Source organism: Pseudomonas sp. R1-7 (genome assembly GCF_051132105.1).
In the GTDB taxonomy this organism is placed as follows: Bacteria; Pseudomonadota; Gammaproteobacteria; order Pseudomonadales; family Pseudomonadaceae; genus Aquipseudomonas.
In genome coordinates, this window is the sequence record NZ_CP071661.1 from 5,858,137 (window position 1) to 5,973,479 (window position 115,343).

The window sequence follows — 115,343 nt, forward strand, 5'->3', positions numbered from 1 at the left end:
GATCCGGCTGGGTGGCCGGCGGGACGCTGGTTGGGGCGAGGAAGTCGAACAGGTCCGGCAGGGTGTCCATCGACGATACGCCCTGGAAATGCGCGGGCGTGGCGACGGACATTGGCGAAGGCGTATGCAACGGGGCGCTCTGGCGCCCCATCAAGGCTTCGAAACTGCTGGGGGCTTCGGCAAACGGATTGCTGTCGGTCATCGGCAGGTCGAAGTCCACCCGGGCCTGGATCTCGTAGTCACCAATGCGGATCACCTCGCCGTCCTGCAACGGCTCGCTATTGCCTTTGCGCAAACGAATACCGGCCTTGACCAATTCCACACCATTAGTGCTGTTATCGGTCAAATAATAACGCCCGTCCTTGTATTGGATGATGCAATGTTTGCCCGAGACCAGACGCTCCGGATCCGGCAGTACCCAATCATTATCGGAACTACGGCCAATTGCCATCACTCCCTGGCCCAAGGTCTTTTCAGAACACTGTCCGGGAGTAATCTTGTGATAACTAGTGATAGTCAAACACAGCGGCATCTCGCCTCCTTGCTGAATACTTCTTGTCGCCGACGATACATGAGACCTGGACCCCGGCCCGTGCGTAGCAAAAACCTTGCTAGCGACTGGGAACGGCTTTTTGCCAGCACAATGGCTGATCTTAACCGGCCTGCGTGACAAAAAAACCTGCTTCAGTGCGCGCTTCGACCTATGGGTCGCGCGGGTTGTTAAGCACCTCACAACTGTCACATCGGCGAAATAGCTTACCTTGACAACGGATAAGTACTACACCAAAAATGCACAACTTCTTGAATATACATGATGGCACTTTAAGATCATCTCGCTCTTATAGCGCCATTATCGTCAAGGAACATGTCAAGTTTCATCCGAAACTTGCGTGTGCACTGCCCGACTTCTTCAGCGGGTGATAGGGAGATCGATCCAAGTGGATGTGCCTTTGTTGCTCGCCGCCGTTTCCGCGAATTCGCCTTGCGGTGAAGACCTGGAATATGACGCGGATTTCTTGCGCCTGGAACGTGATTCCCGAGGCCAGCCCGAACGCAGCATGGGCGATTCGATCCTGCCTGCCGAGCCCCCTGAGTGGCGCAGCATCCAGCAGCAAAGCCTGGACCTGCTGCAACGCAGCAAAGACCTGCGCATCACGCATTTCCTGCTGCAAAGCTCCCTGGCCCTGGAAGGCATTCCCGGCCTCGCCCGCGTACTGACGCTGATCAGCGAACTGCTCAAGCAATACTGGGCAGAGCTGCACCCGCGCCTGGACGCCGATGACGACAACGACCCCACCGTGCGGATCAATGCCCTCGCCGGCCTGACCTCGGACGTCACCATTCGCCTGCTGCGCGAGAGCATCCTGGCCCGCTCCCGGACGTTCGGCGCCGTCAGCCTGCGCGCCGCCGCCAATGCCAGCGGCTTGCAAAGTTTTCCCGATGAAAACCTCGGCGCCGAACAACTCGCCGGCGCCCTGCTCGACAGCGACCCCGAGCAGTTGCAAATCATCCGCGCCGCCCTGCTGGAAGCCCGCAGCGCCGCCGAAGCCATCGAACAGCAAGTCAGCGACCAGGTCGGCTCCGCCCAAGGCGTGGACCTCGGCCCGTTGAAACAGCCGCTGAAAATGGCCCTGCAGATTCTCGGTCAGTTCGCCCCGCAGAGCGGCGACAGCGACCTTGCCGATCCCGTCGAACCCGACAGCACCGCGCCGGTTGAAAACGCCAGCGTACCGAGTGCGCCGCGCAGCACCGTCCCAGGGGAAATCAACAACCGTGACGATGTGCTGCGCAGCCTGGACCGGATCCTGGCGTACTACACCCGCCACGAGCCCTCCAGCCCACTGCCGGTGCTGTTGAATCGGGCGAAGAATCTGGTGCACGCCGACTTCGCGGCGATCGTGCGCAATCTGATTCCCGACGGGATGAGTCAATTTGAAAACCTGCGCGGCCCGGAAAGCGAATAAAAAGCGAGCGGATCACGCAGTCACGTCATAGGTACCCCCGATGACGCCAACACCGTCGCTCAAGCGACCAGGAGCAGCAACGTGGCGAAGCAAAGTTCTCAGAAATTCATCGCGCGCAACCGCGCGCCTCGAGTGCAGATCGAGTACGACGTCGAGCTCTACGGCGCCGAGAAAAAGGTCCAGTTGCCCTTCGTCATGGGCGTCATGGCCGACCTCGCCGGCAAGCCCGCCGAGCCTCTGGCGCCGGTGGCCGATCGCAAGTTCCTCGAGATCGACGTCGACAACTTCGACTCGCGCCTCAAGGCCATGCAGCCGCGCGTGGCATTCCATGTGCCTAACGAACTGACCGGCGAAGGCAACCTGAGCCTGGACCTGACCTTCGAAAGCATGGACGACTTCAGCCCGGCGGCCGTGGCGCGCAAGGTCGATTCGCTGAACAAGCTGCTCGAGGCGCGCACTCAGTTGGCCAACCTGCTGACCTACATGGACGGCAAGACTGGCGCCGAGGAAATCATCATGAAGGCGATCAAGGACCCAGCGCTGTTGCAGGCCCTGGCGAGCGCGCCGAAGCCCGCCGACGCAGAGCCCAAGGCTTAAGGACTAACGATCATGAACGATTTGGTACGCGACAATCAGCCCCAGAACCTGGGCGCCACCGAAGAAACCAGCGAGTTCGCCTCGCTGTTGCTGCAAGAATTCAAACCCAAGACCGAACGCGCCCGCGAAGCCGTCGAGACCGCCGTGCGCACCCTGGCCGAGCAGGCCCTGGCGCAGACCGACCTGGTGTCCAACGACGCCATCAAATCGATCGAGTCGATCATCGCCGCCATCGACGCCAAGCTCACCGCCCAGGTCAACCAGGTCATCCACCACCCGGACTTCCAGCAGCTGGAAAGCGCCTGGCGTGGCCTGCACTACCTGGTCAACAACACCGAGACCGATGAGCAACTCAAGATCCGCGTGCTCAACATCTCCAAGCCTGACCTGCACAAGACCCTGAAGAAATTCAAGGGCACCGCGTGGGACCAGAGCCCGATCTTCAAGAAGATGTATGAAGAAGAATACGGCCAGTTCGGCGGCGAGCCTTACGGCTGCCTGGTGGGCGACTACTACTTCGACCAGTCGCCACCGGACGTGGAGCTGCTGGGCGAACTGTCGAAAGTCTGCGCCGCGATGCACGCGCCGTTCATCGCCGCGGCTTCGCCAACCGTGATGGGCATGGGCTCCTGGCAGGAACTGTCGAACCCGCGCGACCTGACCAAGATCTTCACCACCCCGGAATATGCCGGCTGGCGTTCGCTGCGTGAATCGGAAGACTCGCGCTACATCGGCCTGACCATGCCGCGCTTCCTGGCGCGCCTGCCGTACGGTGCCAAGACCGATCCGGTGGAAGCCTTCGCCTTCGAAGAAAACACCGACGGCGCCGACAGCTCCAAGTACACCTGGGCCAACGCTGCCTATGCGATGGCGGTGAACATCAACCGTTCCTTCAAACACTTCGGATGGTGCTCGCGCATCCGTGGCGTGGAGTCGGGCGGTGAAGTGGAAAACCTGCCGGCCCACACGTTCCCGACCGACGACGGCGGTGTGGACATGAAGTGCCCGACCGAGATCGCCATTTCGGACCGCCGTGAAGCGGAACTGGCGAAGAACGGTTTCATGCCGCTGCTGCATAAGAAAAACACCGACTTCGCCGCGTTCATCGGCGCCCAGTCGCTGCAGAAACCGGCCGAATACGACGACCCGGACGCCACCGCCAACGCCAACCTGGCCGCGCGCCTGCCGTACCTGTTCGCCACCTGCCGTTTCGCCCATTACCTGAAGTGCATCGTGCGCGACAAGATCGGTTCCTTCAAAGAGAAGGACGAGATGCAGCGCTGGTTGCAGGACTGGATCCTCAACTACGTCGATGGTGACCCGGCGCACTCCACCGAGACCACCAAGGCCCAGCACCCATTGGCTGCCGCCGAAGTGATCGTCGAAGAAGTCGAAGGCAACCCGGGGTACTACAACTCCAAGTTCTACCTGCGCCCGCACTATCAGCTCGAAGGGCTGACCGTGTCGCTGCGCCTGGTATCGAAACTGCCGTCGGCCAAGGGCGCGTAAAGCTTTACTGAACGGAACAAGGGCCAATGTGGGAGCGAGCTTGCTCGCGATGGCGGTGGATCAGTTGTCATGCCTGTACCTGATACTCCGCTATCGCGAGCAAGCTCGCTCCCACAAGAGATCACCGTTCTGAACACGATACTTCGCAAGGTCAGCGTCAACCAAACAATGTGGTAGAGACCACACAGGGAGAAAACATGGCTGTTGATATTTTCATCAAGATCGGCGACATCAAGGGCGAGTCCATGGACAAGGCCCACAAAGACGAGATCGACGTCCTGAACTGGAGCTGGGGCATGTCCCAGTCCGGCAACATGCACGTCGGCAGTGGCGGTGGCGCGGGCAAGGTCAACATCCAGGACCTGTCGCTGACCAAGTACGTCGACAAGGCTTCGCCGAACCTGATGATGCACTGCGCCAGCGGCAAGCACGTCGACAAGGTCAAGCTGACCGTGCGCAAGGCCGGTGGTGAAAGCCAGGTCGAGTACATGATCATCAACCTGGAAGAAGTGCTGATCACTTCCCTGAGCACCGGCGGCTCGGGCAGCGATGATCGCCTGACTGAAAACATCACCCTGAACTTCGCCAAGGTGCTGGTCGACTACCAGCCGCAGAAAGCCGACGGCACCAAGGAAGGCGGCCCGGTCAAGTTCGGCTGGAACATCCGTCAGAACGTCAAGGTGTAATCGAACACGCCCCCGGTGCCAGGCGCCGGGGGTGTTTGGTGCTTGCTCGAATCCAATTCTTTCCCACGTGGTATCTGAGTCATGGCCAAGCCTTCGTTTGTCAATTTGTGGAACAGCTATCCGCCCTACCCCTCCGCCAGCCCGGCTTGCGACGGTCCCTATATCAACCAGTGCGCCATTCGTATGAGCATCGCCTTGTGCGGGGAAAAGACCTTTCCAGTCAACACTTCGACTTATACGCTGGATCCCAAATGCGCCCATGGACATGCCCGCGGCGCGGAGTCATTGGCCAACTGGCTATGGAAGAAGAACCGCCTCGGCCCGCCGAAGGTCTACACCACCAGCGTGGCAGACCGCACAACACTGATGGGCAAGACCGGAATCATCTTCTTCAAGGACTGCTACCAACAGAATAGCGACACTGCCGGCCGACCTACTGGCGATCACATCGACCTGTGGAACCGTGGCCTGACCAAGAGCGGTGATCTGTTCTCAAGATCCAAGGCCATCTGGTTCTGGGAGCTTTCGTGATGCGCAGCCCTTGGTTTCTTTCGGCGCTGGCGGCAAGCCTCGTCAGTCTAAGCGCTTGCGCCGGGCAGGAAACAGTCGCTCCAGCAGCCCCGACTCAAGCAGTTTTCGTCGGACATCCGCTGAGCCTGATCGACGTTCAAGGTCGCTGTACGCTCGTAAAACCTGACCAGAGCCACCTGGCGCTCGATATGGAGTGGCCTTGCCAGTTCAGCCTGGGTCCGGACAAGCAACTGCGTGTGGAGACTTTCAACCAAGTGCCGATCTTCTTGGTCGAACGCAGCGAACATATGCCCGCTCCCAGCCGCGATTGCTTGACCAAAATTCAAGCAGTACGCCTGGTCAAGGAAACATTGGAGGTCTCGGATGTGAGTCAGTTCGCCTCCTGCGGCCCTGGCCAATGGGATCAAAAAATGTATACGGCGCTCTTTCGGTGGTAACCGAAATCGCCACCCGCGATCGCCTGCAACCGTCCCTGCTGGACCGGTTGACCGACGACGATCCGACCAACCCCAAGGAAAGCGCCGACAAGCGCGTGCTCTCCCTGACCCAATTAAAAGCCTCGGTGCTGCGTGACCTGGCGTGGCTGCTCAACACCACGTCATTGCTCAGCGCCGATGCCACGCTGCACACCCCGGCGGGCACCTCGGTGGTGAATTTCGGCCTGCCGGCACTGGCCGGCAACAGCGCGTCGAACGTCGATGTCTCGGCCCTGGAAACCTTGATCCACCAGGCCATTGCCACCTTCGAACCGCGAATCCTGCGCCACACCCTGCGGGTGCGGGCCCGGGCCACGGCCGAGATGAACCACAACGCGTTGAGTTTCGAGATCGAAGGCGATCTCTGGGCCCAGCCGGTGCCGCTGCGCCTGATGCTGCAAACCGACCTGGACCTGGAAACCGGCCATGTGCGCGTGGTCAACGCCGACCAGCGGAGACGCTCATGAACCCTCGCCTGCTGGAGCTGTACAACCAGGAACTGCACCACGTGCGCGAAAGCGCGGCGGAGTTCGCCAAGGAATACCCGAAGATCGCCAGTCGGCTGACGTTGTCCGGCATGGACTGCGCCGACCCGTATGTCGAGCGCCTGCTGGAAGGCTTCGCCTACCTGACGGCGCGGGTGCAGCTCAAGCTCGACGCCGAGTACCCGACCTTCACCCACAACCTGCTGGAAATCGCCTACCCGCATTACCTGGCGCCGACGCCGTCGATGACCGTGGTGCAATTGCAGGCCGACCCGGACGAAGGCTCGCTGAGCAGTGGTTTCCCGCTGCCGCGCGATACGGTCCTGCGTGCCGCCCTGGGGCGTGAAACCCAGACCTGCTGCGAGTACCGCACCGCCCACGCGGTGACGTTGTGGCCGTTGCAGGTCAGCCAGGCCGAATACTTCGGCAACCCCTCCGCCGTGCTCGGGCGGCTGGCCGCCAGCGAACCGAAAGCCAAGGCCGGCCTGCGCATCACACTGCGCACCGGCGCCGAGCTGCCGTTCAACAGCCTGGCCCTGGACAACCTGCCGCTGTACTTGAGTGGCGCCGACGAACAACCCTTCCGCCTCTACGAACAACTGCTGGGCAATGCCTGCGCAGTGTTCGCCCGCAAGCCCGGCGGTAACTGGGTAGAACGGCTGCCCCAGGATGCACTGCGCTCACGTGGCTTCGATGATGCCGACGCCGCGCTGCCGGTGGTGCCGCGGGCCTTCCAGGGCTATCGCCTGTTGCAGGAATACTTCGCCCTGCCCCACCGCTTCCTGTTTGTCGACTTCACCCAGTTGAGCCGCGCGGTCAAGCGTTGCGACGGCCAGGAGCTGGAGCTGATCGTGCTGTTCGACCGTCACGACCCAAGCCTGGAAGGCAGCGTCGGCGCTTCGCAGTTCCTGCCGTTCTGCACCCCGGCCATCAACCTGTTTCCCAAGCGCCTGGATCGCATTCACTTGTCGGATCGGGTCAACGAACACCACGTGATCGCCGACCGTACCCGGCCGATGGATTTCGAAGTGCATTCGCTGAACGGCCTCACCGGCCACGGCACCGGGCCGGAGCAGCCGTTCCTGCCGTTCTACGCCGTGCGCGATCCGTCCCGTTACGGCCGCGACCAGGCCTATTACACCGTGCGCCGCGAACCGCGCGTGCTGTCCAGCGATCAACGACGCAACGGCCCACGCTCGACCTATGTCGGCAGCGAGACCTTCGTCAGCCTGGTCGATAGCCAACAAGCGCCCTACCGCCACGACTTGCGCCAACTGGGCGTGACCGCGCTCTGCACCAACCGCGACCTGCCGCTGTTCATGAGCGTAGGCAACGGCAAGACCGACTTCACCCTCGCCGACAGCGCGCCGGTGGGGGCCGTGCGCTGCGTGGCCGGGCCAAGTCGCCCGCGGGCCAGCCACGCCCACGACGCCAAGGCCTGGCGATTGATCAGCCAGTTGTCGCTGAACTACCTGTCGTTGAGCGAACAAGGCCAAGGCGCCGCCGCCCTGCGCGAACTGCTGCGCTTGTACGGCGACAGCAACGACGCGGCGCTGCAATTGCAGATCGAAGGCCTGCGGGAAGTCAGTAGCAAGGCGTGCACCCGGCGCCTGCCGATGCCCGGCCCGATCGTGTTTGGACGTGGCCTGGAAATCACCCTGGAATTCGATGAAAACGCGTTTCGCGGCACCGGGGTGTTCCTGCTCGGCGCCGTCTTCGAGCGCTTCCTGGCACGCTACGTGTCGATCAACAGTTTTACCGAGACGGTGATCCGTACCACCGAACGCGGCGAGATCATGCGATGGAAAGCCAAGCCCGGACGTCGTCCGACCCTGTGAGTACCCTGGAAGCGATGCACCAGGAGCCCTGGGAATACGACTTCTTCCAGGCGTTGCGGCGCATCGAATGCGAAACCCCCGAGCTGCCGCGCCTGGGCCATTCCCTGCGCCTGGCCGATGACCCGTTGCGCCTTGGACAACAGGCCGAGTGCACCTTCGCCCCGGCCACCCTCGCCTCGGTGCAACCGGGTGTCGATGGTGCGCCGGCGCGCCTGGAACAGTTCTTCTTCGGCCTCGGCGGCCCCAACGGCCCGATGCCGCTGCACATCACCGAATACGTGCGCGAACGTCAGCGCAACAATGGCGACAGCACCAGCAAGCGCTTCCTCGATGTGTTCCATCATCGCCTGCTCAGCCTGTTTTATCGGGCCTGGGCCGAAGCGCGGCCGACGGTCAGCCACGACCGCCCGGACGATGATTATTGGTCGGCGCGCCTGGCCGCCCTCAGCGGCCGGGGCATGCCGAGCCTGCTCAACCAGGGGCTGATCCCGGACACGGCGAAGCTGCACTACAGCGGCCACCTCTCGGCGCAAACCCGTTACCCGGACGGCTTGAAGGCGATCCTCAGCGAGTACTTCGGCCTGCCGGTGGAGATCGAAGAGTACGTCGGCCAATGGCTGGAACTGCCGGAGCGCAGCCGCGTCGGTGTCAGTGCCAACCAACTGGGCGTGGACTTCTGCCTGGGCCGTTTCGTCTGGGACCGCCAGCACAAATTCCGCATTCGCCTGGGGCCACTCAAACTCGTCGACTACATGGGCATGCTGCCCGGCAGCCAGCCGTTCAACGAACTGGTGGCCTGGGTCGCCGAATACCTGGGCCACGAGCTGGACTGGGACCTGAACCTGGTCCTGGAACAGCCCGAAGTGCCTGCACTACAACTCAATGGCCGTTTCCGCCTGGGCTTCAACACCTGGCTGGGACGTCCTGAAAAAGATGCCAACGATTTAATACTGGCCCGGCATTACGCCGAACAGGCCAACACCTCACAGACCTCAAGGAGCCATGAGCATGGGTGAAATCAGTCGCGCCGCGTTGTTCGGCAAACTCAACAGCGTGGCCTACAAAGCCATTGAAGCCGCCACCGTGTTCTGCAAATTGCGCGGTAACCCTTATGTGGAACTGGCCCACTGGTTTCACCAGTTGCTGCAACTGCAGGACTCGGACCTGCACCGCATCATCCGCCAGTTCAACATCGAGCCGGCGCGCCTGGCCCGTGACCTGACCGAGGCACTGGACCGTTTGCCGCGGGGTTCGACATCGATCACCGACCTGTCCTCCCATGTCGAAGAGGCCGTGGAACGCGGCTGGGTCTACGGCAGCCTGATGTTCGGCGAAAGCCAGGTGCGCACCGGTTACCTGGTGCTGGGCATCCTCAAGACGCCGAGCCTGCGCCACGCGCTGCTGGGCCTGTCGTCGGAGTTCGACAAGGTCAAGGTCGAGGCCCTGAGCGAGCGCTTCGATGAATACGTCGGTGACTCGCCGGAAAACGCACTGACCGCCAGCGACGGTTTCAATGCCGGCGCCGTGCCGGGCGAAGCCAGCGGCGCCATGGCTCCGGCCGCCATGGGTAAGCAGGAAGCCCTCAAGCGCTTTACCGTCGACCTCACCGAGCAGGCCCGCAGCGGCAAGCTCGACCCGATCGTGGGCCGTGACGAAGAGATCCGCCAACTGGTGGACATCCTCATGCGCCGCCGGCAGAACAACCCGATCCTCACCGGCGAGGCCGGCGTGGGCAAGACCGCCGTGGTCGAAGGCTTTGCCCTGCGCATCGTCGCCGGTGACGTGCCGCCATCCCTCAAGGACGTAGAGCTGCGCAGCCTAGACGTGGGCCTGTTGCAGGCCGGCGCGAGCATGAAAGGTGAATTCGAGCAGCGCCTGCGCCAGGTCATCGAAGACGTCCAGGCCTCGCCGAAACCGATCATCCTGTTCATCGACGAAGCCCACACCTTGGTCGGTGCCGGTGGCGCCGCCGGCACGGGCGATGCGGCCAACCTGCTCAAGCCGGCGCTGGCTCGCGGCACCTTGCGCACCGTGGCCGCCACGACCTGGGCCGAGTACAAGAAGCACATCGAAAAAGACCCGGCCCTGACCCGTCGCTTCCAAGTGGTGCAAGTCGCCGAGCCGTCGGAAGACAAGGCCCTGCTGATGATGCGCGGCGTGGCCTCGACCATGGAAAAACACCACCAGGTGCAGATCCTCGACGAAGCCCTGGAGGCCTCGGTCAAGCTGTCCCACCGCTACATTCCGGCGCGCCAGTTGCCGGACAAATCCGTGAGCCTGCTGGACACCGCCTGCGCCCGCGTCGCCATCAGCCTGCACGCCGTGCCGGCCGAAGTGGACGACAGCCGTCGGCGCATCGAAGCGCTGGAAACCGAGCTGCAGATCATCGCCCGTGAGCACGCGATTGGCGTGGCCATCGGCACTCGCCAGACCCACAGCGAAAGCCTGCTGAGCGCCGAGCGTGAACGCCTGGCCGAACTGGAAAGCCGCTGGGCCGAAGAGAAAACCCTGGTGGACGAATTGCTGGAAACCCGCGCCACCCTGCGCGAACGCGTCGGCGTGGTGGACAGCGAGGACGGCAGCGAAACCAGTCATGAACTGCGCGAGAAACTGGTGGACCTGCAACAGCGCCTGACCGCCCTGCAAGGTGAAACCCCGTTGATCCTGCCGACCGTGGATTACCAGGCCGTGGCCTCGGTGGTCGCCGACTGGACCGGTATCCCGGTGGGGCGCATGGCCCGCAACGAACTGGAAACCGTGCTCAATCTCGACCAGCACCTGAAAAAACGCATCATCGGCCAGGACCACGCCTTGCAGATGATCGCCAAGCGCATCCAGACCTCCCGCGCCGGCCTCGACAACCCGAGCAAGCCGATTGGCGTGTTCATGCTGGCCGGCACCTCCGGCGTGGGCAAGACCGAAACCGCCCTGGCCCTGGCCGAAGCCATGTACGGCGGCGAGCAGAACGTCATCACCATCAATATGAGCGAGTTCCAGGAAGCCCACACCGTGTCCACACTCAAGGGCGCGCCACCGGGCTACATCGGCTATGGCGAAGGCGGCGTGCTGACCGAGGCCGTGCGACGCAAACCTTACAGCGTGGTGCTGCTGGACGAGGTGGAAAAAGCCCACCCGGACGTGCATGAGATCTTCTTCCAAGTCTTCGACAAAGGTGTGATGGAGGACGGCGAAGGCCGGGTGATCGACTTCAAGAACACCCTGATCCTGCTGACCACCAACGCCGGCACCGAGTTGATCGCCCAAGTCTGCAAGGACCCGCAGAACGTGCCCGAGCCGGAAGAGATCGCCAAGGCCCTGCGCCAGCCGTTGCTGGAGATTTTCCCGCCGGCCTTGCTCGGTCGCCTGGTGACCATCCCGTACTACCCGCTCAGCGACGAGATGCTCAAGGCCATCACCCGCCTGCAACTCAACCGCATCAAGAAACGCGTGGAGAGCACTCACAAAGTCGCCTTCGACTACGACGACGCGGTGATCGACCTGATTGTCTCGCGTTGCACCGAAACAGAAAGCGGCGGGCGCATGATCGATACCATCCTGACCAACAGCCTGCTGCCGGACATGAGCCGCGAGTTCCTGACCCGCATGCTCGAAGGCAAGGCGTTGGCCGGCGTGCGGATCAGCGCGGTGGACAACGAACTGAAGTACGATTTCAGCGACGCGGCCTGACCCGAAGGAACACCGCATAACCCTGTGGGAGCGAGCTTGCTCGCGAATGCAATCTGTCAGTGACATCCTTGTTGACTGACACACCGATTTCGCGAGCAAGCTCGCTCCCACAGTTGATTGCGTTACTCCGGTTACTACAACTTGCACGAGACAACCGATGCTATTCAACCAAGCCTCCCGCCTGGCCAAGATCACCAGCCCCTTGGGGCCCGAGGTGCTGTTGCTCAAGGACATGGGCGGTGGCGAAGAGCTGGGGCGGCTGTTCAACTTTGAGTTGCAGCTGCACTCGCTGGACAACGCCATCGACCTGAATCAGGTGCTCGGCAAACCCATGTGCGTCAGCGTTCAGCTGGACGGCGGTGGCGAACGGCACTTCCACGGCATCGTTGCTCGCTTCAGCCAGAACGTCGACCAAGGCCAGTTCGCCAGTTACCAGGCGACGCTGCGGCCCTGGTTGTGGCTGCTGACGCGCACCTCCGACTGCCGGATTTTCCAGAACCTGACTATTCCGCAGATCATCAAGCAGGTGTTCCGCGACCTGGGTTTTTCCGACTTCGAAGATGCCCTCAGCCGGCCGTATCGCGAGTGGGAATATTGCGTCCAGTATCGCGAGACCAGCTTCGATTTCGTCAGTCGCTTGATGGAACAGGAAGGCATCTATTATTTCTTCCGCCATGAACAGGGTCGCCATGTGCTGGTCCTGGCCGACGCCTATGGTGCCCACACCACCGCGCCCGGCTACGGATCGGTGCCCTACTACCCGAAGAATGAGCAGCAGCGCGAACGCGACCATATTCATGATTGGCACCTGGCCCAGGAAGTCCAACCGGGCTCGCTTGAGCTCAACGACTACGATTTCCAGCGCCCCAGCGCACGCATCGACGTGCGCTCGGCCATGCCCCGGCCGCACGCCGCTGGCGACTATCCGCTGTTCGATTACCCGGGCACGTACGTGCAGAGCGAAGACGGCGAACACTATGCGCGCACTCGCATCGAAGCTTTGCAGACGTTGCATGAGCAAGTAGAGCTGGCGGGCAACGCCCGGGGCCTGGGCTCGGGGCATCTGTTCAGCCTCACTGGCTTCACGCGCCAGGACCAGAACCGCGAATACCTGATTGTCGGCGCGCGTTATTACCTCTCCCAGGAAAGCGGTGAAAGCGGCGTCGGCGCGCCTTCGGCGCAATTCGAAAGCAGCCTGACCTGCATCGACGCCCAGCAGAGCTTTCGCCCGATGGCGATCACCCACCGCCCTATCGTCAAAGGTCCACAGACGGCGTTGGTGGTTGGCCCCAAGGGCGAGGAAATCTGGACCGATCAGTTCGGCCGGGTAAAGGTGCATTTCTATTGGGACCGCCACGACCAATCCAACGAAAACAGTTCGTGCTGGATTCGCGTGTCGCAATCCTGGGCCGGCAAGAACTGGGGCTCGATGCAGATTCCGCGCATCGGCCAGGAAGTCATCGTCAGCTTTCTCGAAGGGGATCCGGACCGGCCAATCATCACCGGTCGCGTCTACAACGCCGAGCAGACCGTGCCCTACGATCTGCCTGAAAATGCCACCCAGAGCGGCATGAAAAGCCGTTCGAGCAAGGGCGGCACGCCAGCGAACTTCAACGAAATCCGCATGGAAGACAAGAAAGGCGCCGAGCAGTTGTACATCCATGCCGAGCGCAACCAGGACATCGTGGTCGAGGTGGACGAAAGCCATTCGGTCGGCCACGACCGCAACAAAAGCATTGGCCACGACGAAACCGTCACCATTGGCAATAACCGCCTGCGCATCGTCAAGCAGGAGGACATCCTCTCGGTGGGCCAGCGCAAGACTGACAGCATCAGCCAGAGCTACGTCATCGAAGTGGGCGAGAACCTGCGTCTTGTATGCGGCGAGAGCATCCTGGAGCTCAACGCCAGCGGCCAGATCAACCTGACCGGCGTGCAGATCAGCTTTTATGCCAGCGGCGACGCCGAGTTCAATACCGGCGGCGTACTGCACCTGAACAATGGCGGCGGCCCCGGCGCCACGCCGGACGGCCAAGGCGTCAAGGCCAGCATCGACGCCAACGTTGCCGCCGCATTCCCGGCACCCAAGGGCTAATTTCGAGAATCCAGCACCATGACTTACCGTCTCAACGAATTCCAGCTCCAACTACCGCCCGCCGAGTTGCTCGACGCATCGATCAACATCCTCAAGTTTCCCGAGCTGGGCACCTCCCTGATCGTCAGCCGCAGCCTGCTCGCCGAAGGCGAAACCCTGCAAAGCAACCTCGACGACCAACTCAAGCGCCTGGAAAAACAGGTCCAGGACCTGCGCTGCCAACCAGGCGCCACCCTGCGCGTGGGCGCCAACCAGGAAGTCGAAGCCATCGAGCTGCGCAGCCAGTTCAACAAGGGCAACGAGAAAGTCTTCCAGTATCAACTGGCACTGGTATTGCCGGGCACGCGCAAGATGCTTGCCCTGAGTTACGTCAAAGCCGAGAAGCTGGGCGATGCCGAAGCGGCGCATTGGGCGACGATCAAGGGCTCGCTGGTATTCGACGTCCCGGCTTGATGAGCACATTGCATGTCTGATGCACTCTGGGCCGCCCGGCTAGGCGACGCGCTGAACCACACCTCGATGATGGCCGATATCCTCGGCGGTGTCCTGGAAGTGGCCGCGAACATTGCGATCACCGCGGTGGCGACGGCTGCCGTGGTGGCGGCCACGGGCATTACCGTTGCCACCGGCGGCTTGGGTTGCTTCCTGCTCGGCGCGGTGGTGGGCGCCGTGGTCGGCCTCGCCATGAGCAAGACCGGGGCTGACAAGGGGTTGAGCAATATATGCGAGGGCATTGGCAATGCGCTTTTCCCGCCCACGGTGCAGGCCAACATCCTCACCGGCTCCACCAACACCCTGACCAACAACATCCCTGCCGCCCGCGCCGCCGGGGCGATTCAATCCCATGTCGCGCCAGCCGGCACCGAGCTTGAGGCACCCGAGCCAGAAGCCGAGCCCAGCTACCTGGACATGGCCGAGAGCTTCTTCTCGCAGATGTGGCGCCCCACTGTCGCCACGCCTGCCCCCGGCGCCGTCCCCAAGCCGCTGGACATGATCGCCTGCATGAAGCATCCACCGATGCCGCCGCAATTCCTGGCCGAAGGCTCGGACAAAGTCACCATCAACGGCCAGCCCGCCGTGCGCAGTGGCGACCGCAGTACGTGCGATGCCACCGTGGTGTCCTCCGGGCTGATTTCGTCCAACGTGACCATTGGCGGTGGCTCGGTGGTGGTGCGCGAGATCCGCAGCGGCAAGACCCCAGGCGTAGGCCTGGCCGTCACCGCCTTGCTGATGCTCAAGGGCGGCAAAGGCAAATTCCTCAGCAACCTGCCGTGCATGCTGGTGGGTGGCGCGGCGTCGATGGCCGTCAGCAGCGCGATGGGCGCTGCGGCCAATGCCGTCATGGGTTCGTCGAATCCGGTCCACGCTGCCACCGGAGCCAAGGTGTTGGGTGATGTCGAGGAGATGGACTTCGTCCTGCCCGGCATCCTGCCGATTGACTGGCAACGCTTCTACAACAGCCGTGACGAACGCCATGACGGGCTGTTTGGAGCGGGCTGGAGCGTGCCCTATGAGGTGCGCGTCGAGATCCTGCCTCATCCCGAGGGCGGTGAAACGCTGGTCTACACCGACGAGCAGGGCCGGCGAATCGACATGGGGTCGATTCCCTTGGGCGGCGCTGTGTTCAGTGCAGGAGAAGGCCTGAGCGTACGGCGGCATGCCAACGGCCAATTGCTGATCGAAAGCGCGGACGGGCTCTACCGGCTGTTCGAACCCGCACCGGGCAATACGACGCTACTGCGCCTGGGTCAACTGGGCGACCGAAACGACAACCGCATCTACTTGGACTACGACGCCGCCGGGCGCCTGGTGCAACTGCGAGATACCTTCGACCTGACCGGCATTGCGCTGGCCTACGACGCTCGCTGGCCGCAGCGGGTCGAACGCATAGACCGGCTTTATGCCGATGAGCGCCGCGAAGCATTGATGCACTACGGCTACGACGCCCAAGGTGATCTCGCCTTGGTCCGTCAGTCCAACGGCCAAGTGAAGCGCCGCTACGCCTACGATGCCGGGCGCAGAATGGTGGAACACCAACTGCCTACCGGACTTCGTTGTTTCTATGAATGGGGCTGGGTTGAAAACCTGGAGTGGCGGGTCGTGCGCCACTGGACGGATGCAGGCGACGCCTACACGTTCGATTATGACCTGGCTGCCGGAACCACGCGCATCACCGACGGCTTGAATCGCGTCAGCACCCGGCGCTGGGATTCACGCCACCAGATCACCGAAGCCACCGACGCGCTGGGCCGCACCTGGGCATTCCATTGGAACGAAGAAAGCCAGTTGCTCGCAGCGGTCGCCCCTAACGGCGGCCAGCATCGGTTCAGCTATGACGAGGCGGGCAACCTCTGTGAAACCCGCGACCCGCTGGGACGCATCGAATCGACCGTGTGGCTCGAGCACTGGGCCCTGCCCCTGGCTGAAACCGATGCGGCAGGCAACACCTGGCAGTATCGCTATGATTCACGCGGCAACCGCATCCGCGAAACCGACCCGCTGGGCCACGTCACACGCTATCGTCACGACGCCCACGGCCAAGTGGTGGAAGTCATCGACGCCGCCGGCAAGCGCAAGACATTGCGCTGGACGCCCCTGGGCCAACTCAGTGAACACACCGATTGCTCCGGCTATACCACTCGCTTCAGTTATTGCGAGCGGGGTTTGTTGCTCAGCAGCACCGATGCGCTGGGAGAACGGACGCTGTTCAGTTATGACGATCAGGGAAGGCTACTGAGCAAACAACTGCCGGACGGACGCATCGAGCAATATCAGCGCGATGCGAGCGGACAAGTGATTGGCTACAGCGACCCGGCCGGGCACACCACCCGTTTCCAACATACCTTGAGCGGGCAACTGCAGGTGCGCACCGACGCCCACGGCCGCCGGGTGGAGCTGAGCTACGACAACTATGGTCGGCTGCTGGCCCTGACCAACGAAAACGGCGAGAGCTATCGGTTTTCCTGGGACGCCGCCGATCGCCTGGCCGTCGAACACAGCCTGGACGGCAGCCTCAAGCGTTATGCGTACGATCCACTGGACAACGTCACCCGTGTGGAAGCCATGGCGGTGCCCGGCAGCACCGACCTGGACCTGTCGCCGCAAGCTCCGATCATCCATGAACTGCAACGCGATGCAGTGGGACGCCTGATCGCGAAGGTCACCGAAGACGGACGCACCGAGTACACGTACGACGCCCTCGACCAAGTCAACGCCATCGCGTTCACCAGCAAGACCGGTGAAGAGCAGAAGGTCGGCTTCGGTTACGACGCCCTGGGGCAATTGATCGTCGAGCAGAGCTGGGCCGGGCGCCTCGAACATCGCTATGACGAATTGGGCAATCTGACCCAGACGTTGCTGCCTGACGGGCGCTGGCTCAACCGCCTGCACTATGGCAGCGGCCACCTGCACCAGATCAACCTCGATGGCCAGGTCATCAGTGATTTTGAGCGCGACCGACTGCATCGCGAAGTGCTGCGCACCCAAGGCCGCCTCAGCACCCGTAGCGAATATGACCGCAGCGGCCGCCTTCGCGCTCGCCAACGTCGGCAGCAGGACCAATCCACCTTGCTGCCAGCGATGGTGCGATCACTGTTTGGCTTTGACGCCAGCGACCAATTGGTCGAACGCTTCGACAGCCAGCCCGATGGCGCCCATCGCCACTTGCTGCACTACGACGCCACGGGCCGCATTCTTGCCAGCCAGGACAACCTCCAGGGCCAGCGCGAAGGCTTCGCCTACGACCCGGCCGCCAACTTGCTTGAGGGCCTGTCGTCCGGCACGGGTCGAGTCGCACATAACCGCTTGCTGACCTACCAGGACAAGCGCTACCGCTATGACGGTTTCGGTCGCATGGTGGAAAAACGCAGTGCCCGGCGGGGCGTCCAACGTTTTCGCTACGACGCCGAACAGCGCCTGGTGGAGGTTCGCAACGATAACGGTTCGGTCGTGAGAATGAATTACGACCCGCTGGGCCGACGTATCGAAAAGGCCGAATACGACCGCCACGGCACCTTGCTCGGCCGAACCCGTTTCACCTGGGATGCGCTGCAACTGTTGCAGGAGCACAGCGACGGCCAGACCAGCCTCTACATCTACGCCGACGACAGCCACGAACCCCTGGCGCGAGTCGACGGCCTGGGCGAGCAACAGAAAGTCCGTTATTACCACAACGACTTCAATGGCCTGCCCGAACAGCTTTGCGAAGCCGACGGCCATACCCTCTGGCGCGCCCGCTACCATGTCTGGGGAAGCACAGCCGAGGAGCTGCGCGAACCGTATTACATCCAAGAGCAGAACCTGCGTTTCCAGGGCCAATACCTGGACCGTGAAACCGGACTGCACTACAACACGCTGCGCTACTACGACCCGGACATCGGACGCTTCACCACACCGGACCCCATCGGCCTGGCCGGTGGGCTGAATCTCTACCAGTACGCGCCGAATCCGGTGAGCTGGATCGACCCCTCAGGGTTGATGAAATGCTCCACGCCGCCCAAGGGGCGCAAGGTCAACCGAACGGTCTATCGCTTTGAAGAGCCTGGGCGAATCAGCACGACTTGGACGGCACACAAGTGGAACGTTGCCGCCCGGCACCGCTATACCGCCCCTGGACTGGGTGGTGTCTATGGCGCCAACTCGCGCAAGACCGCCATGGGTGAGGTGAATCACTGGGGCGTGGATCTGTCCACGCGGGTGCTGGTGAGCAAAAAAGTGCAGCTCAATAACGTCCTGGACCTGACCCGGGCCGATGTGCGCAAGCAACTGGGCGTATCGCTCAAAAGCATCACCGGCAACAAATACACCCAGACCCATCAGATCGGCGCCTGGGCCAAGGCCAACGGCTATGATGGGATCCTGGCGCCGTCGGCCCGAAACCCGACAGGCAGCAACTTGATCTCCTTCGAAGGTTTTTAGCATGGGCTTGGAAGACGAATACGTCGGTGATGCCGATTGGCAACGCTTCGTGCAAGTGTACGAAGAGGACTACCTTAACGATGACGCCCGGGGACTGGCCAAGGCCATGGATGACCACCTGGACATGGCCGTTGTGCTCTGCGGAAAAATGGGACGCGAGAGAGCGCTTCAGTGGCTGGAACGGTCCGTGCCCGCCCTGGGCGACAAACGCCCGGCCGATTGCCTCAAGACCCCGAAACTGATCAGGCGCCTGAGGATGGCGCTGATGAGCATGCCGTAGTCGAACGGCGGAAGAACTCGGGGGCGGCCCTGAGCGGCACGTTTTCCTACAGGAATATTGCATCCATCGATTGCGGTCGCTGCGCGCTGGAGCGTCAGCCTGGCCGGGCGGGAGCAGGCTCCCTCGCCACGGGGTTCTCGGGTGAATCCGAGAGTGTGTTTATTCGCAGTTCCTGAGCCTTCCGCCAAGCCACGCATCCTTGCGCCTTTGCCTACAACTACGCCAGAATCCGCCGGCTTGTGCGCCTTGCCCCCGGGTTCTATCGTTTGCCTGCCACTGCTCATCAGTGGTCGGGGTTAGTAGCTCGGTGTATTTAGCAAGGTGTATGGCTCCTATCAATCAGGCGTTTTCATGCCTGTATTTGATGGCGGTTGTGCGCAGGGCGCCTTCGGGCGCGCCGGCTTGCTAAGTCCCCGGTCTACTAACCTGCGTACAGCTGCCACCCTTCTGTTTAGTAGCTAGAGGGTTACAGCTTCACTTAAGGACTTAGTAAATGTCCAAAATAACGCCAAACCCTCCAGAAGCAGACCCCAACTCTCCTTATCTGGACGGCCTGACCGCCAAGCAACTCGAAGAAGCCGCTACCCGCGCATTGGACTTTTATCTAAAGCCCAAATCAACAAGACCAAAAGAAACCATCAAGCCTGGCCAGCTATTCACCGTCGTGAAAGACCTCGACAACGAATGCCTGCTGGCCAACCTCAGCGAAACCCTGGCCTCAGCCGATGCGATGGTCAATGAACTGGCTTTCGATATGGAAGGCTCCAACCGCCACGTCCTGCTTGGGATCCAGCAATTGATCGAGCTGAGTTCGCTGCTGGCCAATCGCGCGTTGGATAACGTCGACCCCCGCTAACCGTTGCACCGCAAGCCACAGGTGTTGGGTTGGCTCAAGAAATGTTGCAATACCAACAACCACAAAAAAAGGCATGCCGATCACCTTCGGTATGCCTTTTTTGTTGCCGATGCCTTCCCTCGACCGAGGTACTCGCAGCAATTATGGATTAACGCTGTCCTTCAAGGATTTGCCCGGCTTGAATGCAACGGTATTGCTGGCCTTGATTTTCACCGGCTCGCCGGTTTGTGGGTTCTTGCCGGTGCGGGCGCCGCGGTGGCGTTGCAGGAAGGTGCCGAAACCCACCAGGGTAACGCTGTCCTTGCGGTGCAGGGCGCCGGTGATTTCTTCGAGGACGGCGTTGAGGACGCGGTTGGCTTGTTCTTTGGTGAGGTCCGCTTTTTCCGCGATGGCGGCGGCGAGTTCTGGTTTACGCATGAATGAAGCCCCTTTGACGGTTTTTTTGTTGTTATGTCCGTGCTGTTCTCTTCGGAACAACCCCTAAGGCGCCGCAGGCTCTACTCTGCGGCAGACGGGAGTGAGGATGGCACGGGGCCGCAACCGGCGCCAGTGGCCGGCGGGTGTTTGTGGCGTCAAAAGCAGGGTATTTACGACAGAACGACCGCCATTTACGCCAGCAGTGCCGGAAGCTGCTTGTTCAGCGCGAGTTTCTCCATCACCGCCGCGCCGGTCAGGGCATAGCCCAGCAGGTTGCCTTGGGCGTCGCGGCACAGGGCCTTGATGTCGGCGCCCTGCCCTTCGACGCTCCATACGCCTTCGCGGCCCCTAGGCGGCGGCGAAACCACCAACGGGCACACCGGGGTCTTGACGGTAATCGGCATGGCGCCATAGCTGACAGCGGTCGGGTTGCCGGCCAGGGTTTGGGCCAGGGCACGGGCACAGCTCATCAGGGGCATGACGTAGAGCAGGTTCAAGCCATCGACCTCGGCACAATCGCCCAGGGCGTAGATATTGGCGTGGGAAGTCTTCAGGTGACGATCGACCACCACGCCGCGATTGACGAGCAGACCGGCGGCCGCTGCCAGGTCGATCCGCGGGCGCAGGCCGATGGCCGAGACCACCAGGTCGCAGGCGATCACTTGGCCGTCCGACAGGTGCGCCTCCAATCCATCGGCCACCCGTTGCAGGCGATTGAGCACCGGCCCGAGGTGGAAACGCGCGCCGAGGCTTTCCAGCCCGGCCTGTACCGCCGCGGCAGCCGCCGGGTGCAGCAGCGTCGGCATGACTTGCTCGCACGGCGCCACCAGCTCGACTTCGTAGCCGCCGAGGATCAGGTCATTGGCGAATTCGCAGCCGATCAGGCCGGCGCCGAGCAGCAGCACCCGGCGCTTGCCAGCAGCGGCGGCACGAAAGCGCGCATAGTCTTCAAGGTCGTTGATGGGGAAGATCAGGTCCGCCCCGTCGCCCTGCACCGGCACGCGCACGGTTTCAGCGCCCCAGGCCAGGATCAGGTCGCGATAATTCACCGCTTCTTCGCCGATCCACAGGCGCTTGTGGCCCGGGTCGATGCCGCTGATGCGGGTGTGGGTACGCACCTCGGCGTTCAACTGCTCAGCCATCGCGCCGGGTTCGGCCATGCTCAGGCCATCGGCGTCTTTGTTCTTGCCGAAGCCGGTGGAAAGCATCGGCTTGGAGTAAGAGCGGCCATCGTCCGCGGTAATCAGCAGCAACGGGGTTTCGCTGTCGAGCTTGCGAAATTCCCGGGCCAGGTTGTAACCGGCCAGGCCAGTACCGACGATAACGACAGGTGCGCTCATGTTGCTCTCCATGTGGGGGGAAATAATCAGTCGATTGCGATCATTTCAAAATCCATTTTGCCGACGCCGCAGTCCGGGCACAGCCAGTCTTCCGGTACATCTTCCCAACGGGTGCCGGGCGCGATGCCATCGTCCGGCCAGCCATCAGCTTCGTTGTAGATCAGGCCACAGACGATACATTGCCACTTCTTCATTCCAATACTTCCTCAAGATGTCAGGCCTTGGCCGGTATTTTCCGGCTCAGGGCCGTTTTGTACTGATCGGTCGCGACAGATGCAAGCGGCATCGGCGCGACGGCAGGTTGGCTCGGCCAAAATCGCCGACCGGCATGTTAAGCTCGCGACCTCATTTGCTGCCATTCAAGACCCCTGTGCCGCCGACAAATTCGATATTTCCTACACTTCAATGGCTGCCTCAACACCTGCTGTCGCCCCGCCCGGATGCGTGCGTCATGGGCTGGTTATTTGACGAAGGCTCCCTGACCCGGCGCCTGACAGGCCTGTCGGACGATCGCTTCAGCGTGACGCCACTGTTCGAAGGTTGGCAGCCGTTGCGCGCCGACGAGTGTGCTGCACTGGACCTGGCCGAGGGCAGCGAGGGCTGGGTGCGCGAGGTGTACTTGCGCGGCCACGGCGAGCCTTGGGTGTTTGCCCGCAGCGTGGCGGCGCGCAGCGCGTTGCAGGGCGACGGTTTGCAGATGGACGAACTGGGCAGCCGCTCCTTGGGCGAGCTGCTGTTTTGTGACCAGGCGTTCCAGCGTCGGGCGATCGAGGTCTGCCACTACCCGAGCCAATGGCTGCCGCCACAGGTTCGCGCCGACGGGTTGTGGGGCCGTCGTTCGCGTTTCGACCGTGGTGCGTTGAGCGTACTGGTAGCGGAAGTGTTCCTGCCCAGCCTGTGGACGGTCGCCCGCGCCTATTCGGAGAATTGCTGATGTACGTGCAACTGCTCAAATCCTTGAACCGCCTCAATCCGCGGGCCTGGGACTTCGTGCAACTGACGCGCATGGACAAACCCATCGGTATCTACTTGCTGCTATGGCCGACGCTGTGGGCGCTGTGGATTGCCGGCGAGGGCTCGCCGTCCCTGGCCAACATCGTGATCTTCGTGCTCGGCGTGGTGCTGACCCGTGCCGGGGGCTGCGTGATCAACGACTGGGCCGACCGCAAGGTCGACGGCCACGTCAAACGCACCGAGCAACGCCCACTGGTGAGCGGCAAGATCAGCTCAAAAGAGGCGCTGGTGTTCTTCGCCGTGCTGATGGGCGTGAGCTTCCTGCTGGTACTGTGCACCAACGCGCCGACGATCCTGCTGTCCCTCGGCGGCCTGGCGCTGGCGTTCAGTTACCCGTTCATGAAGCGCTACACGTATTACCCGCAAGTGGTGCTGGGGGCGGCGTTTTCCTGGGGCATGCCCATGGCATTCACCGCCCAAACCGGTCATTTGCCGGCGGCTGCCTGGCTGCTGTACATCGCCAACCTGCTGTGGACGGTGGGCTATGACACCTACTACGCGATGACCGACCGGGACGATGACCTGAAGATCGGCGTGAAATCCACGGCGATCCTGTTCGGCGACGCCGACCGGGTGATCATCCTGACGCTACAAGGCCTGGCCTTGGGTTGCCTGCTGTTGGCCGGCGCTCAATTCAAGTTGGGTGGCTGGTTCCACCTGGGGCTGCTGGCCGCCGCCGGGTGTTTCGCCTGGGAGTTCTGGTACACCCGCGACAGGGACCGGATGCGCTGCTTCAAGGCGTTCCTGCACAACCATTGGGCCGGGTTGGCGATTTTCGTGGGGATTGTGCTGGATTACGGGTTGCGTTGAATTCTGCGGCCAAGCGCAGGGTTTGGGATGAAGAAGAACCCTGTGGCGAGGGAGCTTGCTCCCTCGCCACAAAAGCAGTTCGGCTGGTCAGTCGGGCTTGGCTATTTTCCAGACGCCACCCTTGCCGTCGCCCGTCTTGTCGCCGGCCTGCTTGTCGCCGACGAAGGTGTACAGCGGATCGCCGTCATAGGCCCACTGCGAGGTACTGTCGTCACGGGTGATGACGGTCCATTCCCCTGACGGAGTGGCGGTGCTTTCGGCCTTGAGCGGTGGCCAATTCTCGGCGCATTTGTCGTTGCACATCGACTTGCCGTCATCGTCCTTGTCGTACGTGTACAAGGTCATGCCCTTATGATCGACCAGCACGCCGTCCTGGACCTTCGCCGGTTCGCTCGCCGCAAATGCGATCCCAGGCAACGCCAACGCAGCCACAAGCCCCAGCGCCTTGATGGATTGGGTGAAGTGATTCATGGAAACCTTCCTTTGCAGTTGTCAGGATTCGGACTGAAAAGCGTAGTCCAGGATCCCCTTTGCTGCCGCGCACAGAAATTTCTGTCACACGACTGCAATAATTCCGTTATCTAATGCGGCGCAAGACAGTTAAATGACAAGAGGATTACCCCATGGTTGGCAGGAGCATTCTGATCGTCGACGACGAGGCGCCCATTCGCGAGATGATCGCCGTTGCGTTGGAGATGGCCGGCTATGACTGCATGGAAGCAGAAAATTCTCAACAGGCCCACGCCATCATCGTCGACCGCAAGCCTGACCTGATCCTGCTGGACTGGATGCTGCCGGGCACGTCCGGCATCGAGTTGGCGCGGCGCCTCAAGCGTGATGAGCTGACCGGTGACATCCCGATCATCATGCTCACCGCCAAGGGCGAAGAGGACAACAAGATCCAGGGCCTGGAAGTCGGCGCCGACGACTACATCACCAAGCCGTTTTCCCCTCGGGAACTGGTGGCGCGCCTGAAGGCCGTGCTGCGTCGTGCCGGCCCGACCGACGGCGAAGCGCCCATCGAAGTCGGCGGCCTGCTGCTCGACCCGATCAGCCACCGCGTCACCATCGACGGCAAGCCCGCCGAGATGGGCCCGACCGAATACCGCCTGCTGCAATTCTTCATGACCCACCAAGAGCGCGCCTACACACGCGGGCAACTGCTGGACCAGGTCTGGGGCGGCAACGTATATGTCGAGGAGCGCACCGTGGATGTGCACATCCGGCGCCTGCGCAAGGCCCTCGGCGATGCCTACGAGAATCTGGTACAAACCGTACGCGGCACCGGTTATCGTTTCTCGACAAAGGCCTGATACGAGCCCTTACCGCCCGACAAGCTGACAAGGACGCGCGTTCACGTGAATCAAAACTGGCATGGCACCCTCATCCGCCATATGTTGTTGCTGGTTACCGGATGCCTGTTGATCGGCCTGATCACCGGGTATTACGGCTGGAGCCTGGCCGTGGGGCTGGCGCTTTACCTGGCCTGGACTCTCAAGCAATTGCTGCGCCTGCATGAGTGGCTGCGCCTGCACCAACCCGACGAAGCGCCGCCCGACGGCTACGGCCTGTGGGGCGAGGTGTTCGACAGCATCTATCACTTGCAACGGCGCGACCAGCGCGTTCGGGGCCGGCTGCAAGCGGTGATCGACCGCGTCCAGGAATCCACGGCCGCGCTGAAAGACGCAGTGATCATGCTCGACAGCGAAGGCAACCTGGAATGGTGGAACCGCGCCGCCGAAACCCTGCTGGGCCTCAAGACGCCCCAGGACAGCGGCCAACCGGTGACCAACCTGGTGCGCCATCCGCGCTTCAAGGAATATTTCGAGCAGGACAATTACGCCGAACCCCTGGAAATTCCCTCGCCGACCAACGATCGGCTGCGCATCCAGCTCTACATCACCCGCTACGGCAACAACGAGCATTTGATGCTGGTGCGCGACGTGACGCGCATTCACCAGTTGGAACAAATGCGCAAAGACTTCGTCGCCAACGTTTCCCATGAGCTGCGTACGCCGCTGACGGTGATCTGCGGTTACCTGGAAACCCTGCTCGACAACGTCGAGGAGGTGAACCCGCGCTGGAGCCGGGCCCTGCAGCAGATGCAGCAGCAAGGCGGGCGCATGCAGACCTTGCTCAACGATCTGCTGCTGCTGGCGAAACTGGAAGCCACCGATTACCCGTCGGACAACCAGCCCGTGCCGATCGACGAGCTCCTGCAGGTAATCGTCGAAGACGCACAGGAACTGTCCGGCCCCAAGCAACAGGCCATTACGCTCGAAGCCGACCCGGCCATCCAGCTCAAGGGCAGCGAGGCGGAACTGCGCAGCGCGTTTTCCAACCTGGTGTTCAACGCGGTCAAGTACACGCCGGAACAGGGAAGAATTCACGTCCGCTGGTGGGGCGATGAGCAAGGCGCGCACCTGAGCGTGCGCGATTCGGGCATCGGTATCGACAGCAAGCACCTGCCGCGCCTGACCGAACGCTTCTACCGGGTCGACTCCAGCCGCAACTCAAACACTGGCGGCACCGGGCTCGGATTGGCCATCGTCAAACACGTCTTGCTGCGCCACCGCGCACGCATGGAAATCAGCAGCGTGCCCGGCCACGGCAGCACGTTCACCTGCCATTTCGCCCCGGCACAGGTGGTTCGCACGCGCCTTTCAAATCACGACGAGTGATGCCGACCAGCCCTTCCCACTAGGCAATCGCCAAGTCAGCCGCTACATTGGCTGACTTGCGCCTGCTTTTTCAGACGCTGATTTCCTTCCCATACGAACATACGGAACCTGCAAAACTCCATCATGGACCCTTCCCCTGGCTTGTCCCTCGTCTCACTCTTCGCCGAATTCGGCATGATTCTTTTTGCTCTGGTCCTGGTCCTGCTCAACGGTTTTTTCGTTGCGGCCGAATTCGCGATGGTCAAGCTACGCTCGACCCGGGTCGAGGCCATCGCTGAGCAGCACGGCTGGCGCGGGCATATCCTGCGCACCGTCCACAGCCAGCTCGACGCGTACCTGTCGGCTTGCCAGCTGGGCATCACCCTCGCCTCCCTGGGCCTGGGCTGGGTCGGTGAACCGGCGTTCGCCCATATCCTCGAGCCATTCCTGGGCGCGATCGGTGTCGAATCGCCGGAAGTGATCAAGGGCGTGTCGTTCTTCACCGCGTTCTTCATCATTTCCTACCTGCACATCGTGGTCGGTGAGCTGGCGCCCAAATCCTGGGCGATCCGCAAACCCGAACTGCTGTCGCTTTGGACGGCTGCGCCGCTCTACCTGTTCTACTGGGCCATGTACCCGGCGATCTACCTGCTCAACGCCAGCGCCAACGCTATCCTGCGCATTGCCGGCCAAGGCGAGCCCGGCCCGCATCACGAGCACCACTACAGCCGCGAAGAACTGAAACTGATCCTGCACTCCAGCCGTGGCCAGGATCCGAGCGACCAAGGCATGCGCGTGCTGGCCTCCGCCGTGGAAATGGGCGAGCTGGAAGTGGTGGACTGGGCCAATTCCCGGGAAGACCTGGTGACGCTGGAATTCAACGCGCCGCTCAAGGAAATCCTGGCGATGTTCCGTCGCCACAAGTTCAGCCGTTACCCGGTGTACGACAGCGAGCGCCAGGAGTTCGTCGGCCTGCTGCATATCAAGGACCTGCTGTTGGAACTGGCGGCGCTGGATCACATTCCCGAGTCGTTCAACCTGGCCGAACTGACCCGGCCGCTGGAGCGCGTGTCGCGGCACATGCCGCTGTCGCAATTGCTGGAGCAATTCCGCAAGGGTGGCTCGCACTTCGCCGTGGTCGAAGAGGCCGACGGCAACATCATCGGCTACCTGACCATGGAAGACGTGCTGGAAGTGTTGGTAGGCGACATCCAGGACGAACACCGCAAGGCCGAGCGCGGCATCCTGGCCTACCAGCCGGGCAAGCTGTTGGTACGCGGCGACACGCCGCTGTTCAAGGTTGAGCGCCTGCTGGGGATCGACCTGGACCACATCGAGGCCGAGACCTTGGCCGGACTGGTCTATGAAACCCTGAAACGGGTGCCGGAAGAGGAAGAAGTGCTGGAAGTCGAAGGCCTGCGCATCATTATCAAAAAGATGAAAGGGCCGAAGATCATCCTGGCGAAGGTGTTGATGCTCGATTGACCGGCCCGGCGGGCCCTTTGTGGCAAGGGAGCTTGCTCCCTCACCACGAAAGGACTCCCCGCACAGCTACTGCTTGCCCACCGCAAAGTTGGGCAAGTCCCCCACAGGCTGGCTGAACTGGTAGGGAATCGACACCAGCCCCAGCCCGGTGTTGCGCTGCACCACGAAGTGCAAGTGCGGGCCGGAGCTGTTGCCGGTATTGCCCGACAGCGCCAGCGGCGCGCCGACCGACACCCGCTGCCCTTCCCGTACGCTCACCGAGCCCTTTTGCAGATGCAGGTAGACGCCCATGGTCCCGTCATCGTGCAGCACGCGCACGAAGTTGCCGGAAGGGTCGGTGCCGCGCCCGGTCTGTGCGTTTTCGGTCTTGACCACCACGCCGCCCCGCGCCGCGATGATCGGGGTGCCCTCGGGCATGGCGATGTCCATGGCGTAGCGGTTCTTCGGGCCGTAGTGGCTGTATTGGCCGTTGGCACCCTGGCTCAGCCGAAACGGCCCGCCACGCCACGGCAGTGGGTAGCGATACGCCTGCGCCGTGCCTGCGGGGTCGCCCAGGGAGTATTCGAACCTTGGGGTATACGCCAAGGGCCTGCCGGGGCGCGTGGCCGTCAGCAGCGCCAGGCGAAGGTTGCTGCGTGCCGGCAGCACCCGCCGTATCGGTCGGCTCGGCGCGCCGCTGACATTGCGCAGCCCGGCGAAACTCAATTCAATCTCCACAGGCGCATACAGGTCGTTGCGCACGTACACCGCGTCCGCGCCCTTCTGCTTCCGGATGTCGAGAAACACCTGCCGCTCGAGGCGCTCGACCATGCGATCGCGGAACACGAACACCTGGGCGCCTTTGCTGGGGCGGTCACTATAGGAAACCACGCCATTGGCATCGGTGGATTTGTAGATGGTCATGGCCATGGCCGGGGTGGCGGCCAGGACGAGACCACAGGCGAACAGCAACGGCACGAGCATGGGCAAGAATTCTGTCGAAATGAAGGCCTGCAAAGCAGCCTAGCAGCTGGGATGGACCAGCGTAGTCGACGGATGTTTCAAAATTGGATCAGCCAAAGGGTGTTGATTCTGACGGCCCCATCGCGAGCAAGCTCGCTCCCACGATCCGAAGCGAGCCGTTGCAAGGGCATTTAATTAGTTCGGATCAGGGGGTAAGTCCATGTAAAGGTCAGGGGAACCCAGTGCTTCATCATCCCCACGCTCAATCAAACTCCAAGCCTTGGCGCTGGACCCTAACGACGAAAACGGTACCGGCACGCCAAAAGTTATTTGACCCGCAGCGATATCGGACGCCGTCACCCGATGCCTTAGTACAAATTCAGCGCCTCGTGAGTAACCGACAAAAATAAGTATCGCAGTATCCCACTCGATCATTCCTTGGGTTTCTAGCCGCATAGGAATACTGCCGTCTTCGTCGATTAGCTGGAGGCGGGCCGGCCTACGGTACTCGTCCCATTCAGTATGGACGGCCCGAGGCGTAGCTAGATCACCAGCGACCTGAAGCTCAAGGAAGGGCGATGTCCAAGTGCCCGATGTCGATAGCACTGTATAGATGATCTTAATGTAACCATATTTGTTCGGCATCAGATAAGCAGGCTCGACGGGCATAACCAACTCTTCAACCGGATCGGCGAGATTCAGGTGCTTGACGAAACAGGCATCCGGGTTCGAACCCCACCAATAGATGGAAACGAGTGCACCTGGTGTCATCGACGACCCCGCCCTGATTCTTAGGTTTACGCCTTGCGATAGCACTGCCAGGGGGATAACGCCATCAACGGCTTCATCCACGCCTGGCTTGTACGTCACACCCTCAACCGAAAAATGGGTTGTCGGAGAAGTTGGCTCTTCGAATTCCAAATAAAAATATTTAAGGCGCGCCCCCTGCCCCTCAAAAGCCAGCGCCCTGTCGGACGGCACCTTCACGACGACGTCCTGATTCTCCTCCTGGATGTAACCACCGATGCCAAAAGAGGCATCGTCACCGCTCAGCGTTACGAGATACTGACCACCTGTCCGCATCCCTTCAACAAACGGAAAACGAATGGTCAGCCCTTTTTCTAAATCGGCATATGCAATCTTCCCATCCACGGCTTCATCGATCATAGCCGGGAGTAAAGGGCCCTGGTTCTGGCGGAATGCGTCGGCAATCCGGTCTCTTTCTTCCAGAGTGATGAACTTAGTCATTGCGAGCTCCTGCCTGCCATGCGTTCACGAAAGTGACCGCTCATGACAATCTAGGAAGCAAGGTCGGAAAATTGACCTGTAGGAAATAACAGTTCAGACGAGCGGGTGGGCCGCCGGCGAATATTTAGAAGGGATGACCCCATCGCGAGCAGGCGCGCTTCCCACACTGGATCTGCTGTGGACACAAATTTTGTGAACAACTGAGATCACTGTGGGAGCCTGCTCGCGATAGCGGACTCAAAGGCGCCGCCGGGATCAGGCGCCCGGGACGAAGTGCTTCTGCGCAGTGCCGCGGGCGATCAGGCGGGAGATGTAGTCGAGTTTCTGAGGGTCTTTGTCGACGAAGCGGAAGGTCAGTTGCAGCCATTCGCTGTCCGGCGTCTGCTCGTGGGCGACGATGGCGTGCAGGTAGCCGTTCAGACGAGCGGTCTCGGCATTGTCGCCCTGCTCCATGTCCAGCACCGAGCTTTCCAGCACTTGTGGCAGGGTGTCGGTGCGCTTGACCACCAACAGCGCTTCCTTGAGGCTCAGGGCCTTGATCACGCATTGCTGGGTGCCGCTGGACAGACGCAACTGGCCTTGCCCACGATTGCTGGTCGGCGCGGACGCGGCAGGTGCCTTGACGGGCGGGCTGTTGAGCAGACCACGGGCCGGGGCGGCAGCCGCAGCGGGCGCAGGCGCAGCGGCCGGGGCGGCTGGCTTGGCAAACGGATTCGCTGCGGGCGCTGAAGCGACAGCCGGAGCAGCCTTGCCACCGGTCAGGGCGCTGAGCGAATCGTTGCCAAACGCCGAGTTCATCTTGGTCGGGGCGCTATTCATCAATGTGTCGAGCTTGCCGACCTTGTTCAGGGCCTGCTTGACCTTGGTCAGCAGTTGCTCGTTGGTGAAGGGCTTGCTGACGTAGCCGGACACGCCGGCCTGGATGGCCTGGACCACGTTCTCCTTGTCGCCACGGCTGGTGACCATGACGAAAGGCATGCCCTTGAGGTTGTCCTGCTGGCGGCACCAGGTCAACAGTTCCAGGCCGGACATCTCCGGCATTTCCCAGTCGCACAGCACCAGGTCGAACGCTTCACGGGCCAGCAGGGCCTGGGCTTTCTTGCCGTTCACCGCGTCTTCGATGCGGATGCCTGGGAAGTAGTTGCGCAGGCACTTCTTCACCAAGTCACGAATGAACGAAGCATCGTCCACGACCAACACACTGACCTTACTCATCCAGATACACCTCTAAAAAATCCCGGCAAGCATACCGCTTTACTGATGGCACATTGCCAAAAACCTTCAGTCACGCCGGGACTTTTCGTTCACGGGGTGCTGCTTTCGATTAAAAAAACCGCAAAAAAAAGCCCGACCAGAAGGCCGGGCGCTTTTCTTGGCAATCTTACTTATCGTCAGTTTCACCGGGAACATTAGCGGTTTCGGACGGGGTGCCCTCCACTTCTTCCTTCATCCGCTTGAGGCCCATGTGCCGCACATCGGTGCCGCGCACCAAGTAGATCACCAGTTCGGAGATGTTGCGCGCATGATCGCCGATACGCTCCAGGGAACGCAGCACCCAGATGATGCTCAACACCCGCGAGATGGAGCGCGGGTCTTCCATCATGTAGGTCGCCAGTTCACGCAGGGCGGTCTTGTACTCGCGGTCGATGATCTTGTCGTACTGGGCCACCGACAGCGCCAGGTCGGCGTCGAAACGGGCGAAGGCGTCCAGCGCGTCGCGGACCATGTTGCGCACCTGGTCGCCAATGTGGCGCACCTCGACGTAACCGCGCGGGGCTTCGCCTTCTTCGCACAACTGGATTGCACGACGGGCGATCTTGGTGGCTTCGTCGCCGATCCGCTCAAGGTCGATCACCGACTTGGAAATGCTGATGATCAGGCGCAGGTCGGAAGCGGCCGGTTGGCGACGGGCCAGGATACGCAGGCACTCTTCGTCGATGTTACGTTCCATCTGGTTGATCTGGTCATCGATTTCGCGCACCTGCTGGGCCAGGCCGGAATCGGCCTCGATCAGCGCGGTCACCGCGTCGTTGACCTGCTTTTCCACCAGCCCGCCCATCGCCAGCAGGTGGCTGCGCACCTCTTCCAGCTCGGCGTTGAACTGCGCGGAAATGTGGTGGGTAAGGCCTTCTTTACTAATCATCTTTGGCGTCCTTGGAGCGTCCGGTAAGGTGCGGCGGACCGCAGCGTTAAGTCAATGAGCAACAACGGCTTCCTAGCCGTAACGACCGGTGATGTAGTCCTCGGTCTGCTTCATGGCCGGATTGGTAAACAAGGTGTCGGTGTCTCCGAACTCCACCAGCTTGCCCATGTACATGAACGCGGTGTAGTCGGACACCCGTGCCGCCTGCTGCATGTTGTGGGTCACGATGACGATGGTGAACTTGGACTTGAGCTCGTAGATCAGCTCTTCGACCTTCAGCGTCGAGATCGGGTCGAGTGCCGAGCAAGGTTCGTCGAGCAGCAGGACTTCCGGCTCCACGGCAATGGTGCGGGCGATGACCAAACGTTGCTGCTGGCCGCCGGACAGGCCCAGCGCCGAGTCGTGCAGACGGTCCTTGACCTCGTCCCACAGCGCCGCGCCCTTGAGCGCCCATTCCACGGCTTCATCGAGGATGCGCTTTTTGTTGATGCCCTGGATGCGCAGGCCGTAGACGACGTTTTCGTAGATGGTCTTCGGGAACGGGTTGGGCTTCTGGAACACCATGCCCACGCGACGACGCAGCTCGGCCACGTCTTCGCCCTTGCGGTAGATGTTATTGCCGTAGAGGTTGATCTCGCCTTCGACGCGGCAACCGTCCACCAGGTCATTCATGCGGTTGAAGGTACGCAGCAAGGTCGACTTGCCGCAGCCCGACGGGCCGATGAACGCGGTCACGCGTTGTTTCGGGATGTTCAGGCTGACGTCGTACAGCGCCTGCTTCTGACCGTAGAACAGGTTCAGGCCGGGCACTTCGATGGCGACGGTTTCCTGAGCCAGGTTCAAGCTCTGCTTGTCGCGGCCCAGGGCCGACATGTTGATGCCGTGTGTGTGTGTTTCGTGTTGCATGGGAGGCTCCCTGTGCTAACAAATTCGGTTCGGTTGGCCAACTGAGCGGCCATGCCAATCTGTATATAGGTGGGAGCAAGCTCGCTCCCACATGAAAATCAGCTATCCAGCGCTTTGTATTTCTCGCGCAGGTGGTTACGGATCCACACTGCCGACAGGTTCAAGATCGCGATCACCAGCACCAACAGCAGCGCCGTGGCGTAGACCAACGGTCGGGCGGCCTCGACGTTGGGGCTCTGGAAGCCGACGTCATAGATATGGAAGCCCAGGTGCATGATCTTCTGGTCCAAGTGCAGGTACGGGTAGTTGCCATCCAGCGGCAGCGACGGGGCCAGTTTCACCACGCCCACCAACATCAACGGCGCCACTTCGCCAGCGGCACGGGCCACCGCGAGAATCATGCCGGTCATCATTGCCGGGCTCGCCATCGGCAGCACGATTTTCCACAAGGTCTCGGCCTTGGTCGCGCCAAGAGCCAGGGAACCCTCGCGAACGGTCCGCGGGATTCGCGCCAAACCTTCTTCGGTGGCGACGATCACCACCGGCACCGCCAACAGCGCCAGGGTCAGGGACGCCCAGAGCAGGCCCGGGGTGCCGAAGGTTGGCGCCGGCAAGGCTTCGGGGAAGAACAGCCGGTCAACCGAGCCACCCAGCACGTAGACAAAGAAGCCCAGGCCGAACACACCGTAGACGATGGCCGGGACACCGGCGAGGTTGTTCACCGCGATACGGATCAAGCGGGTCATGGGCCCTTGGCGGGCATATTCACGCAGGTAGACCGCCGCCAGCACGCCGAACGGCGTCACGATCATCGCCATGATCAGGGTCATCATCACGGTGCCGAAAATCGCCGGGAAAATCCCGCCTTCGGTGTTGGCTTCACGCGGGTCGTCGCTGAGGAATTCCCAGACCTTGCTGAAATAGAAACCCATCTTGGTAAACGTGCCCATGCCGTTTGGCTGGTAGGCGTGCACCACTTTGCCGATTTCGATTTCCACTTCTTTGCCGTTGGCATCGCGGGCCGTCAGGCTGTCGCGGTTGAACTGCGCGTGCAAATCGGAGAGGCGCGCTTCGATGTCCTTGTAGCGGGCGTTGAGTTCGGCGCGTTCGCTTTCCAGGTCGGCTTGGGCAGCAGCGTCGAGCTTGCCGTCCAGCTCCAGCTTGCGGCCATGCAGGCGGATGCGTTCGAGGCCGGCGTTGATCGCACCGATGTCGGATTTTTCCAGAGTCTTGAGCTCGTCGGCCAGTTGGTTGACTCGCTCGATACGCGCCTGCAACTGCGGCCAGGCGGCTTCGCCCTCGGCGATGACCTTGCCTTGTTCCTTGACGTTGACCAGGTAACCGTAGAAGTTGCCCCACTCGCGACGCTCAAGCGCCATCAGCTCTGGTGGGGTGGTCTGGTTGGTCAGCCAATCGCCAACGATCCAGGTGAAATCGGTGCCGTTGAGGTCACGGTTGCCGACCTTGATCAGCTCGCGGGTCATGAACTCCGGGCCTTCGTCCGGCACCGGCAGACCGGCGCTTTTCAGGCGCTCGCGAGGGACTTCTTCTTTCTGTACGACTTCGCCTACCACCAGGTGCGCAGGCATGCCCGGTACGTTGTAGCTGGCGTGGATCAAGTCAGCCGGCCAGAAGTGGCCGAGGCCGCGCACGGCGATCACTGCCAGCAGGCCAATGGTCATGATGACCGCGATGGACACCGCGCCACCGCTGATCCAGACGCCTGGGGCGCCGCTCTTGAACCATCCTTTCAGGGAGTTCTGTTTCACAGACTTCTACCTTTCTTAAAGCGACGAATATTTCTTGCGCAGACGCTGACGGATCAGCTCGGCGAGGGTGTTCATGACGAAGGTGAACAACAGCAGCACCAGTGCCGACAGGAACAGCACGCGGTAATGGCTGCCACCGACTTCCGACTCTGGCATTTCCACCGCCACGTTGGCCGCCAGGGTGCGCAGGCCTTCGAACAGGTTCATTTCCATGACCGGGGTGTTGCCGGTGGCCATCAGCACGATCATGGTCTCGCCCACCGCACGGCCCATGCCGATCATCAGTGCAGAGAAAATGCCCGGGCTGGCAGTGAGGATCACCACGCGAGTCATGGTCTGCCACGGCGTGGCGCCGAGGGCCAGGGAGCCCAGGGTCAGGCCGCGCGGCACGCTGAACACGGCGTCTTCGGCGATGGAGTAGATGTTCGGGATGACCGCGAAGCCCATCGCCAAGCCAACCACCAGGGCGTTGCGCTGGTCGTAGGTGATGCCCAGGTCATGGGAGATCCACATGCGCATGTCGCCACCGAAGAACCAGGCTTCCAGGTACGGGCTCATGTACAGCGAGAGCCAGCCCACGAACAGGATGACCGGAATCAACAGGGCGCTTTCCCAGCCATCCGGTACCCGCAGGCGAATGGATTCCGGCAGGCGGCTGAAGACGAAACCGGCGACCAGGATGCCGATCGGCAGCAACATCAGCAGGCTGAAGATACCCGGCAGGTGCCCTTCGACGTACGGCGCCAGGAACAGGCCAGCGAAGAAACCGAGGATCACCGTCGGCATCGCTTCCATCAGCTCGATCACTGGCTTGACCTTGCGGCGCATCCCAGGGGCCATGAAGTAGGCGGTGTAGATCGCGGCGGCGATGGCCAGCGGCGCGGCCAGCAACATCGCGTAGAACGCGGCTTTCAAGGTACCGAAGGTCAGCGGCGAAAGGCTCATCTTGGGTTCGAAGTCGGTGTTGGCGGCGGTCGATTGCCAGACGTACTGGGGTTCGTCGTAGTTTTCGTACCAGACCTTGCTCCACAACGCGCTCCACGACACTTCCGGGTGCGGGTTGTCCAGCGTCAACGGTTGCAGCTTGCCGCCCTGTTCAACGATCAGGCGGTTGGCCCGTGGCGACATGCCGAACAGACCCTGGCCGTCGACCACCTGGTCCACCAGCAGGGTGCGGTGGGCGGTGCTGTGGAACACACCGAGCTTGCCGGCGGCGTCGAGGGCCACGAAACCCTTGCGACGCTCTTCGGCGCTGATTTCAACGATGGGCGCGCTGCCCATCTGGAAGGTACGAATCTGTTTGAAGCGCAGCTCGCCGTCCGGGTCGCGGGCCATGAACCACTGGGCCAGACCGCCCTTGGAATCACCGATGATCAGCGAGATCCCGCCCACCAATTGAGCGGCGGCGGTGACTTGGGCGTCGGCGTTCTCCAGCAGTTTGTAGCGACCGTTGAGGCTCTTGTCGCGCAGGCTGAACACGTCGGCCTGGGCACGACCGTTGACCACGTACAACCACTGCTGGCGCGGGTCGACGAAGATGTTCTTCACTGGCTCGGTCATCTGCGGCAGGTCGATACGCGTCTGCTCGCTGGTGATCTCACCGGTCATCATGTTTTCTTCGCTGGTCAGCGACAGCACATACAGCTGCGCCCCACTGGAGCCAGCGAGCAGCAGGGTCGAATCGGTCGCATTGAGGCTGACGTGCTCCAAGGGCGCGCCCTGCTCGCTCAATGCAATTGGCGCCTCGCCGTAAGGGTATTCGATGGCGGGCGAAATGGTTTTCTTGCCGTCGGGATAGCTGACTTTATAGGTGTGGCGGAACACCAAGGCCTGGCCGTTGCTCAGGCCGATCGCCACCAGTGGACTGCCGGGCTGGTCTTCACCGATGGAAACCACACTGGCGCCGGCCGGAATCGGCAAGTCGACGCGACGCAGCTCGGCGCCGCTGTCGAGCTCATAGAACAATGCCTGGCCCTTGTCGGAAATACGCATGGCCACCTGGTTCTGTTCTTCGATGGCGATCATCAGCGGTTTGCCGGCGTCTTGCATCCAGGCCGGGGTGATCGAGTCCTTGGCGGTCAGGTCCGCACCCTGGAACAGGGGCACCACGACATAGGCCAGGAAAAAGAAAATCAGGGTAATGGCCGCCAGTACGGCGAGGCCGCCGACCAGCACGTACCAACGGGTCAGGCGATCCTTGAGCGCGCGGATGCGGCGCTTGCGTTGCAGCTCAGGCGTATTGAAGTCAATGCGCTTGGGGGGGGAAGTCGTAGTCATTGTGGAGTTGGCCAGATCATTCATGCGCACACCCTAGCGATCCTGTATGACAGAAAGATGACAGTGAAGTGACGCAACAAATCCGCCGCCAGCTAGAAGCGGCAGCGGATGGGAAAATTGGGCGGTGGCAGTGGTGTCCACTCCCACCGCAGCCCGGGCGTCGGCCCGGACTCAGGTATTACTTCTTGGCGACGCTGCCGCCTTCCGACAGACCCAGGTCAGCCAGTGCCTTGGCGGCAACTTTGGCTGGCAGTGGGATGTAGCCGTCCTTGACTACGACTTCCTGGCCTTGTTTGGACAGGATCAGCTTCACGAACTCGGCTTCCAGCGGGGCCAGAGGCTTGTTTGGCGCCTTGTTGACGTACACGTAGAGGAAGCGCGACAGCGGATACTTGCCGTTCAGGGCGTTTTCTTCGGTGTCTTCGATGAACTCGCCGCCTTCCTTCTTGGCCAAGGCAACGGTTTTCACGCTGGCGGTCTTGTAGCCGATACCCGAGTAGCCGACGCCATTAAGCGAGCTGCTGATCGACTGCACAACCGAAGCCGAACCTGGCTGTTCGTTGACGTTTGGCTTGTAGTCGCCTTTGCACAGGGCTTCTTCCTTGAAGTAGCCGTAGGTGCCGGACACCGAGTTACGGCCGAACAGTTGCACTGGCTTGTTGGCCAGGTCGCCGGTCACGCCCAGGTCACCCCAGGTCTTGACGTCGGCCTTGGCGCCGCACAGACGAGTCGAGGAGAAAATCGCATCGACCTGAGCCATGGTCAGGCCTTTGATTGGATTGTCCTTGTGTACGAACACAGCCAGGGCGTCCACGGCAACCGGGATAGCGGTTGGCTTGTAGCCGTATTTCTGTTCGAAAGCCTGCAGCTCGTTGTCCTTCATCTTGCGGCTCATCGGGCCCAGGTTGGAGGTGCCTTCGGTGAGTGCGGGTGGCGCGGTGGAGGAACCAGCGGCCTGAATCTGGATGTTTACGTTCGGGTATTCTTTCTTGTAGTTCTCGGCCCACAAGGTCATCAGGTTGGCCAGGGTATCGGAGCCGACACTGGAGAGGTTGCCCGATACACCAGTGGTCTTGGTGTAGCTCGGGATCGCAGGGTCAACAGCGGCAACCGCGTTGGCAGTCGCAACGCCAGCAGCGACAAACGTCATTGCCGCCATCAAACGCTTCAGTTTCATGCCTTACTCCTAGCAGATAGGTGTGTTAAGTCGGCCAAGTATTGGGAAGCCGTGTGAACACTCTATGGCTGAAATATGACAATTGGATGAAAGGCCAGCATTGGGGTTTTTGCAGGGTCCTGTGGCGAGGGGCTGTCTAGCGCCCCTTCTTCCAAAGATACCCACCGATCACCATCCCGATCCCGCAGATGATCGCCACGTAATACGCAGGCCCCATCGGGCTCTCTTTCAACAGCAAGGTCACCACCATCGGCGTCAATCCGCCGAAGATCGCGTAGGCCAGGTTGTAGGAAAACGACAGGCCGCTGAAACGCACCACGGCCGGGAACGCATTGACCATGACGTACGGCACCGCGCCGATGGTGCCCACCAGCAAACCACTCAAGGCGTAGAGCGGGAACAGCCACTCCGGGTGAGTGAACAGGCTGTGGTAGAAGGTCCAGAACGTGATCAGCAACAAACCGCTGCCGAAGACGAATACCCGGCCTGCGCCAAAGCGGTCGGCCAGTACACCGGCACCAATGCAACCGAAACTCAGGAACACGATCGCCAGGCTATTGGCCTGCAACGCCGTGGTCGGGCTGAAGTGATACACCGTCTGCAACACCGTCGGGGTCATCAGGATCACCACGATGACGCCGGCCGACAGCAGCCAGGTCAGCAGCATCGAAATGGCGATGGCGCCTCGATGGTCGCGCAGCACGGCGCGCAACGGAACCTCTTCGGCCAGCGCCTTGCGCAGTTGCAGTTCGGCGAACACCGGGGTTTCATGGAGCCAGCGGCGCAAGTACACCGAAAACAGGCCAAACACACCGCCCAGCAGGAACGGGATCCGCCAAGCGTAATCCGCCACTTCCACTGGCGTATAAATGCTGTTGATGGCGGTAGCGACCAGCGAACCCAACAGGATTCCGGCCGTCAGGCCGCAGGTCAGGGTGCCGCAGGCGTAGCCGATGTGGCGCGCCGGCACGTGTTCGGAAACGAAGACCCAGGCCCCCGGTACTTCGCCACCAATGGCTGCGCCCTGGATCACGCGCATCAGCAACAATAGGATCGGCGCCCACATGCCGATCTGCGCATAGGTCGGCAACAGCCCCATGATCAGGGTCGGCACGGCCATCATGAAGATGCTCAACGTGAACATTTTCTTGCGCCCCAGCAGGTCGCCGAAGTGGGCCATGATGATCCCGCCCAGCGGCCGGGCGAGGTAACCGGCGGCAAAAATGCCAAACGTTTGCATCAGGCGCAGCCATTCGGGCATTTCGGCAGGGAAGAACAGCTTGCCGACCACGGTGGCAAAGAACACGAAAATAATGAAATCGTAGAACTCCAGCGCGCCGCCCAGGGCAGAAAGCGACAGGGTCTTGTAGTCGTTGCGGGTCAGCGGACGGGCGGGTTGCGCGGGCGTCGCCGTGCTCGAAGGCGCAGTGGTCATGGCAAGGGTTTCTCTTATAGTCGGTTCTCGGCCCGACAACACTGATGAGAGCCCGGGCAGGTTCGGCACGATAGCAAATTGTTCGAAAAAGCACATAGAGGCGCGTAATTGACAGTCAAAATCAGAACCCAGTGGTCGTCTCGACGTCTATCGCCCGATATACTCGCAACCTTGCAACACTCTGTAAGGGGTTGCTGTGCGAAAACGTCGTTGGTGATGTAGTACAAATCAGCCGGTTTCGCAGAGTTTCCCTTTGGCACGCCTTTACGAAAAACGTGACGAACGTGGCAGTTCGGGCTGAATCGTTTTTTACAAAGACGGCTATTCACCTGAAAGACAAGACAGAGTTACGGGTCAGAGGCACCCCCGGCATGATAGAGCTCGAACAAGAAGATCCGATCCCGCAAGGCGACCTGGCCTTGCAAATCACCGCGCTTCCCCGTGATACCAACGGCTTCGGGGACATTTTCGGCGGCTGGCTGGTGTCCCAGATGGACCTGGCCGGCACCGCGATGGCCAGCAAGGTGGCGGGCGGACGCGTGGCGACCGTGGCGATTGATCGCATGGCGTTCCTGGTGCCGGTGGCGGTGGGTGCGCAGTTGTCCTTCTATACCCAGGCGTTGGAAATCGGCCGTAGCTCGATCCAGATGATGGTCGAGGTGTGGAGCGACGATCCGTTGTCCAGCGAATGGCGCAAGGTCACCGAAGCAGTGTTTGTCTTCGTCGCCATCGACGGCAGTGGACGCACCCGCTCGGTTCCTTCCCGCGCCCGTTAAACGCGGCGACCGTTTTGCGGTCCATTGCAGTCCATGTTCCTGAACGAGATGCGCAATATGCCTACGCCCAATGTCGAAGCCGTCAAACTGGATGAACTGAACGGTTGGCGCATCCGCCACGGTCAGGCCGAGTTGCTGGTGGCCCAGCAAGGCGCGCATATCCTCAGTTATCAAGTGGACGGCGAGCCGCCGCTGATCTGGCTCAACGACCAGGCGACGTTCCAGACGGGCAAGAGCATCCGCGCCGGCGTGCCAGTGTGCTGGCCCTGGTTCGGCAACCTGACCCGCAACCCCGACAGCGTCCAGGCGATGCGCGTCAGCAACGAACCGGCCACGGCCCACGGCCTGGTGCGAGCGATGGATTGGGAGCTCAAGGGCATCGAGGCCGAAGGCGAAAGCCTGAAAATCGAATTCGTGCTGCCCTACCCTGAAAACGGCCTGTCGGGCTGGCCTCACCAAGTCGACCTGACGCTGACCATCGTGATGGACGAGCAGTTGCATGTCCGTCTTACCAGCCATAACCGTGGCAGCGAAACCGTCAGCCTCAGCCAGGCGCTGCACAGCTATTTTGCCGTCAGCGACGTGCGCAACGTGCAGGTCGATGGCGTCGACGGCTTGCATTACATCGAGACCCTGGACGACTGGAACACCCATACCCAGGCCGGTGCCCTGCGCTTTGTCGGCGAAACCGACCGCATCTACCTCGATACCCCGCCGACGCTGAGCATCGTTGACCCGCACTGGCAACGACGGATCGAACTGACCAGCAGCGGCTCGCGCTCGGCGGTGATCTGGAACCCCTGGACCGAACGAGCCAAGGCCTTTAGCGACATGGCCGACGATGGCTGGCAGCGCATGCTGTGCATCGAGACGGCCAATGTGATGGGCGATGTGGTGACGTTGTTGCCGGACGCCAGCCATACCCTGGGTGTGCGTATCCGCAGCAAACCGCTCTAACACACACCACAAAACCCTGTGGGAGCGAGCTTGCTCGCGATAGCGCCATGTCAGTCGACATCAGCGTCGACTGACACACCGTCATCGCGAGCAAGCTCGCTCCCACATTGGGTTTTGTGTCGGGCCAACCAGTTGGTTACAAATCCGCCTCCTGCACCACCCTCACCTTCTGCGCATCCAGCGCATACGCCGCGCTCGCCAGGTCGTTATCGACCTTCTCGATCTTCAGCGTGCCGGTAACCCACAGCGGCGTATAGATGTCATCCAGCTTCACGCCCTTGGGATAGCGCACCAGCACCAATTGATTCGGCGGCGGCGGAGGAACGTGGATGCAGGCGCCCGGGTAAGGCACCAGGAAAAACAGCGTACTGCGACCCTTGGCGTCGCTCTCCAAAGGAACCGGATAGCCGCCGATGCGGATGTGCTTGTCGTTCATCGACGCCACGGTCTTGGTCGAATACATCACCGCCGGCAAGCCTTTGCTTTGCTTGAGGCCACCTTTTTCGGTGAAGGTGCCGCTGGCTTCGGGAGAGTCGTGATCGATTTCGGGCATCGCTTCGAGGGCTTTCTGGTCCGACTTGGGCATCAGTTCGAGCCAGTCGGTTTCCGGCAGATCGGCAGCGTGGGCCAGGCCACTGCCCAGCAAAAGAAGGGTCAATACTAGACGGCGCATGGAAGGGCTCGGCAATGAGTGGAATGTAACGCCGGGCAGTTTAGCCCTCTCCGTGCGCCGCGCGGAGAGGGCTTCATCTGGTTTGATCAGTTTCTTTTGATCAGGCCGTAGATCACCAGCAACACGACCGCGCCCACCAGGGCGCCGATGAAGCCAGCGCCTTCGCCGGCCTGGTAGATGCCCAGGGCCTGGCCGCCGTAAGTAGCCGCCAACGAACCGCCGATACCGAGCAGGATGGTCATGATCCAGCCCATGCTGTCATCGCCCGGCTTCAGGAAGCGCGCGAGCAGGCCAACGATCAAGCCGATAAAAATGGTTCCGATGATTCCCATGGCATTTCCCTCTGGTTGAGACGCTAAGCCAAAGCCCAGTCGGGCTTTGGCACTTAGCCATGAGAGAGATTAGCCGATGAATGGTTCCACCGATGTTGCAGACTATTGCTCGGCAATCAGCGTTTCGACCTTGATGATCTGCTGGGCCAGCGTGGCGCGATCGGCGCAACGCAGGTTGGCGTGGCCGACCTTGCGCCCCACTTTGAAGGCCTTGCCATAGTGATGCAGGTGGCAGTCGGCAATCGCCAGGACTTTCTCGCTGTCCGGCACTTTGCCGATGAAGTTCAGCATTGCGCTTTCGCCGACCTTGGCGGTCGATCCCAGCGGCAGCCCGGCCACCGCCCGCAGGTGGTTTTCGAACTGGCTGCACTCGGCGCCTTCAGTGGTCCAGTGCCCGGAGTTGTGCACGCGGGGGGCGATTTCGTTGGCCTTGAGGCCGCCGTCCACTTCAAAGAATTCGAACGCCATGACCCCGACATAGTCGAGCTGCTTGAGCACGCGGCTGGAGTAGTCTTCGGCCAGGGCTTGCAGGGGATGATCGGTGCTGGCGACGGACAACTTGAGGATGCCGTCCTTGTGAGTGTTGTGCACCAGCGGGTAGAAGCGGATTTCACCGTCGCGGGCACGCACGGCGATCAGCGAGACTTCACCCGTGAATGGCACGAAACCTTCCAGCAGGCAACCGACGCTGCCCAGCTCGGCAAACGTACCGGCAACGTCTTCAGGGTTGCGCAGGACTTTCTGTCCCTTGCCGTCATAACCCAGGGTACGGGTCTTGAGCACGGCCGGCAGGCCGATGGAAGCGACCGCAGCGTCAAGGTCAGCCTGGGACTGGATGTCGGCGAAGGCCGGCGTCGGGATGCCCAGGTCCTTGAACATGTTCTTTTCGAACCAGCGGTCACGGGCGATGCGCAGGGCTTCGGCGCTGGGGTAGACCGGGACGAACTGGGACAGGAAGGCCACGGTTTCGGCCGGGACGCTTTCGAACTCGAAGGTCACCAGGTCGACTTCATCGGCCAATTGGCGCAGGTGATCCTGATCGCCATAGTCGGCCCGCAGGTGTTCACCCAGGGCGGCGGCACAGGCGTCCGGCGCCGGATCCAGGAAAGCGAAGTTCATTCCCAGCGGCGTACCCGCCAGGGCCAACATGCGACCCAACTGGCCGCCACCGATTACACCGATCTTCATTCGTCAACAACCTCAGGCAATGCGTGGGTCCGGATTGTCCAGGACGCTGTCTGTCTGCTCAGCGCGGAATTTTTTCAGCACGGTATGGAATTGGGGATGCTTGGCGCCCAGGATACTCGCCGACAGCAGGGCCGCGTTGATCGCGCCGGCCTTGCCGATGGCCAGGGTAGCGACCGGGATGCCGGCCGGCATCTGCACGATCGACAGCAGCGAATCGACACCCGAGAGCATCGAGGATTGTACCGGCACGCCCAGCACCGGCAGGTGGGTCTTGGCCGCACACATGCCTGGCAAGTGAGCCGCACCGCCGGCACCGGCGATGATCACTTCGATGCCACGCGCCTCGGCTTCTTCGGCGTACTGGAACAGCAGGTCCGGGGTACGGTGGGCGGACACCACTTTCACCTCGTAAGGGATGCCGAGCTTTTCCAGCATATCGGCGGTGTGGCTAAGGGTGGACCAATCGGACTTGGAGCCCATGATCACGCCAACCAGTGCACTCATCGTCGTGCCTCTTCTCTCTGGGCGCCCTGGGGCGCGTCAAAAAACAACAAGCCACGCGGGAAACCAGCGTGGCTTGTTGTACGAATGATGGCCGGGTGAACCGACCGAAGGCCGGGCAGTATACCGAAAAAGGTAAATTAAACGCACTTTCGCCGACCATCTGTCTTTTGCGTTGAAGCGGCGATTTTATTGACTCGCAGGTCAGCGCCGGAACACCACAAATCCCCACAAGGGGGCCGCGTGGGTTTCAGGAACCGCCCACGCTTTGCGCCACGCCGCCCTCAAGCTTGCGCCACAACAACCGCACGTTCGCCTTGCGCACCAGGGCGCAGCGGTACAGGCGGATCTCCAGCGGGACATGCCATTGCGCACCGCCGCAGATCACCAGCTCGCCCCGGGCCAGTTCGTTGCGCACGCTCAAGTGAGGGACCCAGGCAATGCCCAGCCCTTCCAGCGCCATGCTTTTCAGGCTGTCGGCCATGGCCGTCTCGTAGACGGTGGTGAACCGCAGGGCCCGCTGGCGCAACAACTGGTTGACCGAACGTCCCAGGAACGCCCCGGCGCTGTAGGCCAAGAGCGGCACGCTGGCCTCGCCTTCAAGGTCGAACAATGGCCGGCCTTGTGCATCGGCCGCGCACACCGGGAGCATTTCGGTCTGGCCCAGGTGCAGCGACGGGAAAATCTCCGGGTCCATCTGCATGGCTGAATCCGGGTCGTAGAAGGCCAGCATCAAGTCGCAACCGCCTTCACGCAAGGCATGGACGGCATCGCCCACGTTGGTCGCCACCAGACGCGTGGCGATGTTCATCCCGTCGTTGCGCAGTTGCGCGATCCAACGCGGAAAGAAGCCCAGCGCCAGGGAGTGGGCCGCCGCGACCTGGATGACTTCACCCTGTCCGCCCTCCAGATGATGCAGATGCCGGAGCACCTCGCCCAACTGCTCGACCACCGTGCGCGCCGTCACCAGGAACAGTTGCCCCGCCGCCGTCAGTTCGATCGGCGTACGCGAGCGGTTGACCAACGTCAGCCCAAGGGCTGCTTCAAGGCTGCGAATTCGTCGGCTGAACGCCGGCTGCGTCACGAAACGCCGTTCGGCCGCCTGGGAAAAACTGCGCGTCGCGGCCAGGGCACTGAAGTCCTCGAGCCATTTGCTTTCAAGATTCATCACCGCCCTCCCGGGACGCACCAAAACAGGTCACACGTTCGCCGCATCGTCGGCGTCACACGTGCATTATGCCGAATATGCATAGGCCAGTGCTTAACAGCATTGGCCCAAATTTTTCTGAAAGCCTAGGATTCACAGCGTTCCGGCTCTGACCGGGTCCTTATTGAGATGATTTCCATCATGTCCTCCGCTGCATCATTCCGCACAGAAAAAGACCTGCTTGGCGTACTCGAAGTACCGGCGCAAGCGTATTACGGCATCCAGACCCTACGAGCGATCAACAACTTTCGCCTCTCCGGTGTCCCGATCTCGCATTACCCCAAGCTGGTGGTCGGTCTGGCAATGGTCAAGCAAGCCGCCGCTGATGCCAACCGCGAGCTGGGCCAGCTCAGCGAAGCCAAGCACGCTGCCATCAGCGAAGCCTGTGCACGATTGATCCGTGGTGATTTCCACGAAGAATTCGTGGTGGACATGATTCAGGGCGGCGCCGGCACGTCGACCAACATGAACGCCAACGAGGTCATCGCCAACATTGCGCTGGAGGCCATGGGCCACCAGAAGGGCGAATACCAGTACCTGCACCCCAACAACGACGTGAACATGGCGCAGTCCACCAACGACGCCTACCCGACCGCGATCCGCCTGGGTCTGCTGCTGGGCCACGACGCGTTGCTGGCCAGCCTCGACAGCCTGATCCAGGCGTTCGCCGCCAAGGGCGAGGAATTCAGCCACGTCCTGAAAATGGGCCGTACCCAGCTGCAAGACGCCGTGCCGATGACCTTGGGCCAGGAATTCCGTGCCTTCGCCACCACCCTGAGCGAAGACCTGGCGCGCCTGAAAACCCTCGCGCCTGAACTGCTCACCGAAGTGAACCTGGGCGGCACCGCCATCGGCACCGGCATCAACGCCGACCCGCGCTACCAGGCCCTGGCCGTACAGCGCCTGGCAACCATTAGCGGCCAGCCGCTGGTGCCAGCCGCCGACCTGATCGAAGCCACCTCCGACATGGGCGCCTTCGTACTGTTCTCCGGCATGCTCAAGCGCACCGCGGTCAAGCTGTCGAAGATCTGCAACGACCTGCGCCTGCTGTCCAGCGGCCCACGCACCGGCATCAACGAAATCAACCTGCCGGCCCGCCAGCCAGGCAGCTCGATCATGCCCGGCAAGGTCAACCCGGTGATCCCGGAAGCGGTCAACCAAGTGGCGTTCCAGATCATCGGCAACGACTTGGCCCTGACCATGGCGGCCGAAGGCGGCCAACTGCAACTGAACGTGATGGAGCCGCTGATCGCCTTCAAGATCTTCGACTCGATCCGCCTGCTGCAACGCGCCATGGACATGCTGCGCGAGCACTGCATCGTCGGCATCACCGCAAACGAAGCGCGCTGCCGCGAACTGGTCGAGCACTCGATCGGCCTGGTCACCGCCCTGAACCCGTACATCGGCTATGAAAACGCCACCCGTATCGCCCGTGTCGCCCTGGAAAGCGGTCGCGGCGTGCTGGAGCTGGTGCGCGAAGAAGGCTTGCTCGACGACGCCATGCTCGACGATATCCTGCGCCCGGAAAACATGATTGCCCCGCGTCTGGTCCCACTGAAGGCTTGATCGACGCGACCACTGCTCACCAGGTCGAGGGACTAGACACCTCTCACCTTTTGAGGGCTTGGGGACTCGTTCCCCAAGCCCTTTTTTTTAACCGTCAACTGGAGGCATTAGCGAAATTTGTAGGACCGAGCCTACTCGCGACAAACCACGATGCGCTGCCGTTGTACCCCGCGTCGCCAGCCATCGCGAGCCGGCTTACTCCCGCAAGAACCTGACCGATAGGCCAGGAGATACAAGGGTTCGTTTCGTCGCATGCACCACAACTGTGCAGACGGGCGCCGCACTGATAGGTATAGTGCCGCCCCTCTTCGCATGAGTGGTCGTCGTCAACGAGGCCTCACAACATGCGAAAACCGAACTAATAACAAACCCGCGAAGTGGACCGGGACGAAACATCGCCCTCTCTGTCGAGCCGCGTGCCGACCGATGTAACAGGATGTTTCCAAATGGCCATCATTGCTTAAACAAAAAACAGCGAGGAATACTCATGCTCGAAGTCATCAACGACTTCCTCTCAGGGAAAGTGCTGATCGCGCTCATTGTCGGGCTCGGTGGCTACTTCACGATCCGCTCGCGTTTCGTCCAGTTCCGTCATTTCTTTCATATGTTCGCGGTGTTCCGTGACAGCCTGAAAAGCAGCACCGACCAGCTCAGTTCGTTCCAGGCCCTGATGCTCAGCCTGGCCGGCCGTGTCGGCGCGGGCAACATCGCGGGTGTCGGTATCGCCGTGACCCTCGGCGGCCCTGGCGCGGTGTTCTGGATGTGGGTGACCGCGCTGGTCGGTATGTCCAGCAGCTTCTTCGAGTGTTCTCTCGGCCAGCTCTACAAGCGCTGCGACGCTGAAGGCCAGTACCGTGGCGGCCCGTCCTATTACATCCAGCACGGCCTGCAGAAACGCTGGTTGGGCATGATCATGGCGTTCCTGCTGCTGATCACCTTCGGCTTCGCCTTCAACGGCCTGCAAGCCCATGCCGTGACCCATTCCCTGAACAACGCCTTCGGCTTTGACACCACCTACACCGGCCTGGGCCTGGCGGTGCTGCTGGGCCTGGTGTTCATCGGCGGGATCAAGCGTATTGCCAAGGTGGCCGACCTGCTGGTTCCGGTCAAAACCCTGGCGTACATCGGCGTGACCCTTTACGTGATCGTGCTGCAGTTCGAACATGTACCAGAGATGCTGGCGACCATCGTCAGAAGCGCCTTCGGTCTGGACCAGGCTTTCGGCGGCCTGATCGGCAGCGCCATCGTCATGGGCGTCAAGCGTGGCGTTTTCGCCAACGAAGCCGGCCTGGGCAGTGCGCCCAACGTCGCCGCCGTCGCGTCGGTCGAGCACCCGGTCGCCCAAGGTGTGGTCCAGGCGTTCAGTGTGTTCCTCGACACGTTCCTGATCTGCACCTGCACCGCGCTGCTGATCCTGCTGTCGGGCTTCTACACTCCGGGCTTCGAAGGCGACGGCATTGCCCTGACCCAGAACTCCCTGGCGGCCGTGGTCGGTGACTGGGGCCGGATATTCATTTCCGTGGCCCTGTCGTTGTTCGTGTTCACCTCGATCCTCTACAACTACTATCTGGGTGAGAACAACCTGCGCTTCATGGTCGGTGAAAACCGCAAGGTCCTGATGGGCTACCGTGCGCTGGTCCTGGTCCTGATTTTCTGGGGCGCCATCGAGAACCTCGGCACCGTGTTCGCGTTCGCCGACATCACCATGACGCTGCTGGCGTTCGTGAACCTGATCGCGCTGTTCCTGCTGTTCAAGGTCGGCATGCGCATCCTGCGTGACTACGATGACCAGCGTGCGGCCGGCATCAAGGTTCCTGTCTTTGACTCGAGCAAATTCCCGGACCTGGACCTGGACCGCAAAGCCTGGCCTGCGACCCCGTCGGCATCTGTTGCCGATTCCGGCAACGCTCCAGCGAGCCTGGCTGCAGCGCAACGCTGATCAACAGTCTGTTTGAAAAAAACCGGGCGCACCCCCAGCGCCCGGCGTGACACAACACAAGGTCGGCGTCATGCTCGACCTTATGTTGTGGCGGCTAACCCAAGCGGCCGTTTTCATCCTCGGAGAACACCCCCATGAATGCCTCGACCTACCCTGCCGCCCAGCACGTCATGGTGCTCTACACCGGCGGCACCATCGGCATGCAGGCCAGCGCCAACGGCCTGGCCCCGGCATCCGGCTTCGAAGCGCGGATGCGCGACTACCTGCACAGCCAGCCCGAACTGGTGGTGCCGCAGTGGCGCTTCCGGGAGATGTCGCCGCTGATCGACAGCGCCAACATGACCCCGGCCTACTGGCAGCAACTGCGCGAAGCGGTGGTCGATGCCGTGGACGTGCAGGGCTGCGACAGCGTGCTGATCCTGCACGGCACCGACACCCTGGCCTACAGCGCCGCCGCCATGAGCTTCCAGTTGCTGGGCCTGCATGCGCGGGTCTGCTTCACCGGTTCGATGCTGCCCGCCGGCGTGACCGACAGCGACGCCTGGGAAAATCTCAGCGGCGCGCTGGTCGCCCTTGGCCACGGCCTTGCGCCTGGCGTGCACCTTTATTTCCACGGAGAACTGCTGGCGCCGACCCGTTGCGCGAAAGTGCGCAGCTTCGGGCGCCACCCGTTCAAACGCCTGGAACGCCAGGGCGGTGGCATCAAGGCCGCTTCCCTGCCCACCCAGCTGAATTACAAACAGCCGAAGCAACTGGCGAACGTCGCGGCATTGCCGCTGTTTCCTGGCATCGGTGCCGAAATCATCGACGGCCTGCTGGGCAGCGGCATCCAGGGTCTGGTGCTGGAGTGCTACGGCAGCGGTACCGGGCCGAGCGACAACCCGGCGTTCCTCGCCAGCCTGGAGCGAGCGCGGGACAGTGGCGTGGTGGTGGTCGCGGTCACTCAATGTCACGAAGGGGGCGTCGAGCTGGACGTGTACGAGGCCGGCAGCCGCTTGCGCGGTGTTGGCGTGTTGTCGGGCGGCGGCATGACCCGCGAGGCAGCGTTCGGCAAGTTGCAGGCGTTGATTGGCGCTGGGTTGCCGGTGGATGAGGTTCGGCGGTTGGTTGAGCTGGATCTGTGTGGTGAGCTGATCTGAGGCCCTGTTAACCCTGTGGGAGATTCTATGGTTGAGGGGAAGCCCTCAAGCCGCTTTTGGTTGGTATTCGCTTTGCCCTTTCAGCAGAGCGAATACGATCCGAGCAAGCTTGCGTGCCAGTATCACTAACGCCTGGGTGGTAGCGAAGCCTCGAGCTCTTAGTCTTTCATAAAAGCCTTTCCAGGCAGGCGTACGGCTGGCCGACATGGCTGCGTTGTGCAAAAGCCGACGAACTTCCGGATCGCCTCGTTTGCTCAAGCTTCGGCGGTCGTCTTTTTGTCCTGATTGGGACACTCGCAAATCCATCCCCAAGAAGGCAATAAAGGCGTCTGCATTTTTGAAGTCGCCCCGCTGAAACGCCGTAAGCAAGCGGGCTCCGGTCAGAAACCCGATGCCCTCGACCTTCAGGCAACGGTTCAGTTGCCCTAGCAAACCAGCATTTTTCAGATGATCCTTGATCGTCCTCTCGATCAATGCCTCAAGCCTTTGCATAGCTGCGATTTGCTCGGCGAAAGCGGTCTTGAGCAGCGGCTCATTGGCCCAGCTTTGTACCAGGGCGACTCGAGCCTGAACCAAGGCAGCGCGACGGCGGAAAAGGCTTAGAAGCTGGCGATACAACGGAGATGGCGGCGCCCATGGATGAAGCTCGTGCCCTTCGTTCTTCAGGTAACGAGCCAACAGCTTGGCGTCCAACGCATCGGTTTTGGCGCGGATTTTTACGCCTTTGCGGTAATGATGAAGTTCATAACCGCCCATCATGTAGATTGTGCAACCGGCCTCATAGGCCAAATCAGCAAAGTCCAAGTGATAAGTATTGGTCGACTCAATGGCCACATCGACGGGGCCCGGCAGTACTTTCAACCACCGTTTGATGGCCGCCTTGTCGTTGGGAATCGCTTCCAACACATCAAGCTCTGCGTGATAGATCACCAGCTCGTTCTTGGCGACATCCACGCCCACGATCGGCTTTGTGACAGAAACCGGCATTGCCATTGAAAATCCTCCGGGCTAAGGTTTGAACACTTGAAGGGGTCACCCAGAGGCGCAGGCTTGTCTCTATCGTCGATCCAGGCCGAAGCATTCTTTATCGGCGCTTGGGTGAAAGGAGGAGGGGCGAAATCTCCCACGGTCTGTACTGCGCGAACAGTCAGAATCGAGCCTTGTCCCTCCTCCTCCCTTCAAGTCCTACCATACAAGCGAGCTTGCTCGCGATAGCGGCAGCCCAGTCGACATCTGCCTCGACTGACACACCGTCATCGCGAGCAAGCTCGCTCCCACAAGGGTCCAGCGTTCGCGTCGCGAAACTGGGCCGGCATATAACTTGCTCCATCTCCCGTCTCCCAAGCCTGGAAACGGACCATGCTGCATTCCCACCTCACGACCCTCAACGCCGTCTCCCTGGTGCTCGATGCCTTCAAGCACGACGGCCTGCCACGTGATGCATTGCTGGCCGGCAGCGGCATCAGCCCGGCGGATTTGAGCCGGGCCGACACGCGCATCACCACCAACCAGGAAATGCAGGTCTGTGCCAACGCCGTCGCGCTCAAGCGGGATATCGGCTTGGAACTGGGCCGCAACATGCACGTTTCGTCCTACGGCATGCTTGGGTATGCCCTGCTCACCAGTGCCACCTTAGGTGACGCCTTGCGCCTGGCGCTGCGCTACCCGGCGCTGTTGGGAACACTCTTCGAGCTGGCCTTGAACGACGACGGCCAGCACATCTGGCTCAGCGCCAGCGACTATCGGGAAGACCCGGCCCTGGCGGTGTTCAACGCCGAGTTCTGCATGGTCTCGCTGAAGGTGATCTGCAACGACCTGCTCGGTTACCCCCTCCCCTTGCGCGCAGCGCGGTTCGAACACCCGGCGCCGGATTACCAGGCGCGCTACGCCAACCTCTTCGACTGCCCGGTACGCTTCGACAGCATCGACAACGCCTTCGCCTTCGATCGCCATTGGCTGGAACAGCCCCTGCCGCTGGCCGACCCCATCACCCATCACGCCATGGCCGAACGCTGCCGCCGGCAGAACACTGAGTTCACCGGCCGCCAGGCCTGGCTGGGACGCATCCGCCAACTGCTCGTCGCACAACTGGATGCCGCCCCCGGCCTGGAAGGCCTGGCCGAACAGATGAACTGCTCGGCGCGCACCCTGCGCCGGCATCTGAAGGATCTGGGTTGCAGCTATCAGGAACTGCTCGATGAACTGCGCTTCGAGCGGGCCAAGCAGATGCTCTGTGAAGATCAGTTGCCGATCTATCGGATCGCCGAGCTGCTTGGCTTCAGTGAAACAGCAAGCTTTCGCCATGCGTTCGTACGCTGGAGCGGCGTGGCGCCGAGTCGGTTCAGGGCGTGAGGTACAACATCGATCCCTCGCCACGGATTTTCGGTAGCCGTAGACTCACGCCCCGAACCAGCGCACACCCGCGCCAACAAGGGGCGATTTGCGGTCAAACCTTTTGGCCATTTCGATCCCCTTTTGGCCTTTCCTGTCGTTCTCCTAAACCCCGCGTGGCGCAAGACTTGATCCAGCGAATCAGCCCTGCGGAGAACAAGAATGCTGACGATCTACTCGGACGATCACCACCTGCACCACGGACGCTGCGAATTGATGGACGGGCAGTTGATGCCCTGTTTCGAAATGCCCTCCCGAGCCGACCATGTGCTGGACCGGGTCAAGACCCAAGGCCTGGGTCCGGTCAGGGCACCTGAGGATTTCGGCCTCGGGCCGATCCAGCGCATCCACACCCCGGCGTACCTGGAATTCTTCAAAGGCGCCTGGGACCGCTGGACCAAATTCAACCGCGACGGCGACCTGCTGCCCTACACCTGGCCAGCCCGCACGTTGCGCACGGTGATGCCAACCAGCCTGCACGGCCAACTCGGCTATTACAGCTTCGACGGCGGTGCGCCGATTACCGCCGGCACCTGGCAAGCGGCCTACAGCGCAGCCCAGGTCGCCCTCACCGCCCAGGCCGAGATCCAGGGCGGTGCCCGCAGCGCCTTTGCGTTATGTCGCCCGCCGGGGCATCACGCCGCTGGCGATTTAATGGGCGGTTATTGCTACCTCAACAATGCCGCCATCGCCGCCCAAGCCTTTCTCGACCAGGGGCACAAGAAAGTCGCGATCCTCGATGTGGATTACCACCACGGCAACGGCACCCAATCGATTTTCTACGACCGCAGCGACGTGCTGTTCGCGTCGATCCACGGCCATCCAGAGGCGGAGTTTCCGTTCTTCCTCGGTTACGAGGATGAGCGCGGCGAAGGCAAAGGCGCAGGCCTCAACTTCAACTACCCTTTGCCGGCCGGCTCAGGCTGGGACACGTGGAGCGCCGCCTTGGAGCAAGCCTGCGGCGAGGTCCAACGCTACGACGCCGACGTCATCGTCGTGTCCCTGGGCGTGGACACGTTCAAGGACGATCCGATCTCGCAATTCAAGCTCGACAGCCCGGACTACCTGGCGATGGGCAAACGCATCGCCGCCCTCGGCAAGCCGACTTTGTTCGTGATGGAAGGCGGCTACGCGGTGGCAGAAATCGGCGTCAATGCCGTGAATGTCCTGGAAGGTTTCCAAAGCGCCCAATGAGGAACAACAGCATGAACAGACTCAAGCGTTTGATGGCCCCGGCCCTGTGCGCCGCGCTGCTGTGTGGCGCCGCCCAGGCCGAGGAGCGCACGTTGCGCGTCTATAACTGGTTCGACTACATCACGCCCAAGGCCTTGGACGATTTCAAGGCGCAGAACAGCCAGGTCAAGCTGATCTATGACATCTTCGACACCAACGAAGCCCTGGAGGCCAAGCTGCTGACGGGCAATGCCGGCTATGACGTGGTGGTACCGTCCAATGTGTTCCTGGCCAAGCAGATCGAAGCCGGGGTCTTCCAACCCCTGGACCGCAGCAAGCTGCCGAATTGGAATCACCTCGATCCCAAGCTGATGAAGCTGATCGAAGCCAACGACCCCGGCAACCAATTCGCCGTGCCCTACATGTACGGCACCATCCTGATCGGCTTCAACCCGGACAAGGTCAAGGCAGCCCTGGGCGACAGCGCGCCCGTGGACAGTTGGGACCTGATCTTCAAGGAAGAAAACATCAGCAAGCTCAAGCAGTGCGGCGTGGCCCTGCTCGATTCGCCGTCGGAAATCCTGCCCCTGGCCTTGCAGCACCTGGGCCTGGACCCCAACAGCAAGAAACCGGCGGACTACGCCAAGGCTGAAGCACTGCTGCTGAAAATCCGGCCCTACATCACCTATTTCCATTCATCGAAGTACATGGCGGATATCGCCAACGGCGACATCTGCGTGGCCGTCGGTTATTCCGGCAGCTTTTCCCAGGCGGCCAACCGGGCCAAGGAGGCCAAGAACGGTGTGACGGTAGACATGCGCCTGCCCAAGGAAGGCGCGCCGATCTGGTTCGACATGCTCGCGATCCCCAAAGGCGCGAAGAATCCGGACGATGCCTACACCTTCATCAATTACTTGCTGCAGCCCAAGGTGATCGCGCCGATCAGCGACTTTGTCGGCTACCCGAACCCGAACAAGGACGCCACCGAAATGGTCGACCCGGCGATCCGCGGCAATCCCAACCTGTACCCGACCGAGGCGGCCATGGCTTCGCTTTATACGCTGCAACCGTTGCCGAGGGATGCCGAACGCGCACGCACGCGGGCCTGGACGCGAGTCAAATCCGGCCAGTAATCAGACGATTATTCTATAAATAGTTACCGCCCCTTGCGTCCCCTGCCTCTCTAGCATGGAAAACCCGAAGCGCTCGGCTTCGGGTTTTCATTGATCTGCAGACAAGGACGTTCGAATGACACCAGAGCCTACCGGCACCCACCCTGCCTCCGATGTGACTATCAGAAGTGCGCTGCTCAACCAGTTACTGGCAGGCCCCACCTACCCGGAAGTGGCCGCCGTCCTTCTGCGGGATGCGCTCAAGGATCTCTATCCGGCGTTGGACATCGACCCCTTCAACACCATCGTCGGCGAGTCAGCCTGGGCCATTGTCGATGGCGAAATCGTAGAGCGTCCCGCGGTCTATACCACCCTCAGCGATTTCCTGGCCGCACGGGTGGATACTGATCAGCCCACGCTGCTGATCGAGGGATTGCATTTTCTGACCCAGCTCCCGATTACCGTGCCCCCGGTGCATTTGCCCGTGCGTATCGATCAGATCGGGCGCCTGATCAACGAACTGGTACCCGCCATGTTACCGGCGAGCCAGGAACAACAACTGGCGTACTGGAATGTCCCATTCGGCGACGACGGCCCACGCTGGCATGAACTGTCCAACACGTTGCGCAAGCTGTGGGACGTCACACAAATCGACGGATGGACAGCGACTGAATGCGACATGGCCCGGCAACTGTTCCTCTTCCCCGACCCAAAAGACCGAGAGGACAGTTACGACAGCCATGCTTATCTGGTCGACATCAAGGCGGTGGACGACGGCCAGGAAAGCCGCGTCAACGAAAACTCACTGGTCGTGCTGATCGGCCAGATCGAGAAAAAGGAGGTCATCCTCACCCATTCGTTACTCAATGGTTATGAAAAGTTCGACTCACGAGAGGCACTTGGACAAACGCTTTCAAACCATCTGGGCAGACTGACGCGCCCCTCTCGCATACGGTGGCGGCTCTATGAGCCCAAAGGCAATCTCTTCGACAGCAAGGCCTGTGGGATCATCGCCACACAGATCAAGGTACTTGGAACCCCAAAAATCTGGAGCAATACCCACTTCACTGAAGGGCAACCGCCTACATCCGAAGAGCTGGAAACAGGGCCTGGCGAAAGCTGGTATCAGCAACAGATACCCAAATGGCTTCAAGATGCGTCGGCGTCCGACCAGATTCAATTCGCCCAACACATGAAAAACCTGTCGGCACTGAGCAGCGCCCATGCTGGCAAGACCTACTTGGACGATATTCTTCCCATCAAGGAATACGCCTCGCTTGCCCTTAAGACACAGATGCAATCGGACCATGAAGACGCCTCGACGCTCACCCCGGAAAATATCGAGATCGAGATCAAAAGCCCCGTTGTTTGGGGCACCTTCGTTGTTCCCTTCAAAACGGATGTCACACGATTCAACCTCGTCGAACTGGCGCTGCAAAACCTGATAGCGCTGCCAACGGGTAATAAGACAGTCAAGTCGCTCGACGAGACCGAGCTTCCCGACTGGATGACCGTCGACTACATCGAAAACCTGATCACTCAGGTTGATATCGGCCGCGTCTATCCAGAGCTGATCAAGCGCAAGCTGCTCGACGATCCGAAAGAGTCGGCCCGACGCGAGACGTTGTATACCTCACAGTTACGCATACAACTGCCCATGCTGGCGCTCGAGAACAAACTCCGCGGGTTGGGCAATATCGATGACTTGGGTTGCCGTTATGTCTCGGCCTTGATGCAACCCTTCGAAGATGATCGCAAAGTCGAAGGACAAGCCATCGTCCTGCGGAAACTGGCCTTCGTGTCCGAGCCGCAAATAGGTCTTTCCGAAGACATCGTTGCCAACATGTTCGTGATCGGTCCACGCACGCCAAGCGCCGGCCCTTGCTTGCTTTATCGACCCTTGCTTGAGCCGCAGCTGTGTCAGTTCCCTTCGTTCAGCAACATGCTGTATGGAATCCGGCAAAGCGATTCGTTGCGCAAATCGGTGCTGGCCTGGCTGCCCGACGGGGTTCGGGAAAATTACAGTCGCTTTGTTTTCCCCGGAGCCCTGCCCTCGCCCTGGGCCGTTGTGGAATTCGCGACAAACCCATTGACGCTATTTTCCGATATCGGCCCCGTCAACCTCAGCAACGAGACGCTGGGAGCCGACTTCATGCCACTGTTGTTCAAAGTCAATGCAAATGCCCTGGTCACGCTCGCCGACCGCCAATCGGTTTCCAATAGCGAGAACCGTTGGGAATCTTTCAAGCAAACGGGTTGGTTGATACTCAGCCTGGCGCTGCCCTACCTGGGAACCACGGCAAACACGGCAATCTGGCTCTGGCAAATTCTCAGCGACGCCGAACGACTGGCAGGGGGCAACGAGGAACTCACGGGCGAGGCCAAGTGGGAGACGTTCGTCGACCTGATGCTCAACGTGGCACTGGGCCTGCTCAACATCGTCATTGAACGAACACGGGCAAGCAGCCGTAGACGCCCGATAGAAGCGCCGGAAACAGCCGCCGCTCCAGCCCTGCCAAAACCAAAACCCGAACTGATCATCGAGAAAGTGGCACCGCTCATCCAAACAGAGCTGCCGCGAGAGCACTACGATGTCATCCACACCAGTGGCGCCTTGATGGGCAAGTCCAAGAAGGACACCAGCTTTCTCGACAGTTTCAGCACCGAGGCTCCCGACAGCGCTGGTCAACCCGAAAGCGAAGGCGCGCTCAAGGGGCTCTATCAGAGCAACGGGCACTGGTATGCGAAATTGGCGGACAAATGGTTCAAGGTCAGAGCAGAAGGAGAGCAGGTCAGCATCGTGGACGAAGCACGCGATGGTCCTCCGCTGATGCGCGATGAACAAGGCCAGTGGCAGATCGACAGTCGCCTGCGTCTACGCGGCGCCGGTTCAAAAGGCACTCGGCGCAAGGTCATCGCCAAAGCGCAACGTCGCAACATCCAGCTCCTCGAGGACCTCAAGAGGTTTGAACAACAAAAGCCGGCAAACGAACGGCTGATGGCGATGGACGCACAAGCCATGAACCAGGCTTCGGGCGCAGCCAAGGAAACGCACCGCAAGAAATATTTGACGACGCTGGAAACACAGCGACAGAGCTACGAAAAAGCACTCAAAACCCTGGTCGAGTGGCCCGTCTTCCAGTCCAGGCCAGACTACCCTCGGATAAGCCTGGGTTATCTGAACGCCCAGATAAACTTCACCTTCGCAGAAATCGATCTGTTACGAGAACACTTCACCCCGGCCATGACCGAAGCGATGAGGATGATCTCGTCTACGGTCAAAGCGGTAGAACAGCAACACATCGATGCGGCCGAAAACATGGTCTCTGCCAGTGACGCAATGATCGAGCGCCTGGACTACATGGAGACACGTTTCACCAGGCTCAAGCAGCTGGGGCGCGAGGGTTTCGAATATGTCCGGCAACACCGTGGAAAAATGCCCGCGTACAAAAGCGATGATCTGCGCCTCATACAGCTGGATATGTATCGCCACCTCTGTTTGTCATTGGAAAGCGTCGAGACGATGCCTGAAGGCTGGGTGGAGATGAACCGTATTGTCGACAATGCCACGGTGGCGTTCCAAAGCATGCTGGATGCAATCGACGAGCGAAGCGTGATCCGGCTGGACGAGCAAATCGAAGCACTCGGCAGCCTGACCGAACAATTCGCGGCCATTGAAGAACACCTCGATTACATGAAAAACGAATACCAGGGCAGCGCCATCCCAACGCGGCTCTTGCGCCTGCGAAACCGGATAAATGATTCGAAAAAACGCGCGTTGCGTCATCTGGCCCAGGCTCTTGATGAGCGAAGCAATCAGAGACGAACAGCCGGCCCTCAGGAACAACGTCCACAGCCGAGGAAGAAATTCATCAGGGCCCGATTCTGGGGTGTCGTCAGCGGCGTGCCTCGCTTATCGATGTCCCGGGAGGAAACGGGTTGGGTCGATGTGAAGAATCCGTTCACGGACGAAACCATCGTCACCTTCCACCGCAAGGAAACCGGCGAGTGGGCCCCCCATGTGACGTCCAACGCCGCACCGCTGGCCATACCAGCCCTGGCAACAAGCGTGCAAAAAGGCCAAGGGCTGATCGACGGGCTGGCTGCGTTCAAGGCAGGAATCGAAAAAGACCTGCAGCAGCCAAACCGGACGCCTGCCGGTATCGCAATGGTCCTCAACGCACACGCAAGCAGGATGGAAAAAGTCGGTGCCGCGATCAAGACGGCGCTCGACCAGGCACAAAACACCGTCACAAACGAAACAACTGGGCTGTCGCAGGAAAAAAAGCGCGCGGCCGAGTCCTTGAGACTGCAACTTAAAACGGAGTCGACGGCACTTTATGCGCAAGAGTTCGAGACCGTACTGGACGTCATCAAACAGAGCCCGCCCAGTATGAGTGGCGTTATTTGGCTCAAAGACCGAAACCAGATCCACATCACCAAACGAATGAGCCGCCAACGCATCAAGACTCCGGTGAGAGGTTATCTCGATCGGTATGAAATCAGAGACCGGAAAACCGCCAAGACGCTCTGGTTCGCAGACTTCCTCTATTCCACGTATTGGGTGCCTGACCGAGCCTTCCTCTCGGCGCGCCTGAAAACCCCTGAACAGGCGAATTCCGCAATCGTCGACTTTTCAAGGAAAGGCCTGAGCCAACGTCAGCTGATTGCTTATTACCGCAGCGAAATCGCCGTGGATCATGCGCGACAGGTGTTCTTCACCAGAGAGAGGCCCTGAGACCCGTTAGTCGGGCCGGCAGTTGCTGCCCGGCTACCGGCTCAGCTTGCCCAGACCTTTGTCAGGTTCGCCAGCGCGATGCGTATCGCCGCTGGCGCAACCGCCGCAAATCCCAACACCAGGCCGGCTCGCGCTTGCGTCGGCGTGGCAGGCAGCCAATAGCTACTCAAGCCATTGATTTCCACGCCCACGCTAGCCGCCTGGGCGATCAGTTCCGCTTCACGCTCGACGCTCTCCACCGGCACCGTGACATGCAGCCCGGCCACCACGGCGGGTAAGACACCAACCCCCGCGACACCTTTGGGCCAACCTGCCAGCAGCGCATCACGCCGGGCCAGGGCGGCCCGGCGCATACGTCGGATGTGCCGCTGGAAATGTCCCGCGGCCATGAACTCGGCCATCACCGCCTGGGTGCTGACTTCCGAGTGGCGCACGTCCACGGCACGCCGCCGGGCAAAGGCGTTGACCAGGCCTGGGGGCAACACCAGGTAGCCCAGGCGCAAGGCCGGAAACGCCACTTTGCCGAACGTGCCGACATAAAGCACACGGCCTTGGCGATCCAGCGCGGCCAACGGCGCCAGCGGTGCGCCGCTGTAGCGGTACTCGCCATCGTAGTCATCTTCGACGATCCAACCCTCGTTGCGTTCGGCCCACGCCAACAGTTCCAGCCGCCGTGCCAGGCTCATGACGACTCCGGTGGGATATTGATGGGACGGCGTGACGTAAGCCAGCCGGCATTGGCTCAACGTACCGAGGGCCGCGCAATCCAGACCATCGCCATCGACCGGCACGCCCCTGACGTCGGCACCGGCAACCGCGAATGCATGGCCCGCCGCGCGATAGCCGGGATTTTCCACCGCCACGACGTCGCCAGGGTCGACCAGTAGCTGTGCACAAAGGCTGATGCCCTGTTGCGCGCCACTGGTGATCACAATTTGTTCAGCGGTGCAATGCAGACCCCGCGAACTGCGCAGGTAAGCGGCGATCAGCCCGCGTAAGCGTGCATCACCTTGGGAGTCGCCATAACACAGCTTTTGCATATCCGGTTTGCGCCAGAAAGCCGCATTCAGCTTGGCCCAAACGTCGAAGGGGAAAAGATCGAAGGCCGGGATCCCCACCCTGAATGCACACGGTGGGCCACTGGGCGGCGGGGCCAAATGATGCATTTCGACCCGCTTCAACCCGTCACTGTGGATAACTTTACTGGATGGACCCACAGGTAAATCGAGCCAGTCTGTGGATAAGGTTGTGGGTAAGCCTGTTGATAATCCTGTGGATACTTTTGTGGATATGTTGGTCAACGGCAGCGTCGACGACGACAGTTTCGCCACATAAGTCCCATCGCCGACCCGCCCTTCGATGAAACCCTCCGCGTAGAGCTGGTCGTAGGCCCGCACCACGCTATTGCGCGAGATCGACAAGGCCCCCGCCAAGTCACGGCTGGCCGGCAGGCGCATGCCGCTAGCCAGGCGCCCATCCAGCACTCGGACACGCAACGCCTGGTAAAGCTGGCGGCTGAGGCCCTGGCTCCGGTCGAGCTCGATTCCAGCGGGATTGAAGGACAGCGGCGGCACGGCGTGATTCATGGAAACCCTCGCGAATGGGCCTATCGAATGGGCCACAACCGGCTCATGCAACGGACCATTAGCCTGCCTCGCACAGGCCCATTCGCCAAGGGAAATCATCAAAGGCTGCGCCGGCTCACGCATCACACAAAGCTCAACCCGTCAGGTTCTGCACGATTATTGGAAAGTTCGAACCGGTACGGATTCGCCAGTACGCTTGCGGCGGGGGGCTTGAACCGTCTTTTAAGTACCATCGACATGAAAGATCCAGTTCTGAATGAAGATCGTCAACCGTGCCTTCACGTCGATCTGGCAAGGACATGCATCCCCGTCTCCCATGACATGAAAGTGCAGCTGAATGCTGGGGCATGGCGGCACGTGGACCGTAATACCTGCGCGAATGGACCTACGAAAATCGCTGTAACTGGCTCTTACCACGGACCAATGGCCAGCCTAGGATGGTCGCATTCGCCAAGGAAATCGTCATGTACAACCCCAAAGCCTTTGCCGTCCAAGACCTGCCTCAACTGCACCAGATGATAGGCGATTGCCGCCTTGCCGTATTGGTCACCCACGGTGAACACGGCTTGCAGGCCAGTCATCTGCCCTTGTTGCTGGACACGCAACGAGGGCCGAACGGCAGCCTCTACGGGCACATGGCCCGGGCCAATCCTCAATGGCGCGATTTGGAGGCCGGGGCCGAAGCCCTGGTGATATTCGCCGGTGCCGATGCCTATGTCAGCCCAGGGCTGTACCCGAGCAAGGCCGAACATGGCAAGGTCGTGCCGACCTGGAACTACGTGGCCGTCCACGCCTACGGCAGCGCTGAGGTGTTCAGCGACGCCCATCGCCTGCGTAACCTGGTCAGCGCCCTCACCGACCGCCATGAAACCGGCCGCGCACAGCCATGGAAGATCGACGATGCACCGGCCGAATACATCGACAGCATGCTCAAGGCCATCGTCGGCTTCGCCCTGCCCATCCAGCGCCTGGAAGGCAAGCGCAAGCTCAGCCAGAACCGTAGCCCTGCGGATGTCGCCGGGGTACGCAACGGGCTCGCGGCCAGCCCTGACCCGCTTGATCAGGCCCTCGCCCACCTGCTACCTGAACATTCGTCCAAGGAGTGAACATGAGCCAACCCCGAATCCGCCTCGTCAGCGCCGACGATCACGCCGCCTGGCTGCCGTTGTGGCAAGCCTACCTGCGTTTCTATAAGACCGAGCTGCCGGACGCGGTGAGCCAAAGCACCTGGCAACGCTTGCTCGATGACAGCGAGCCGACCCATGGTGCCCTCGCCTGGGATGGCGATACGGCGGTGGGCTTGGTGCATTTCATCTATCACCGGTCGAACTGGAGTATCGAGAATTCCTGCTACCTGCAGGATCTGCTGGTGACGGAACAGAGCCGTGGCACCGGCGTGGGTCGCCAGCTCATCGAATTCGTCTACGCCACCGCCAAGGCCGAGGGCTGCTGCAAGGTGCACTGGTTGACCCACGAAACCAACGCCACGGCGATCCAGCTGTACGAGCGAGTCGCCGAGCGTCCAGGCTACATTCAATTTCGCAAGGCCCTTTAAGGAGCACCGCATGTCGTCTTCACTCGCTGATTGGAAAGGTGTCCCGGCGCCGTCTGCGCACCTGCTTGAAGGGCGTTACATCCGCCTTGAAAAACTCGACCCGGCGCGGCATGCCGACGGGCTTTGGCAAGCCCTCGAAGGCCCCGGTGCCGATCCGAAGCTCTGGGATTACTTGCCTTATGGGCCGTTCAAGGATCGCGGTGCGTTCGATGCCTGGCTGAACAACCATGCGGCCAACAGCGACCCGTATTTCTTCAGCGTGATCGACCGCGCCAGTGGCGAGGTGCAGGGCATTCTCAGCCTGATGTCCATCGTCCCGGCCCAAGGCCGCATCGAGATCGGCCATGTGACCTTCGGCGCGCCGATGCAGCGCTCGCCGAAAAGCACCGAGGCGGTCTATTTGCTGGCCAAGGAGTCTTTCGCCCTGGGTTACCGGCGCCTGGAATGGAAATGCAACAACGCCAACGCCCGTTCCAGATATGCCGCCGAGCGGCTGGGATTCACCTTCGAGGGTGTGTTCCGCCAGCACATGGTGGTCAAGGGGCAGAACCGTGATACAGCGTGGTATTCCATGTTGGATTCGGAGTGGCCGGCGATCAGGGCCGGGTTCGAGCGCTGGTTGGGCGAGGAGAACCAGGGCCCCGAAGGGCAGTTGCGAGGGTTGGCGCAGTGCCGGTCCTGACCGGCCGGCAATACTGACAGGACGCCGTTCGCACGCAGGCTCGCCCCACATCGCCCACGGTAGGCATTTGCGCCTACCGTGGGCGATGTGGGGCGAGCCTGTTTGCGATCAGTCTCAACAAGCAGTTGTTCGATGCGTTACGGTTTTTTTGCCACGGACGGCTTCAGCGATTGCGGCGTGACGCCGTCCCGCGCGTATTGCCACGCCCATTGCGGTACCGCCATATGGCTTTCCAGATGGGACGCAAAATCGACAATGCCGTGGCCCAAGCGGCGGGTTGGAAACTCAAAATGGTAGAGATACTGTTGAGCCTCGCTTTGTCCCACGCCGAAGACTCGCTGGACGATTTGATTGGCGTGGGCCTCCTCGCCTCCCAAGCCGGCCCTCAACGCTGTTGCAAATTGCGATGAAGAACGCAGCGCACCCGGCCGTGCCAGGGCCAGCCGAACATTCAGATTGCTGAAATGCGGGCCGATCAGGTCACTCCATATTGCCTGGGCTTGCGCTTGCGAGAGCTGCTGAAGTTCGGCCCATACGTTCGGTGTATCGAACAGAAGCGCAACCCTGCTGTTCGAAGGCGGCGCCCCTGAAACACTGAACAGGTCAACAATTGCCGACTCGCTGGCATTGGCCTGCCCACGGCCCAGAAGCGCAATGAACGTGTCGAGAGCATCGATATGGGTGACGATATGCTCAACATTTGTATCATCGAAAGCGTGCATCCAACCGATATCAATGCCTTCCTCTCTCAATATCGCGCTATGGCGAGATTCGGCATACAGCGCAATAAGCCGCAGACGCTCGTCGGACAATGCTGGGTTACGTATCCAACTCGACAGCACACTCAGAGGAAGCTCATTACCCAACGTTGCCGAGATAGCCGTTGATCGCAGGACAATATTGGCGCGTTCGAGCAAAGCTGGGTAACGCTCAAGGGCCACCGTAAGCAAATCAATGATTTCCTCAGCCCTGTCATAAGCGAGAAACTGTTGAAACAGCTCCTCTTCGTCTTCTATGACAATGCCGAATTCATGCTGGTACCTTTCCTTTGTACCCGCGAGATCGTCACGGTCCACCAACAAGGCACCGTCGAGCAATTCATCCAATTGGTCATCGTCCAGATGACCGTGCAAGGCTTCTTCGTATTGAACGAAAGCCAAATCATTCCTGGGGTGATGATCCGTCAGTTGCCTGGCAGTCACGCCGTACTCAAGCATGACGTGCATGACATCCTGGGAGAGCCACAGGTACTCATTGTTCAACAGCTCAACGATATGATCCTCCTCTATCGGCTTGAGCAGCACGTCCTCGAAGAACGTCCGCATGGCGCGCTCATCCTCATAAAATGGCGTACCCGTAGGCGTTAGTTGCACCGGCGAACGAGAGGAAAGGTTGCGCCCAATCTGCTGCATCATTTCCGGTGGCAGGACTCCGCTCTGCGCCTTGTTCAGCACATCGCGGACTGAACTTTCGGCGTACAGGTTCAGGTAATCCACGGTCGGCAGGAATAAACCCTGGGGATTCGGAGCACCATAGGCGATTCGGGTGAGGTAAAGCACGGCCGAGTCATCCAGGAGGTGCTCCAGCCAGTTTGCGTTTTCAAAGAGTGCCTGTTGCAGTCCAGTGGGCTGCGGCACCAGGAACTGGTTCAACTGCGGGTTTTGCTCGATAAAGGTGGCCACCGCATTGCGCAGCCCTTGCATCGAGAACGTTTGCCCTGCCCGCCCCTCATTCAAACCCGCGGCAACGGCATTGAAGAAACAGTCGCCATCTGCGGCGAATCGTCGAACCCTACTGCCCAGCAACAGATCATAGTGGTTCTGGTCACTGCGCCTCAGGACGATATCCGTACTGGCCCGGTTCGGATGAAGGCCCGACGGATAGATGGTTTCGGCTTGCCCTGGCGTAAAGCGAACGGACCAATGATGGTCAGGCGCGATTTCATCGATTATCAACAGACTTCGATTCTGCGGCCAATTGGGAAGACGGGTGACGAGTGGAGGCACCAAGTCCATGATGTCGTTGTTCCAAGTGCGCGGGCGTCTTATCTGCTCGCAAAGAGCGGGAGCCGACACGGCGGGTTTTTTCGGTTGCGAAGGGCCGGGCTTGGGCGATGTGCTTCCCGGACGCTTTCCGCCTCCACGACCAAACCCCACAGCACGCCATTCTCCGTTCGGCATGCGTGCCACGGTATTTCTCATGACGCCACTTGAGCGGATGTTCGCACCCGTCGCAGGGTCGACGATGATCGCTTCGGTAGCCGTCAGCCTGGTGTGGTCATGCACGCGGAACACCGTGCCATCAGGCTGCCTGATGTAGACAGGACGCGTGACGCCGCCATTGCTGGCGTTGACGACAGTCGCGCGATAGAAACCTTGGGCGTCCTGCGCCACTCCCCGGATAACTGAAGTGTCGGTGACCGCATAACGGCTATAAACGGATTCTTCCAGGGGCAGGCCTGTCAGCACCTCTTGACTCTGACGAGCCGGAGAAACCAGATAGGTGGATTGCCCCCTGACCGGCACGGTCGCTTGCCGGGCACTGGTCTTAGCGCCGATTTTCGTCACTTTGAAGATGGAAACGAGGGTCTTGAAATCCAGGGGCAGGGCACCGGTTCGGTGAACAAACAGCCCAGCCCTTACGTACCAGGAGAACAATCTGAACCCAGGAATGAGCAGCCCGGCCAAGTCCATCATGATCTCGGTTGCCACCGTCAGGGCCCGGGCATAACTTTGATGGCGAATTTCCAGGTTGCTGCTGGAACGGTCGTCCGCGTAGGCGCTGTGGAAATTGACATGAGCTCGATGAAGCGCGTCCAGCAGGTCTCCCGTGATCAGCGCGCCTCGGATCAAGGGTCGGCTGCGTAGCCCCAAAGCCTGGGCAATCTCCTCGGGTTTGGTCGTGGCGATACGTGAGCGGAAATAGTCCTGCCAATCTTTTTGCAGCAAAAGCTGCGCTATGCCGTCGCTTAAATCGGCAAACTCGTGGAAATCATCGCCATCGGGGCTATCAGGAAAATAAACACCCACCGTGCCCTTGATATCCGGGCCACCCTGGCTCGTGAAAATCAGCGGCCCTTCGATACTGGTCGCATTGCGCATCGAACCGTGTTGCCCGCTTGCGCCCACGCTACCACCCAGCAATAGCCCATGAACCTGCACTTTTTGTCCACCCACCAACGCGCGGGTGGCTGCCGTGGGCGAATGCAAGACGGCCTCCAGCCAACAGACAACGAGTTTGCGCACATTGGGTGGGTTGAAAGACTTATCGGCCACCGTCGCCTTGAATACGGCGTCGCCCTTGAGCTCGGCCTCGTAGCCCTTGAACTTCATATTGACGAGATACGCTGCTCGCCAGGCATCCTTGTAGTCTGGTTTGTTCATTTTCTCCCTGAGAAACGTCTCATAACTGCCTCCGGCGTCGATCGTCGTCGCCATGCCGGCAAGTTCACGTCCCGTCAATGTGACCAGGAAACCGCTGACCGGGTGGCGAACGCGGTGGCCCTTTTCATCGACAAGATGAATGCTCAATACTTCTCTCATTGCGTTGGGATATTGATGGGGTCGGATATTGTCGAGCATCAACTGGGTCAAGCTGACCGTACGAGACTGTCTCGGGTTGGCTTTGCTGCCGAAGGTCAGCGTCACCAGGGTTTTATCCGGATCGGGGTCGATCCCGGGGTGAACACGTTGCTGAAGGTATTGTTTGATTTTTCGTCGGGTAAATTGAATCAATGTCTCGATACCGCTACCCAAGTTATAAACCGCTTGGAATACCTTATCTTCCAGCCGGCGATATTGAGTCTGCTGCGAGCGTGGCGCATTTTTAAAAAAGTCGGGACGGTTGTTTTCGTTGACTGTTCGCTGGCGTACCGCCAGTGGGGCGGCCAGCGATAACATCGGCAAGCCCAATGCATCTTCCACTGCCTTGGCAAAATCTTTCAAAGCGATTTTTGCATTTTCGGCGGCGTTCAGTTCCCTCTCCAGAGCCGTGCTTTGAACGTCCAGCAGATCCGCCGCCGCGACCTCGAATACATTGCCGGACACTTGCGAAGCCATGTCCCGGATGTTGCATTGCTGCCCCTCGTACAAGGGATGTACGGTCGCAACCATATCGTCAAAAGAACGGAACCGCTGTATCCCACCCTCCAAGGAATACAGGAACAACACTCTGCTCTGCGCAGACTTGATCACCATCGCCGCCGGCCATTTTCGCGGTGCTGCATTTTGCCTGTCGAGCATGACCGCATAGACCTGAGGAACAGGTTTGCGGAGCAAACGGCTTCTTTCCGCCATGGAAGGATGGGTGGTCATGATGTCCAACAGGCGGTTTTCCTCGTTCTGCTGGATACGAGACTCCTGCGTTGGCGGTGGCGCGAAATCGGCTTTGTACAGGTCGAAGAAGTGCAGATACCGTTGAGAAAGCAGTCGGGCAAAGGTCGCCTCAACAGTAGAGGGCGTCGACGTTTCGAGCGTGCGGCTTCCGTTCTTGTCGTTGCGAAACAGCACGAGTGCTTCACGAAACTGCTGTCTCAAGCGGTCATTCGTCGTGGGGTTGGCAATATAGAACGCGGATTCCATGGCCCGCAGGATCCGCTCGTCTACCGGTTTTGCGAAAAGGCTGTGGGCTTCCTCCACCGAGTCGCCACGAGTGAAGAACCCCACCCCGCCTTGGGTGTAGGACGGCGGCGCATCGGTCAGCAAGCAGTTCCATAAAACATCGGAAAAGCGCTGCGAGGAAGTCAGCGTGCGGGCTCCGTCCCCGTTAGCGGTGTAATGATTGACGTAGCAACTATCCGGTTCGATGGATTCCAACAGCGACGCACGAAACGCGCTGGCGGCGATTTTTGATTTGATGGTGTTAATCAGGAAATTTTCGATCACGACATCAAATGTCGGAACGCGGGCAAACAAACGAGACAGCGCCACTTGGTTGTTGTCGAGCAGCGCCAATTGCTTGAATTGAAATTGTTCCTGCGCGCTGAGTGCCTCCCCTTGATCCAGCTCGACCGTCGACGGACTTGATGTATTTTTTGAAACAACAGCCATTTGAATATCCAAGTTGTGTGTGAAGAGCACACAACCTAGCGCGGCGGACGTTCAGCAATAACATACATATATATATAGGACGGCGGGGATCTGGTTAAAGATCGTAAGCCTATGCAACAGGTCCGCTCAACGTGCCCTGTCCCATGTTCGCAGGGACAGAGCACGAGCAAGCTCAGCCCAGGTTTTGCGCCAGGACCGCGATATGTTCCGGACCGATGCCGCAACAACCGCCCAGATGGCTGGCCCCGCGCTTTTGCCAATCCGCCGCCCACTGAAGATAGCCTGGAGGGTCAAGGTCTTCGCGCAGCGGGTCCAGCCCATCATTGGCCGTCGCCTCCTTCGGTTGCGGCGGGAAGGCATTGGCGTAGGCGCCAATGTGGATCTTTACCCCCAAACGCTCGAAGGTATCCCGCGCCGCATCGATGGCCGCGCCGATCACCTCCGGTTGGCTGCAGTTGAACAACAACACCTCGACGCCCAACTCGACCGCCACTGCAGCGGCGTCCGCCACCGGTTCACCGGAGCGCAGGCGCGGCACTTCATCGGTGTCTTCGTCTTTCAAGGTGAACGACAGCCAGAACGGCTTGCCGTCCTTCGGCAGCCCGGCGTGAATCGCCCGTGCTTCGACCGTGGAGCTCTGGGTCTCGGCCAACCACAAGTCGATGTGAGGCGCCAGGCCGTTCACCAGCGGCGCCAGCAGTTCACTGGCCCGGTTGGCGTCGAACAAATCCGGCCGATAGGAACCAAACAGCGGCGGCAGCGATCCGGCCACTCGCACCGCTTTGCCTGAGGCCTGCACCGCCCGCTGCGCCAGCTCACCGGCCAGCGCGGCCAAGGCCTGGCCTTCTGCAGCGAAACGCGCCTCGCCGATATGAAACGGCACCACGGCGTAACTGTTACTGGTGATCACGTTGGCGCCGCTGGCGATATACGCCGCGTGGACATCCTCCACGGCCTGGGGCGCTTCGCTCAGTGCCAGCGCCGACCACTCAGGCTGTCGAAACGGCGCGCCACGGCGTTGCAATTCACGGCCCATGCCGCCATCGAGAATGACTGTTACAGCGCCCATATGCGATTCACTCATAAGCTTATGAAAAATACTCACTACCGGAGTCGTTCTTATAACTATTTAATGCGCACTCTTCCGCCAATCACAACCTATTTTTCAACCCGGGATCGCTCATGAAATTTCAACCGTTGCTGGCCCTGGGCCTGGGTCTGCTGGCTGCGTCGTCGCAGGCACTCGCTGGCACGACCCTGGATCGTATCGAACAGAAAAAAGAGCTCGTCGGCGTGCTGATGGAAAGCTACCCGCCCTTCTCGTTCCTCAATGACCAGAACCAACTGGACGGTTTCGACGTGGACGTCGCCAAGGCGGTCGCCGAAAAACTGGGCGTGAAGCTGCGCCTGGAGACGCCTTCGTGGGATGTGATTGCGGCGGGTCACTGGAGCGGGCGCTACGACATCTGCATCTGCTCCATGACGCCGAGCAAGGCACGCGCCGAGGTGTTCGATTTCCCGGTGCAGTACTACGCGTCGCCCGCGGTGATCGTGGTCAACGCCAAGGACGACAGCATTCACGGCGCCAAGGACCTGAGCGGCAAGAAAGTCGGCCTGACCAGCGCCTCCAGCTACGAGAGTTACCTGAACAAGAACCTGGTGATCGAAGGTGCGGAAGATACCCGGTTGAGCTACCCGTTCGAGAACGTGCAAATCGCCCCGTACGACACCGACAACGTCGCGTTCCAGGACCTGGGCCTGGGTGCCGGGGTGCGACTGGACGCGGTACTGACCAACCTGGTGACCGCACAGCCACGCCTGACCGAAGACAAGCGCTTCAAACTTGCCGGCGAAGCGCTGTATTCCGAGCCCAACTCGGTGGCCATTGAAAAGGGCGACGCCGAGTGGAACAGCAAGGTGCGTGAAGTTTTCGCCCAACTGAAACAGGACGGCACCTTGAGCAAGCTGTCGCAAAAATGGATCGGCGCCGACATTAGCCAATGACTTCTTTCCCACCGCCTCAGCCACCGCCTTCGGTGGCTGAATCACGCCTGCGGAAAATCTTCGGTTTTCGCACCCGGCTATACCTGACTTGGGCGGCCATGCTGGTGCTGTTCGCGAGTTTCTTCCTGAGCTTCGACCTGAAGTTCTCGATCATCCTCGACAAACTGCCAAACCTGCTCGGTTTGCATCTGGCACCCAATGGCTTTTTGCAGGGCGCCGTGCTGACGTTATTCCTGTGCCTGTGCTCGATCGTCGCGTCCTCAGTGCTGGGCTTCATCACCGCCTTGGCGCGGCTGTCCAGCAGTGCGGTGGCGTTCGGCATCGCCAGTTTCTACGCGTCGTTCTTTCGCGGCACGCCGTTGCTGATCCAGATCCTGCTGATCTACCTGGGCCTGCCGCAACTGGGCGTTGTCCCCGGTGCCATCGCCGCCGGGATCATCGCGCTGTCGCTCAACTACGGCGCCTACCTGAGCGAAATCTTCCGCGCCGGCATCCTCGGCGTCCCCCATGGCCAACGTGAAGCCTCGCTTGCCCTGGGCCTGAGCGAAGCCGTGATCTTCTGGCGCGTCACCCTGCCCCAGGCCATGCGCACCATCATCCCGCCGACCACCAATCAGTTCATTTCCATGCTCAAGGACTCCTCCTTGATCTCGGTGATGGGGGTTTGGGAGGTGATGTTTTTGGCGCAGTCTTACGGTCGTTCCAGTTATCGCTATATCGAGATGCTGACGACGGCGGCGATTATTTATTGGTTGATGTCCATTGGACTGGAGCTGATTCAGGCGCGGATGGAGCGGCATTATGGGAAGGCTTATCTCAAGCGCAGCTGACCGCCTGTGTATGAACATGCTGTAGGGTAAAGCCACAAGCCCCGCCAGCCATCGCGACGATAATGGGCACGGCACACGACTGGCCTACAAGTGTCATCCACCAAGTCGTGCCCGCGGCGAGAAGTTGGCTGGCATCGCCGCCCAGGGTGAAATTTTTAGAGTGTGACCTTATTCATTACAGGTCGCACTCAATGTCTACCCAACACTTATTCCTGCCCCAGCATCTCGCGTTGGCGATAGCTTTGGCGCTTGGCTGTGCCGAGGTTTCGATGGCTCAGTCCGTTGCCCAGGCCCCCGCCATTGTTGAAACAACCGCCCAGGCGCAGGCCCGCCTCAAGGCGTTCATGGCGGCGCCAAATACGAATCCCAAAAAAGTAATCGAGCTTCAAGAAGCCCCCCTGACCCTGGGCGAAGGCAATGACTTGGTGACAGTCATTAAGCAAGGCGAACTGTTCGGGCTTACTGACGGCGGCGGGGGGACCAATGTCTTGCAATTGGATATCGCCAAGGGAGGCTTAATCGGTCAAACAAGCAATTTCAAGGACCTGTACCTCAAGCAAGGCGAATGGTCCAACGAGGGCGCTTTCAACGGTGCAAGCCTGGTCGACGCCAAGGCCAGGTTAGCCAACACCGGTCAGATAGAGGGCGCGGTGCATGTGCTCGGCATCTTCGATAACCGAGGTACGGTGGGCGGGCCCGTGTTCGTCGCAAACAAAGGAACGTTCAGCGGCAACGGGACGGTCGATGCACTGGACGTGAGGGGCTTGATGAAAGTCGGTCCTGACATTGGTGCCCCTTCGGTCATCCACGACCTTATATTTTCCAAAAGCGCGACGCTGGCTTATGGAATTGATGCGGAGAACGGCAGCGCCACGATCACGGTTGGTGGGACAGCGAAGCTGGGTAATGCGACGTTGAAGATCACATCCTTGCCGGGCGAGTCTATCAGCGCGAACAAACACGTCGTGATAAAGGCGCAGCAAATCGAAGGGGAGTTCGGAAACGTCATCAACGAATTGGCCCTGATGACAGCGACGCCTGAGTACAGCAGGGGGGAAGTAGGACTGACCCTTGCACTCAAGAAAGACCCACTCCAAGAACTCACGCCCACTAAAAAAGGCCAGGAGGTTTTAGACAATATCCTTAAACAACGGGTCGAACGAATGCAGGCAGATCCTGAAATTTCGGTCCCCGGGCCGCAAATCAATCATTCAGCTTCAAATCCTAACGAACCGCCAAAGATAGCTGTGGGCGCCCCCCCAAAACCCAACGCCGCCATCAACGCCCTGCTCGGCACCAACATGGCAACAGCCGCCGACGCCATCGACCAACTGGGCGGCTACGACACGGCGGACCTGGGCAACGCCACCCTGAGCAGCGTCGCACCGATCAGCTCGGGAATGCTTTCCGCCATGGCCCGCAATAACCCAATGGGTAAGCATGACAACGGCCAGGTCTGGGTCCAGGTCATCGGCAACAGCGGCAGCCTCGCCAAGGAATGGGGCGACTTTGCCCTCAAGCATTCGACCAAGGGCCTCATGCTGGGAACCGATTGGGCTGTCAGCTCCAATTGGCGGTTGGGCGTCATTGGCAGCAAAACCCAGACACGACTGGACAGCTATCAATTCGAAGGCGCGCTGGACAGTTGGCTCGCAGGCGCATACGCCTTGCGCCAGGACGGGCCGCTGGCGCTGCGCCTGGGTGCCGTGTATGGCAGCCATGACGGCAGCACCCAGCGCAACGTTGCCTTCAACGGATTCAGGGATCGCCTCAAGGGTCGTTACGACGCCACGACGCAACAGGTCTTCGGGCAGGTTGGCTACCAGCTGGACGTCGGTCGTTTCGATATCGAGCCGTATTTCCAAGTCGGTTACCAACGCTATCAACGCGACGCCTACTCGGAAAAAGGTGGCGACGCCGCGTTGCAGTACGACAGCCAAACCCAGGAACACTACAACAGCGAACTCGGCCTGCGCCTCGCCCGTCCGTTTGTGTTCGACCAAGGCATGCGCCTGACACCGCGCTTGAATCTGGGCTGGAAACACCTGTACGGCGAGGTCAGGGGCCGCTCCAGTCAACGCCTGCTCGGCGCTGGCGCGACCTATACCGTCGAAGGTATCGAGCTGGACCGTGACAGTCTGCTCCTGGAAGCCGGGCTGGACCTGGCCGTTTCACCACGGCAGACGCTGGGGCTGAACTACAGCGGCGAAACGGGCCAGGACAACCGCAACGGTACGTTGATGGGCCAGTGGCGGATGATGTTCTGACGGGCGAAAAAAAGGGGAGCACCTGCTCCCCCGAGGTAAAACGTTGCATCGAGGCTGTTGAAGTCAGCCTTCGATCTCGATCAGGATCTCGCCCGGATTGACCCGGTCGCCCTTGGCCACATGAATGGCGGTGACCTTGCCGGCGATGGCCGCCTGGACTTCGGTTTCCATCTTCATGGCTTCGGTGATCAGCACCGCTTGGCCGGCCTTCACCACGTCGCCCTCTTTGACCAGCACATCAACGATGTTGCCCGGCATGGTGGTGCTGACGTGGCCTGGCGCAGTGGCTTGCTTGCGCTTGCTGCTGCCGCCGCCGACGAACTCATTGAGTGGTTCGAACACCACCTCTTCCGGCATGCCATCGATGGACAGGTAGAAGTGACGCTTGCCTTCGGCCTTGACGCCCACACCGGTGATATCGACGCGGTAGGTTTCGCCGTGAACGTCGATGACGAACTCGGTCGGCACGCCTTCGCCGCCTGCGGAGCTCACGCTGCCCGCTTCCGGGATCGGCAACAGCACTTCCGGGGTCAGGGTGCCGGCTTCGCGTTCTTCGAGGAACTTGCGACCAATGTCCGGGAACATGGCATAGGTCAGCACGTCTTCTTCGGATTTGGCCAGCGCACCGATTTCGCCACGCAGCTTGGTCATCTCCGGCTTGAGCAAATCGGCCGGACGTACGTCGATCACCTCTTCACTGCCGATGGCCTGGCGACGCAGTTTTTCGTTCACCGACCCCGGCGCCTTGCCGTAGCCGCCTTGCAAATAGAGCTTCACTTCGTTGGTGATGGTCTTGTAGCGCTCACCGGCCAACACGTTGAAAAACGCCTGGGTGCCGACAATTTGCGAGGTCGGGGTCACCAGCGGTGGGAAGCCGAGGTCTTCGCGTACTCGCGGGATTTCCGCCAGCACTTCGTTCATCCGGTTCAGTGCGCCCTGCTCTTTCAACTGGTTGGCGAGGTTGGAAATCATCCCGCCCGGAACCTGATTGACCTGGACGCGGGTGTCCACGGCGGTGAACTCGCTTTCGAACTGGTGGTACTTCTTGCGCACGGCGTAGAAGTACAGGCCGATCTCCTGCAGCAGTTCCAGGTCCAGGCCGGTGTCGAATTCGCTGCCCTTGAGAGCGGCAACCATCGACTCGGTACCCGGATGGCTGGTGCCCCAGGCGAAGCTGGAGATCGCGGTGTCGATGTGATCGGCACCGTTTTCGACGGCTTTGAGCTGGCACATCGCGGCCAGGCCGGCGGTGTCGTGGGAGTGGATGAACACCGGCAACGATTGCTCGGTCTTCAGCGCTTTCACCAGCTCGCCGGTGGCATACGGGGTCAGCAGACCGGCCATGTCCTTGATCGCCACCGAATCGCAACCCATGGCTTCCATTTGCTTGGCCTGGGCCACGAACGCCTCGATGGTATGCACCGGGCTGGTGGTGTAGGCGATGGTGCCTTGGGCATGCTTGCCGGCAGCTTTCACCGCTTCGATGGCGACCCGCAGGTTACGCACGTCGTTCATCGCATCGAAAATGCGGAACACATCGATACCGTTCACCGCAGCCTTGGCGACAAAGGCCTTGACCACGTCGTCGCTGTAATGACGGTAGCCCAGCAGGTTCTGCCCGCGCAGGAGCATTTGCAGGCGGGTGTTGGGCAGCGCCGCACGCAGTTGGCGCAGGCGCTCCCACGGGTCTTCCTTGAGGAAGCGCACACAGGCGTCGAATGTCGCGCCGCCCCAGACTTCCAGCGACCAATAGCCGACCTTGTCGAGCTTGTCGCAGATCGGCAGCATGTCTTCGGTGCGCATGCGGGTGGCGAGCAGCGATTGGTGGGCGTCGCGCAGGATTGTGTCGGTAACGTGGATCTTCTTGGACATTGTCATGATTCCTTACAGGCCTGCGTGGGCGGCAATGGCGGCGGCGATGGCCAAGGCCAGCTCTTCGGGTTTGCGCTTGATCGAGTAATTGGTCAGTTCAGGGTGGCTTTCAACGAAGCTGGTATTGAACTGGCCGCTGCGGAATTCCGGATTGCGCAGGATTTCCTGGTAATACGCGGCGGTGGTCTTGACCCCCTGCAGGCGCATGTCATCCAGGGCTCGCAAGCCACGGTCCATCGCTTCTTCCCAGGTCAACGCCCAGACCACCAGCTTCAGGCACATCGAATCGTAGAACGGTGGAATGGTGTAGCCGGTATAGATCGCTGTATCGGTGCGCACACCCGGGCCGCCCGGGGCGTAGTAGCGGGTGATCTTGCCGAAGCTGGGCAGGAAGTTGTTTTTCGGGTCCTCGGCGTTGATGCGGAACTGCAACGCAAAGCCACGGTGCTGAATGTCTTCCTGCTTGACCGACAGCGGCAGTCCGGAGGCGATGCGAATCTGTTCGCGAACAACGTCAATGCCGGTGATCTCTTCGGTGATGGTGTGCTCCACCTGCACCCGGGTGTTCATCTCCATGAAGTACACCTCGCCTTCGGCGAGCAGGAACTCCACGGTGCCGGCATTCTCATAGCCCACGGCCTTGGCGGCGCGCACCGACAGGTCGCCGATATAGGCGCGCTGCTCAGGGGTCAGTTGCGGGCTCGGGGCGATTTCGATCAGCTTCTGGTTGCGGCGCTGGATCGAGCAGTCCCGTTCGAACAGGTGCACGACGTTGCCGAAACTGTCGCCCAGGATCTGCGCTTCGATGTGCTTGGGATTGACGATGCATTTCTCCAGGAACACTTCCGCCGATCCAAACGCCTTGGTGGCTTCGGAGATAACACGCGGGAAGGCCTGTTCGAGTTCTTCGCGGCTGTTGCAGCGACGGATACCCCGCCCTCCACCGCCGGACGTGGCCTTGAGCATCACCGGGTAACCGATCCGATCGCCTTCGGCCAGGGCCTCTTCGATGCCCGAAACGTTGCCCTCGGTTCCCGGCGTGACCGGCACGCCGGCCTTGATCATGCTGCGGCGCGCTTCGGTCTTGTCGCCCATGCGGCGAATGACTTCCGCCGAGGGGCCAATGAATTTGATGCCGCGTTCAGCGCAGATGTCCGCCAGTTCGGCGTTTTCCGAGAGAAAACCGTAGCCGGGGTGCAAGGCATCGCAGCCGGTTTCCACCGCCAGGTTCACCAGTTTGCGCGGATTGAGGTAGCCGGCCAGCGGATCGGCGCCGATGCTGTGGGCCTCGTCCGCACGCTTGACATGCAACGCATGGCGGTCCGCGTCGGAGTAGACCGCGACCGAGCGAATGCCCATCTCGGCGCAAGCGCGTACGATGCGGACGGCAATCTCACCACGGTTGGCGATCAGGATCTTTGTTATCAATTGGAGGTTCCCTTGAGCCGGTGATACCACGGCCTGGGGTCCAGGCCGATGCGTGACCAGATGTAACAATTGGTCGCAGCTCCACACTAGTCCCGGCTGGGGATTAACAAAAATGAATAATTATTGGGTCATGCATAAGCAAAGACTTATAGTTGAGCTATCCGCCCCGCCCCAGAGTGCTTAGAAGATGCGTAAGTCATTGATGCGTATGACATTGCGTCAACTGCAGATTTTCAATGAGGTGTGCGACCTGAGGTCCTACAGCCGTGCAGCTGATGAAATGTCCCTCACGCAACCGGCCGTCAGCCTACAGATTCGATCCTTAGAGGAGCTGATTGGCCAGCCATTGTTCGAGTATGTCGGCAAGAAACTCTACATGACCGAAGCCGCCGAAGCCTTGCAACGGGCCAGCAGAGACATCTTTGGACGCCTGGAAAACCTCGACATGCAACTCTCGGACATGCAGGGATCGTTGCAGGGGCAACTGAAGCTGGCGGTGGAGTCCAGCGCCAAGTACTTCGTCCCGCACCTGTTCGCCGCGTTCAAGCGCCAGCACCCGGAGGTCAATTTGAACCTTACGGTGGTCAACCGCGGCCAAGTCATCCGCAGGCTCTCGGACAACCGGGATGACCTGGTGATCATGTCCATGGTGCCTCAGGACATGGGCTTGGAATTCCTGCCGTTCCTCAACAATCCAATCGTTGCCGTGGCCCCGCCCGATCATCCGCTGTGCCACCTGGGCCCGCTGCGCTTGCAGGATCTGGAGCCCTATACGCTGCTGCTGCGCGAACCGGGATCCGGCACGCGGCTGGCGTGCGAGGAATACTTCAAGGAGAAACGGGTGCATTTCACCCAGACGCTGGAAGTGGCGTCGGCCGAAGCCCAGCGCGAGTGCGTGGTGGCCGGGCTGGGCGTGGCGCTGTTGACGCGCCACGCCGTAAGCCGGGAACTGTCGTCCGGCGCACTCATCGAGTTGCCGGTGGAGGAGCTACCGCTGTACCGCAGTTGGTGCCTGGTGCAGGCCCGGGCCAAGCGCTTGTCGCCGGTTGCTCATGCCTTCCTGGCCTTCGTTCGCGGCGAACGTGCGCAGATCATCGGCCTGGTTGAGCGTTTCGACGGGAGGCCGCCGGCGTTGCCTGCCAGTAGTTGATTTCCGTCAGGTCAGGGTATTCGCTGATTTGTGCCAGGAGCTGACGTTGCTCATAGCGGTCTTCGATGGCACGACGGAACGCCATGCGGCGCTGGTCTTCCTGCTGGCGACGGGTTTTGGCGGCGCTGCGTTCTTCGTAGGACTGGGTCATGTCGAGACTCCCAAGACGTATACGGGAGCTTTACGATGACGGTGGGCGATGACGGTTTGGCGGCGCGACCGTTACAGAACGATGAATTCGGGCAAATGATCCGTGGCGAGGGAGCTTGCACCCTCGCCACAAAAGCCCCTGACTTCCAAGACCAGCGCTCAGTCGTCCAGCGCCTTCACCGACTTTGGCGACAACCGCAAGCTGCGAAGGCTGCGTTTCACGCTCTTGAGGTGGTTGACCAGGCTCGGACCGCGCGCCATCGCAACGCCCATCGCCAGTACATCGATGACGACCAGATGGGCGATACGCGAGGTCAGCGGCGTATAGATTTCCGTGTCTTCGTGCACGTCGATGGCCAGGTTCACCGTCGAGAGCTCCGCCAGCGGCGTCTGGCTCGGGCACAAGGTAATCAGCGAGGCACCGCTTTCGCGCACCAGGTTGGCGGTGATCAACAGATCCTTGGAACGCCCCGATTGGGAAATACAGATTGCTACGTCGGTCGGCTTCAACGTGACGGCTGACATGGCTTGCATGTGCGGGTCGGAATAAGCCGCTGCCGTCAGCAGCAAACGGAAAAACTTGTGCTGGGCATCGGCCGCCACCGCACCGGAGGCACCGAACCCGTAGAACTCGACACGCTGGGCCTGGGACATGGCCGTCACGGCTTTCTGCAACGCCACCGGGTCGAGTTTTTCGCGAACTTCCATCAGCGTGTGCAGCGTCGTGTCGAAGATTTTAAGACTGTAGTCCGCGACCGAATCGTCTTCATGAATGGCGAACTGGCCGAAGCTCGCACCGGCCGCCAGGCTTTGCGCCAACTTCAGCTTCAAGTCCTGGAAACCCGAACAACCGATCGCCCGGCAAAAACGCACGATAGTCGGTTCGCTGATGCCAACGCTGTGGGCCAGATCGGCCATCGAACTGTGCATCACGGCCGCAGGATCAAGCAGTACATGATCGGCGACTTTCAGCTCCGATTTGCGCAGCAGGTGGCGTGACTGGGCGATGTGTTGCAACAGGTTCAAGGGACTGGACTCTTGTTATGGGCAGGTGCCGGGATGTAGCAAGCTTGTAGTTATACTACAAGAATTGGCTCTTTGCCCGTCCAAAACGTAACTGGATTGCCTCGCTGCCCCTTTGTTTTGGCCGAGGATCACCCGATGTAGCAGCCTGTGCAGTAACGCAAACCGCCATCGCGGCCGATCCGCTGACCCCAGTCCCGTCCTGTACTTCAAGTTTCGAGAAAACTGTCTACTGATTCAGCGGTCACCATTCAATTACTTGCAGTCCTTCAGCCATATACCCACGCAACAACAGCCCGAAGACCTAACAGCACAACCAAGCAAGTTATCGAAATCTCATCTTTTCTTACAATACCAGCCACAATCAAGCTAACACCATCAAGTCGAAGCCGATATATTGGCTCCCGCAGGAAGCAAATAACTTTAACAACAGGAGTTTACCCAATGACAATCACGACTAAAGATTGGACCGCACAAATCGACCGTATGCCAGGCGCTGCATCTTTCCGTACCTTTGGTACCGTAACCGTAGCAAACTCCGGCGTTATCCCGACTCTGGTCCGGAGCGACAAACAGGAAACCTCTTGTGATCTGCGATTGGAGTTGATCCTTCAAAACTCCGACGGAGCTTCGCTACAAGTACTCACCGAAAAGCTTGTCGAGTACAAAGAGCTGGGCGATTCCAATGTAACTAGTGTAAGTATCTTTTTCGAAGGACAGCTACTTCATTACATCGATGAAGTTCTGATCACTCACTAAACACACGCTCTGGAACTTCCTGTCGGGCGGCTTAGTTGTCCGATGGGAAGTTATCTGACGCCCGGTTCAGTCACCCCAGGTTGCGCACTTAACAACGCAGCCAGCCCTTCGGCTCCCACCGGTCGGCTGATCAAGTACCCCTGCACCTCATCGCAACGCTCGTTCTTGAGAAATTCGAGCTGCTCCTGCCGCTCCACGCCTTCAGCCACTACCTTGAGCGACAATCCATGGGCCATGGCGATGATTGCCCGGGTAATAGCCGTGTCCACGCTGCCCTCGCCCAGTCCTCGAATGAACGCCTGATCGATCTTCACGTAATCCACCGGGATGCGCTTGAGATAACTCAGGGATGAATAGCCGGTGCCAAAGTCGTCGATCGCCAGCTTGACCCCAAGGTCACGCAGTTGCTGGAACGTGGCAATAATGTGTTCGACGCTGTCGAGCAACTGGCTCTCGGTCAGTTCCAGTTCCAGGTATTGAGGGTCCAGTCCGGTTTCTTCCAGCACTTGCCGCACGAGACTGACCAGTTTGCCCTGGCGTAATTGGTGCACCGACAGGTTGACCGACACCCTGATCGGCGCGAGCCCCAGGCGCTGCCATTCGCACGCCTGCCAACAAGCCTGGCGCAACACGAACTCGCCAATCGGCCCGATCAAGCCGGTCTCTTCTGCAAGACCAATGAACTCCCCCGGCGGAACCCGACCCATAGCCGGGTGATCCCAGCGCACCAGCGCCTCGGCGGCGTTCAGACGACCGGTCGCCAGGCACAGTTTTGGCTGATAGAAGACTTTCAGCTGCTGCTCTTCCAAAGCCTTGCGCAACTGGTTTTCCAGTTGCAGGCGCTCCAGCGTGCTGGCCTGGAGGCTCTCGGTGTAGAACTGGAAATTGTTGCCTCCCAGATGTTTGGCATGCTGCATGGCCATGTTCGCCTGGCTCACCAGCGTGGCAATTTCCCGCGTGTTATCGGGCAACAGGCTGATGCCAATGGAAGCGCTGACCACCAGTTCATGGCCGTCTATCATCACCGGCACGCGAAGCTTGGCCGCCAGCCGGGTCGCTACTCGCGCCAGGCTCGAGAGATTGCCATAGGCGTCGAACAGCACGGCGAACTCATCGCCGGATAGCCGGGCGATGGTGTCGGCTTCGGGCAGTGCATTGATCAGACGCCGGGCGACTTTCTGTAGAAGCTGGTCGGCGATGTCATGGCCAAGGCTGTCATTGAGCAGCTTGAAACGATCCAGGTTGATGTGCAGCAAGGCGAGACTACGCCGGCCGCCCTGACGCACCCGCTGATGGGCTTCGTTCAGGCGCTCGCGAAACAGCGATCGATTTGCCAGTCCCGTGAGCTCGTCGTAATGAGTGAGGTAGCGCATTCGCTCTTCGGATTCGCGGCGGGCGGAAAGATCGGCGAAGAAGCCGACGATATGACTGACACTTCCCCGCGAATTACGCACTACGTTCAGTTGGAGCCACTGCGGGTAGAGTTCGCCGTTGGCGCGGGCTTCCACCAATTCGCCTTGCCAGGTGCCGTACTGCTTGAGGGCCTGGCGGATCAACGGATAATGCCGGCGCGCATCGCGACTGCAGGGCAGATCGACCACATTGCGGCCCAACATGTCCGCGATATCGAAGCCGGTCACTCGCGTGAACGCCTGGTTGGCAGCGAGCAACACATAATGAGGGTCGAAGATCACGATGCCTTCGCTGGCGGCTTCGAACACCGTAGCCGCCAACTGCCGTTGCTGTTCGAGTTCCTTGCTGATGCTGATGTCGCGCCGGGTGCCAACCATGCGCAGCACCCGTCCACTGGCGCTGCGCTCCACGGCCCGGCCACGGTCCTCGATCCAGACCCAATGGCCATCGCCGTGGCGCACGCGGTATTCGATCTGGTAATCCTCGCTGCGACCCTTGAGATGTTCGACAAGGGCGCGTTTGAGGGCCGGAAGATCCTGGGGATGCAGGCGCGGAGTCAGATGACTGAGCATCGCCGTGACGTATTCGGGCTCCAGGCCAAACAGCTCCTTGAGTTGAGTGTGATGGACTTCATCGGTCTGCAGGTTCCAGTCCCACAACCCCAGCTCACTGGCCTTGAGGGCCAGGGCCAGGCGCGCTTCGCTCTTGCTCAAGGCCTGGCTGGCGGCCTCCAGTTCAAGACTGCGCTGCGCGACTCGCGCCTCCAAGCCAACCTGGGCCGCGCGCAATTTTTCTTCGGCCGAGCGACGTTGCTCGACCTCCCGGCCCAGCGCCTCGTTAAGCTGTGCACCGCGGGCTTGGGTTTGCTGCAAATGCTCGATCAACGCCTGGTTCTGGAATCGTCGCAACATGCCGTTCTGGATCAGCCGATTGACCTGCCAAGCCACGACACTCAGCGAAACCAGTACAACCAGCCCAAGCCAACCCCAGCCACGGTGGTTTTCGTCCGGGCCCCAAAACAGATAACCGATAGCCGGCAACAAGCAGGGCAAGGTGAAAGACAGGAACGCCGGTAGGCTCACCGCATAGGCAACACTGGCAGACAGAGTGGCCGCGCCGATCAAGCCGAACACCCAGGCCTGTTGCTGAAAACTGCCCGCCGGCACCAGGGCAATACCCGCACCGGCAAGCGTCAGGCCGGTCATGGCCGAACCCAATAGAAACATGCGCAACCAGACCGGATGTGCCTGACGACTTGGCATCGCCGAATCGAAAGCAGCCACCTGGATTACCCGCAACGCCACCAGCGACAGCAACCAAACCAGCCATACGCTGACCAGGAAATAGCGCGGCGGCTCCCATAGCAGCGCCGCGCAGACCAAGCCATTGATCAGCATGAACAAGGTGGGCAGCAGTGAGCCTTGGTACAACAACCTTGTGCGTTCGACCGCCATTTCCGTGGCGTACTGCTTGCAAATGATCCGCGGCTCGACACAGGGGCCCGCCAGATCGGAATTGAGGGTCATAGGTGATGTTCTTGTTCTTATTCAGGGGAGCATGGTGCACCCGAAACGAGCACCGAGCATACACAAGCCAAAGGCCATCCCACACTGCCCTGCCTCATAAAAATCACGAAAAAAATGCCGATTCAATTGGGTTCCGATCATCGCAAGCGCGTCCCGCTGATGCTCGCGGGCACTGACTGACCGGTCATCAGCAGGCGGTGTTTTGTCGGCCAACGCAAAGCTCGGTTTGCCCGAGGTGGCGCCGCACCCTAGAATGCCTCGATGCGCGATGATCTCTCCCTTCTGCTGAACTCCCTAAACGATGCCCAACGCCAGGCAGTTGCTGCCACCGTGGGCCGTCAATTGGTCCTGGCCGGTGCCGGCTCCGGCAAGACCCGAGTGCTGGTGCACCGTATCGCCTGGTTGATCCAGGTCGAGAACGCCTCGCCCCATTCGATCCTGTCGGTGACCTTTACCAACAAGGCCGCCGCCGAGATGCGCCATCGCATCGAACAGCTGATGGGCATCAACCCGGCCGGCATGTGGGTCGGTACGTTCCACGGCCTGGCCCATCGCCTGTTACGGGCCCATTGGCAGGAAGCCGGGCTGAGCCAGACCTTCCAGATCCTGGACAGCGACGACCAGCAACGCCTGGTCAAGCGCGTCATCCGCGAACTGGGCCTGGACGAACAGCGCTGGCCTGCCCGCCAGGCCCAGTGGTTTATCAACGGGCAGAAAGACGAAGGCCTTCGCCCGCAACATATCCAGGCCAGTGGCGACCTGTTCCTGGCGACCATGCGCAGCATCTACGAAGCCTACGAGGCGGCGTGCCAGCGTGCCGGTGTCATCGACTTCTCCGAACTGTTGCTGCGAGCGCTGGACCTGTGGCGCGACCACCCGGGGCTGCTGGAGCACTACCAGCGGCGCTTCCGACACGTCCTGGTGGACGAATTCCAGGACACCAACGCCGTTCAATATGCGTGGTTGCGCCTGCTTGCCAAGGGCGGCGACAGCTTGATGGTCGTGGGCGACGACGACCAGTCGATTTATGGCTGGCGTGGCGCCAAGATCGAGAACATTCACCAATACTCGGCGGACTTTCCCGATGCCGAGGTCATTCGCCTGGAACAGAACTATCGCTCCACCGCTGGCATCCTGAAGGCCGCCAACGCGCTGATTGCCAACAATACCGGCCGCTTGGGCAAGGAATTGTGGACCGACGGCAACGAAGGCGAGGCGATCAATCTCTACGCCGCGTTCAACGAACACGATGAGGCCCGCTATGTCGTGGAAACCATCGAGAGCGCGTTGAAAACCGGCCTGGCCCGCAGCGATATCGCCATCCTGTATCGCTCCAACGCCCAATCGCGGGTGCTTGAAGAAGCCTTGCTTCGCGAACGGATCCCCTACCGCATCTATGGTGGGCAGCGCTTCTTCGAACGCGCCGAAATCAAGAACGCCATGGCCTACCTGCGCCTGATCGAAGGCCGCGGCAACGACGCGGCCCTGGAACGGGTAATCAATGTGCCGACGCGAGGCATTGGCGAGAAAACCGTCGAAGCGATTCGCGACCATGCCCGCCACAGCCACGTGTCGATGTGGGAAGCCATGCGCCTGCTGGTCGACAACAAAGGCGTCACCGGCCGTGCCGCCGGCGCCCTGAAAGCGTTCATGGACTTGATAGAAGACCTGGCCGCCAAGTGCAAGGAAATGCCACTGCACCTGATGACCCAGACCGTCATCGAGCAATCCGGCCTGATTGCCTATCACGAGGCGGAAAAAGGCGAAAAAGGCCAGGCTCGGGTGGAAAACCTCGAGGAGCTGGTCAGCGCCGCGCGCAACTTCGAAAATACCGAAGAAGATGAAGACCTGTCCCCTCTGTCGGCCTTCCTCGGCCATGCCTCCCTTGAAGCAGGCGACACCCAGGCCGATGAGCATGAAGACAGCATCCAGCTCATGACCTTGCACAGCGCCAAGGGTCTGGAGTTCCCGTATGTGTTCCTGGTGGGAATGGAGGAAGGACTGTTTCCTCACAAGATGAGCCTGGAAGAGCCTGGGCGCTTGGAAGAGGAACGGCGCCTGGCCTACGTAGGTATCACCCGGGCCATGCAGAACCTGGTGATGACCTACGCCGAAACCCGACGGTTGTATGGCAGCGAGACCTACAACAAAGTGTCGCGATTCGTACGGGAAGTGCCGAAGGGCCTGATCCAGGAAGTGCGTCTGTCCAACAGTGTCAGTCGACCGTTCGGCGGCAGCCAGCAACAAAGCGCCAGCAGCCTGTTTGGCGGCAGCGACATTCCGGAAACCGGCTTCAGCCTGGGCCAGGCCGTGCGACATTCGGTATTCGGCGACGGGGTGATCCTCAACTTCGAAGGCGCCGGTGCCCAGGCTCGGGTCCAGGTCAACTTCAGCGAAGGCAGTAAATGGCTGATGCTGGGGTACGCCAAGCTGGAAGCAATCTAAAGGCCTTGCAGGAACCCTGTGGGAGCTCGCTCTCACAGGTTGTTTGGTAACGCCAGAATATTTCCGATAGAACTTGTTTACCTTTCCTACAGCCCAAAGCGAACAGACCCGCTTGCGTAGCGGAACCTGAACCTTACCTGTCACGCAAAAGCCCGAAACACTCTGCCGCTAGCCAGCAACAGTTCACCTGTGCAACATGGCGCGCGTGCTATCCACAAATGGGAATGCCTTTATATGAAACGTTTTCTTAGCATCGCCATGGCGTTGTGCATCGGCCTGACGATGGCCATCGACGCCAATGCCGCCAAGCGTTTTGGCGGTGGTAAAAGCTCGGGCGCAGCCCCGACTCACCAGACCAGCCAGATGGCGCCGTCGTCTGCCGCCGGGTCTACTGCCGCCACCGCGGGTGCGGCCGGTGCTGCTGGCGCGGCCACCAAGGCCAGCGGCGCTTCGCGCTGGCTCGGCCCTCTGGCCGGTATCGCCGCCGGTGGCCTGCTCGCCTCCATGTTCATGGGCGACGGCTTCCAGGGCATGCAGATCTTCGACATCCTGATCATGGCGGTCATCGCCTTCCTGGTCTTCCGCTTCATTGCCGCTCGTCGTCGCAAGCAGCAAGAGCAACTCGCTCCGGCCGGCCACGCGCCGATGCAACGCGAAGAGTTCAACCAGCAGCCTGCCAGCGGTTCGATCTTCGGTGGTTCGGCAGCGCCTGTGGCCGCTCGTCCGGTCATCAACGCGCCAGCCTGGTTCAACGAGCAACGCTTCATCGAAGCCGCGCGCAACCACTTCATGGCCCTGCAACAGCACTGGGACGCGAACGAGATGGACAAGATCTCCGAGTTCGTGACCCCGCAACTGCTGGAGTTCCTAAAGCGCGAGCGGGCCGAGCTGGGTGATGGCTTCCAGTCCACCTACATCGACAACCTGCAGGTGCAACTGGATGGCGTCGACGATCGCGCCGACAAGACCATCGCCACCCTGACCTTCAGCGGTGTGTCGAAGGATTCTCGCTTCGACAAAGGCGAAGCGTTCAGCGAAAGCTGGAACATGGAACGCGCCCAGGGCGATGACCAGCCTTGGCTGGTGGCAGGTATTCGCCAGAACGGTTGAACCTTTGCCCGTTTTGCATGTTGAAATAAAAGAACCCCGGCCCAGGCCGGGGTTTTCTATTCCGCGGTTGCATCTATAGCGAGCTACTGTATAAACCGCTCCATATAAACCCGCGCCATCGAGAAAGAGGATCCCCGGACGTGGAAGAAATCATCGAACAATTGCGTGAAGCCAACGAGCCCGTACCGGTCCCGCTGGAGTTGCCCGACGAAGACTTGCTGGTAGAGATCGAGGAACAACTGTTCATCGATATCCCATTCGTCTTCAGGGAGTTTTTGCTAACCGTCAGCGATGTCGTTTATGGAAGCCTGGAACCTGTGACCGTCACCGATCCGCAATCCCACACCTACCTGCCGGATGTGGCCGCCAACGCCTGGGATGCCGGTGTCGACCGCAGCCTGATTCCGATCTGCCAGGATGGCGACGACTACTACTGCGTCGAAGAAGACGGCACCGTGGTGCTGTGGCAAGCAGAGGAAGAACTGGTTGCCGAAGAGACCTGGGAGTCGGTCTGGCACTGGGCGCGGGATGTCTGGTTGGAAAGCTGATTGGCCAGTCCGGTGCAGGTCAATGCCCGGACGATCCCTTGTGATTGTCCAGCGTTTCGAGTAAGGCGACCTGCATCCGCGTATGCAGGCGGACAAACCAGCTCCAGAGCAGCGCCGCCACGGCAATAGCCGCCACCGCGATCAATACCAGCCACTTGTTGGTCGGCAAGATACTGGCCGACAAGGCTGCCAGTAGCAGGAAGATCACCAGCAGCGAAAGGAGCGGGATCACTTCGGCGATCACGCGCCGTACTCGTTGGGTGTGGCGACCGGCCATCTCCGGCTTAACAGCCCATTTCGGCCAACAGCATCGACAAGGCCTTGAGCTTGCGGTACGCCGCGATCAGGAACGGCAGTGACAAGAACAGCGCGCCGCCCCATGTACGGTGACCAACCCTGCCGCCAGCATGATGATCGCCAGGTCTTGAATAAAACTGGTGGCGTGCATATTGGGCTCCTTGTTGAAACGACTCAATCTGGAGTCGGGTAAGTCCGTTTCTTTTGTAGGAATCGCCCGGCATGACAGGTTTTTGCAGGTTAACACCGGGACTTCTTGCAAAAAGACGGTGCAATATATGGAAACAGATCCACCCAAGCGTGACGGCAAGCCCTGGCGCAGCGTCCCGATAGGAGTGGCTAGAACCTGATAACCACACTCCAGCGCCCACAGAGGCGCCTCCTCGAAACTGCTGCCTTGAACCGTGAGAACGTTATGGAACCCGGAAACGCCCAGCTGTCGATGACGGTTTTGATGACCCCCGATATGGCCAACTTCTCTGGCAATGTCCATGGCGGCACCTTGCTCAAGTACCTGGATGAAGTGGCCTACGCTTGTGCCAGCCGTTACGCCGGCCGATACGTGGTGACCTTATCGGTAGACCAGGTGATTTTTCGCGAGCCGATTCATGTCGGCGAATTGGTGACTTTCCTGGCGTCGGTGAACTACACCGGCAACACGTCGATGGAAGTGGGCATCAAAGTCGTGACCGAAAACATTCGTGAGCGCTCTGTTCGCCACACCAACAGCTGCTTCTTCACCATGGTTGCGGTGGACGACCAGCGCAAGCCCGCCCCCGTCCCGCCGCTGCAACCGCAGAACAGCGAAGAGAAACGCCGTTACGAACAAGCGCAGCAACGCCGCCAGATTCGCCAGGAACTGGAGAGACGCTATCAGGAAATCAAGGCGGACGGGCCTTAACCTGCCGCCGCGATCCTTGTGGGAGCGAGCTTGCTCCCGCAGGATGTCCCATCGATCAAAGGCTGATCGGCGTGGCTTCGAAGCGCACTCGCGGATGGGCGATGCGGTCCTGGGCGCGTACCAACTGCAATTCGTAGCTCGCACACGCCTGGGTTTCCAGCAGCACTTCATGCACAGCCGCAGCGGTGAACTCGAATGCCGTCAGCAGGCTGTCCCCCATCAGTATCCGTGCCAGGAACAACCCCGACGTCAGGTCACCCACTCCAACAGGTTGGCGCGGGAACGCCAGCAAGGGACGGCGCAGGTGCCAACTGCCCTCAGCCGTTACCAACAGCATCTCGAAGCTGTCTTCGGGCTTGCCGGGATAAGCCAGGTGCTTGACCAGCACGACTTTCGGGCCACGGGCCAATAGAGCACGGGCCATGGCCAGGCAGTCGAGCAATGACTGCGCCTTGCGACCGGAGAAGCTATCCAGCTCCAGTTGGTTAGGACACATGATGTCAGCCACGGCAGCGGCCTCTTCCAGCAGGAACTCGCTCACCTCGGGCGCGACAATGCAGCCCTTCTCCGCATGCCCCATGACCGGGTCACACAGATACAACGCCTTGGGGTTGCAACGCTTGATCCGCGCCACGCCCGCCAGGATGGCTTGTCCCTGGGCTGCACTACCCAGATAACCGGACAGCACCGCGTCGCAATTGCCCAGCTCGCCAATGGCCGCGATACCCTCTACCAACAGCGGTATCTGTGCCGGCGCGAGCACTTCTCCGGCCCATTGCCCGTATTGCGTGTGATTGGAAAACTGCACGGTATTGAGAGGCCACACGTTGACGCCGACCCGCTGCATCGGAAATACGGCGGCACTGTTGCCGGCATGACCGAATATCACGTGAGACTGGATGGCAAGCAGATGAGGCGTACGTTTCATGCGGGAAATTTCCGTAAAACGAATGAAATTCAAGCCGCGCAGTATGCGACTAAACGCAGCCTGTACGACACACCGACGACACAGTTAAGCTGACGGCAACTTGTTGGAGCACTTTGTTCATGCTGACCCTTGGAAACATCTTCGTGCTGATGCTGCTGGCTACCGGCGGCGCCTGGCTGTGGCATAACCATGGCTTGCGCGAGCGGGCCTTGGCGCGGGTCATGCAACATTGTGCCAACCTGAAAATCGAGCTGCTGGACGGCAACGTGGCGTTGCGCAAGATTGGATTCGTCAAGGACGCCAGTGGGCGGCGGCGCCTGGCGCGTATCTATAACTTCGAATTCACGGTGACAGGCGAAACCCGTCATTGCGGCACCGTCACTCAGTTCGGTGCCCACAGCGTACAGATCGAACTGGCTCCCTATCCGATGCCGTTCGAAGAGGCCCAACCTACGCCGATTGAACCGGTCCAGACGCGGCCCAGGGCTGAAGTCATCGAGCTGAGCCAGTGGCGCCAGGAACACAACAAATGGAAGCCTTGAAACGAGGCTGATTCAGGCATACCGAGCGCTCATCAGGCCCGCTTGCAGAAGATCGATGTCTTGCGGCTGATCGAAAATCAGCTCGATCCGTGAGTCCTCACGCCACTCACTCGTTTGCCAGTCCAGCGCCGCCCCCTTCAGTGCATTGGCTGAAACCCAACCGTCAACGCTGTGGATAACCATCTTCGCGCGTAACCAGTCCTGGTCTTGTAGCCAACGTGCCAGCGCCGCTGCGTAGAACTGTTGGCTGGGGTGCCAGCGCCAGCCGATACTCCAGCCACCGTCCTGCTGCTGATACAGGCATATCGGCAGCGTTGGGTCGATCCAGATGGCTGGCATCTGTCCCAAGCTTCGGGGCAGGCTCATGTTATCCACAGCCCCGCTACCCCGAGCCGCCTGGCCTGGCAATCGGTCGATCGGCAACGTTGCGTGCTGCGTCCAATACAACGCCCGCCCGGGCAGTTGAGCCGTCAGCTGTTCACGATCGACTTGTGTCAGGGTCTCGGATTTGTTCAACACCAACAGTCCAGCATCCGCCAGGGTTTGTCGCTGCGCATCGGGCAAGGGCTTACCGTCTGCCATTGCCCGGGCATCCAACACCAACACACAGGGTTGCACCGCCAGCACACCCAGCCATGGCGCTTGGCTCAGTTGGCGCAACAATTGCGCCGGATGGCCCAGGCCCGAGGGTTCGATGAACAGGCGATCCGGCCGGGCCTTGCGCAATAAACGCCCGAGCCCGATCTGGAACGGCGCTCCGTTGACGCAACACAAGCAGCCGCCGGCCACTTCGCCCAATGCGATACCATCGCCAGCCTGGGTCAGCAATGCGGCATCCAGGCCGATCTGACCGAACTCGTTGATCAGCACCGCCCAACGCTCATTAGCCGGGCGTTGAGCCAGCAGGTGCCTGATCAGGCTGGTCTTGCCAGCGCCCAAGGGACCGGCGATGACATGGGTGGGAATGTGCTGCAACATAATCGACGGTTTTCGATGGAGGTGGACATGCGGATGATCGGCTGGTTACTACTGGCATTGACGTCAAACCAGGCATTGGCCCAGGCCTGCGTGGTTCACAGCCAGGCGGAGCGGCTCGATGTGAAAGTCTGCCAGCAGAACCGCAACATCCCACAGAAGCTGTTTGCCGATGGTTTCTGCCAGCCAAACCTTGCCGGCCAGAAGGTCGAGGTGCAATACGTCGATCAATGTCCTGGCGGCGCGTTCGGCGTTTGCAGTAACGCCCAAGTCGCCAATATGCCCTACCGCCAGGATATTCACTATTACGGCGTAGCAAGCGATGCCGCTTATTTGCAGCCGTTTTGCGAAGGGCAAAGCCAGGGCACCTGGCTCAAGCCTTAAGCCAACCAGTCCAGCGTGAGAATCAGCCGGCGCTCCCCCGGTGCGGGTTCTGGCGAGCGGTGGATCAGGCCAGCGCCCTCATTGCCATGCCATTTTTCGCCTTTAAGCAAACCGACATCACCGCAACCGAACTGCTGGATGGTTTGCGGGTCCACCGGTTCGGCCTCAAGTTGCGCCAGGTGCCGGCGATCCATGACCCCCTCCTCAAGCCACTGGCTGCCGACACCCGCATAGGTGGTCAGCAACCGCACTGGCACGTGGTCAACGTGAAAGCGCGGGCACATGGCTTTATCCAGCGTGCGCAGACGCAGCCCGACACGTTGTGCGCCCAACAGGCAAGCAAATGCGCTGACCAGCCAGGAGACGTCGGCAATAAAACCTTCATAGCCGTGCAGGTCGCTGAAACCTGCAGCCAAACCGTGCAGCGCTGGCTGGGTGTCCTCTTCCGGCAGATCGAGCACCCGTGATTCGGCCAGCGACTGGTCCAACGCAACTACCAGTGCCGCAAAATCGCCGATGTGTGCGGGAAGCTGGCGCTGCCAGACCGCCAGGTTCGTGCCCTCGTCCAGGATCTGCGTGAGTATCCCCGGTGTATCGCCTTGGACCTGCCGTGTCCGCAGTGTCCTTTTCAGATTCGGCGCGAGCATTACGCTACCGCCTCTTCATGCCATGGGCCGAACGGATCGGGCAACAGCCGCCAGCTTTCGACGCCGAGGGCCATTTCCGCGTCGGTGAGCAGGCAGGCCTCCAATTCGGCGGTGAGTTGATTGAAGTCGATGTCCTGGCCAATGAATACCAACTCCTGACGACAATCGCCTGTGGCGGCACGCCAGTTTTTCATGATCGCCGCGGTGCTCTCTTCGTCCTGCGGCCACTGGTTTTTCGGTACGAACCGCCACCAGCGCCCGGCGAAACCATGGCGCATCAAGCCACCGGCCTGGGACCAACTGCCCGCCTCGTCAGGTTTGCTTGCCAACCAAAAGAAACCCTTGGAACGCAAGAGTTTGCCGTTGGGCCATGGACGGTCGATAAAGTTGAAGAAGCGCTCGGGATGAAACGGCCGGTGTGCCCGGTAGACGGTCGAGGCGATACCATATTCCTCGGTTTCAGGCACATGCTCGCCTCGCAATTCCTGTAGCCAGCCAGGCGCCTGGGCAGCACGCTCGAAATCGAAAAGGCCCGTGTCGAGGATTCGGCCCAGCGGAACCTGTCCCATGACCATGGGAATGATCTGCGCCTGGGCGTTGAGGCGCTGCATGATCGCGATCAGCTCTTCCCGCTCCTGCCGGCTGATCAGGTCAATCTTGCTGATCAAAATCACATCGGCGAACTCGATCTGTTCGATCAACAGATCGGTGACCGAGCGTTCGTCGTCATCCCCCAGCGTTTCGCCCCGTGACGCCAGGCTTTGCGCAGCTTGGTAATCCAGAAGGAAGTTCACCCCATCGACCACAGTCACCATGGTGTCGAGTCGCGCCACATCGGCCAGGCTTCGGCCTTCTTCATCACGAAAAGTGAAGGTTTCGGCCACTGGCAACGGTTCGGAGATGCCCGTGGACTCGATCAGCAGGTAATCGAAGCGTCCTTCCCGGGCGAGCTGTCCGACTTCTTCGAGCAAGTCCTCGCGCAACGTGCAGCAAATGCATCCGTTGCTCATTTCCACCAGCTTTTCTTCTGACCGGCTCAAAGTGACATCGCGCTGGACTTCGCTGCCATCGATGTTGATCTCGCTCATATCGTTGACGATTACCGCGACCCGCAAATTGTCTCGATTTCGCAGGACGTGGTTGAGCAGCGTGCTTTTACCAGCACCCAGAAATCCAGACAGTACGGTTACGGGAAGGCGGTTGGGCATGGATATATCCTCATAAGGCGTCCGCTTCGATGGCGGCTCGTGTCCTGGGTTTGGCTATTTCCAGGGTTCGGTCGCGTTGATGTTATAGTATAACGGTACATTTCCTCCAACCACACCGTTCCGTCGGTCTGAGATCAATCCATGCGCATTCATTTGAAATTGATACTGGCGAGCCCTTTATTGCTGTGGACATTCCTCGCTTCGGCCCAATCTCCGCTCTTGGCAAACTGCACCCGTAGCGCGAATTTGCTCGCGTGTGTAGACCTGCGAGGCAATGCCTACAGCGTCGCGGCGGCTGGCAACACCAACTACCTACGAGGTTTTGATGCGTCCAGTCGGCGCTATTGGGCACAAACGAATAGCCGTTACGGCCAGCTCACGTTCTTCACGGGGTTGGCTTCGGATGGCGAAAGTTGGGTGGGATACAGTCGGCGCGTGGGCTGGACGACTCTCAATCGCTTTTCAAGTTCGGGCGGTAGCAAAGGCGCTTTTATCTGCGACCGCATGAATGGTTGCCAGAATTCATCACGCTAATGTTTCACGTGGAACGTGCGCAAACGGAAGGCAGATGAAACTCGTTTCATGGGAAAGGGTTTCTTAAAATCTGTCGTTATACTATAACATTAGATTCCAGCTCTTCAATGGATCCTGACCATGAACGCTTTAACGCTGCCGGACGTGGCTGCCCAAATTTCACGTCAACCCCTACCCCTTGATTGGGTTGGCATGTGTGGCGTCGCAACGCCGGTGCTGATCGATGGCCAACGTTTAAGCGCAATGGCCGACGCCGGCGTCAGCCTCGATGAAGGTGAGGCACGAGGCATTCACATGTCACGCTTATATCTGGCGCTGGGCCTGCTGGAAGATATGCCGGTCTCCCCGGCGCTTTTACGCCAAATCCTCCAACAGTTTCTCGATAGCCATGAGGGCTTGTCACAAACCGCGTCCCTCAGCCTGCATACCGATCTGCTGCTTAAACGTCCGGCATTGACAAGCCAATTGGCTGGCTGGAAACGCTATCCGGTGAGCATTGAAGCCCAGCTAAAAAACAAAATGTTCCACGTGGAACTGCAGATCCGGATTCCCTACTCTTCGACCTGCCCCTGTTCGGCAGCACTTGCTCGACAATTGGTCCAACAGCAGTTCGTTGAGGACTTTGCCAACAAGCAGCTAGAACATGCCGAAGTCCTCGCTTGGCTGGGGTCATCGAATGGCATTGTCGCAACCCCGCATAGCCAACGCAGTACGGCGACATTGACCTTGCGCCTGGACGCCGCCGTTAAGGAATTTGCGCTGCAGTCGTTCATCAACGAAGCCGAAGCCGCCCTCGGCACCGCTGTACAAACTGCTGTGAAGCGCGCCGATGAACAAGCCTTCGCATTGGCTAACGGCCAGAACCTGATGTTCTGCGAAGACGCTGCCCGGCGATTAACGACGGCTCTGGCCCGGTCACCCCATATCGTCGCCCTGGACGTGCGCGTCGTTCACGCCGAGAGCCTGCATGCCCACGATGCCGTGGCTCGAAGCCGCTGGACGCGGGGGGCATCATGATCAGCTGCGAAGCACTGCGCTGGGGTGCCCCCGGACAACCGCTCACGCCGCCGCTAATCATGGATCGAGCGGAAGGCAGCCTCACCGCGATCATCGGGGCCAACGGTTCGGGCAAAAGCAGTCTTTTGAAAGTGCTCGCAGGATTGCAAAAACCGCTGTCCGGCCAGGTCTGCCTGGATGTTCCACGCCGTGGCGCAGTTTCGTTCCTGCCGCAGCAACAACATCTGGACAGGCAATTTCCCATCAATCTGCAAGAGTTGGTGGCCGCGGGTTCCTGGGGAAATCGTCACACGCCAGCCATGCGCCGGCAGCTACTCCAGACGGCGCTTGACGACTGGGCGCTGAGCGGCCTCCAGCATCGTCCACTGATGGCTTTGTCGGGAGGCGAGCTGCAACGCGCCCTACTCGCTCGCCTGAGCTTGGCCGAAGCGCCGCTCCTATTGCTCGACGAACCCCTCGCTGCCCTCGACGAACAGGGCCAGGCCCTCCTGTGGAAACACATTCATCGCTGGCATGCCGAAGGTAGGACCATCATGGTGGTGTGTCATGACCTGGCGGCGGTACGCCAACATGTTCCCCATACTCTGGTCATCAAGAACACCGGCTGCGTGTTGGGTCGCAGTGTCGACCTGATCGCCCAACAACCCCATGCGTGGGTGGCCTGATGCTTGCCGCCGTCCATCTCTGGCAACCGTTCCAAGAGTTTGTCTTCATGCGTCGGGCCTTGCTGGGTGGCTTGGTGTTGGCGTGCAGTACAGCTCCGCTAGGAGTGTTTCTGATTTTGCGGCGGATGAGCCTGATCGGTGACGCCGTGGCTCACGGCATATTGCCTGGCGCGGCCTTGGGCTTCTGGTATGCCGGACTGAGCCTGCCAGCCTTGACCCTCGGTGGCCTGGGCGCGGGCTTGAGCATGGCCGGGCTCGCTGCCTGGATTACCCGGCGTACCGGGCTGAGGGAGGATGCCAGCCTCGCTGCGATCTACCCCATTTCCTTGGCGGCGGGTGTATTGATCCTCGGCATGGCCGGCAAACGCCTGGACTTGCTGCACCTGCTGTTCGGTTCGGCCCTGGCGGTAGACGGCCCGACACTCACCGGCATGCTGTGGGTTTCCGGCGCCAGCCTGGCGGCGATGACGTTGATCTATCGACCGCTGCTGCTCGATACCCTGGATCCGCTGTTCCTGCAAACCGTCAGTCGTCTCGGCCCGTTGGCCCATGGCGCGTTCCTGATCTTGGTGGTGCTGAACCTGGTGATCGGCTTCCAAGCTATCGGCGCGCTGATGGTGGTCGGACTGATGATGCTGCCGGCCGCCGCGTCGCGATTCTGGAGCCGTCGCCTGCCGCTGCTGATGCTCATCGCCGCGCTGCTCGGTTGCCTCTCGGTCTGGCTTGGCCTGTTGCTGTCCTTCTATTACTCACTGCCCAGCGGACCGTCCATCGTGCTGGTGGCCGGGGCGTTGTATCTGTTGTCGGTGGTATTTGGTCCGGTGCACGGCTTGCTGCGCCGGCCCCCTTTGCTTACATCCCAATGAGGTTTTGCCGATGCGTGCCCTGCTCCTGATCTTCAGCCTGATGCTGTCCATGTCTTCCCCCGCTGCCGAAAAGCTCCGGGTCGTCACCAGCTTCAGCATCCTTGCTGACATGACCCAACAGGTCGGCGGCGAGCACATCGAGATCATCAACATGGTCGGTCCCGACGCCGATGCGCACACCTACGAGCCCACACCAGACGACGCCAAGGCGCTGCTGAAAGCGAAAGTGATCATCAAGAATGGCTTGGGCTTCGAGCCGTGGCTGGATCGCCTGGTCACCAGCACCGAGACCCGTGCCCCGGTGATCAGTGCCAGCCGGGGCGTCATTCCGCGCTCATTGGACGAAGATGGCGAGACGATCCCCGACCCACATGCATGGCACAACCTTGCCAACGCCGTGCTTTACATTGGCAATATCACCAAGGCGCTGGAGGCAGCCGATCCGGCCAACAAAGCAGACTACGAACGCAACAGCCAGGCGTACCTGAAAACGATCTATGCCCTGCTCGACGAAGCCAAGGCGAAGTTCGGCGCCTTACCACCGGGCAATCGCAAGATCGTCACCTCTCACGATGCGTTCGGTTACCTGGGCCAAGCCTATGGCATCGAGTTCATGGCGCCGCAAGGTCTGTCTACTGAACGTGAGCCCTCGGCAGCCGAAGTTGCCGCGCTGATCATGCAGATCCGCAAAGCCAAGGTCAAAGCTGTGTTCATGGAAAACATCAAGGACGCGCGCCTGCTCAAGCAAATAGCCGATGAAAGCGGCGCGCACCTGGGTGGTACGTTGTACTCGGACGCCCTCGCCGCCAAAGGACCCGCCAGCACATTTACCGGACTGTTCGAGTACAACCTCAACACGTTGTACGAAGCATTGAGCCGGCCCTGAAATCAAGCCCTCGGCTTGACTGTCCCGCAATCCTGCCCCAGCCACACGGCACGGGTATCCAGGCTACCGTTCTGCTGGATGCCCGTGGCGTTGAATGTGCCATTGACCTTGGTGGTGAATTCGCGATCACTCTGGAATGTCGCGATACCGCTGCCCTGGGCTTTCGGACAACTGAAACGAAACTTCCACTGATTGCCGGTTCGCTCGGTGATCTGCTGCTTGCAGCCAGACTGCGGGTCCTGCAACGGGATGTCGTTCGTCTGGACTTGCTCCGGGGTCAGGCATACCCGAATACCTTTGCCGCCCATGGTGATGCCTTGCTTTTCCAACATTGCCCGCTGCTCGGGTGTCATCTGGTTCTGCAATTGGCCGAGGATCAATTGCAGGTCTGGCAGGTTCTGGTTGTCGACTTTCATGTTGCTTGTCGTCAGTTCCCACAGGCCTGGTTGAAGCATCTGCGCCTGCGCCGCTACAGGAACCGACAAGCCAACGGCCAAGGCCAAACCCAGCAAGCGAACTTTCATTGCAAAAACTCCAGAGGACAAGTGGCCGTTAGACGCTGCCCGCAGGCTTCGGTTCAAGGCCTGGGCGAGTGAATTAAATAGCGACATTCGCTGCGGAACATGGTCTGTTAAGCAATGAACTTCAGGAGCTCGGCTGCCCCATGGACTATTACGGCCCGCATGTTTTCGGTTACCTGATCGCGCTGCTCCATACACTCGGTTCCATCGCCGCCGTCCATGCGGTACTCACCGTGCGAACCGCCCAAGGGTCGATTGCCTGGGCTCTTTCATTGCTGTTCATTCCCTATCTGACGTTGATCCCCTACTTGGTTTTCGGCCGTAGCACTTTCGACGGCTACATCAAGGCGCGACGGCAGGCAAACGAAGAAATGCGCAAGGCGATCTCCGAGCTGAACTGGCGACCCTGGGTCGAGGAAGCACTCACCGCTCGCGCCTCCCAGGCCTATGCTTCGTTGCGCGCGATGCCCAAGCTAGGGCGAGCACCGTGCCTGGCGAATAACCAGGTGCGGCTGCTGGTGGACGGCCACGCCACGTTCGAGGCGATTTTCCAAGCCATCGAAGGCGCGCGGGAAGCCATCCTGATCCAGTTCTTCATCATCCATGACGACCGTCTCGGCCAGCGCCTGCACGCATTGCTTTTGAGGAAAGCGGCCGAAGGCGTGACGGTGTACCTGCTGTACGACCGTATCGGCAGTCACTCCCTGCCCCACCGTTATGTCCAGGCATTGCGCGACGGCGGCGTCCATGTGAAAGCCTTTGCCACCCGCAGCGGTTGGTTGAACCGGTTCCAGGTCAACTTCCGCAACCATCGCAAGATCGTAGCCGTGGATGGCGTACTGGGGTTTGTCGGCGGTCATAACGTAGGCGACGAATACCTGGGCGAAAAGCCCCCCCTGGCGCCATGGCGCGACACGCATGTCGAAGTACGCGGCCCGGTGGTCGCAAGCATGCAGGAGTCGTTTGCAGAAGACTGGTTCTGGGCCGCCCGTTCGTTGCCGCCATTGATCCTGCCGGATACTTACCCGGACGGCGGCGTACTCTGCCAGTTGCTGGCCAGCGGCCCGGCGGACGCGCACGAAACCTGCTCGCTATTTTTCGTCGAGGCGATCCATGCGGCAAACGAGCGGATCTGGATTACCACACCCTATTTCATTCCCGATGAAGCGGTCTTCGCAGCGCTGCGCCTGGCAGTCTTGCGCGGGGTGGACGTACGCATCCTGCTGCCGTCACGGCCAGATCACAAAATCGTCTACGCAGCGTCCAGCCTTTATGCATTCGAGGCTGTAAGGGCCGGCGTCCGGGTGTTTCGTTACGAGCCAGGATTCCTGCATCAAAAAGTCGTGTTGATCGATCAGGAAATAAGCGCGATCGGCAGCGCGAACCTGGATAACCGCTCGTTTCGATTAAATTTTGAAGTGATGCTGCTGACGGTTGATATCGTATTTGCCAGCGAAGTGGAGCAGATGCTCGAGAAGGATTTTGCCCAGGCTCATGAAGTCGCGAAACAGGAAAGTCGGGAGACCCACCGCCTGCAAAAGATCGGCATGCGGATCGCCCGACTCATTTCGCCGATTCTTTAGGGCGCGTAGATGTCGTCCCGAGTCCAAGGCAATTCATGGCTGCCATCGGCATGGGCCTTGACGGCGAGGATCTGGTGCAGGTTTATCCAGCCCTTGGCGAAGGCATAGGCGCAGCCTGCCAGATAAAGCCGCCAGATCCGCAGCGCCTGCTCCGGCACTTCCCTGGAGGCGGTTTCGAGGTTGTCCTCCAAACGCTCGCTCCAATGATCGAGGGTGCGCGCGTAATGCATTCGCAGGCTTTCCACATCGACGATTTCCAGCCCGGCTTCGCTGATCTCGGCAGAGATCATCGACAGATGCGGCAACTCACCATTGGGAAATACATATTTCTCAATGAATTCACCCGCGCCACGCCCTACCGGACGGCCATCGGTGTGTTTGGCGGTGATGCCGTGATTCATCACCAAGCCCCCTTCGCGAACGGCGCCAAACAGCGTCTTGCAGTATTGGGCCAGGTTGGCGTGCCCGACGTGTTCGAACATGCCGACGCTGACGACTTTATCGAAACGACCGTCCTGGGGCAGGTCGCGGTAGTCGAGCAGTTGCAGCTCCACCAGGTCTTCCAGACCTTCAGCCTGGACCCGCTCCCGGGCCAGGGCGAGCTGCGCCTTGCTCAAGGTTATGCCAAACACCTTGGCGCCGAACTCCCGCGCCGCGAAACGTGCCAACCCGCCCCAACCGCAGCCGACATCCAGCAGGTAGTCACCGGGTTGTAGACGCAGCTTGCGGCACAGATGGCGGAACTTGGCTTGTTGCGCTTGCTCAAGGGTTTCGCTGCCGGTCTCGAAATAAGCGCAGGAGTACACCATGTCCCTGTCGAGCCAGAGCTGATAAAAGGCGTTTGATAAATCGTAATGGTAGGAGATCGCCTTGGCGTCGGTTTCCTTGTCATGGACGGTACGCACCGGCAGGTTGCTGTCGTCTTCGTCCACCAGGGCTTGGCTCAGCTCGTCGCATACTCGGATAACTTCATGGATCGAGCCCTCGAGCTCAAGTTTGCCTTCGACAAACGCCGCTCCCAACGCATCCAGGCTGGGATGGGTAAATTGCGCAACCACTTGTGGGTCCTTGACCACAATCGTGACGCTGGGATCATCACCCAGCGTGAATTCATGGCCATCCCAGAGCCGCAACCGAAGCGGTAGGTGCAGATTCTGCAAGGCCGGCGGAAGTTGAGCGAACATGAAAATATCCCCCCTTTGTTTCAGAAGCCTGAAATGAGGGTAGACCATGGTAGAAAAATAGCAGGCTATCGAATTTATAGCCTTTTCCTATCGCCTTCTTCTCTACTGTTTTGAGCAGTGACCGCCGGAAGTGGAGTGCCCTCTCGTAACTGACTGCGGGCACCTTGAACAGTTCGCTCCAGTTCACCCGCTAGATCTTCAACAACGGCTCTTGGAACCGCAGCAACCGCCCGGCATTACCCAACACCACCAACGTACTCAAGTTATGCAGCAACGCAGCGATCATTGCACCGGCCGCGCCAAGCCAGCCAAACGCGGCGAAGATTACGATGGCCAGCGTCCAGCCCAGGCCAATGATCACGTTGACCTGCAATGTACGTCGACATTGCCGACTCAACCGCACACAGGTGCCAAGGCGCCGCAAGTCACTGCCGATCAGGACGATATCCGCCGATGCGAGTGCGATATCTGCCCCGCCGGCCCCCATTGCGACGCCCACCACGCCGGCTTTGAGCGCAAGGGAATCATTGATTCCATCACCCACCACCATGGGCCGGAAGCCATGCTCGGTTTCAGCCTCGACCCGCCGGAGTTTGTCTTCCGGCAAGGCCTGGGCCTGCAACTCGTTGATGCCGACCTGCTGTGCCACGGCAATGGCCACGCTCTGGCGATCTCCCGTCAACAATACTTGCCGGCCCAGGCCAAGCTCGCGCAACTCAGCCATGGCCGTCCGTGCTTCCGGTTTGACGTTGTCCGCCAACAGCAGCCAGGCGAGAAACTGCCCATCCAGCGCCAGGCCGGCGATTGGGCCGTCATGCTCCGGAATAGCTGGTGTGTCGATACCCAACCGGGCAAACAACTCGGGGCGACCGAGTGCGGCTTCTCCCCTCTCGGTGTTGGCGATGACACCCAAGCCCTGGCGCTCGTGCACGTCGCTAAGCGGCAGATAATTGCGCGGGTCCACCTGTCCCGCCAACGCACGACTGACGGGATGACTGCTGGCCGCCCCAAGGCTGGCGGCCAAAGGCAGCAGCTCGCAGCGATCAGCCAAGGCGCTTTGGATCGATCGCAATTGCAACGTGCCGTAGGTCAGGGTCCCGGTCTTGTCGATGACCACTGAGGTCAGGTCCGCCAGCTCCTCCAGAAAAGCCGAGCTGCGGATCAGAATCCCGTGACGCGCGGCCACCGCAATCCCGGCAATGGCTGTCGCCGGTGCTGATAACACCAACGCGCAGGGACAAGCCGCCACCAAGACCGCGAGCATCGCCTGGGCATCGTTGGTGACAAACCATGTCAGCGCGGCCAGCAGCAACACCAGTATCAGGTAACTACCGGCATAGCGTTCGAGCAAACGGGTAATCGGTGGTTTGGAACGCTCGGCGTTTTGCATCAGGGCGATCACCTTGCCCAGGGTCGACTCATTGCCAATACGCGTCACCTCCAGGCGTAGCAAGCCATCGAGGTTGATCGCGCCGCCAAATACATCCACGCCCACGACTGCCTCCACAGGGACGGATTCTCCGGTAATAGGCGCAGTGTCGAGGCTCGCTTGTCCAAAGACGACCCGGCCGTCGGCAGGCACCCGGTCTCCCGCGCGAACCTCCACCAAGTCACCCGGTCGCAGCGTCCCGTTGTCGACTTCGATGATCGTACCGTCGGCCTCAACCTTCCGGGCTTGGCTGCGGGTCAATTGAGCGAGGGCGTGGATCGCTTCCTGGGAACCGATCACGCTGCGTTCTTCCAACACGTGACCGAAGATCATGATGATGGGCAGCAGCGCGGCTGTCAGCAGATCGCCGGTGGCCCATGCACCGAGCATCGCCAAGGCGATGAGCTGGTCGGTGATGCCGTGCAAGCTTGGATATCGCAGGCTGAACCAGGCGGAACGCATCACGGGCACCGCGACCAGCAGCGAGGCAAATCCCAACAGCAATTGGCTGACACCGTTCTGCTCTGGCGACCAACCGCGCCATGCCAGGCCCAAGGCAAGCAGCCCGAGGGCAAGCATCGCCAAGGTCAATTGCCGAGCCGCGGCCCGCTGTTCGGCAGAAGACAACATGGGTGAGACAGTGGCTTGAGCGGTCATTGTCCGGCTCCCTGGATAATCAGGCGGGAATCGTCTTTCGGGTCGAGCGTAGTCACCGACCCGGCACGACGCAGAATTTCCGGCATACGTTCGCGATACAGGCGCAGCAGCATCTGCGGATCGCTGCCTTGGGTCTTCGCCAAACCAAACACCGCAGCGGTGTCGGTCGACGCCTTGGCGAGCCGCTCGCCGGCTTGGGCATCGGCCACCTGCAACGCACGGTCGGCGTCCTGGCGGGCTGACTGAGACAGTTTTTCCGCTTCGGTGCGGGCGATGGCGACGGCTTTGTCGGCCTGTTGACTGGCCGTCAACACAGCATTAAAGGCCCCCACGGCGGGTCCCGGCAGGCTCGACTGAACATCGACCCGCACCACTTCGATCCCTAGCCCCTGCCCTGTCGCTGCAAGATCAGCGAGGCGTCGATTGATCCCTTGCACCAGATCGCCACGCAGGCGCTCCCGACGCTCGGCGGCCTGGCTGTCGCTGCCGACTAACTCGGGGCGGGCCACCAGAATCGTATCCAGGTCCCGGGCTGCGGCAAGGGCCACGGCACTGCGGGTCGCCATCCTATCCAGGGCCGGCAGCACATGCCCGCCTTGCAGCACGAACGCGTAAGGCTCGGTGACCTTGTAGAAGACACGTACGTCCAGTTGCACCACACCCGCGTCACCGGTCAATAAATAACCAGAACCCGCCAAGGCATCAGGCACGGGCGAAGCGAAACTGGCCACCCGATCAGCCTGTAGAGCCGCATCCGAGCGCAGCAAATTTTCCACGCGCCGTTCGAGGACTCGATCCGCCGCTGGCACAAGAACCACTTGTTCCACCGGCCGAGGCCATGCCCATAAAAGTCCGGCGTTCTGGATACGGTCCAATGCACCAAAGTGCAAAACCACCGCACGGTCCTGCGGATCGACCTGGCGCACGTTGGCAAATATCCAGGCCAATGCGGCAAGGACAGTGACCGCATAAAGCGCAAGGAACGCCAGGCGTCCGGCCTGGATCCACGGACTGGATAACTCGTTTGTTCCACGTGGAACCAAACTCATGGTTGAGACCCGCCCTTTGGTTCCAAGGACTGAGGACCGTCTACCAAAACGCGAAAAGGCGCCGCGTCGGTGCGCAAAATCATCTTGGTACCTGGGCTGACGATGGTGTTCAACGTGTCCAGCGAGCGCAGCAAATTGTAAAGCTGGGGCGAACCCGCATAAGCCTTGCCGTAGATTTGCGCCGCCTCGACCCGGGATTCCGCCTCTATCTCGGCCGCTTTGACGGTGGCATCAGCCTGCATGATGCGCGCATCACGTTCGGCCGCTGAGCGAATCTGTGCCGCTTCGCGTTTACCAATGGCGGTACGCTCGGTGGCAATGGTTTCGCGCTCGGCACGCATGCGGTCCACGGTTGCAGCGAGCGTCACCGAAGGCAAGGTCAGGCGCTCGATGCCCACCTGCAGGACCCGTACGCCATAGGTCGCGAGCAGTTGTTGCTCGATCTGCTGGCGCAGTTGAGTTTCAAAATCGGCAATACGCACATGACTGGCATCGGTATTGACCAGGTTCGCCAGATCGAAGCTGGCAGCCGTGGTCTCCAACGCCGAGCCGACAAAGGTACGAATCTGTCGCGCGGCTTCGTCCGGCTGGTTCTGCACTGCCCGCATGAAACGCTGCACACTTTCCGGGTCAGCCTGTACCTGCCACGTCACATAGGCCTGGACAATAATCCGCAGCCCATCACGAGTACCGACATCCTGTAAACCGCTGGAGCTGGTACGTAAGCGCAAATCGACCGGGACCGCCGCCTCGAAAGGCAACGGCCAGCGCCAACCCAGGCCCGGTTGCAACAGCACCCGCGCCGGGTTGCCAAAACGAGTTATGACGGTGGCCTCCCCCGAGCGCACTTGCACCAGGCTGGCGGCTGCAACGGCAGACGCCACCAACAGCGCCGCCCAGCCCAGACGCCTCCACGGAAACGGCCCAGCGTGCTGTGAATCGCGATGGTGGTGATGCCCGTGGTGATGGCCTGCATGGCCGTGATTGTGCCCACCATGGTCGTGGTGATCGTGTGATGAAGACTGGCTCAATGGGCAGCTCCTGGCTGGACAGGTTTACGTGACGACGCGAGATCCGTCGGCAGCGCGAAATTACGCAGGTCCAGGGTCGGCGCGTTGCCGCCAGCACCCAGGCGATGGTCGAGGATCAATAGATTGGCCTTGCCCAGCCCCTGGCCCAGTTGGCTGAGGTATTGCTCCAGGAGGAAGGCGTGGCCCGCCTTCGCGTAGGCTTTGCGTTCGGCATCGAAGCGCAGGTCTGCGGCTTCGGCGGCGGCATTGATTTCCCTGGCGGTGGCTTGGGCCTGGTCATGGGCGATACTGGCTTGCAGCTGCGCCTGATTAGTCTGTTCCGCTGCGGCACCGTGCTCCCGGGCAATCAGTGCCTGGGCGCCGATCTGCGCCGCTTGCACACCGTGATAGGCATTCGCCGCGCCGGCGGGTGGGTGGATTGCCTCCACCACGGTTGCGAGAATCTCTACGCCGCTGTCGAGCGATTGCAAATCAGCCTGCACCGCGCCACCGATTTCGTTTGCCAGATTGACCCGGTCCGCCCCAAGCAAACCGTCCAGCGTTCGCGAAGCAAACTCATGCACGAGGATGCGGCTGGCCGTGCTGCGGATCAGTGCAGGCACATCGGCACTGTTGTACGTCGCGGCAAGCGCTGCGGCATCCGTCAGGCCAATGCGATAAACGAAGCGCACATCCATGTTGATGATCTGGAAGCTCTGTTGTTCGGCACGTCGGCTGGCGATGACCTGGGATTTGTCGTTGACGTGAGTGGCGTCCCATAACCGATTGGCGATGGCCGGCGCCGCCCCCTCCGCCGGCTCAGCTTTCGCTGGCGCCTTGTTTTCGCCGACGCTGGTCGCCAGTTCATGCACGACACCATTTTCTACTTTGAGCACCCTCCCCCACGGCCAAGGCAGCCCCGCGTGCAGGCCCGGGCCAAAGACCTTCACCGGCTGTCCAAAACGCTCGTAGATGCCGCGCTCCTGCAACGCCACTTCATGCACACCGGTAAGCGACCAGCCCACCAACGCCACCAGCGCCAGCACCGGAAAGAAAGCCCGGCGCATATAGCTGAACGCCCAGATCTGACGCAAGTCGATGCCGAAGCGGTTGTGCAACTCATGCTGCAAGACCCGCAGCGGTTGTGGTGGCCAGCACAGCAGATCGGCGACAAAACTTCGGCCCAACAACGTCGGCTCCAAAGAGGCGCGGCGCGGGCTGAATAATGAAAGTACGGCGCGCAGCAGGAACTCCACCGCGACCAGCGCTGGCAACACTCCGATCAGCACCGCCAGGCGCATCGGCCAGATCGACGTATCGGTGGCGAAGAGCAGGCACAAGGCACCGAGCACCAGTACGACGATCGCCACTCGCGCCAGCTGTGCCAACGGCAATGCTTCCGGCCACTCGATGGGCGGCTGCTGGGCCAATTGACGTTCAAACACCAACACGCCGAACGCCAGCGATAACGAAAACACCGCACCGACACTGGCCGACACGCCAAGCGAAGCGGCCGGCAACGCCAAGTCCCAGGCTTGCTCGAGACTCAGCAGCGCCAGAAGCGCCCACCCGGAAAGCCATAACGCAGGCGCCCCGATTTGCTTGAGCAGGCCGACCCAGCGCGCACTGATGCGCTCGAGCATCCGCTCATACCAACCCGAATTATCAACAGGCTCGCTTTCAACAGGTAGGTTTTCCACCGCTGGCGCCAGCGCCTCGCTTCGCCATTGCGCCACCCAACCAGCCGATTGCAGGCCTGCCAGCAGCACGATCAGACTGGCGCTTTGACTGACCAACAAGGCGGGCCACAAGGATCGCGGCGAAAATAAACCGATGAAAAACGCCAGCAGCAGTCCCAACCCCGCCAAGCCGACCAGCGTCATTGCGAGCCGCTTCAAACGGCGTGTTTGCGAGGCAGCGCGCTGGAAGCGCGGCCACTCGGCCACCCGAGCCCCTTCGATATCAAGATCGACTTGCATGTCATCCCAGCGCCTGTGGAAAAAAGGACGGACTGTGGATAAACGCCGCCACTGCTCCGCTAGGCTGTTACCTTATAACGATCCCTGTGAAATTTCCGTTTTGTATTTTTCATGCAAGGCTTGGCGCGCAACCCTTGACCGTCGTCTTTGGAAACGCCCATATTACGTACATAATTTTTTATCCAGCCAGGCGGAGAACAGTGATGAGTAACTACGACGTGATCATTCTGGGCGGAGGCCCCGGCGGCTATAACGCGGCGATTCGAGCCGGCCAATTGGGCTTGAAAGCCGCCTGCATCGAGGGCCGCGCCACACTCGGCGGCACCTGCCTGAACGTTGGGTGCATGCCGTCCAAGGCCCTGCTTCACGCTTCCGAGCTGTACGAAGCGGCCAGGGGCGCAGAGTTTGCCAATCTGGGCATCAACGTCACCCCCACCCTGGACCTCCCGCAGATGATGAAGCAGAAGGACGAAAGCGTGGCGGGCCTGACCAAGGGCATCGAGTTTCTGTTTCGCAAGAACAAGGTCGACTGGATCAAAGGCTGGGGTCACATCGACGGGCCCGGCAAGGTGACCGTTACCCGCGAAGACGGCACGCAGGTCGAACTGAACGCCAAGGACATCATCATCGCCACTGGCTCCGAGCCCACGCCACTGCCCGGTGTCGAGATTGATAACCAGCGCATCCTCGATTCCACCGGCGCACTGTCCCTCGGCGAAGTGCCCCGTCATCTGGTGGTCATCGGCGCGGGCGTCATTGGCCTGGAGTTGGGCTCAGTCTGGCGGCGCCTGGGTGCCGAGGTGACCGTGGTGGAATACCTCGACCGCATTTGCCCGGGCGTGGACGCGGACGCCGGCAAGACCTTGCAGCGGGCCCTGGCAAAGCAGGGCATCGAGTTCAAGCTGAGTGCCAAGGTCACTGGCGCCACATCCTCGGCAAGCGGCGTGCAGTTGCAGGTGGAATCCGCGACAGGTGGCGACGCACAGACACTAGAGGCCGACTGCGTGCTGGTCGCCATCGGCCGCCGTCCTTATACCAAGGGCCTGGGGTTGGAGAATGTCGGGTTGACGACCGATCCGCGCGGCATGCTCGCCAACAAACGCCACCGCACCGAAGCGCCCGGTGTCTGGGTGATCGGCGATGTTACGTCTGGACCAATGCTCGCCCACAAGGCTGAAGATGAGGCCATGGCCTGTATCGAACAGATTGTCGGCAAGGCCGGTGAGGTCAATTACAACCTGATCCCCAACGTCATCTATACCCGGCCGGAACTGGCCAGCGTCGGCCAGACCGAAGAGCAGCTCAAGGCCGCTGGCCGCGCCTACAAGGTGGGCAAATTCCCGTTCACGGCCAATAGCCGGGCGAAGATCAACCATGAAACCGAGGGCTTCGCCAAAGTGTTGGCCGATGAGCACACCGACGAAATCCTAGGCGTGCATCTGGTTGGCCCGAGCGTCAGCGAGATGATTGGCGAATACTGCGTAGCGATGGAATTTGGCGCCTCGGCAGAGGACATCGCCCTGATCTGTCACCCCCATCCGACCCGCTCGGAGGCATTGCGCCAGGCGGCCATGAACGTAGAAGGGATGGCGACGCAGATGTAGCGCCGCACTCCCCTAGTGGCGAGCGAGCTGGCTCGCGATGGCGTCAGACTGACCCGGCCTCATCGCGAGCAAGTACGCTTCACAATCAGCTCGACGCCACCCGCGCCTTGCGCTTGCGACGGCTGATCAACGCCAGCGCAACAGCGACCACCAGCACCGCCCCACCGATTTCCAACCAGGTCTTGAACGGTCGCAACGCCGAGCGAACGGGCGCCACGGCTTGGGTCACGTAGCGCTTGCAGGCCTGGTCGAAGGCCGGTTCCGGGCACTGATGGCCAAAGTCCGATGCCCACTCCACGTAAGGCCCCTCTTTCACATAGCGCTGATACAACGCGCTTTGCTCTGCAAGGCTCGAGTTGTACCCCACCGCTTTGCAAAGCACTGCGGCGAACGCCTGGCTGGTGTGCGGCAGGTGATCGGCTGCCTGGCTTGCCAACGCCGTGGCGACGAAACGGTAGTGATAACGCATGTCCGGTTGAGCGGCGCTGGCCTGTTGCCGTTGAACTTCACCGTCGGACACCAGCGGACCCACCTTCAGCTCCACCGGTTCAAAGCTGTAGTTACCTTCCAGGCTCGCGTAGTCGGGCGCCATCTCGTAGCCCAGCAATTGCATCCCGGAGTTACGGGCAACAACCGACGCATTGAAATACGCCTCGGCCCGGCTCGTCGGCCACCATTTCGATTCGGCATCCTGGCGCAGTTCGCCGTAACTACGGGCCTTGGCCTGGAGCTCAGGATTATCGAAATACGCCGGCGCTTCGTCGTAGCGCCCTTCGCGCAACAAGCGACGGCCCAGCAGGTTGCGCAGATTCGCGGCCACCGACAACGGTACGTAATTGTTCCGATCTTCCTGGCTCAACGGCGGCGGCGCCGGAACCTGGGCATCTATGTATTGCTTGAGCTCATCGACCGTCAGCACGCGCTCGGCGACTGTTGCGGCGTCGTACCAATAATTGTTGCCGCCACGATAGAGCTGATCGAACGCTTGCAGGTAGTCGCCGCGCTGCAATGCCAGGATTGCACTTTCGCCTTCGACCCGGCACTTGGGTTGAACCGTCTCGTAGTCCCAGTCCGGCGTGCGTCGGTCACCCCAGGATTCCTCTTTTGGAAATGCCTGGGCGGCCTTGGCATAAGCCGCCGCCGCAGCAGTCTTGTCGCCGTCGCGCAGGGCCAGTTTGGCGCGTACCCACCAGGCCAACCCGGTGTCGGCGGCTTTATCGACGAAGGCCTTGGCGCCGCTGTAATCACCGTGTTGATAACTGACCGCTGCCAAGCGGTCCGCGTCCTCAAGGTTGCCTTGCGCGCTGGCCTGCAGCAACTTGACGAGTTCTTTCTCGCCCGAGGGCTCCTCACCGTCCCACCAGCCGACGCGGCTGAGCAAGTACGCAGTCGCCAGGCGTTGGACGGCCTTGGCCTTGAGCAGCTCTTTCAGGCGCTCATCCGACTCTAATTTCAGGTTGCTCGCCAATTGCAGCAACGAGCTGTAGCCGACCGGGGACCCCTGCAGGTTCTGGGTCGCATACAGCCCGATGGCACTGTTCCAGTCGTCGACGGTGTAGGCAACCCGGGCTTCTTCGCCGAGACTGGCGACGCCCAATTCCAGTGGGTCGCTGAAGCCGGCGATACTCAGCTCGCGGACCTGGCGGAAGGCTTGGCGCGCCTGATCCTGCAAGTCGGCCGGTTCCCCACGGCCGGCTTCGGTGCTCATGGCGAACAACGCACGGCCCAGTGAATAGGCCGCCCAAGTGCTGCGCAGGCGGCGCTCCTGGGCTGGCAATGCCAGCAGTTGCTGGAATGATTCGGCGGCGCGCTGATGATCGCCCGCGTTGAAAGCCGCCGCGCCCACTGCGTACAAGCGCAGCTCGGCGGGCAGGTTCGCCGCTTCGCTGGCGACCTGCTCGACGTCGCCCAGCGCCCGCAGACGCTCGATCACGGCTTGTTGCGGTGGCGTCAGGCCAAGCTGTTCGGCTTTGTTGCGTTGCTCTACGTAGGAAGCGACATCGTCATAACTGTAATCCGGGTTGCGCGTCGCATCCGTGGTCGGCTTCAACCCCGCAATGGCCTGGCCGAGACGGCTGACCTCGAAACGAAAGCTGCCTTCGGGCAACTCCGCCAAGGATTGGGCCCGGTTATCCAGCAGGCGCATCGGGAACTCCGGCCCGCAGGCCAGCGCCTGGCCCAGCGGTAGACCGAGGCTCAGGCACAGCAGGCGAAGAGGCCACTTACGGGTAGACATTGAATCCTCCTTGGTCAATTTTTGTACAGCGCGCCCAACCGATCGCCCGTTGGGCACCGGCAGCCAGGCGGCCTTCCTTAATGCGCGTGAAGGTAAGCACTCCAGGGGTTTGTTGCAACGTATAACCCGTCAGGGCATCGACCCCGTCACACGCGCCTACCGCCAGCGTGAGCCTCTGGGGCCAAGGGCTGTCGAGATTGCCCTGGTTCACCAGGCGGATATCGTAAAGGCCACCCTGCTCCTCAACATGCAATCGCATACGGCTGTCGAGCCTGTCGCCACGGGCCACCGCGCCGAGGGTGGTCAGGCTCCAGGCCCGTCGATCACCCGCCAGCGGCAGGCGAAACCAGATGATCCCGGCCAGGTGCCCAGGCGGGTCGGCGCGCAGCTTCGCGGTCAGGTCGGCGACTTGTCGCGGGTCGGCCAGCAGCTCGCGACGTTCGCCGCCCCGGTCGATGGGCACTTCGCTTTCCACCACAGGCGCACCGTTCTCCGGGGTCAGCAGCGCCACGCCGTAGGCCGGCAAAGCCAAGTAGAACGGCCGCGTGGTGACGTCGCTCCAGCGCTCGGCCCAACGCCTGGCCTGCTCCGGATCGAACAGCCCTTGTCGGGGATCGCTGACTGCGTGGACCTGCAGGACGCTGCTGTCTACCGTCGCCAACAGTCCAGGCAACTCGGGGCTACCGAGCCAAGCCGGCAGCGCCGTGATGCTGAGCTGGAGCGTGGTTGGCAAGACTTGTCGCAACCGGGCGAGAAAGGTCCGGTAGGCCGGTAGCCGGGCATTGCCCGCGTCGTGATCAATCTCAACGCCCAACGGCGCCAGGCCCTGGGCCTGCCAGTCGCCCAGCATCTGCTGGATCTGTGCGATCACCTCATCCTGGTCCAGGGATTTTAGTTGGCCGTCCAGGCGAACCACCGCCACCAGCGGTCGGCCATCAGCCTTGAGCAACGCCGTATCGATACGCGCCCGGCTCCAACCAGCTCCGGGAAACGCCTGCAACGCCAACACCCGCAGGCTGGAAAAATCGCGGCGGCTCTCACGCAAAGCCCCTTCGTGGGCCGGCGTCCACTGGCGCTGCCAGACATAGAGCTGTTGGTCGAGGACGGTAGGCGCGGGCTGGTCGCAGCCGCTCAGAAACAACGCGGCGAGGGCCAGCGATAGCCTGTGGATAAAAGTCATGAAGCGCAGCCAACCAAGAAAGGCTGGCAGATTAACGCTTCCAGGTTTTTACAGAAACCGCTGGCGGGGGCGTTGTCCCCCGCCATGACGGCCTGATGCTCAGACTTCCGTCTGCAAACCCGCAGCCGTACGCGGCATCCCGACGAAACCAGGCAGGGCTTCGATCCGCGCCAGCCATGCACGCACATGGGCATAGTCCTGCAGCGAAACATTGCCTTCCGGCGCATGGGCGATGTAGCTATAGCCAGCGATGTCGGCAATGGTCGGGGTGTCACCCACCAGATAAGCGCTGTTGCCCAGCGCTTGCTCAATGACGTTGAGCAGACTGTGGGAACGGGCGATCACCTCTTCAGCGTTAGCAGAGGCACCGAACACCGTGATCAGCCGCGCCGTAGCCGGGCCTGTATGCAGTGGTCCGGCGGCTACCGACAGCCAGCGCTGGACGCGAGCGGCGCCGACCGGATCCGTTGGCAGCCAACGCCCCTGGCCGTATTTGGCTGCCAGGTACACCAGGATCGCGTTTGAGTCAGCCAGCACCACACCGTTGTCGTCGATGACCGGCACCTGGCCGAACGGGTTGATTGCCAGGAAATCCGCTTGTTTGTGCGCCCCCTTGGCCAGATCGACAAAGCTTATCTGCACAGGCAAGTCAAGCAACGAGAGCATCAGCTGGACGCGGTGGGCGTGGCCCGAGAGTGGGAAGTGATAGAGCTTGATAGGGTTCATGGTCGACTCCGCTCAGAGAGGACGCCATCGGTAGAACGGCGTCGATGGCGTCATCTTCTGCTCAAGTCCGGATCTATAGAATCACCTGTAGGCGCAATCCATTATTTCCGCTGGCGAAACAATCCATCAGCCTTTCAAGGCTGGGTGTTCTCGCAACGCACTGACCATGAAGTCGACAAAACTGCGAACCCGCGCCGGCGCATTGCGCCCGCCTTGATAAACGACATGGATCGGCAGGGGCGGCAGTTCGAAATCCGCCAGGACGATTTCCAACTCTCCGGCTGCAAGGTTGCCGGCCACTTGGTAGGACAGCACTCGCGTCATCCCCAAGCCTTGGCACGCCGCAGTGATGGCGGCCTGGTTGGCTGTCACCACCAGCCGCGGTGAGGGGCGGACGGACAATGGCTGGCCTGCCTCGACGAAGGTCCAATGCTTGACCTGGCCGATTGCTGATGACGACACCACAGGCATTCGCTCAAGGTCCTGCGGGTGCTGCGGCCGGCCGTGGCGGGCAAAGAAATCCGGCGAGCCACACACCACTCGCCGCACCTCGCCGACTCGTACGGCGTGCAGGCTGCTGTCGGGCAACTCGCCAATGCGCACGGCAACGTCAATACCCTCCTCCACCATGCTGACGGTGCGATCCAGCAGCAAGGCGTTGACGCAGACCTCGCAATAGCGCTCCAGGAAGTCCACCAGCACCGGCGTGACAAATAATTGTCCGAACAGCACGGGCGCGGTGATGGTCAGTTGCCCACGCGGTTGGGCGTGACTGCCCGCGGCCGAATCCTCGGCCTCCTGGAGATCACCGAGGATCCGGCGACTGTCCTCGAGAAAGCGCTGACCGGCTTCACTCAGGTAGACGTTGCGCGTGGTTCGCACCAACAACGGCGTACCGATGCGTTGCTCCAGCGCCGCCACTGCGCGCGTCACGCTGGCCGCCGACAGCCCCAGGCGTCGCGCAGCCGATGAAAATCCCGACTCCTGGGCCACGGCAACAAACACCTGCATTTCCTGGAACCTGTCCATCCATCCTCCGATGAGAAATCCTGATACAAGTTTTGTGCACGCCGAAAGCCGCGCCGTGACGCCATTGTAGAGGCGTTGAGCGGCGAACCGCAGCCGGCCGCCAGATCCTGGGCCAACAATGGCGGCTGGGCTTGGTACCATCCAGCACAGTCTTGTGACTGTTTAATGACCAAACGCAATTCTGTGGAAGTGTGTTGGATGGATTGGTTTAAACCGAAAGGCCCGTGTCTGTGAATAATTTCCACCGAATCCTGAGCCATCCACGCGCGACCCTCGCCGCCCTGGCCGGCTGCGTACTTGTCGTCCCCATGGGGCTGCGCCTCGCACTGGGCTGGTCCGACCCGCTGGGGTATCTGTCGGATATCGCCATCGGCACCGTGCTGGTCGTCCTGCTCCATCGACGGCCCTGGTGGCTGGCCTTGCCCGTGTTGCTGGCGTGGTGTGCACTGACGCTCGCCAGCATCGAACTGGTCAGCGCAGTAGGACGGATGCCAACTCCGGCGGACATCCAGTACCTGATCGACCCGCAGTTCGTCGAGAACTCCAGCAGTGGCGGCTTCGCTCATCCTTGGGGCGCCGCCGTCACACTGGCAGCACTGGCGCTCTGCCTAGCCATCCAATGGGCTAATCGAAGCCGCCAGCCGCCGCCCCTGCCACGTCATGCCTGGGCCATGCCCGTAGCGCTTTTGCTGGTGCATGGCAGCATACAAAGCTGGCGCCCGAGCGAGGCGGACCAGTGGAATCTGTTCAACCTGCCCCACCAGCTCATGACCGCCAGCGTCGCCGCCGGGCAAGAGCACCTCGAACAATGGCTGGCAGGCGACACGCCGGAACCGGTTCCGCCCATGGAAGGGCTGACGCGCCTGGATCTGGAAGGGCAAAAACTGCTCGCCGCGCCGGGCCGTGCGCGCAATGTCCTGATCATCACCCTGGAAGGCATTCCCGGCGCCTACCTGGAGACCAACCGCCAGGCTTTGCAAAGTCGTTACCAGGACAACCTGATGCCGCGCCTCAGTAGCTGGGCCGGGCGTGGGATGAACACGCCCGACTACGTCTTGCACAGCCACCAGACCATCCGTGGCCTGTACGCAATGCTGTGCGGTGATTACGACAAACTCGACAACGGCACGCCCAAGGGCGTCGAGATGCTGAACCAGACCCAGCGCAACCAGGCCTGCCTGCCCGCCCAGTTGCGCAAGAACGGGTTCTCGACTCACTTCCTGCAAGGCGCCGGGCTGCGGTTCATGGCCAAGGACCGGATCATGCCGCACATCGGCTTCGACACGACCTTGGGCATGGAGTGGTTCACTCGACCGGCTTATCTGGAGTTTCCCTGGGGCAAGGATGACAAGACTTTTTTCGAAGGCGCGCTGGACTATGTCGGGCAACTGCAACAGGCAGACAAGCCATGGATGCTCACCCTGCTGACCGTCGGCACGCACCAACCCTACTCGGCCCCGGACGATTACCTGGAGCGCTACGACACCGCCAAGCAAGCCGCCGTGGGCTACCTGGACGACGCGCTGGACAACTTCCTCGCGGGCCTGGAACGCCAGGGCATCCTGGAAAACACCCTGGTGGTCATCACCTCGGATGAGTCCCATGGCATCGATGACGTGCGCCTGGCATCGTCCTGGGGGTTCAACCTGACGCTGGCGCCAGAGCCGTTGCCGACGGTCAAGCAAGGGGTGCATGGCCATGTCGACCTGAGCGCTTCGGTGCTCGACTACTTCGGTTTCGAGGTGCCGACTTCGCTGTCCGGCCGTTCCATGTTCAGGAACTATGCGACGGGCCGGGAAATCATGTCTTTCACCAACGGCAAGCTGCGCTACCACGATGGCAAGGGCACCTTCACCGAATGCGATTTCCTGCAACGCTGCCGTGACTACAAGAGCGAGGGCTTCATCGCCGACCGCGCCACCTACGCCGGACAATACAGTGGCCAACGCGCCCGACTGATCACCGCGCGGGCCACGGCGCTGGATCAAACGCTGCTGGCCACCCCGCTGAACCAGCATTACCAATTCGGCAGCAACGAAAAAATCCCGCTGCCCGCCTACGTCTCCAACGATTGGACCGACAACCTGATCGGCGCCCAATATCTGGAGATGCCCAAGGGAACCCGCACACGCGTCAGCCTGACCATTCGCGCCGTGGATACAGGCCACGCCGCGTACATTTCCCTCAAGGCCAAGGAATTCGAACAAGACGTGCCAATGGACTTGCCCACCGACGTGGCGGTGACTAGCGACCAACCGCTGGTGATGGACATCCATTTCGATAATCCGCAACCGCGCAAGGCGTTCTCTTTCCACTTGCTGGGCCATGGGGCGGGCGCGATCGAAATCAGCGATTTCAGTGTCGTGACTGAACTGCCGGAACAGTTGGACCAGCCGGAATACCTGGACGATATGCAGGACGATAGCGAGGCCCAATCCAGCTGAATAAACCGCGCTCCCGCCTGGACGGTTGCGCGCGTTGATCAGTCTTCGATCAACTGCATGATCTCGAACGCGTTCAACGCTGCGCCGCGCAGCAACTGGTCGCCGCTGAGGAACAGGTCCAACCCGTACTCGCCGTAGATCAGGTTGTAGCGAATCCTGCCGACCTCCACCGCGTGCTTGTAGGTCGAGGTCATGGGCATCGGGTAAGCACCAAACTCGGGCTCATCCAC

95 protein-coding genes and 1 pseudogene (2 of these 96 only partly in view) are annotated in these 115,343 nt (G+C 60.8%); 51 read left to right on the plus strand and 45 right to left on the minus strand.

The annotated features are described in order from the left end of the window. On the minus strand, positions 1-532 hold the start of the coding sequence (tagH, locus tag J3P79_RS26575) for a type VI secretion system-associated FHA domain protein TagH (protein WP_434606993.1). It extends 929 nt beyond the left edge of the window; the window shows 532 of its 1,461 coding nt (coding positions 1-532); the start codon lies at positions 530-532; its stop codon lies off the left edge, out of view. A 406-nt stretch (positions 533-938) separates the two neighbouring features. On the opposite strand from tagH, the gene tssA reads away from it, so the two are divergent. From tssA to J3P79_RS26650, 15 genes are all read left to right on the plus strand, one after another. Then, positions 939-1,964, plus strand: a complete 1,026-nt coding sequence (tssA, locus tag J3P79_RS26580) for a type VI secretion system protein TssA (RefSeq protein ID WP_434606996.1) — start codon at positions 939-941, stop codon at positions 1,962-1,964. An 81-nt stretch (positions 1,965-2,045) separates the two neighbouring features. Next, positions 2,046-2,561, plus strand: a complete 516-nt coding sequence (gene tssB / locus J3P79_RS26585) for a type VI secretion system contractile sheath small subunit (protein WP_025216163.1) — start codon at positions 2,046-2,048, stop codon at positions 2,559-2,561. A gap of 12 nt (positions 2,562-2,573) precedes the next feature. Next, positions 2,574-4,070, plus strand: a complete 1,497-nt coding sequence (gene tssC / locus J3P79_RS26590; RefSeq protein WP_030138240.1) for a type VI secretion system contractile sheath large subunit — start codon at positions 2,574-2,576, stop codon at positions 4,068-4,070. Between the two features lie 197 nt (positions 4,071-4,267). Beyond that, on the plus strand, positions 4,268-4,756 hold the full coding sequence (locus tag J3P79_RS26595; protein ID WP_030138239.1) for an Hcp family type VI secretion system effector: 489 nt from the start codon (positions 4,268-4,270) through the stop codon (positions 4,754-4,756). Between the two features lie 81 nt (positions 4,757-4,837). Beyond that, positions 4,838-5,287, plus strand: a complete 450-nt coding sequence (locus tag J3P79_RS26600) for a type VI secretion system amidase effector protein Tae4 (protein ID WP_046064492.1) — start codon at positions 4,838-4,840, stop codon at positions 5,285-5,287. Further along, positions 5,287-5,724, plus strand: coding sequence for a hypothetical protein (locus J3P79_RS26605; protein WP_434607000.1), 438 nt, complete (start codon positions 5,287-5,289; stop codon positions 5,722-5,724). Before J3P79_RS26600 ends, J3P79_RS26605 begins: the two co-directional genes overlap by 1 nt. Next, positions 5,718-6,230 (plus strand): type VI secretion system baseplate subunit TssE, encoded by a 513-nt coding sequence (gene tssE, locus J3P79_RS26610; protein ID WP_003206934.1) that lies wholly within the window; start codon positions 5,718-5,720, stop codon positions 6,228-6,230. Before J3P79_RS26605 ends, tssE begins: the two co-directional genes overlap by 7 nt. Continuing rightward, the gene (tssF, locus tag J3P79_RS26615; protein ID WP_434607002.1) at positions 6,227-8,086 is read left to right on the plus strand and encodes a type VI secretion system baseplate subunit TssF; all 1,860 of its coding nucleotides are present in this window, start codon (positions 6,227-6,229) and stop codon (positions 8,084-8,086) included. The genes tssE and tssF overlap by 4 nt, the downstream gene beginning before the upstream one ends. Continuing rightward, positions 8,050-9,102, plus strand: a complete 1,053-nt coding sequence (gene tssG, locus J3P79_RS26620) for a type VI secretion system baseplate subunit TssG (protein WP_434607005.1) — start codon at positions 8,050-8,052, stop codon at positions 9,100-9,102. The genes tssF and tssG overlap by 37 nt, the downstream gene beginning before the upstream one ends. Beyond that, a complete protein-coding gene (gene tssH, locus J3P79_RS26625; RefSeq protein WP_434607008.1) occupies positions 9,095-11,773 on the plus strand; it encodes a type VI secretion system ATPase TssH in 2,679 nt (892 codons plus the stop codon). The genes tssG and tssH overlap by 8 nt, the downstream gene beginning before the upstream one ends. Before the next feature lie 157 nt (positions 11,774-11,930). Continuing rightward, positions 11,931-13,868 carry a type VI secretion system tip protein VgrG gene (locus tag J3P79_RS26630; protein WP_434607011.1) on the plus strand — a complete coding sequence of 646 codons (1,938 nt, stop codon included), beginning with the start codon at positions 11,931-11,933 and terminating at the stop codon, positions 13,866-13,868. An 18-nt stretch (positions 13,869-13,886) separates the two neighbouring features. Next, a complete protein-coding gene (locus J3P79_RS26635) occupies positions 13,887-14,321 on the plus strand; it encodes a DcrB-related protein (RefSeq protein WP_434607014.1) in 435 nt (144 codons plus the stop codon). A 12-nt stretch (positions 14,322-14,333) separates the two neighbouring features. Beyond that, a complete protein-coding gene (locus tag J3P79_RS26640) occupies positions 14,334-18,785 on the plus strand; it encodes an RHS repeat-associated core domain-containing protein (RefSeq protein WP_434607016.1) in 4,452 nt (1,483 codons plus the stop codon). A 1-nt stretch (position 18,786) separates the two neighbouring features. Beyond that, positions 18,787-19,065, plus strand: a complete 279-nt coding sequence (locus J3P79_RS26645) for an antitoxin Xre/MbcA/ParS toxin-binding domain-containing protein (protein ID WP_434607018.1) — start codon at positions 18,787-18,789, stop codon at positions 19,063-19,065. A 493-nt stretch (positions 19,066-19,558) separates the two neighbouring features. Beyond that, a complete protein-coding gene (locus tag J3P79_RS26650) occupies positions 19,559-19,921 on the plus strand; it encodes a DUF6124 family protein (RefSeq protein WP_434607020.1) in 363 nt (120 codons plus the stop codon). Positions 19,922-20,062: 141 nt separating this feature from the next. Here J3P79_RS26650 and J3P79_RS26655 read toward each other — a convergent pair whose 3' ends face one another. The 3 genes from J3P79_RS26655 to J3P79_RS26665 all read right to left on the minus strand — a co-directional run bounded on the left by J3P79_RS26655 (position 20,063) and on the right by J3P79_RS26665 (position 21,872). Then, a complete protein-coding gene (locus tag J3P79_RS26655; protein ID WP_003213368.1) occupies positions 20,063-20,338 on the minus strand; it encodes an HU family DNA-binding protein in 276 nt (91 codons plus the stop codon). Between the two features lie 191 nt (positions 20,339-20,529). After that, positions 20,530-21,678, minus strand: a complete 1,149-nt coding sequence (locus J3P79_RS26660; RefSeq protein WP_434607022.1) for an NAD(P)/FAD-dependent oxidoreductase — start codon at positions 21,676-21,678, stop codon at positions 20,530-20,532. 26 nt (positions 21,679-21,704) lie between these two features. Continuing rightward, entirely contained in the window at positions 21,705-21,872 is a 168-nt protein-coding gene (locus J3P79_RS26665; protein ID WP_434607025.1) for a rubredoxin, read from the minus strand. Between the two features lie 176 nt (positions 21,873-22,048). Between J3P79_RS26665 and J3P79_RS26670 the strand changes: the two genes are divergently transcribed. After that, positions 22,049-22,612, plus strand: a complete 564-nt coding sequence (locus tag J3P79_RS26670) for a chorismate--pyruvate lyase family protein (protein ID WP_434607027.1) — start codon at positions 22,049-22,051, stop codon at positions 22,610-22,612. Then, a complete protein-coding gene (gene ubiA, locus J3P79_RS26675; RefSeq protein WP_434607029.1) occupies positions 22,612-23,502 on the plus strand; it encodes a 4-hydroxybenzoate octaprenyltransferase in 891 nt (296 codons plus the stop codon). The genes J3P79_RS26670 and ubiA overlap by 1 nt, the downstream gene beginning before the upstream one ends. Before the next feature lie 87 nt (positions 23,503-23,589). On the opposite strand, the gene J3P79_RS26680 is transcribed toward ubiA, so the two are convergent. After that, a complete protein-coding gene (locus tag J3P79_RS26680) occupies positions 23,590-23,973 on the minus strand; it encodes a COG4315 family predicted lipoprotein (protein WP_434607032.1) in 384 nt (127 codons plus the stop codon). A gap of 152 nt (positions 23,974-24,125) precedes the next feature. Between J3P79_RS26680 and phoB the strand changes: the two genes are divergently transcribed. The 3 genes from phoB to J3P79_RS26695 all read left to right on the plus strand — a co-directional run bounded on the left by phoB (position 24,126) and on the right by J3P79_RS26695 (position 27,647). Then, complete coding sequence (gene phoB / locus J3P79_RS26685; RefSeq protein ID WP_003177195.1) at positions 24,126-24,815, plus strand: phosphate regulon transcriptional regulator PhoB; 690 nt, start codon at positions 24,126-24,128, stop codon at positions 24,813-24,815. Between the two features lie 81 nt (positions 24,816-24,896). Continuing rightward, positions 24,897-26,183 carry a phosphate regulon sensor histidine kinase PhoR gene (phoR, locus tag J3P79_RS26690; protein WP_434611622.1) on the plus strand — a complete coding sequence of 429 codons (1,287 nt, stop codon included), beginning with the start codon at positions 24,897-24,899 and terminating at the stop codon, positions 26,181-26,183. Between the two features lie 123 nt (positions 26,184-26,306). Then, the gene (locus J3P79_RS26695; RefSeq protein WP_434607035.1) at positions 26,307-27,647 is read left to right on the plus strand and encodes a hemolysin family protein; all 1,341 of its coding nucleotides are present in this window, start codon (positions 26,307-26,309) and stop codon (positions 27,645-27,647) included. A gap of 66 nt (positions 27,648-27,713) precedes the next feature. On the opposite strand, the gene J3P79_RS26700 is transcribed toward J3P79_RS26695, so the two are convergent. From J3P79_RS26700 to J3P79_RS26740, 9 genes are all read right to left on the minus strand, one after another. Continuing rightward, entirely contained in the window at positions 27,714-28,610 is an 897-nt protein-coding gene (locus J3P79_RS26700; RefSeq protein WP_434607037.1) for a peptidoglycan DD-metalloendopeptidase family protein, read from the minus strand. A gap of 174 nt (positions 28,611-28,784) precedes the next feature. Further along, positions 28,785-29,837 carry a hypothetical protein gene (locus tag J3P79_RS26705; protein ID WP_434607039.1) on the minus strand — a complete coding sequence of 351 codons (1,053 nt, stop codon included), beginning with the start codon at positions 29,835-29,837 and terminating at the stop codon, positions 28,785-28,787. Between the two features lie 255 nt (positions 29,838-30,092). Then, on the minus strand, positions 30,093-31,052 hold the full coding sequence (locus J3P79_RS26710; RefSeq protein ID WP_434607041.1) for a response regulator: 960 nt from the start codon (positions 31,050-31,052) through the stop codon (positions 30,093-30,095). Between the two features lie 166 nt (positions 31,053-31,218). Then, complete coding sequence (gene phoU / locus J3P79_RS26715) at positions 31,219-31,980, minus strand: phosphate signaling complex protein PhoU (protein WP_030139132.1); 762 nt, start codon at positions 31,978-31,980, stop codon at positions 31,219-31,221. A 72-nt stretch (positions 31,981-32,052) separates the two neighbouring features. After that, entirely contained in the window at positions 32,053-32,886 is an 834-nt protein-coding gene (gene pstB, locus J3P79_RS26720; protein ID WP_434607043.1) for a phosphate ABC transporter ATP-binding protein PstB, read from the minus strand. Between the two features lie 98 nt (positions 32,887-32,984). Further along, positions 32,985-34,655, minus strand: a complete 1,671-nt coding sequence (gene pstA / locus J3P79_RS26725; protein WP_434607045.1) for a phosphate ABC transporter permease PstA — start codon at positions 34,653-34,655, stop codon at positions 32,985-32,987. Between the two features lie 15 nt (positions 34,656-34,670). Next, a complete protein-coding gene (locus J3P79_RS26730) occupies positions 34,671-36,704 on the minus strand; it encodes an ABC transporter permease subunit (RefSeq protein WP_434611623.1) in 2,034 nt (677 codons plus the stop codon). 406 nt (positions 36,705-37,110) lie between these two features. Next, entirely contained in the window at positions 37,111-38,109 is a 999-nt protein-coding gene (locus J3P79_RS26735) for a phosphate ABC transporter substrate-binding protein PstS (protein ID WP_434607048.1), read from the minus strand. 136 nt (positions 38,110-38,245) lie between these two features. Continuing rightward, a complete protein-coding gene (locus J3P79_RS26740) occupies positions 38,246-39,544 on the minus strand; it encodes an MFS transporter (RefSeq protein ID WP_434607050.1) in 1,299 nt (432 codons plus the stop codon). Between the two features lie 371 nt (positions 39,545-39,915). On the opposite strand from J3P79_RS26740, the gene J3P79_RS26745 reads away from it, so the two are divergent. Next, positions 39,916-40,320, plus strand: a complete 405-nt coding sequence (locus tag J3P79_RS26745) for an acyl-CoA thioesterase (RefSeq protein WP_434607051.1) — start codon at positions 39,916-39,918, stop codon at positions 40,318-40,320. A 57-nt stretch (positions 40,321-40,377) separates the two neighbouring features. Then, positions 40,378-41,277, plus strand: coding sequence for a D-hexose-6-phosphate mutarotase (locus J3P79_RS26750; protein WP_434607053.1), 900 nt, complete (start codon positions 40,378-40,380; stop codon positions 41,275-41,277). A gap of 136 nt (positions 41,278-41,413) precedes the next feature. On the opposite strand, the gene J3P79_RS26755 is transcribed toward J3P79_RS26750, so the two are convergent. From J3P79_RS26755 to J3P79_RS26775, 5 genes are all read right to left on the minus strand, one after another. Further along, the gene (locus tag J3P79_RS26755; protein WP_434607055.1) at positions 41,414-41,950 is read right to left on the minus strand and encodes a DUF3299 domain-containing protein; all 537 of its coding nucleotides are present in this window, start codon (positions 41,948-41,950) and stop codon (positions 41,414-41,416) included. 86 nt (positions 41,951-42,036) lie between these two features. Next, positions 42,037-42,282: a GlsB/YeaQ/YmgE family stress response membrane protein gene (locus tag J3P79_RS26760; RefSeq protein ID WP_039593587.1), complete on the minus strand. Its 246-nt coding sequence runs from the start codon at positions 42,280-42,282 to the stop codon at positions 42,037-42,039. 102 nt (positions 42,283-42,384) lie between these two features. After that, complete coding sequence (locus tag J3P79_RS26765; protein WP_434607058.1) at positions 42,385-43,470, minus strand: 5-(carboxyamino)imidazole ribonucleotide synthase; 1,086 nt, start codon at positions 43,468-43,470, stop codon at positions 42,385-42,387. Positions 43,471-43,482: 12 nt separating this feature from the next. Next, complete coding sequence (gene purE / locus J3P79_RS26770; RefSeq protein ID WP_003196369.1) at positions 43,483-43,974, minus strand: 5-(carboxyamino)imidazole ribonucleotide mutase; 492 nt, start codon at positions 43,972-43,974, stop codon at positions 43,483-43,485. A 247-nt stretch (positions 43,975-44,221) separates the two neighbouring features. Then, positions 44,222-45,139, minus strand: a complete 918-nt coding sequence (locus J3P79_RS26775; protein WP_434607060.1) for a LysR substrate-binding domain-containing protein — start codon at positions 45,137-45,139, stop codon at positions 44,222-44,224. A 180-nt stretch (positions 45,140-45,319) separates the two neighbouring features. Between J3P79_RS26775 and aspA the strand changes: the two genes are divergently transcribed. From aspA to J3P79_RS26790, 3 genes are all read left to right on the plus strand, one after another. Continuing rightward, entirely contained in the window at positions 45,320-46,744 is a 1,425-nt protein-coding gene (gene aspA, locus J3P79_RS26780; protein WP_030139110.1) for an aspartate ammonia-lyase, read from the plus strand. Positions 46,745-47,231: 487 nt separating this feature from the next. Continuing rightward, positions 47,232-48,683, plus strand: coding sequence for an alanine/glycine:cation symporter family protein (locus J3P79_RS26785; RefSeq protein ID WP_434607062.1), 1,452 nt, complete (start codon positions 47,232-47,234; stop codon positions 48,681-48,683). A gap of 134 nt (positions 48,684-48,817) precedes the next feature. Then, complete coding sequence (locus J3P79_RS26790; RefSeq protein ID WP_434607064.1) at positions 48,818-49,822, plus strand: asparaginase; 1,005 nt, start codon at positions 48,818-48,820, stop codon at positions 49,820-49,822. Positions 49,823-49,867: 45 nt separating this feature from the next. Here the strand turns inward: J3P79_RS26790 and J3P79_RS26795 are convergent, their stop codons facing one another. Then, positions 49,868-50,815, minus strand: coding sequence for an IS110 family transposase (locus tag J3P79_RS26795; protein WP_434607066.1), 948 nt, complete (start codon positions 50,813-50,815; stop codon positions 49,868-49,870). Positions 50,816-51,181: 366 nt separating this feature from the next. Between J3P79_RS26795 and J3P79_RS26800 the strand changes: the two genes are divergently transcribed. From J3P79_RS26800 to J3P79_RS26815, 4 genes are all read left to right on the plus strand, one after another. Beyond that, positions 51,182-52,174, plus strand: coding sequence for an AraC family transcriptional regulator (locus J3P79_RS26800; protein WP_434607068.1), 993 nt, complete (start codon positions 51,182-51,184; stop codon positions 52,172-52,174). 201 nt (positions 52,175-52,375) lie between these two features. Then, the gene (locus J3P79_RS26805; protein ID WP_434607070.1) at positions 52,376-53,407 is read left to right on the plus strand and encodes a histone deacetylase family protein; all 1,032 of its coding nucleotides are present in this window, start codon (positions 52,376-52,378) and stop codon (positions 53,405-53,407) included. A gap of 11 nt (positions 53,408-53,418) precedes the next feature. Next, positions 53,419-54,519, plus strand: a complete 1,101-nt coding sequence (locus J3P79_RS26810) for a polyamine ABC transporter substrate-binding protein (protein WP_434607071.1) — start codon at positions 53,419-53,421, stop codon at positions 54,517-54,519. A 115-nt stretch (positions 54,520-54,634) separates the two neighbouring features. Next, the gene (locus tag J3P79_RS26815) at positions 54,635-59,236 is read left to right on the plus strand and encodes a dermonecrotic toxin domain-containing protein (RefSeq protein WP_434607073.1); all 4,602 of its coding nucleotides are present in this window, start codon (positions 54,635-54,637) and stop codon (positions 59,234-59,236) included. A 41-nt stretch (positions 59,237-59,277) separates the two neighbouring features. On the opposite strand, the gene J3P79_RS26820 is transcribed toward J3P79_RS26815, so the two are convergent. Further along, the gene (locus J3P79_RS26820) at positions 59,278-60,822 is read right to left on the minus strand and encodes a PLP-dependent aminotransferase family protein (protein WP_434607075.1); all 1,545 of its coding nucleotides are present in this window, start codon (positions 60,820-60,822) and stop codon (positions 59,278-59,280) included. Between the two features lie 464 nt (positions 60,823-61,286). Between J3P79_RS26820 and J3P79_RS26825 the strand changes: the two genes are divergently transcribed. Genes J3P79_RS26825 through J3P79_RS26835 form a run of 3 tightly spaced genes read left to right on the plus strand, consistent with a single transcriptional unit; the run spans position 61,287 to position 63,059 of the window. Next, complete coding sequence (locus tag J3P79_RS26825) at positions 61,287-61,928, plus strand: FMN-binding negative transcriptional regulator (RefSeq protein WP_434607076.1); 642 nt, start codon at positions 61,287-61,289, stop codon at positions 61,926-61,928. Positions 61,929-61,930: 2 nt separating this feature from the next. Beyond that, entirely contained in the window at positions 61,931-62,377 is a 447-nt protein-coding gene (locus tag J3P79_RS26830; protein ID WP_434607079.1) for a GNAT family N-acetyltransferase, read from the plus strand. Positions 62,378-62,387: 10 nt separating this feature from the next. Beyond that, positions 62,388-63,059, plus strand: coding sequence for a GNAT family N-acetyltransferase (locus tag J3P79_RS26835; RefSeq protein WP_434607081.1), 672 nt, complete (start codon positions 62,388-62,390; stop codon positions 63,057-63,059). A 137-nt stretch (positions 63,060-63,196) separates the two neighbouring features. Here the strand turns inward: J3P79_RS26835 and J3P79_RS26840 are convergent, their stop codons facing one another. Both J3P79_RS26840 and J3P79_RS26845 read right to left on the minus strand, forming a co-directional pair. Then, a complete protein-coding gene (locus tag J3P79_RS26840; RefSeq protein WP_434607082.1) occupies positions 63,197-68,107 on the minus strand; it encodes a dermonecrotic toxin domain-containing protein in 4,911 nt (1,636 codons plus the stop codon). A 172-nt stretch (positions 68,108-68,279) separates the two neighbouring features. After that, positions 68,280-69,176, minus strand: coding sequence for a homocysteine S-methyltransferase family protein (locus J3P79_RS26845; RefSeq protein ID WP_434607084.1), 897 nt, complete (start codon positions 69,174-69,176; stop codon positions 68,280-68,282). A gap of 113 nt (positions 69,177-69,289) precedes the next feature. Here J3P79_RS26845 and J3P79_RS26850 point away from each other — a divergent pair, with 113 nt between their 5' ends. From J3P79_RS26850 to J3P79_RS26860, 3 genes are all read left to right on the plus strand, one after another. Then, positions 69,290-70,111, plus strand: a complete 822-nt coding sequence (locus J3P79_RS26850; RefSeq protein WP_434607086.1) for an ABC transporter substrate-binding protein — start codon at positions 69,290-69,292, stop codon at positions 70,109-70,111. Then, on the plus strand, positions 70,108-70,941 hold the full coding sequence (locus J3P79_RS26855) for an amino acid ABC transporter permease (RefSeq protein ID WP_434607087.1): 834 nt from the start codon (positions 70,108-70,110) through the stop codon (positions 70,939-70,941). Before J3P79_RS26850 ends, J3P79_RS26855 begins: the two co-directional genes overlap by 4 nt. Before the next feature lie 62 nt (positions 70,942-71,003). Further along, a complete protein-coding gene (locus J3P79_RS26860) occupies positions 71,004-73,208 on the plus strand; it encodes an autotransporter outer membrane beta-barrel domain-containing protein (RefSeq protein ID WP_434607090.1) in 2,205 nt (734 codons plus the stop codon). A 63-nt stretch (positions 73,209-73,271) separates the two neighbouring features. Here the strand turns inward: J3P79_RS26860 and oadA are convergent, their stop codons facing one another. Beyond that, a complete protein-coding gene (oadA, locus tag J3P79_RS26865; protein WP_039593246.1) occupies positions 73,272-75,080 on the minus strand; it encodes a sodium-extruding oxaloacetate decarboxylase subunit alpha in 1,809 nt (602 codons plus the stop codon). A gap of 12 nt (positions 75,081-75,092) precedes the next feature. Continuing rightward, positions 75,093-76,508, minus strand: coding sequence for an acetyl-CoA carboxylase biotin carboxylase subunit (locus tag J3P79_RS26870; RefSeq protein WP_434607093.1), 1,416 nt, complete (start codon positions 76,506-76,508; stop codon positions 75,093-75,095). Between the two features lie 187 nt (positions 76,509-76,695). On the opposite strand from J3P79_RS26870, the gene J3P79_RS26875 reads away from it, so the two are divergent. Beyond that, entirely contained in the window at positions 76,696-77,658 is a 963-nt protein-coding gene (locus tag J3P79_RS26875) for a LysR family transcriptional regulator (RefSeq protein WP_434607095.1), read from the plus strand. On the opposite strand, the gene J3P79_RS26880 is transcribed toward J3P79_RS26875, so the two are convergent. Together J3P79_RS26880 and hexR are read right to left on the minus strand one after the other, a co-directional pair. Continuing rightward, positions 77,600-77,809 (minus strand): PA3496 family putative envelope integrity protein, encoded by a 210-nt coding sequence (locus J3P79_RS26880; protein ID WP_045154558.1) that lies wholly within the window; start codon positions 77,807-77,809, stop codon positions 77,600-77,602. The genes J3P79_RS26875 and J3P79_RS26880 overlap by 59 nt on opposite strands. A gap of 158 nt (positions 77,810-77,967) precedes the next feature. After that, entirely contained in the window at positions 77,968-78,834 is an 867-nt protein-coding gene (gene hexR, locus J3P79_RS26885) for a transcriptional regulator HexR (protein WP_003187110.1), read from the minus strand. A 441-nt stretch (positions 78,835-79,275) separates the two neighbouring features. Between hexR and J3P79_RS26890 the strand changes: the two genes are divergently transcribed. Further along, the gene (locus J3P79_RS26890) at positions 79,276-79,590 is read left to right on the plus strand and encodes a hypothetical protein (protein ID WP_434607098.1); all 315 of its coding nucleotides are present in this window, start codon (positions 79,276-79,278) and stop codon (positions 79,588-79,590) included. 50 nt (positions 79,591-79,640) lie between these two features. Here the strand turns inward: J3P79_RS26890 and J3P79_RS26895 are convergent, their stop codons facing one another. Continuing rightward, a complete protein-coding gene (locus J3P79_RS26895; protein WP_434607101.1) occupies positions 79,641-82,529 on the minus strand; it encodes an EAL domain-containing protein in 2,889 nt (962 codons plus the stop codon). A 261-nt stretch (positions 82,530-82,790) separates the two neighbouring features. On the opposite strand from J3P79_RS26895, the gene uvrD reads away from it, so the two are divergent. The 3 genes from uvrD (at position 82,791) to J3P79_RS26910 (ending at position 86,632) form a co-directional block, all read left to right on the plus strand. Further along, on the plus strand, positions 82,791-84,974 hold the full coding sequence (gene uvrD / locus J3P79_RS26900; protein WP_434607104.1) for a DNA helicase II: 2,184 nt from the start codon (positions 82,791-82,793) through the stop codon (positions 84,972-84,974). A gap of 234 nt (positions 84,975-85,208) precedes the next feature. Further along, positions 85,209-86,084 carry a Tim44 domain-containing protein gene (locus tag J3P79_RS26905; RefSeq protein WP_434607107.1) on the plus strand — a complete coding sequence of 292 codons (876 nt, stop codon included), beginning with the start codon at positions 85,209-85,211 and terminating at the stop codon, positions 86,082-86,084. A 140-nt stretch (positions 86,085-86,224) separates the two neighbouring features. Then, the gene (locus tag J3P79_RS26910) at positions 86,225-86,632 is read left to right on the plus strand and encodes an SMI1/KNR4 family protein (RefSeq protein WP_024616886.1); all 408 of its coding nucleotides are present in this window, start codon (positions 86,225-86,227) and stop codon (positions 86,630-86,632) included. 19 nt (positions 86,633-86,651) lie between these two features. Here the strand turns inward: J3P79_RS26910 and J3P79_RS26915 are convergent. Further along, positions 86,652-87,012, minus strand: a pseudogene (locus tag J3P79_RS26915) (cation:proton antiporter); the annotation flags it as partial. Beyond that, positions 86,976-87,422: a hypothetical protein gene (locus J3P79_RS26920; protein ID WP_434611634.1), complete on the minus strand. Its 447-nt coding sequence runs from the start codon at positions 87,420-87,422 to the stop codon at positions 86,976-86,978. The pseudogene J3P79_RS26915 and the gene J3P79_RS26920, both read right to left, overlap by 37 nt. On the opposite strand from J3P79_RS26920, the gene J3P79_RS26925 reads away from it, so the two are divergent. Continuing rightward, on the plus strand, positions 87,345-87,830 hold the full coding sequence (locus J3P79_RS26925) for an acyl-CoA thioesterase (RefSeq protein ID WP_039593237.1): 486 nt from the start codon (positions 87,345-87,347) through the stop codon (positions 87,828-87,830). The genes J3P79_RS26920 and J3P79_RS26925 overlap by 78 nt on opposite strands. Positions 87,831-87,885: 55 nt before the next feature. Here J3P79_RS26925 and pdxY read toward each other — a convergent pair whose 3' ends face one another. Continuing rightward, a complete protein-coding gene (gene pdxY / locus J3P79_RS26930; protein ID WP_434607109.1) occupies positions 87,886-88,758 on the minus strand; it encodes a pyridoxal kinase PdxY in 873 nt (290 codons plus the stop codon). A gap of 119 nt (positions 88,759-88,877) precedes the next feature. Between pdxY and J3P79_RS26935 the strand changes: the two genes are divergently transcribed. After that, entirely contained in the window at positions 88,878-89,300 is a 423-nt protein-coding gene (locus tag J3P79_RS26935; protein WP_434607111.1) for a DUF3301 domain-containing protein, read from the plus strand. 12 nt (positions 89,301-89,312) lie between these two features. Here the strand turns inward: J3P79_RS26935 and J3P79_RS26940 are convergent, their stop codons facing one another. Next, positions 89,313-90,278 (minus strand): CobW family GTP-binding protein, encoded by a 966-nt coding sequence (locus tag J3P79_RS26940; RefSeq protein WP_434607113.1) that lies wholly within the window; start codon positions 90,276-90,278, stop codon positions 89,313-89,315. 27 nt (positions 90,279-90,305) lie between these two features. Between J3P79_RS26940 and J3P79_RS26945 the strand changes: the two genes are divergently transcribed. Continuing rightward, positions 90,306-90,659: an NADH:ubiquinone oxidoreductase gene (locus J3P79_RS26945; protein WP_434607115.1), complete on the plus strand. Its 354-nt coding sequence runs from the start codon at positions 90,306-90,308 to the stop codon at positions 90,657-90,659. On the opposite strand, the gene J3P79_RS26950 is transcribed toward J3P79_RS26945, so the two are convergent. Continuing rightward, positions 90,656-91,306 carry a DUF1826 domain-containing protein gene (locus tag J3P79_RS26950; RefSeq protein ID WP_434607117.1) on the minus strand — a complete coding sequence of 217 codons (651 nt, stop codon included), beginning with the start codon at positions 91,304-91,306 and terminating at the stop codon, positions 90,656-90,658. The two genes, J3P79_RS26945 and J3P79_RS26950, sit on opposite strands and share 4 nt — an antisense overlap. Beyond that, on the minus strand, positions 91,306-92,514 hold the full coding sequence (gene zigA / locus J3P79_RS26955) for a zinc metallochaperone GTPase ZigA (RefSeq protein ID WP_434607119.1): 1,209 nt from the start codon (positions 92,512-92,514) through the stop codon (positions 91,306-91,308). Before zigA ends, J3P79_RS26950 begins: the two co-directional genes overlap by 1 nt. Positions 92,515-92,655: 141 nt before the next feature. On the opposite strand from zigA, the gene J3P79_RS26960 reads away from it, so the two are divergent. From J3P79_RS26960 to J3P79_RS26980, 5 genes are all read left to right on the plus strand, one after another. Next, positions 92,656-93,048, plus strand: a complete 393-nt coding sequence (locus tag J3P79_RS26960) for a glutamine synthetase (protein ID WP_434607121.1) — start codon at positions 92,656-92,658, stop codon at positions 93,046-93,048. A 120-nt stretch (positions 93,049-93,168) separates the two neighbouring features. Further along, positions 93,169-94,065 (plus strand): GTP cyclohydrolase FolE2, encoded by an 897-nt coding sequence (folE2, locus tag J3P79_RS26965; protein WP_434607124.1) that lies wholly within the window; start codon positions 93,169-93,171, stop codon positions 94,063-94,065. Then, entirely contained in the window at positions 94,062-94,730 is a 669-nt protein-coding gene (locus tag J3P79_RS26970) for a metal ABC transporter ATP-binding protein (RefSeq protein WP_434607125.1), read from the plus strand. Before folE2 ends, J3P79_RS26970 begins: the two co-directional genes overlap by 4 nt. After that, a complete protein-coding gene (locus J3P79_RS26975) occupies positions 94,730-95,596 on the plus strand; it encodes a metal ABC transporter permease (protein ID WP_434607128.1) in 867 nt (288 codons plus the stop codon). The genes J3P79_RS26970 and J3P79_RS26975 overlap by 1 nt, the downstream gene beginning before the upstream one ends. A 10-nt stretch (positions 95,597-95,606) precedes the next feature. Next, positions 95,607-96,482: a metal ABC transporter substrate-binding protein gene (locus J3P79_RS26980; RefSeq protein ID WP_434607130.1), complete on the plus strand. Its 876-nt coding sequence runs from the start codon at positions 95,607-95,609 to the stop codon at positions 96,480-96,482. 2 nt (positions 96,483-96,484) lie between these two features. Here the strand turns inward: J3P79_RS26980 and J3P79_RS26985 are convergent, their stop codons facing one another. After that, positions 96,485-97,006: a DUF3617 domain-containing protein gene (locus tag J3P79_RS26985; protein WP_434607132.1), complete on the minus strand. Its 522-nt coding sequence runs from the start codon at positions 97,004-97,006 to the stop codon at positions 96,485-96,487. 140 nt (positions 97,007-97,146) lie between these two features. Here J3P79_RS26985 and cls point away from each other — a divergent pair, with 140 nt between their 5' ends. Continuing rightward, positions 97,147-98,586: a cardiolipin synthase gene (gene cls / locus J3P79_RS26990; protein WP_434607134.1), complete on the plus strand. Its 1,440-nt coding sequence runs from the start codon at positions 97,147-97,149 to the stop codon at positions 98,584-98,586. On the opposite strand, the gene cfaB is transcribed toward cls, so the two are convergent. From cfaB to hflK (J3P79_RS27015), 5 genes are all read right to left on the minus strand, one after another. After that, entirely contained in the window at positions 98,583-99,770 is a 1,188-nt protein-coding gene (cfaB, locus tag J3P79_RS26995; RefSeq protein ID WP_434607136.1) for a C17 cyclopropane fatty acid synthase CfaB, read from the minus strand. The two genes, cls and cfaB, sit on opposite strands and share 4 nt — an antisense overlap. Before the next feature lie 190 nt (positions 99,771-99,960). Then, positions 99,961-101,856 (minus strand): cation-translocating P-type ATPase, encoded by a 1,896-nt coding sequence (locus J3P79_RS27000; RefSeq protein ID WP_434607137.1) that lies wholly within the window; start codon positions 101,854-101,856, stop codon positions 99,961-99,963. Beyond that, entirely contained in the window at positions 101,853-102,905 is a 1,053-nt protein-coding gene (hflK, locus tag J3P79_RS27005; protein WP_434607139.1) for a protease modulator HflK, read from the minus strand. The genes J3P79_RS27000 and hflK (J3P79_RS27005) overlap by 4 nt, the downstream gene beginning before the upstream one ends. After that, complete coding sequence (gene hflC, locus J3P79_RS27010; RefSeq protein ID WP_434607140.1) at positions 102,902-103,936, minus strand: protease modulator HflC; 1,035 nt, start codon at positions 103,934-103,936, stop codon at positions 102,902-102,904. The genes hflK (J3P79_RS27005) and hflC overlap by 4 nt, the downstream gene beginning before the upstream one ends. Further along, positions 103,933-105,894 (minus strand): protease modulator HflK, encoded by a 1,962-nt coding sequence (gene hflK / locus J3P79_RS27015; RefSeq protein WP_434607142.1) that lies wholly within the window; start codon positions 105,892-105,894, stop codon positions 103,933-103,935. Before hflK (J3P79_RS27015) ends, hflC begins: the two co-directional genes overlap by 4 nt. A gap of 203 nt (positions 105,895-106,097) precedes the next feature. On the opposite strand from hflK (J3P79_RS27015), the gene lpdA reads away from it, so the two are divergent. After that, positions 106,098-107,498: a dihydrolipoyl dehydrogenase gene (lpdA, locus tag J3P79_RS27020; protein WP_434607143.1), complete on the plus strand. Its 1,401-nt coding sequence runs from the start codon at positions 106,098-106,100 to the stop codon at positions 107,496-107,498. 85 nt (positions 107,499-107,583) lie between these two features. Here the strand turns inward: lpdA and J3P79_RS27025 are convergent, their stop codons facing one another. The 4 genes from J3P79_RS27025 to J3P79_RS27040 all read right to left on the minus strand — a co-directional run bounded on the left by J3P79_RS27025 (position 107,584) and on the right by J3P79_RS27040 (position 112,669). Beyond that, on the minus strand, positions 107,584-109,734 hold the full coding sequence (locus J3P79_RS27025; protein ID WP_434607145.1) for a hypothetical protein: 2,151 nt from the start codon (positions 109,732-109,734) through the stop codon (positions 107,584-107,586). After that, a complete protein-coding gene (locus J3P79_RS27030; protein WP_434607146.1) occupies positions 109,721-110,914 on the minus strand; it encodes a DUF3142 domain-containing protein in 1,194 nt (397 codons plus the stop codon). Before J3P79_RS27030 ends, J3P79_RS27025 begins: the two co-directional genes overlap by 14 nt. Positions 110,915-111,013: 99 nt before the next feature. Next, positions 111,014-111,640 carry a glutathione S-transferase family protein gene (locus J3P79_RS27035; RefSeq protein ID WP_434607148.1) on the minus strand — a complete coding sequence of 209 codons (627 nt, stop codon included), beginning with the start codon at positions 111,638-111,640 and terminating at the stop codon, positions 111,014-111,016. Positions 111,641-111,766: 126 nt separating this feature from the next. Next, complete coding sequence (locus J3P79_RS27040; RefSeq protein ID WP_434607150.1) at positions 111,767-112,669, minus strand: LysR family transcriptional regulator; 903 nt, start codon at positions 112,667-112,669, stop codon at positions 111,767-111,769. A 230-nt stretch (positions 112,670-112,899) separates the two neighbouring features. Here J3P79_RS27040 and J3P79_RS27045 point away from each other — a divergent pair, with 230 nt between their 5' ends. Next, on the plus strand, positions 112,900-115,113 hold the full coding sequence (locus tag J3P79_RS27045; protein WP_434607152.1) for an LTA synthase family protein: 2,214 nt from the start codon (positions 112,900-112,902) through the stop codon (positions 115,111-115,113). A 38-nt stretch (positions 115,114-115,151) separates the two neighbouring features. On the opposite strand, the gene J3P79_RS27050 is transcribed toward J3P79_RS27045, so the two are convergent. Continuing rightward, positions 115,152-115,343, minus strand: partial view of an aspartate-semialdehyde dehydrogenase gene (locus J3P79_RS27050; RefSeq protein WP_434607153.1) — the 3' end only. Its footprint extends 798 nt past the window's final position; the window shows 192 of its 990 coding nt (coding positions 799-990); its start codon lies beyond the right edge, outside the window; its stop codon occupies positions 115,152-115,154.

Bases quoted from the DNA above. Each gene is read 5' to 3' on its own strand.
- tssC (WP_030138240.1), top strand. From the start codon at position 2,574: ATGAACGATTTGGTACGCGACAATCAGCCCCAGAACCTGGGCGCCACC.
- J3P79_RS26595 (WP_030138239.1), top strand. From the start codon at position 4,268: ATGGCTGTTGATATTTTCATCAAGATCGGCGACATCAAGGGCGAGTCC.
- J3P79_RS26600 (WP_046064492.1), top strand. From the start codon at position 4,838: ATGGCCAAGCCTTCGTTTGTCAATTTGTGGAACAGCTATCCGCCCTAC.
- J3P79_RS26605 (WP_434607000.1), top strand. From the start codon at position 5,287: ATGCGCAGCCCTTGGTTTCTTTCGGCGCTGGCGGCAAGCCTCGTCAGT.
- tssF (WP_434607002.1), top strand. From the start codon at position 6,227: ATGAACCCTCGCCTGCTGGAGCTGTACAACCAGGAACTGCACCACGTG.
- tssG (WP_434607005.1), top strand. From the start codon at position 8,050: ATGGAAAGCCAAGCCCGGACGTCGTCCGACCCTGTGAGTACCCTGGAA.
- tssH (WP_434607008.1), top strand. From the start codon at position 9,095: ATGGGTGAAATCAGTCGCGCCGCGTTGTTCGGCAAACTCAACAGCGTG.
- J3P79_RS26630 (WP_434607011.1), top strand. From the start codon at position 11,931: ATGCTATTCAACCAAGCCTCCCGCCTGGCCAAGATCACCAGCCCCTTG.
- J3P79_RS26635 (WP_434607014.1), top strand. From the start codon at position 13,887: ATGACTTACCGTCTCAACGAATTCCAGCTCCAACTACCGCCCGCCGAG.
- J3P79_RS26640 (WP_434607016.1), top strand. From the start codon at position 14,334: ATGTCTGATGCACTCTGGGCCGCCCGGCTAGGCGACGCGCTGAACCAC.
- J3P79_RS26645 (WP_434607018.1), top strand. From the start codon at position 18,787: ATGGGCTTGGAAGACGAATACGTCGGTGATGCCGATTGGCAACGCTTC.
- J3P79_RS26650 (WP_434607020.1), top strand. From the start codon at position 19,559: ATGTCCAAAATAACGCCAAACCCTCCAGAAGCAGACCCCAACTCTCCT.
- J3P79_RS26655 (WP_003213368.1), bottom strand. From the start codon at position 20,338: ATGCGTAAACCAGAACTCGCCGCCGCCATCGCGGAAAAAGCGGACCTC.
- J3P79_RS26660 (WP_434607022.1), bottom strand. From the start codon at position 21,678: ATGAGCGCACCTGTCGTTATCGTCGGTACTGGCCTGGCCGGTTACAAC.
- J3P79_RS26665 (WP_434607025.1), bottom strand. From the start codon at position 21,872: ATGAAGAAGTGGCAATGTATCGTCTGTGGCCTGATCTACAACGAAGCT.
- ubiA (WP_434607029.1), top strand. From the start codon at position 22,612: ATGTACGTGCAACTGCTCAAATCCTTGAACCGCCTCAATCCGCGGGCC.
- J3P79_RS26680 (WP_434607032.1), bottom strand. From the start codon at position 23,973: ATGAATCACTTCACCCAATCCATCAAGGCGCTGGGGCTTGTGGCTGCG.
- phoB (WP_003177195.1), top strand. From the start codon at position 24,126: ATGGTTGGCAGGAGCATTCTGATCGTCGACGACGAGGCGCCCATTCGC.
- phoR (WP_434611622.1), top strand. From the start codon at position 24,897: ATGTTGTTGCTGGTTACCGGATGCCTGTTGATCGGCCTGATCACCGGG.
- J3P79_RS26695 (WP_434607035.1), top strand. From the start codon at position 26,307: ATGGACCCTTCCCCTGGCTTGTCCCTCGTCTCACTCTTCGCCGAATTC.
- J3P79_RS26700 (WP_434607037.1), bottom strand. From the start codon at position 28,610: ATGCTCGTGCCGTTGCTGTTCGCCTGTGGTCTCGTCCTGGCCGCCACC.
- J3P79_RS26705 (WP_434607039.1), bottom strand. From the start codon at position 29,837: ATGACTAAGTTCATCACTCTGGAAGAAAGAGACCGGATTGCCGACGCA.
- J3P79_RS26710 (WP_434607041.1), bottom strand. From the start codon at position 31,052: ATGAGTAAGGTCAGTGTGTTGGTCGTGGACGATGCTTCGTTCATTCGT.
- phoU (WP_030139132.1), bottom strand. From the start codon at position 31,980: ATGATTAGTAAAGAAGGCCTTACCCACCACATTTCCGCGCAGTTCAAC.
- pstB (WP_434607043.1), bottom strand. From the start codon at position 32,886: ATGCAACACGAAACACACACACACGGCATCAACATGTCGGCCCTGGGC.
- J3P79_RS26730 (WP_434611623.1), bottom strand. From the start codon at position 36,704: ATGCAAGACGCCGGCAAACCGCTGATGATCGCCATCGAAGAACAGAAC.
- J3P79_RS26735 (WP_434607048.1), bottom strand. From the start codon at position 38,109: ATGAAACTGAAGCGTTTGATGGCGGCAATGACGTTTGTCGCTGCTGGC.
- J3P79_RS26740 (WP_434607050.1), bottom strand. From the start codon at position 39,544: ATGACCACTGCGCCTTCGAGCACGGCGACGCCCGCGCAACCCGCCCGT.
- J3P79_RS26745 (WP_434607051.1), top strand. From the start codon at position 39,916: ATGATAGAGCTCGAACAAGAAGATCCGATCCCGCAAGGCGACCTGGCC.
- J3P79_RS26750 (WP_434607053.1), top strand. From the start codon at position 40,378: ATGCCTACGCCCAATGTCGAAGCCGTCAAACTGGATGAACTGAACGGT.
- J3P79_RS26755 (WP_434607055.1), bottom strand. From the start codon at position 41,950: ATGCGCCGTCTAGTATTGACCCTTCTTTTGCTGGGCAGTGGCCTGGCC.
- J3P79_RS26760 (WP_039593587.1), bottom strand. From the start codon at position 42,282: ATGGGAATCATCGGAACCATTTTTATCGGCTTGATCGTTGGCCTGCTC.
- J3P79_RS26765 (WP_434607058.1), bottom strand. From the start codon at position 43,470: ATGAAGATCGGTGTAATCGGTGGCGGCCAGTTGGGTCGCATGTTGGCC.
- purE (WP_003196369.1), bottom strand. From the start codon at position 43,974: ATGAGTGCACTGGTTGGCGTGATCATGGGCTCCAAGTCCGATTGGTCC.
- J3P79_RS26775 (WP_434607060.1), bottom strand. From the start codon at position 45,139: ATGAATCTTGAAAGCAAATGGCTCGAGGACTTCAGTGCCCTGGCCGCG.
- aspA (WP_030139110.1), top strand. From the start codon at position 45,320: ATGTCCTCCGCTGCATCATTCCGCACAGAAAAAGACCTGCTTGGCGTA.
- J3P79_RS26785 (WP_434607062.1), top strand. From the start codon at position 47,232: ATGCTCGAAGTCATCAACGACTTCCTCTCAGGGAAAGTGCTGATCGCG.
- J3P79_RS26790 (WP_434607064.1), top strand. From the start codon at position 48,818: ATGAATGCCTCGACCTACCCTGCCGCCCAGCACGTCATGGTGCTCTAC.
- J3P79_RS26795 (WP_434607066.1), bottom strand. From the start codon at position 50,815: ATGGCAATGCCGGTTTCTGTCACAAAGCCGATCGTGGGCGTGGATGTC.
- J3P79_RS26800 (WP_434607068.1), top strand. From the start codon at position 51,182: ATGCTGCATTCCCACCTCACGACCCTCAACGCCGTCTCCCTGGTGCTC.
- J3P79_RS26805 (WP_434607070.1), top strand. From the start codon at position 52,376: ATGCTGACGATCTACTCGGACGATCACCACCTGCACCACGGACGCTGC.
- J3P79_RS26810 (WP_434607071.1), top strand. From the start codon at position 53,419: ATGAACAGACTCAAGCGTTTGATGGCCCCGGCCCTGTGCGCCGCGCTG.
- J3P79_RS26815 (WP_434607073.1), top strand. From the start codon at position 54,635: ATGACACCAGAGCCTACCGGCACCCACCCTGCCTCCGATGTGACTATC.
- J3P79_RS26820 (WP_434607075.1), bottom strand. From the start codon at position 60,822: ATGAATCACGCCGTGCCGCCGCTGTCCTTCAATCCCGCTGGAATCGAG.
- J3P79_RS26825 (WP_434607076.1), top strand. From the start codon at position 61,287: ATGTACAACCCCAAAGCCTTTGCCGTCCAAGACCTGCCTCAACTGCAC.
- J3P79_RS26830 (WP_434607079.1), top strand. From the start codon at position 61,931: ATGAGCCAACCCCGAATCCGCCTCGTCAGCGCCGACGATCACGCCGCC.
- J3P79_RS26835 (WP_434607081.1), top strand. From the start codon at position 62,388: ATGTCGTCTTCACTCGCTGATTGGAAAGGTGTCCCGGCGCCGTCTGCG.
- J3P79_RS26840 (WP_434607082.1), bottom strand. From the start codon at position 68,107: ATGGCTGTTGTTTCAAAAAATACATCAAGTCCGTCGACGGTCGAGCTG.
- J3P79_RS26845 (WP_434607084.1), bottom strand. From the start codon at position 69,176: ATGGGCGCTGTAACAGTCATTCTCGATGGCGGCATGGGCCGTGAATTG.
- J3P79_RS26850 (WP_434607086.1), top strand. From the start codon at position 69,290: ATGAAATTTCAACCGTTGCTGGCCCTGGGCCTGGGTCTGCTGGCTGCG.
- J3P79_RS26855 (WP_434607087.1), top strand. From the start codon at position 70,108: ATGACTTCTTTCCCACCGCCTCAGCCACCGCCTTCGGTGGCTGAATCA.
- J3P79_RS26860 (WP_434607090.1), top strand. From the start codon at position 71,004: ATGGGCACGGCACACGACTGGCCTACAAGTGTCATCCACCAAGTCGTG.
- oadA (WP_039593246.1), bottom strand. From the start codon at position 75,080: ATGTCCAAGAAGATCCACGTTACCGACACAATCCTGCGCGACGCCCAC.
- J3P79_RS26875 (WP_434607095.1), top strand. From the start codon at position 76,696: ATGCGTAAGTCATTGATGCGTATGACATTGCGTCAACTGCAGATTTTC.
- J3P79_RS26880 (WP_045154558.1), bottom strand. From the start codon at position 77,809: ATGACCCAGTCCTACGAAGAACGCAGCGCCGCCAAAACCCGTCGCCAG.
- J3P79_RS26890 (WP_434607098.1), top strand. From the start codon at position 79,276: ATGACAATCACGACTAAAGATTGGACCGCACAAATCGACCGTATGCCA.
- J3P79_RS26895 (WP_434607101.1), bottom strand. From the start codon at position 82,529: ATGACCCTCAATTCCGATCTGGCGGGCCCCTGTGTCGAGCCGCGGATC.
- uvrD (WP_434607104.1), top strand. From the start codon at position 82,791: ATGCGCGATGATCTCTCCCTTCTGCTGAACTCCCTAAACGATGCCCAA.
- J3P79_RS26905 (WP_434607107.1), top strand. From the start codon at position 85,209: ATGAAACGTTTTCTTAGCATCGCCATGGCGTTGTGCATCGGCCTGACG.
- J3P79_RS26925 (WP_039593237.1), top strand. From the start codon at position 87,345: ATGGAACCCGGAAACGCCCAGCTGTCGATGACGGTTTTGATGACCCCC.
- J3P79_RS26920 (WP_434611634.1), bottom strand. From the start codon at position 87,422: ATGGACATTGCCAGAGAAGTTGGCCATATCGGGGGTCATCAAAACCGT.
- pdxY (WP_434607109.1), bottom strand. From the start codon at position 88,758: ATGAAACGTACGCCTCATCTGCTTGCCATCCAGTCTCACGTGATATTC.
- J3P79_RS26935 (WP_434607111.1), top strand. From the start codon at position 88,878: ATGCTGACCCTTGGAAACATCTTCGTGCTGATGCTGCTGGCTACCGGC.
- J3P79_RS26940 (WP_434607113.1), bottom strand. From the start codon at position 90,278: ATGTTGCAGCACATTCCCACCCATGTCATCGCCGGTCCCTTGGGCGCT.
- J3P79_RS26945 (WP_434607115.1), top strand. From the start codon at position 90,306: ATGCGGATGATCGGCTGGTTACTACTGGCATTGACGTCAAACCAGGCA.
- J3P79_RS26950 (WP_434607117.1), bottom strand. From the start codon at position 91,306: ATGCTCGCGCCGAATCTGAAAAGGACACTGCGGACACGGCAGGTCCAA.
- zigA (WP_434607119.1), bottom strand. From the start codon at position 92,514: ATGCCCAACCGCCTTCCCGTAACCGTACTGTCTGGATTTCTGGGTGCT.
- J3P79_RS26960 (WP_434607121.1), top strand. From the start codon at position 92,656: ATGCGCATTCATTTGAAATTGATACTGGCGAGCCCTTTATTGCTGTGG.
- folE2 (WP_434607124.1), top strand. From the start codon at position 93,169: ATGAACGCTTTAACGCTGCCGGACGTGGCTGCCCAAATTTCACGTCAA.
- J3P79_RS26970 (WP_434607125.1), top strand. From the start codon at position 94,062: ATGATCAGCTGCGAAGCACTGCGCTGGGGTGCCCCCGGACAACCGCTC.
- J3P79_RS26975 (WP_434607128.1), top strand. From the start codon at position 94,730: ATGCTTGCCGCCGTCCATCTCTGGCAACCGTTCCAAGAGTTTGTCTTC.
- J3P79_RS26980 (WP_434607130.1), top strand. From the start codon at position 95,607: ATGCGTGCCCTGCTCCTGATCTTCAGCCTGATGCTGTCCATGTCTTCC.
- J3P79_RS26985 (WP_434607132.1), bottom strand. From the start codon at position 97,006: ATGAAAGTTCGCTTGCTGGGTTTGGCCTTGGCCGTTGGCTTGTCGGTT.
- cls (WP_434607134.1), top strand. From the start codon at position 97,147: ATGGACTATTACGGCCCGCATGTTTTCGGTTACCTGATCGCGCTGCTC.
- cfaB (WP_434607136.1), bottom strand. From the start codon at position 99,770: ATGTTCGCTCAACTTCCGCCGGCCTTGCAGAATCTGCACCTACCGCTT.
- J3P79_RS27000 (WP_434607137.1), bottom strand. From the start codon at position 101,856: ATGACCGCTCAAGCCACTGTCTCACCCATGTTGTCTTCTGCCGAACAG.
- hflK (WP_434607139.1), bottom strand. From the start codon at position 102,905: ATGAGTTTGGTTCCACGTGGAACAAACGAGTTATCCAGTCCGTGGATC.
- hflK (WP_434607142.1), bottom strand. From the start codon at position 105,894: ATGCAAGTCGATCTTGATATCGAAGGGGCTCGGGTGGCCGAGTGGCCG.
- lpdA (WP_434607143.1), top strand. From the start codon at position 106,098: ATGAGTAACTACGACGTGATCATTCTGGGCGGAGGCCCCGGCGGCTAT.
- J3P79_RS27025 (WP_434607145.1), bottom strand. From the start codon at position 109,734: ATGTCTACCCGTAAGTGGCCTCTTCGCCTGCTGTGCCTGAGCCTCGGT.
- J3P79_RS27030 (WP_434607146.1), bottom strand. From the start codon at position 110,914: ATGACTTTTATCCACAGGCTATCGCTGGCCCTCGCCGCGTTGTTTCTG.
- J3P79_RS27035 (WP_434607148.1), bottom strand. From the start codon at position 111,640: ATGAACCCTATCAAGCTCTATCACTTCCCACTCTCGGGCCACGCCCAC.
- J3P79_RS27040 (WP_434607150.1), bottom strand. From the start codon at position 112,669: ATGGACAGGTTCCAGGAAATGCAGGTGTTTGTTGCCGTGGCCCAGGAG.